The following is a 115,343-nucleotide window of genomic DNA, read 5'->3' as shown; positions in this document are numbered from 1 at the left end:
TGGACCTCATCCAATTCAAGGAATTGGAGCTGGCTTTATTCCAGAAAACTGTAAAACAGAGTTCTTAGATGGAACAATCCAGGTATCAAAAGACGAAGCTTTTGAATTTGCAAAAAGAGCAGCAAAGGAAGAGGGTCTTTTTGTCGGAATTTCATCTGGAGCTTCTTTGGCGGCAGTTGCTAAAAAGATTAAAGACCTTCCAAAGGGAACAAAAATTTTAACTTTCAGCTACGATACTGGAGAACGTTATTTGTCCATCGAAGGATTATTCTAAAATTTTCAAAGCCATAACAATCAGCCATCTCATTACTAAATGGGGTGGCTTTTTTATGAATTCTGCGTTTGAACTTCGATAGTATACGTTGGTGAAAGTATTAAACTTCCTTTTCCCAGGATTCGAATGAGCACATTCAATATAAACTTTGGAATGTTTAAAATCCTGTTATTTGAGTATCCATATAAAGAATTACTGTGCTCAACATGAAAATGGTTGCTTCGAATTATTTGTTTCAATTTCACTACATCAATTAAATGCTCTTTCCAATTTCCGGTGTAGGGATCGCAAGTATTTGTAGGATGCTTCATTTCGTATTCAATCTCTCCCTGATCCAGGTATATTTGTACAATTTTTAAAATCTCTTCTACCCGCAAACCTCTTGTTCTTTTTGCCAGCATCTCAACGTCCAGAGAAGCCAGCTCAGGAAATTTATTTCCGATAATTAATTTTCTTTCCTTCAAAAATGAAGTTGCAAGATCACTATCCTTCCAGCCTGCGTCTTCGTATAAATCATCGAATTCAGCACGTCGATGCATCGCTTTTATTCTTCTTGAAATTATTGGGTTGTATGGATTTGCGCTCGTCATAAACACCAGTGAAAAATTCCCCTTAACTGATCCAATTAGTTGAAACCATTTCTCCAGATCATAAATATGTTCTAACACATCAAATGAACAAATCAAATCTGGCTGAATTTTATTAATTGATATCTTATTGACAAATTCTTCAATATCTCCCTCGATGAAAAAATTCACATCACAACCTAGTGCTTTGGTAATTACCCTTGAATCTTTTACCGACACGGGATAAATATCGCTATAGATAACCGATCGAAATCCAAGTTCACTTGCCAAACAAGACAATATTCCACATCCACCTCCATAGTCAATAAAAGTACTTTCAGCGATCGGCTTTTCAAGTTTTCTCAAAGCTTTTTGAAGCAATTGAGAATAAGCAGTCATATAAAAATCAAAGTCTTGGATGTACTTATTTAGATAATTTCGGTTATAATCCGAAATCTCCAACAAGTTTGGATCAACTTTCAACAACTTAGTTTTTAAACGACTAATGGCAGAAGTGATTTCTTTTGACATCTTTACATTCAAATTGAATTGGCACATTAAGTTCAGTAGTTTCAAAAGTACATAATTTTATCCCATGCATAGCTCGTACATATCCCTATCTTTGTTTTCTTAATTAAATGAAATTGATGAGACTTGCAGTTATTGATCTTGGCACAAACACATGCAATTTACTAATTGCAGAAATATACAATGACAACTATAACATTGTTTACCAAGGCAAAGTAGGTGTGAAAATTGGTAAAGCTGGCATCCATAAAAAGTTACTGACTGATGAAGCTTTTGAAAGGGCTTATGGTGCTCTCAAAATTCATAAAGAAACCATCGAAAACTATAAAATTGATGAAGTAATAGCAATTGCGACTTCCGCTGTTCGGGATGCTGACAATAAAGAGGAATTCATTAATTATCTGCAAAAAGAGACCGGTATTCAGCTCCAGGTAATTTCAGGCAATAGAGAAGCCCAGCTCATTTTCAAAGGTGTTCAACTAGCTATTGGACCGATAAAAAATGGCAGTTTAATTCTTGATATTGGAGGAGGCAGTAACGAATTTATTCTACCTAATGAAAGTGATATTTTATGGAAGGAAAGTTTTCCACTTGGGATGTCGCGGGTTATTGAAGAATTTCACATTTCTGATCCTATTTCGGCATCTGAAATTAAGGCTCTTGAAGATTATTTCACCGCTGGATTAGCGATTTTATGGAAAACATTAGAAGATAAAAAGATTGATCAACTCATTGGATGCTCTGGTGCATTTGATACCATTGTTGATCTAATTGATCAAACTCCACCTGGAACGAAATCACGCATAAGTCAGAAAGTTTCTATCAATGAATTTCATGCTCTCAGTACCCAAATCATTCATTCAACACAAACCGAAAGGGAAAAAATGATTGGAATGGAACCACTTCGGGTAGAAATGATTGTTCCTGCATTTATTCTCATTAAACTTATTGTCGACAAACTTAGGATTGAGAATATTCTGCAAACTGACTATGCACTTCGTGAAGGGGTTTTATACGAATATATTAATCGCTAATTTTGGTGAACTCAAAAAATAAAAAACACGATATGTCAAAAATATTAGTGATAGACGACGAAAGAAGTATTCGAAATACCCTAAAAGATATTCTGGAATACGAAAAATATGAAGTCGACCTTGCAGAAGATGGAAATAAAGGGATTGAAATGATTCGCAAAAATGAATACGATATTATTCTTTGCGACATTAAAATGCCGGGCATTGATGGAATAGAAGCTTTGGAAAAAATACAGATTTTATCGCCTGACTCGCCAGTTGTAATGATTTCGGGACATGGAAATATTGATACTGCTGTGGAATCAATCAAAAAAGGCGCCTACGATTTCATTGAAAAACCACTTGACTTAAACCGACTTCTAATAACCATTCGGAATGCAATGGACAAATCAAACCTGATTACAGAGACTAAGGTTTTGAAGAAAAAAGTCAGTAAGAAATATGAAATCGTTGGAGATTCACCTGCTATTAGTAAAGTGATTAGCATGGCAGATAAAGTTGCCCCAACCGATGCCCGTGTATTGATTACTGGTGCAAACGGTACGGGGAAAGAGCTAGTTGCCCGAAGATTACACGAACAAAGCAATCGTTCGTCTGGCCCATTCATTGAAGTAAATTGCGCAGCGATCCCATCAGAATTAATTGAAAGTGAACTTTTTGGACATGAAAAAGGCGCATTCACATCAGCAGTAAAACAGCGTAAGGGAAAGTTTGAACAGGCTACTGGTGGCACACTTTTTCTCGATGAAATTGGAGACATGAGCCTTTCTGCTCAGGCTAAAGTTTTACGCGCATTGCAAGAAAATATTATAACCCGTGTTGGTGGAGACAAAGCTATAAAAGTTGATGTTCGAGTGGTAGCTGCTACAAATAAAAATCTTCGAACTGAAATTGAAGAAGGACACTTCCGGGAAGATTTATACCACCGCCTTAGTGTCATTCTGATTGAAGTTCCATCTTTGAATGAACGTCCTGATGACATTCCGTCCCTAGCCTCCCATTTTATGAGCCAGATTTGTGCTGAATATGGAATGCCTGAAAAAAGCATCACCGAAGAAGCTATTGAGCAACTTCAGAAAATGAGATGGACTGGTAATATTCGTGAATTCAGAAATGTAATTGAACGTTTGATCATTCTATGCGACAAGAGTATCACCAGTGATGATGTGGTAAACTTTGCCAGGCCATTAAAATAGTTTTTTGATTATTCTGACAACTGTTACACAACTGTTTTTCAGCACTTGGGAAATACCGTGGCAATTAACGATTTTTTAAAACAACTTTTCTCGTTCATTGTTATAATGTGCGAAAGATTACTTATCTGATGTAAAGACATAGTAAAAACAAACCTCTGAATACGGAAAGTCTTTTGTTGTTGTCATGGCGTATTTCACACATTAATCCAGGGTTTATTGTTTTCCTGGATGACAGACCGTTCTTCAGAGGTTTTTTTCCTCAACACTCCATTTCCGCCCAAACTATAAATTGTATCGATTAAAGTTTTATTTTTGGTAATTAATTCTGTATAAATTTAAATATCACACCTATTGTAATTCAATATTTAAAGCCAAAATTGATGCAACAGCTTCCAAATAGGATAAGAAATTGGATTCCATACATCATTCCAATTCTTTTATCAATATTTCAGCTAACACAGTCATATCTTGATAGTCCTGCCTATTATACGCGAATTGATGCAGAATTTGTTTGTTTATTAAATGGCCTAAACATTGCACTATTAAACTTTGACAATATTGGATATTTTGTTCATCCTGGAACTCCTTTCATTATAATAACAGGAGTATTCATCCGTATTATTCACGTTTTTATTGGGAAGGATCAGTTATTTACTGATTTGATAAGTCATACTGAAACCTACCTCCGCCTTTCATCTTCATTGTTAATGATATTGACTTTTACAATATTAGTATGGGGAGGTAAAAAAGTTTATAGGAAAGGTGAAAATTTACTTGGACTAATCATTATTCAAAGTTCATTTCTATTATCGGAAATATGTCTGCACCTGCCTACTCGCTATACTGCTGATCGATTACTCCCAATACTAGTTTTCATTTTTGCTATATATACAATCGAATATCTTAGGGAAAATATTCGTGAAAATAAGTATGCTCTTTTATGCGGATTATTTTTAGGAATCGGTCTTGCTACAAAATTAAACTTCCTGCCCATAATTGTAATTCCCTTTTTTCTCATTAGAAAGATTAAACCAATAATCGTATTTGTAGGCAGCTTACTACTTTCTACTTTTATTTCATTATTGCCAGTAATCTCAAAACTTAAATATTTCAAGAATTTCATTTTAGCAATATATAGCCATGAAGGCATGTATGGACAGGGCAAAAGTCAAATTATTAATATTGAAATGCTAAAGGAGAATATTAATACTATCGTTAGATACAATTCAACTTTTACAATTCTTTTATTAGCGAGTCTTGTACTAATCTTATTCTTCTTATTCAAACCAGATTTGCGTAAAAAGAATCAAAATCAGTACTATTTATTTATCGCATTTATTTTTAGTTCAATAATCCAGATCTTAATGGTTTCAAAACATTTTAAGGATTATTATTTAGCTCCAATTTTAGCAATATTGGGTTTGATACTTTTCCAAATAAGTGATATACTTTTCCACAACTTGAAAATAAAAAAGAGCATACTTTCAATTGTATTGGTGTTAACTTTGATTGTTTTGATCACCCCTAGCTTTAAACTTCTGCGACATGCAGATAGAACGATCAAGCGTATTGAAGAACGGAAGCTAAGTGCTAAATTTTTATTGGACAACAGAAAACCTACAGATTGGCTATTTACAGAAGCATCCTGGAAATCAGATCCAACCATCGAAAATGGATTGCTTTGGGGCATAAGCTATGTTGCTAGGAGAAATGATTATATCGATTATTTTAAAGAAGTTTATCCCCGTGTTATTACTTTTGAAGGTCCCGATAACAAAATCTCACAGTTTAGATGTGGAGATGCAGATGAACAAGAAATTTTAAAAAGTGGTGATGACATCTTGTTAGTCTCTATTCCTGGAGATCAAACACCACAAATGATTGAGAAATTAAATTCAATAGCGAGTCTATATAACTCAGTGCTTCAATACGATACAATTTTTGTGAATAAGCAAAACAATGACATTATAATAAGAGCCTCACATTTGTTTGAAAAAAATTAATTTTGGTAAAATTATCAATTGATCTAGTAAGTATTAAGAACCACTAATACACTATCTACATAAATGTTATTCAGTAGCCTAACTTTTATATTTGTATTCCTTCCAATAGTATTAATCTTTTATTACACTTTTCCCGGAAAGTGGAAAAATATACTACTAATGTCGGCAAGTATTGTCTTCTACGCATGGGGGGGAGTATCGTTAACGTCTATTCTGATAGTGTCAATTATTGGCAACTGCTTATTTGGACTATTGATAAACCGAGCAAAGCACATTTCAAAACTATATTTACTCATAGGCATAAGTTTTAACTTACTCTTGCTTGGGACATTTAAATATGGAGGTTTCATTATTGAAAATCTAAATATAATTACCTCTAGAATCAACCTAAAACCAATTGATAATCCAGGCATTATACTTCCACTCGGGATCTCTTTCTTTACTTTTCAGGCATTATCCTATTTAATTGATGTCTATAGAAATGAAACTCCTGTTCAAAAGAACTTATTCCATTTAGCATTATTTATATCATTTTTCCCTCAATTAATTGCAGGTCCGATTGTCCGATACAATTATATTGCGAAACAACTCACAAATCGAAAAGAAACTATTGACAATTTCTCAAGAGGAATTGAGCGTTTTGTATTAGGGCTTGTTAAAAAAGTAGTTATTGCCAATCAATTTGCAATTGTTGCCAATGAAGTATTTAATCTTTCTCCTGATATTCTGCCTCAACAAATGGCATGGGCTGGATTAATCTGTTATTCATTTCAAATATATTTTGACTTTGCTGGTTATAGTGACATGGCTATTGGATTGGGCAGGATGTTTGGTTTTCAGCTACCTGAAAATTTTGATTACCCATATATCACAGGATCAATTAGACAATTCTGGAACCATTGGCACATCACTCTCGGAGCTTGGCTTAAAAATTATTTATACTTCCCACTTGGAGGAAATAAGAAAGGGACACAAAGAACTTACTTGAATCTTTTACTTGTTTTTATCATTTGCGGGTTTTGGCATGGCGCAAGCTGGAACTTTTTTGTTTGGGGTTTAGTTCATGGGAGCTTTATGATATTTGAAAGAATTTGGTTTGAGGAAAAAATATTAAAAAAAATTGGGAAAATCATTCCTGTTTTTTATACTTTTTCAGTTGCCACATTAGCTTGGGTTTTCTTTGAAACAAAAGATTTAGAGCACTCAATAGCGTTTTTTAAAGTTCTCTTCATTGGCAATCAAGAATTTTCCGGTGGTAATTATTTAGTAAGAATGTTCAGCCCTGAATTTTTTGTAATTGCTACTCCTGCAGTGGCTGGCTCATTTGGATTCTTCAAGAAAATTCAACGCGTCGCGGAAGATAATTTGCCTGAATTAAAACACTCCCTCGTAGTGAATTCATTAAAGACTGCATTTATTTTATGTGCTTTAGTCATTATTACTATATTATTGATTTCTGACACCTATAATCCATTTATTTATTTCAGATTTTAATTGAATGATAAAAAGACATCAATACATATTAGTCGTTAGCTTTTCGATTTTCTTAATAATACCTCATCTTTTTGAACAGTTGGATATATTTCAAGGTAACATTAATAGTGAAAACCGAAAAACTGCAGAAAAACCAGAATTTGATTTAGCCCACTTAGACAATTATCCAAAACAATATGATTCCTATTTTAACGACCATTTTGGATTAAGACCCCTCGGACTCGAAGCTTATAATAATTTTAGCTATTTCTTTTTGAAAAAATCTCCTGCTCCCAAGAAAGCTATTCTTGGAAAAGACGGATGGCTTTTTCAAGGCAAAGATATGGAACACTACAGAGGATCAGTCAGACTCACTGAAAGTGAACTAAAAAAGCTGGAATTAGAATTTATAAAACGAGATAATTACTTAAAACAACAAAACTGTAAATTCATATTCATTATCGTTCCTACAAAAAAAGAAATCTATCCAGAATATCTGCCTGACGAATATTTTCGTTATTCACAGTATACAATGACTGATCAACTCTTGAAAATGCTTAAAACAAAAACGAATGTAGATGTCATTGACTTACGCCCTATCATAAAGAACGCAAAAAAAAGCCATCCAATATTATACCACAAAATGGATAATCATTGGAATGACATAGCAAGTTTGTATGCCTATAAAGCAATTATAAATCACTTAAACATTATTGGCATTGACGCTGGCACTCCTCATTCTTATTCTGATTTTAAGATAGATACAACTACTTACTATGGAGGCAGCATTGCAAAAATGCTTGGAGTACAGGATATAATGATCGATTATCGTTTAAAACTAATACCAAACTTTGAGAATACAACAGTTAGATTACCTCAGAAATATCAAAGCCCTGAACGATTCCCTTATCCTGGATCCTATGAAAGGAGGCATGAGAATCCAAATGATTCTGCTCCACGATTAATGATGATTAATGATTCTTTTGGAGAATATTTATACCCGCTGTTATCAGAACATTTTTCATATAGTATATTTTTATTTGACGGTTGGGAGTTTAAATTGCATGCGAAAAAGGTAATAGATGAAAAGCCCGATATTTTTTTGATGGCCACTTTCGAAGGCTTTATTCCGAATATCTTAAATAACATATACCGAGATGAGAATAATATTCCAGAATAGTTTTGAATGTAACTGAAAATAAAGCTCATGAAAAAGAATAGCTTCTCGATACTACTACTTGCTATTGTTACTGGTATTTTACTTTTTATTCTATTTAAACCGGTTTTACAATCTCCCAATGGAATTCTATATGGAAAAACCATTGATCCGATAAAAAGCTATTACAACTTCGGTTATTATCTAAAATACGATTCGGGTATAAAACACAACGGAATAAACTATCCGTATGGAGATCATTTGCAATATATAAATTCACATCCTTTCTTTTTAAGCATTTTAAAGTTTGTTGATAGCCAAATATATCCTATCGCAAATTATGGTGTTGCAATTTTAAATCTTTGCATGATTCTTTCTTTTCTTATTGGCATTCCGTTTTTATTTTTAATCCTAAGAAGATTTAAGCTTCCTGCCTGGTATGCATTTTTAATTGCCTTAATACTTGGTTTTCTAAACCCCCAATTCGATAGAATTCATGGTCACTTCGAGATGGTTTATTGGTTCTTCATTCCTGTATTTTGGTATCTATTGATTCGTTATCGTGAAAACAAACGACAGTATTTATGGGCAGGATTACTGGCTATTTCCGGCATAATTGGAGGATTCATAAGTGCATATTTCGCAGCGTTATATTGTATTCTCATTTTGGGGGTATTACTTGCAGATCTTTTTCTGCACCGAAAAGAACTACGAAAAATTGCAAAGCCAGGCATCCAACTTTTCATACTTGCAATTATCCCAATAATAGCGGTTAAAGGACTGGTTGGTTTAACGGACTGGATTGATGACCGACCAACAAATCCATATGGTTTCTATGTTTATCATTCGAACATCTTTAGTATATTTTTACCATCAAACTTTCCGTTTAAAGCATTCATTACAAAAATCATTGACATTAATTATCAATGGGAAGGACGAACTTTTGTTGGTCTCCCAGCCACAATTATCGCTATTATTTTTCTTCTGAAAGCTCCTATTAGTTGGATAAGGAAACAAAAACCTGATTGGTCATTCTTCAATCAACAAAACCAGTTTCAACCATACTTAATTGCGGGAATATTGGTGCTTCTCTTTTCAATGTGTTTCCCATTTAAGTGGGGATTTGGTTTTCTCTTAGACATTATAACCCCAATAAAGCAGTTTAGGGCACTCGGTCGATTTTCCTGGATATTCTATTACATTTTCACAGTTTATACAGCATTAATTATCTATCAATACTTCTCAAAGTTGAAACCTAAGTTCAGAGGAATTCCTGCATACCTATTATTGCTTGTTGTATTTTTATCGTGGGGATTTAGCGCAAAATACAATATTGATCGTGCCACCCGAAACGTATTCAATGTGAATGATAAATTAAGTTCAGATGATGCTGAATTTCTGAATAGATTTGAAACTGCAAAAATTGATCCCGCGCAATTTCAAGCAATATTTGCTTTGCCATTTGCGAGTACCTGCGGTGACAAATTGTTATTTGAAAATGGCACAACCGCTTTAGTGGAAGCAATGAAATGCTCTTATCATACGGGTTTACCACTCGTCCAAAGTTTTTCACCCAGACTTTCATTTTCACAAGCACTTAGCAGTATTCAAATGCTTGCAGATTCTGCCATTCAAAAAACACGTTTGGACGATATGAATGACAGACCCTTACTTTTAATTACCAGCAAAAGTAAACTGACAGAGCAGGAAAAATGGATGGCCTCAAATGCGATCCCTTTTTGGGAAGATGAGTATATCACGATGTCTAAACTTCCCATCGAATTTCTCAAAGAAAGTCATCAAAATTGGATGGAGACTGCGATGAAAACAATACCGGAGCTACTCTGTGAAAACTCTATTTGTAGTGACACCTCTTCAACTTTAATTTATTACAATGGCTTTGAGAATAATGTATCAAAATATAGTTTTAGCGGAGATGGTGCCATTTACCAGAGGCGAGGCGAGGTTGAAATATTTAATGACCAATTACCTGTTGATACAGGGATGGTTGATCTTTCATTTTGGCTCTACTTCGACACACGAATGTACGATATGCCTCAACCTATTTTAACAACTTACAATTCGGAAAATCAAATCATTCAAACTGAAAAATTAAACAACAGACAAGTTCATGACATCTTTCGAAATTGGGTGCGGATTTCAACAAAAATCAGAGCAACCTCATCTTGTAAATACCAAGTGAAAATAAAAGGTAAGTATATAACAGTTGATGATCTATTAATCAAACCTGCAGATTCAAATGTTTTTATTGAGACCGAAGGAAAGTTTAACCTATTCAACAATTCCCCAATTTCAAGATGAGATCATTGCTATCGTTTGTGTCTGTAAAACCTGACTTGAGTATTTTTCATTTCTGCACCTTCACTGCCAGCAACCAAAATCAGCCGTAATTTGCAGTTTTCAATATCTTCAATTCCAGGTATCCAGTAATTATATAATCCTTGCTGTTCCCTACCAAAATAATCTCTAGCAAATTGAATAATGTGAGGTCTGTGAAACAGCTTATTTTTTCCTAACTTATCATCAACAGAAATAGCAATCCTTGAGGAATCATTTTCAAAAAACTGATTTGTAAATCTTAGTTGTATTACATCTACTTTGCCGTACTTAACAAATTCATCACCTTCCATTTCCCAAAATACCTTTTGTTTATATGCATTAAGTTGTGTTTCACGAGGCTTTTCAAATCCAATACAATAAAAATCATTCTCGCTAAACGGCTTTTGATAAAAAATGCCTTTATAACGCTCATCCGTTTTTAAAAATATTTTCCAATAATTCTTTTTATTCATTTCAGATGCATGGAGGATATATTGTCTGTACTGGTAGGTTTGTACCAGGTTTAACGGTATTGTCAATAAAGCAATGAGCACAAATATTACTTTCATATAATATTTTGCCCAATCAATTAGTACTGAAAGAAGTATGAAAAAAATCGGGTAGTATTCAATATAAGCACGCAGGCCATAACTCCCACCATAATACCAGTAACACCAAGATGATAAAACATAAGTCAACAGAAGGAAATAGCCTGTCCACGAAAATGCTTCAAAATACCTTTTCCTATTAATTAGAAATGATAAGCCTATTGCACTAACCAACAGTATCGGAGTATAAATAAATAGACCTTTCCGATAGCTAAACAAAATATTTATCATTTCCGGATGAAACCAATTAAAACCATATCCTTGGTATGAATAAAGAACCAGTTTTCCAGTTTGTAAATACCAGGCAAGAAGTTGTATCGAAACTACAGAAGTACATAAAGTTATGCTTTTTTTTAGAAGTTTTGAATCCTTAAAAATACGTATAAAAGATTCTTTGAAATTGCTCCACGAACCAGAAATAAATGGAAGGAAAAAAATAATCATCCCATTTATTTGCCTCAAAAGAATTATTAAACCCAGAAATAAGCAGGCGAGCAAAAAGGCTTTTCGACTATTTGATTTAAAGTAAACCTTTGAAAAATAAAGGAATGCTGCAATTGCAAAAAGAGAATAAACATGGCTAAATGCTGCATTTGAAACACCATATTGAGTAACAGATGTTCCAAATAAAAGTAAAACTTGTGAAAGCAAAATAGCAAACCATTTAATATCAAACAAAAGCAGCAATCTTCTTAGGAAAACTAAACTTAGAAAAAGGTAGAAAACAGCAGCAAAATATATTGATCGGTGAAATCTTTTTTGATAACCATCTTCATAGTCTCCTTGCATATCTGTAGACAACCAAGCATATAAAAAAAATGGACTTTGCAGCAAAGCTGTGCCACATGCATATCGATTTACATAATGACCAGCTTGTTCTCCATAAAATCCATAATGACTTGTTCTATCGTTAAACTTTTGATTCTCCTCATCAGTATTATGAATTCGAACAAAATCATGATAAATAAAGATTGAAGGCAAGTATTCATAGTAACCCACACCGTCGCCAGTAATCGTTTTATCAACAAAATTAGTCCCAACGAAGAAGAATATCAGAATAATGATAATCTCTGCAAATAAGTACTTAATAGGGCGATTTGAGTTGCTCATTTCTTATTTCAAAATTGAACAAGTCGTAAAAAGTGGCTCCATTCCCAATCGGTATTCCACCATAGCCAATGTGAGTATCTATATGAAAAAAGTAGATTATAAATAACAAACACTGTAAGGAAAAGTACTAAACTATACTTTTGCCATGAAAGTTTACTGATGAAAATACGTTGAACAAAGTATGCAAGTGGGATTGACAATAGTGGAAAAATTTCAATTAAAGCTCTATATCCTGCGGCTCCACTAAATGTTGGTTTAAACCAGCTTGCATCCAGATAAACCAGAATAATCATAATTAACAAAATCCCGACTGCGCTCAATTCTCGTTTATAGGCAAGAAAAAATAAGCTCAATGTCGCCATCAACATTATTGGCGTATAAATAAATAAGCCATTTCTTGCACCAACTAATACGGTCGAAATATGAGGTGATGTGACATTATCGAATCCAAAGTGTTGATATGAATAGACTATATAATCTCCAGTTACATATTTCCAATAAAGCATTTGTGGTATAAAAACCATCAACGACAAAACAGCCATCAATACTATTAAATACCAATATTTTACCAACACTCTAAAGCGTTCAACTAATTGTTTCCACGAACCGATATTATACAGAATAAAATACAAACCTACAACAATATTAGTTGGTCGAATTAACACGGATAGCGCAAAAGGTATAATAACTCCTACTGAGTGCTTAATGGCAGGTTTGCTGTAAAACAAAGGAACAAAGTATATAAAGATTGAGATTAAACTGAATGAATATGCATGAGACATCCCTGGAGACATGATCGTATAGTAGAACAAATTGGTGGCATAAAAAATCAAGGTAGTGGTTAAAAAAGCATACTGTTTATTAACTATTCGTCGTAACGATTTATAGAGAAAGAATAAACCGAGCATTACGTAAAAAAGAGTCGCAAAAAATACCGACATGTAATAGACAGGTGTGTATCCTGTAGTTTCCAAATCGAGATACCAACTAGCCAAATGAGCTATTAAAAAAAATGGCAGTTGCATAATTGCTACTCCGCAAGTAAATACATTTAAACGATTGCCATTTTCATACTCAATCGACCATCGCATATTCTTTATCGATTCTTTGTCCTTCAAAAATACATAGGGTAAATACTGATAATACCCTTCCATATCAGAACTCAGAATATAATTTTGAGCCTTTTTATTTTCAATAATTTTATATGAAACATTTGCGATAAATCCTGAAATATAAAATAGGAGAGCAACCTTTATAGTTAGACTAAAAAATATATTTCTCTTAAATGAATTCACAATGTTTTGTATTAGAGTGAACAATTCTAATTCTTCCTACCCACAACAATAACAGAAAGTCCAACGAATCTTTTTGTGAAAAAATCAATAATCTTTATTAAAGGAACAAAAAAATTATAAAGTTTCATTTGACCTTCCGGAACAACTTTTTTTCTCAGCACATGGCCGCTTACCCACCAACCAAGTGTACCAATGAAATTAAAATATTGACTGTGTAATACTTCAAATTTATTTCTTTTAAACAGTTCTTTCAAACTGTCCTTTTTATATCTTCGATAATGCCCCAAGGCTCGATCAAATGAATTAAAAAGGAATTGGAAGGCTGGAACCAAGATGATTAGTTTCCCTCCGGCCTTCAGGAGTTTTTTACAATTACTAATTGCGAGTAAATCGTCTTCCAGATGTTCCATTACATTGAGTGCAAAAACGACATCAAAACTCTCAAAATAAGACTGATACTTTGTGTCAAACTCCGGATCAACAATATCCATGGAAATCACCTCATTTAAACATGCATGATTCCCAAGATTCTCTTTCACTATATCGCAGTAGTCGTCCCGCAACTCAGTAACTGTCAATTTTTTATCATCTAATAAAAAACATTGAGAGATATTTCCAATTCCACCTCCAACTTCAAGGGTTTCTCCCTCACAAAATGGAGTTATCGTTTCATACATCCACCGATTAAATTTATCGGCAGAAGCAATGTTTGACAAAGTTGAGTGACCAACACTATCGGTAAAACCTTTAGTTGAACTTATTTTTTCGCCCATAAATTATATTTGAACACCACCCAAAAGGCGCGCATGCCATCTTTCCAATTTATCTTTTTCCCTTCTTCGTAAGTTCTGCCATAATAAGAAATGCCAACTTCGTAGATTCTTACATTCGGAATTCTTGATATTTTGGCAGTAACTTCAGGTTCAAAACCAAAACGATTTTCTTTTAAGTTTATGCCTTTAATCATATCCGCCCGAAAAAGCTTATAACAAGTTTCCATGTCTGTCAAATTTAAATTGGTAAACATGTTGGAAAAGCTTGTTAACAATTTATTGCCTATCGAATGCCAATAAAACAAAATTCGATGGGGATTTCCTCCCATAAACCTGGAACCATAAACCACATCTGCAAAACCCTCTGCAACAGGCTTTAATAAGTGATTATACTCCCTGGGGTCATACTCAAGATCAGCATCCTGAATAATCAAATAATCTCCTTTTGCTTCCTTAATACCCCGATGCAAAGCAGCTCCTTTTCCCATGTTTTTCGGTTGATGATAAAATTGAATATCAACCGATTTGTTTTCTTGAATATATTTTTCAATTACATACGAACTTCCATCTGTTGAGCAATCATTCACAATGATCATCTCTTTTTGAAAACCATACATTAATTCAACTTCAACCACCTTGTCTAATAGTTGAGTGATTGTTCTTTCCTCATTGTAAACAGGAATAATAACTGAAAGGACCTTTTTCATGCTATTTATAGAGTGTATTTAACGAAAACAAATCTACTAAAAAATAATTCAGATGTATAAACATCTGCCATAACGAAATAAAATCAATCTTATTTTGATTCTTAAGCCGATCATTTATCTTTGAAGAAAAACAACTAAATGGCTAAATCACTAATGAATTCTCAGACTAAGTTCGGTACCATGCCGGTTTTTCTGACAGCCTTGTCCACTATTCTAGGTGCAATTCTTTTCCTTCGTTTTGGATGGGCAGTTGGTCAGGTTGGTTTTTTTGGTGTACTGGGCATCATTATTTTAGGACATATAGTAACCATCCCAACGGCTTTTGCAGTTGCTGAAATTGCCACCAATCAACGAGTTCAGGGAGGTGGTGCATATTACATTATTTCCCGGTCTTTTGGATTGAACATCGGCGGAGCGATTGGCATTGCACTATTTCTCTCTCAAGCTATTTCTGTTGCTTTCTACATAATTGCTTTTGGGGAAGCTTTTGAACCGCTTATTAATTACCTGAATGATCACTATCAACTTGGCATTCATGATCGCAGGTGGATCTCCATTCCAACCATGGCGATTCTGTCTGTCATCATCCTTATTAAGGGAGCAAATATGGGGATGAAGGCTTTGTATGTAGTCGTTGTTATTCTGCTGGTATCATTGGTATTCTTCTTTTTAGGAAACTCCCCTATTAAGCCAGAGGTTGTTCACTTTCATTCCCACGTCGAAAATAATTTAGGATTCTTTTTTGTTTTTACAATAATCTTTCCTGCCTTTACTGGTTTAGCCGCAGGTCTAGGTCTTTCAGGCGATTTAAAAGATCCTAAAAAATCCATTCCGCAGGGAACACTTTGGGCGACCATTGCAGGCATGTTGGTCTATATTGCAGCTGCTTATAAATTCTCGGTTTCTGCGAGTCCTGAAGATTTGGTTGCTGATCAGTTAATCATGCAACGCATCGCCTTGTGGGGGCCAATAATCCCTGTAGGATTAGCTGCGGCTTCTCTAAGTTCTGCTTTGGGTTCAATAATGGTAGCACCTCGTACATTACAGGCTATTGGTTATGACGACATCTTTCCACAAAAAAAAATAAACCTGTGGGTTGCGAAAGGGAAAAAAGCAGACAATGAGCCAACGAATGGCTCTTTGATCACCATTATAATAGCCTTTTTCTTTGTTTTCATTGGTGATATCAACTTTGTCGCTCAAATTATATCCATGTTTTTCATGGTTACCTACGGAGCAATTTGCATGGTTTCAGTATTGGAACACTTTGCAGCCGACCCTGCTTATCGACCAACGTTCCGATCTAAATGGTATATCTCAATGCTGGGTGCAATTTTCTCAGTTTGGATCATGTTTAAAATGAATGCTCCGTACGCAGGGCTATCCATTGTAATAATGTCAATGATCTATTGGGTAATTACGCATTATCGAAAAGAGAAACGCGGACTTAATAAACTATTTAAAGGAGTGGTTTTCCAAATGAGCAGGCAGTTGCAAATTTTTGCACAACGTGCAGACAAGGAAGACCGTGAAATTAGCTGGCGCCCATTCGGTGTTTGTATTTCTCATGACACGTTTAAACGAAGAAGTGCCTTTGACGTGATGCGCTGGATATCTTACAAATACGGTTTTGGAACTTATATCCATTTTATAAAAGGCTACTTGAACGAGGATACCACACAAGCATCAAAAGATTCACTTAAACGCCTTATTAATTTATCTCATGGAAGTAAAAACCGGGTTTATCTTGACACCATAATTTCACCGTCCTACACATCAGCAATTGCACAGGTTGTCCAACTTTCTGGAATTTCAGGAAAAGGCAATAACCTCATTCTTTTTGAATTTTCAAGAACGGAACCCGAAACATTAAAAGAAATTCTTCCTAATTATAAAATGATGGAGTCTGCCGGATTTGATGTTTGTATTCTTGACACTTCGTATAAAAGTTTCGGATACAAACGTGAAATGCACATATGGATTCGACCAGATGATTTTGAAAATGCTAATCTCATGATTCTTCTGGGATATATTATTTTGGGGCATCCAGACTGGAAAAAAGGGATCATTAAAATATTTGCGCTGTTCCCGGAACAACACGTGGAAGATAAACACAAACAGCTAATGGATTTGGTAAAAGACGGACGTTTGCCAATTAGTCCTTCCAATATAGAAATGGTTCCTTATATCCATGGAAAACGGAAAGATGTAATTTCCAGCTATTCTCAAGATGCTGATTTAACATTAATTGGGTTTCGCAACGAGATGTTAAAAGGCAGCCTCGAATTCTTTGAAGGATACCACGACTTGGGCAACATACTATTTGTAAGTGCAAATAAAGCAAAGGATATTGAATAACCTAACTATTAACAAATTGCAATTTAAAGATCGGAACTGGCAGCGATATACACTTTTCAAAATTGAATCGTTTGCAATAGATCTCTAAAATTATCCGTTATCTTTGATACGATAAATAAAAATACGAACCGATGGAGCGTATCGCTATATTCCCCGGATCCTTTGATCCTTTTACTATTGGACATGAAAGTGTTGTTCGCAGAGCCTTGCCAATGTTTGATAAAGTTGTTATCATGATTGGTTACAACTCCAACAAACAATCCTTTTTCAAGCTGAGCAAGCGTCTCAAATGGATCAATCAGGTGTTCGATGATGAACCTAAAGTTACTGTAATGAGCCATGAAGGACTGACAGTTGATTTCTGTAAGAAAGTGAATGCGCATTACATTTTAAGAGGGTTACGTACCTCTGCTGATTTTGAATATGAGCGTGCCATTGCCCAGGTAAATAAAAAAATGCACCCCGAGATTGAGACTGTTTTCCTTTTGACAATGCCGGAACATACGCCAGTAAATTCATCCATTGTTCGAGATATCATTTTACATGGCGGCGATGCAAGCCAATTTTTACCAAAAGGTTTAAATATGGACGAATTCACAAAAGATGAAGATTAAATTCATTACGATATTTCTGACAATTTTATTTAATACCAGCTTTTCAGCTCAGGTGAAAATAAGTGGAAAAGCGCCGGATTATGCAGGCTATGAAATTCTGCTTTACAGTTACGCTGATCCAATCTCCGATGAAAAAATTGAGCTTTGTACATTTCAAATCTCACCAGATGGTACATTTAGCAAGCAAATAGAAATTAAAAACGTCACTCAGGCAATTGCTGATTTTGACTCCTATTCTGCTAACATTTATTTGGTGCCAGGTGAAAATTATGAGATCCTGCTACCTCCTGTAAAAAAGGTAACTGAAAGTCAAAAAAGAAATCCATTCTTTCGTCTGGAAACAATTCATTTAGCTACAAAGGACGCAGATGAGAAAGAATTGAATAGAATGATTCGCCAATTCGAACAAGCATTTCAACAAACAGAAGCTCAGTATTTCAATGAGATTTATGACAGTAAATCAAGTTATATTACTGATACAGTAAAAGGTATTCTAGACAAAGAATTTCCTCCAGGCAAAAATTCTTTTTTTGAAGAGTACCGTTTCTACCGAATGGGTTTTCTGGAGTTTGCTCGTCATCAGGGAAGAAGCGACAACTTCGTCACGAATTACTTTGTAAAACATCAACCCAATTATAAAATTGCACCTTGCAAGGATTTATTCAATCGGTTGTTCTCCGATGAATTTAGTCAACTGGTAAATTCAATTGATGGAAGTGAATTCCGACAAGTAATTGGAACAAATGATCCGGAAGCAATTGCCGGATATTTAATGAATAAGAATGGCTTCAATTTAGAGCTTGCTCAAATGATCATTCTAAAATCTATTAAAGATGCATTTTATCAAGGACAGTTCTCTCAAAAAAGTCTGTTGAGCTTATTGGATAAAATTCAGTCAGGAAAATGGGATTCTGAAAAAAAAGAAATTGCCCTGCGTTTAAAATCGCAACTCACCTATATGCTCCCTGGAACTCCAGCTCCGGCACTTTCGTTCACAGACTTTAATGGTAAAACGCACCAACTTTCAGATTTTTCTGATCAACTGGTTTACCTGCATTTTACCCGAGTAGCAAACCCAATTTGCAGGCAACATCTCGATGAACTAAAAAAACTACCTCCCGCAGTACTTCAAGAAGTTAAGATTTTCAATCTGATATTGCCCGATGAATTACAAAAAAAAGATCCAATAGTTAAGCAGAACTGGCCTGGTGAATTTATGATAGTCAGTGAAAAAGCTGCTGCTAACTGGCAGGTGAAAAGTTTCCCAACTGCATATTTAATCGATGAAAACGGAAAACTCATTTATTCACCAGCGAACACTCCACTAGAGGGTCTTGGTCGACAAATTGGAACTCTTCTTCAAAAAAGACATATCGAAAACTTGAGAAATCAATCCAAATAACTCTGTATTAATTCTGCAAGATTATTATAGGTTAACGCAAACACTTCCCTAAGATCATCTCGCTTAAACCATCTCACTTCTTCAATCCCTTCGCTTGTTTGAGGAACTGGCATCTCATTTTTTGCATAAAGCATCTCAAACCAGCTGGTCTCTTTCAATACTAAATTATTGTCATCCTTAATAAATGGAGTAAAGTATAAATGATAAGTTGAAGGCAGCTTTTTCGAGATTCTCATGCCGGTCAAACCACACTCCTCTTCAACTTCACGAACAGCAGCTTCAATCACCTGTTCCCCCGTCTCAATTTTTCCCTTTGGCAAATCCCATTTGCCGAATCGTTTAATAAACAATATTTCTGAATGCAAATTAGTTACAATACCTCCAGCGGCTGGAATTTGGTTCAGCGAGGCGCGAAATTCCTCCCAGAGCACATCAGGTTTCGAACAAACAACTATCAAGTTATCAACAAGTTTCATAAAACCCTGATTGGGATATCGCAATTCAAATTCACCAAACGACTCAATTTCAATAACTTGAATATTGTTATGTTTAGGTAAAATTTCATTTCTACCACTAAAACTTAGGATATGGTCATTGAAAAAAACTTTGTACATTTGTCGTGAATTCAGAAAAAATATAGAACATTATGCAAGAAATTTATCTAGAAGTAACCAAACGGCTTGTACAAATTAACACAATAAAAATCCAACCATCAAACCCATTTACATGGGCATCAGGATGGAAGGCTCCTATATATTGCGATAATCGTAAAATACTTTCGTACCCGGATGCACGTACATTTGTATGTAAGCAATTCGTGAAACTAATTCGCGAAAAATATCCTCAAGCTGAAGTAATTGCAGGGGTTGCAACAGGTGCCATTGCACACGGCATGTTAGTTGCGCAGGAACTTGGATTGCCATTTATATATGTGCGTTCAAAGCCAAAAGATCATGGATTGGAAAATCTAATTGAGGGAGACTTGAAAGTTGGCCAAAAAGTTGTTGTGATTGAAGATTTGGTTTCTACTGGAGTAAGCAGTTTAAAAGCTTCTGAAGCTATTAGCAATTTTGGTGGAGACGTTCTGGGTATGCTTGCAATTTTCACATATAACTTCCCTGTAGCTAAGGAAAACTTTGAAAAAGCAGGTATTGAGCTAACAACTTTAAGCCGTTATAAAACGTTGCTTGAAGTAGCCTTGGAAAGTGGCGAAATTAAAGAATCACAGATTGAATCTCTTAATCAATGGAGAAAAGACCCAGCCAACTGGGGAAAATAAAATCGATCTTGTTTACAATCTAAATATATCCCCGGTACTCCCGGGGATTTTTATATTTATAAAATTATGAGTGTCAACAAATACATTAGCGAAACAAAATATATCGGCCATAATCAGGAAATTATTTTCAATTACCTTTCAAATTTTGAGAATCTTTCAAGATACATCAATGAAGGACTATTGGAAAAAGCCACAGAACAAATTCCACAAATTAAAATAACTGATTTTGAATCCGATTCAGATTCTTGTCGATTTAACCTAAGTGGGATGGGACAATCTGAAATACGAATCGTTAATCGTGATCCTCATAAAACAATTAAGGTAGAAAGCTCTGGCGGATTACCGATTGGGATTACTTTCTGGATACAACTATTGCCTATTAATGCATATCAAACAAAAATGAGACTTACACTTCATGCCGAAATGAGCATGATGATTAAAATGATGGCAGGCAAAAAACTGGAAGATGGGATTAACCGTTTAGCAGACATGCTTGCACAACTCCCTTATCAATAAATTTTCAGTTTAACTAGACATAGGATTAAAGTCATTTTCGTTTTTAAAAGACTCAATCAAAATGATATTAATAGAAAACAATTGAATGCGTTTCAACAAGAGTATCGCAGGAGCTTAACCTCCTGTAATTCCTCATCCATCCTGAACCAATCATAGGTAATGTTATTTCAAATAACTTACCTCTTTAAAATGGTACTCATTCAAGTCTCCATTTTGTTCCTGTATTTGTAGCTGACCAATTTCATTGACTCCTATTATGGTTCCTTGATACTTGTGTCTCTCATCCTGGTACCAACAGAGTTGATTTAACTGAAAAAGGCGTTTACAAAAGGCTTCATCCAAATTTTGAAAGTTTTCAGCCAATAAGCTTTTATAAAACGTATCGATCCCTTGAAGTACGCCATTCAAAACATCATCAAGATCATAGGTTTTATTGGTGATTTGGGCTAATGACACTGGGTTTGGCGCATCGGAAAAAAACTGCAATTGATTTACATTGAGTCCAATTCCAACTACAGATTGAGTGATTATACCATTCATCACTGAGTTTTCAATCAAAATACCGCAAATTTTCTTGTCTTCTACATAAATATCATTCGGCCATTTGATTCGAACTCCTTCTACAATATTTGAAAGAAATGTCTCAATTCCCAGGCAAATAATCTTCGAAAGCATAAATTGTTGGCGGATATCCAAAAATTCAGGATACAATACAATCGAGAAAGTTAGGTTCTTTCCAGCTTCACTTTCCCATTTATTTGTTAATTGTCCTTTCCCTGACGTTTGTTCATATGCCAAAAAGACAGTCCCCTCTTTCACCTCATTTTCATGCACTTGACTAATGGCATAATTATTGGAACTTGCCGTACGCTGTACATGAATGATGTTTTGCCCTATAAGCTGACACATTATAATTTACTTTTTTATCAATTTTAATAAACTATTTTTTTAATTTTCAGGTTATTACCTAACGCAGGTAAAACTATTAAAATAAACTAAAAAATTTATCTTTGTAGTTCTAAAATAAATCCATGAAGCAAACGCCAAAAGTAAAAGAAAGCGAAGAATTAATCAATGCAATAATAGAAGGGATCCAACGGAAAAAGGGACAGGACATTATAAAAATTGACTTAACTAAAATAAATCATTCTGAGTGTAACTATTTCATTATATGCCACGGGAATTCTACTACACAAGTAGACGCAATCGCGCACTCCGTAGAAGATACTGTGGAAGAATTAACAGGAGACATTGCCTGGCACAAAGATGGGTACAAGAATTCGATCTGGGTATTACTGGATTATGCAGTTATTATGGTGCACGTATTCCAACACGATACCAGGCAATTCTACAACCTTGAAAACCTCTGGGCAGACGCAAAAATTGAAACAATAAAAACTGAAAACAATTAAAAATGGCTGACAATACAAATAAGAATAAACAAAAACCAAATTTGGGGAACTTTAAACCTGGGGGAAAACCTCCAAAATTCAATCCATATTGGATCTATGGAGTTGTAATTGTTGTTTTCCTTGCAATACAATATTTCAGCTTTGGAGGAGGTCCGGTTGAAACCAATTGGATGGATGTGAAAAACTCCATGCTATCACAACATGATATTTCAAAAATAGTCGTTGTTAATCGGGAGGAAGCTCAGATTTATTTAAAAGAATCGAGCTATGAAAAATATGCAGATAAGCTGAATAATGGATTTAATAGTCCGTCAAAACTTGGACCTCACTATTTTTTCACCATTGGATCTGTAGAAACGTTTGAAAATAACCTGCAGGAAGCGCAAGAGAACTTCTCTGATAGTGATAAAATAAGCATTGAATATAAAACAGTACATAATTATTTCGGTGAAATCGTAGGGTGGATTCTTCCATTCCTGATTATCATAGCTATTTGGTGGTGGATATTCCGTCGGATGAGCAAAGGAACTGGCGGCGGCGGCGGTGCAGGCAACATTTTCAATGTTGGCAAATCACAAGCAAAAGTTTTTGATAAAGATTCACGAGTAAGTACCAATTTTAAAGATGTGGCAGGATTGGCAGAAGCCAAACAGGAAGTTGAAGAAATTGTAGAATTCCTGAAAAGCCCTTCAAAATATACCAAACTGGGAGGAAAAATCCCAAAAGGAGCGTTGCTTGTTGGCCCTCCGGGAACTGGAAAAACCTTATTAGCAAAAGCTGTTGCTGGTGAGGCAAATGTACCTTTCTTCTCCATGTCTGGTTCTGACTTTGTTGAAATGTTTGTGGGAGTCGGTGCATCTCGTGTTCGTGACCTTTTCAAACAAGCAAAAGAAAAAGCTCCATGTATCGTATTTATTGACGAGATTGATGCTATTGGCCGCGCAAGGGGAAGAAACCCCAATATGGGATCGAATGATGAACGCGAAAATACATTGAATCAATTATTAACTGAGATGGATGGTTTCGACACCAACTCTGGGGTAATCATTTTGGCAGCAACAAACCGTGCAGATATTCTGGACCGTGCGTTGATGCGTGCTGGTCGTTTCGATCGTCAAATTCACGTTGAACTTCCTGACTTAAATGAACGGAGAGAAATTTTTCAGGTTCATTTGCGTCCGATTAAATTATCACAGGAAGTAGATGTTAGTTTCCTTGCAAAACAAACCCCTGGCTTCTCTGGTGCAGACATTGCAAATGTTTGTAATGAAGCTGCCTTAATTGCCGCACGTAAAAACCGTCCGGATGTTACCAAGCAAGACTTTTTAGATGCTGTTGACCGAATCATCGGCGGACTTGAAAAGAAAAATAAAATCATTTCTAAAGATGAAAAGCGCAGGATAGCGTTTCACGAAGCCGGACACGCAACCATCAGCTGGTTGTTGGAACACGCACATCCGCTGGTGAAAGTCACTATCGTTCCTCGGGGAAAAGCACTAGGTGCTGCCTGGTATTTACCAGAAGAAAGATCGATAACCACCAAAGAACAGTTGCTTGATGAAATGTGTTCTGCATTGGGAGGTAGAGCTGCTGAAGAAATTACATTTGGAACGATTTCAACAGGTGCACAAAACGATTTGGAAAAAGTAACCAAGCAAGCATACGCAATGATCAGCATCTTCGGCATGAGCGATAAAGTTGGTAATGTTAGCTTTTACGATTCTACAGGTCAAAGTGACTTCTCATTTTCCAAACCCTATAGTGAAAAAACTTCTGAATTGATTGATGCCGAATCTAAGTTGATTATTGATTCTCAATATGAGCGGGCATTAGAAGTTTTGAAAGAAAATCACGAGGGACATGAGAAACTTGCCATGAAACTATTGGAAAAAGAAGTTATATTTGGTGAAGATCTGGAGGAAATCTTTGGAAAACGTCCATGGACAAAAGAAGAATTAACCGAGGAAAAACAAAAAGATGCTGAAGAAAAAGCATCGCACCATACAGAAGAACCAAACTAAGCATCTGCCTAATGGGAGCAAGGGAGAACATCTTAAATAGAATTAAAAAAGCCAGTGAAAATCGAAACCCTGTTGAAGTGACAGAACCTGATTGGGATACTCCAATTTATCTGGAACAAGGGAAAGATCTTACTGCAAATTTTAAAACCAATCTGGAGCTTATTGCTGGTAGTTTTATATCGTGTAAAAACCTAGATGAAGCTGCAGTTGAGATACAGAAGATTCAAGATGATTTCAAAGTTGAAAAAACATTTCTGCTTGACACTAAATTGAAAAAAGCATTTAAGGAAAAAATTAATTATACCGCTCGCAAAACTGATTTTGAAAAGATGCAAGTTGGTATTACTCCTTGCGAATTTCTGATAGCGCATTTAGGCTCGGCTTTAATAAGCTCAGGCGGAGATTCCGGGCGAAGGTTGCATGTTTTCCCTGAAACCCATATTATCGTTGCACATAAAAAACAATTGGTCAATTACCTGGATGACGGTATTGATCAACTCCAGAAAAAATATAAAGGCAAATTACCATCAATCGTTACAAACATAACTGGTCCTAGTCGGACCGCCGATATTGAAAAAACTTTAGTCATGGGTATGCATGGTCCACGAAAATTGTTTGTAATTTTATGTGATGAACCTTTTTAAGCTAAATTATGGAAAAAGACTGGGTGGTTGTATACGAAACTTCACTTGAATACCAAGCTGAAATTGCTAGAGAAGTTCTTGAGAATAATGGGATCAAAGCGGTAGTCTTAAATCAAAAAGATTCATCTTATATGACTTTTGGTCCAATTGAGGTGTATGTGCATCAGTCCAATAAAGAAAAATCTATCGAACTTCTTAAAGATCTGAAAGCTTGAAAAACCTGCTAATCCGTACACTAACCGGTCTCGTTTTTGTTATTGTAACGATTGGATGTTTATTGCTTAGTCAATATACTTTTATCGCATTATTTCTATTTTTTATTTTTGCCGGATTACATGAGTTTTACCAGTTTTTCAACCGAACACCAATTGTTCCAGCAAGGGTTCCGGCATTTCTTAGTAGTCTTATCATTTTTATTCTATTCATATTAATTTCATCAGGTGCACTGTCTGAGAAATATTATATCACGTTAATTCCGCTGTTGCTCTTTCTATTTATCTCCGAACTCTATCGGCATACCGAAAAACCTTTTGAAAATATTGGAGCATCTATTTTTAGTGTCATATATATAACCATCCCTTTCAGTTTGACAAACATCCTGGTAACAAATAATGTACAGGAGTATGATCCAACTTTACTAATTGCACTTTTCGTAATTATTTGGATTTATGATTCTGGAGCATACTTATTTGGTGTCAGTATAGGTAAAAATCGATTGTTTGAACGTATTTCACCTAAGAAATCTTGGGAAGGTGCAATTGGAGGGGCATTATCAGCTCTAGTTGCAAGTTACTTCTTATCTGATTTTGCGCCAGTTATACCAAAAACACACTGGATGATTTTAACCTTGCTAATCGTTGTTTCAGCAACTTTTGGCGATCTGACAGAGTCATTGCTGAAACGTCAATTTGATTTAAAAGATAGCAGCTCTCTTCTACCCGGGCATGGTGGTATCCTCGATCGATTTGATTCATTATTGTTTGCTGCGCCAGTCATGGTTGTTTACATCAAACTTTTTCTATAAAAGAAAAGTCGATCTATTTTTTGTTTTTTCTTCCTGACTGCAAACGAAAAATCCTTACTTTTGCCACGGACATTCAAAAAAAGAACATGAAATTTCATCCTGCTGGTTTCAAAATCATTCGCAATTCGCTAATTATTGCAATTGTAATTAATCTAGCTTGCTGGTTTTTAGTAGCATGCCAAATCATTAATGGACTAGTTGCTCTTGCAACCGTGGTGATGATGGTACTCGTGCTACAGTTTTTCCGCTATCCACAGAGAAAGGTAGCATTAAATGAAAAACATGTAATTTCACCTGCCGATGGAAAAATTTGTGTAATCGAAGAAGCAGAAGAAAAGGAGTTTTTACATAAGAAATGTCTAAAAGTCTCCATTTTTATGTCGCCTTTAAATGTTCACATCAACTGGGTTCCGGTTCCTGGAAAAGTTATTTATTGTGAACACAAACCTGGTGAGTTTTATGCAGCATTTAAAGATAAATCAGCTGAAGAAAATGAACGTTTTACTACCGCATTTGAATTGAAGGATGGTAGGCAAATCGTTGCCAAACAAGTTGCAGGAGCAGTTGCAAGGAGAATTCTTAATTTCCTAAAAGTTGGAAACGAAGTAACTCAAGACATTGAGATGGGGTTTATCCGTTTTGGATCGAGAGTAGATTTATATTTACCTCTGGACACCAAACTAAATATAAAATTAGGAGACAAAGTAACAGGTTCACAAACCATTATAGGTGAATTAAGCTGATGAGTAAAGTCCGTGACATATTTTTCTGGGTTCCAAATTTTATCACTTCCATGAATCTGGCATTTGGAAGTTTGGCTGTATTTTTTGGAATTGAAGGGCATTTGGGCTGGGCAGCGATTTTTATACTCGTTGCTGCAGTTTGCGATTTCCTTGATGGCCTAGCTGCCCGCCTTTTAAAAGCGTATTCAGAGGTTGGTAAACAATTGGATTCGCTAGCTGATTTAGTTTCGTTTGGATTGGCACCGGCTGCAATGCTATTCACCATGCTCGAGCTTACGATGTTTGATATCAACCGCCCAATCTTCGAGATTGAAGCAACTTATATACAATGGATTTTTCTGTTTAGCGTATTGATCGTTCCTATCGCAGGAGCATTCAGACTGGCTAAGTTTAATATAGACGATCGTCAAAGTGATAGTTTCCTGGGACTACCCATTCCGGCAAATGCTTTATTCTTTGCTTCGCTTGGATTACTACTTGATTTTGGCTCGAAACCTGAGATCAACTCCATCATTCTGAATCGCTTCAATTTAATGTCAGCAATTGTACTATTTTCAGCATTAATGATCTCAGAAATCCCGATGTTCTCTTTTAAATTCAAAAGCTTGAAATGGAAAGATAACCAGCTGCGGTTTGCCTTTATTCTATTGGTAATTCTCTTAGCTGTCTTTGTAAAATTGTATGCTATCCCACTGGTAATTGTCAGTTATATTGTAGTTTCTATTCTTACAAGACTTTCTGTAAAATAAATCGGAGAGAATTCTTTAATTAAATTCCCTTTGAATAACCTCCTGGAGATCTTTTATACTTTCTTCAATCTTATTTTTTGGAAATTTTATTTGCTGAATATCAAGCATGTCAGACATGTCTCCTATTCCTTCTTCGACGAGTAAAATTGCGCGGTTGTACCCAAATTTCCCTTGGAACAACCCGGTTTCGTGAATCACTCTTGACTTAGTCAAATCTTTGTTTGGACACCCTTCATCCTCACATGTCAAAACAATAAATGCGATCGACGATTTGCTTGAACGTTCATCCAGAATATCGCGAACAGCATGCCCGGCTCTCGAACCTGTTTCATACTCCTCTACCCTATACTTTTCAGAAGTATCAAAATGATTTCTTAATAACTCCCATTGATTGCTGCTTCCATGCCCAATAAAAATGACAGGCTTTTTATCTTCTTCCCCATTGGTGATTTCTACAACTTTACAGTTCTTCAAGTCCCGATCAAAGATTGTAAAAATAGATTCTATCTCTTCGCGTAATGGAGCAACTATTTGAATAGTGGTATTTTCTCTTTTTTTGGAAACAATCTCAAGCATGTAATACACATCATTTTCACTCCAGTAGCATAAACGATAATATCCCAGGTCATGATCTTTTTCAAAGTCTCTAAAAAATTCCTCATCTGAATCATATCCCCAGGTTTCGTTATTTGAAACGATTATCCTGGCAAGTATATCAAGCCTTCCTTTTCGTGGTAAAATCTTTAACCATTTAAACACGCCTTCCTTCAATTTCTCTGAAGAAAATTTTACCAATTCGTATTTCTTTTCCTTTCTCATATTTTATTGAACTTATGCTAAGTTAAGAAATATCAGATGGAAATTCTGCATGATTTTATCAACAGCAATTTTAAAACACTAAAAAACACAAGTTTAAAAGATCAAAACAGTAAATTCATTGTTCCAATAGCCACTCTAAATTATCAAACACTTATCCTTATTCGATTGAAGAATTAAATTAACTCACAAAAAAAAGTCCCTCATAACTGAAGGACATTTTCATCATATCTTGACTTAAAGTTTACTATTCTACTTTTTCAAATACAGCGTTGTATTTAAGAAGTATATATTTCACCAGTTGATATGCGATAATAACTAAAACGGGCCAACTGAGATACCAAATAATTGAACTCCAATACATATTTAAAAGTTTAAATTATCTAATTGAAAATTTGTTAACAGAATGCACTCTCAATGCTTATTACGTGAGACTAGCTACTCAAAGCCCACTAATAAACATGTGATTCTTCCTGCATTTCTTCATCGCTAATTTTTTTGCTGTTCATTGCTTTCCAAACCCACCATATGTATGCTATTACAAATGGAACAAACAAAGAAACATAACTCATTGCGGTCAAAGTAAAATGGCTTGACGAGGCTTTTACAATCGTCAAAGATGATTGCAAGTCAGCGTTTGAAGGATAAAACGCAGTATTATTAAATCCTGCTATTAAAAATAAGGCAAACACTGTTAAAACTGTTCCCGCACCTGCGAACCAAATTCCATTTGAAACTGTCTTCAATATGGAAGAACCAATCCCCCACAACACTCCGACCACACCAACTAAAAGAATCACCAAAACCAACGGCATCGCTAATAAGTTATGTAGGTATTTGAATTTTTCCATAAAAACCTCCCCGGTAGCTGGATCATATGCATAACCCTCTTTCAAAATCAACCAAATGAGGAAATAAAGGAAAAATACCAGAAATGGAATTGTATTGTAAATCAACTGCTTTTGGGATCGGGCGAAAATATCATCACTTTCCACAGAATTCATGAAATAAAGAGCCCCAAGTATTCGTGCCAAAAAGAAAACCGACAAGCCAAGAGCAACATTGTGAAATGTCAATACCGCTTCCAAACCACGATATGACGTTTCCCAGCTCACCTGGTTCATTTGATTTAGGCTGAACATCGCTCCATTAAAGAATGTTCCAACCGCAGTTCCAATCAATATGGTTCCAAATGCACCATTCAAAATCAGGAATACCTCGTAAGTTTTAGCTCCAAGAAAGTTGGCAGGTTTTTTACGATACTCATACGAAACTGCCTGAATAACGAAAAAGAATAAAATAGCCAGCCAAACCCAATATGCTCCACCAAATGAAGTTGAATAAAAAAGAGGGAACGAAGCAAAAAATGCACCTCCAAAAGTGACCAGAGTTGTAAAGGTAAATTCCCACTTACGGCCCAAAGTATTCACTAATAAGGTTCGCTCCGATTCATTCTTCGCGATCGTGTAAATAAGTGTCTGTCCTCCCTGCACGAAAGTCAGGAACACGAATAATGCTCCCAGCAACGAGACAATTACCCACCAGTATTGTTGTAATGCTAATTGTGATAAATTCTCAAACATTAGTTGGTTCCTCCATCCATTTTAGGCCCAATCTTAATTTGACGAACCATGATTTTTATTTCCGCAATCAATAGTAATGTGAAGATCAAGGCAAATAACCAGAATGTTACTTGCACAGCACTTGCACTAATTTTTGTAACCGCAGCAACAGTAGGCATCAAATCCTGAATAACCCAAGGCTGGCGTCCAACCTCGGCCACAATCCACCCGGCCTGAGATGCAATGTAAGCTAGAGGAATTGTCCAAACAGCGAGTCGTAAAAATCCACGCCGACGTGCTAGTGATCCTCTAATTACAAACAAAAATGACAAGAAGAAAAACAAGATGAAATAGAAACCCAGCCCAACCATCGTGTGGAAGGCGTAAAAAGTAAGTGGCACATTAGGAATTAACATATTTGCATCATGAATGTACCCATAACCAAAATACTTGAAATAATTCTCCTGAAAATCTACGCCTAAAAATTCAGCTTTCAATTGTTCAGCTTCTTGCAGATTGCCTTCATCTTTGGCATCCTTAAACTCCTTCAATTTGGCAATGGCTAACTTCCCTCGTTCAATCTTTTCATCCGCGGACATGATCCCATATTTTTCATTCCCTCGAATTAAATCATTAATGCCCGGAACAAATGCATCCCAGTCCATATATGCCATGTAAGAAAGAATATTTGGAATTTCTATCTTCATATTGATGTCCATCAGGTTTTCATTAGAAGGGTCAGCATCTGTTGTTGACATGAACCCCAGTGCAATCAAACCAGCTCCTTCACTACCATTATATAAGCCTTCAAAAGACGCGAATTTCATGGGCTGATCAGTTGCAATATAGCGTGCTGAACTGTCACCGGTAAATGCAACATATATGGACGATACAAAACCGAACACAGCAGCTACAGCAATACTTTTTAGAGCAAAAACGGTATTTCGTTTCTTTAACAAATACCAGGCAGAAATACCGATTACAAAAATGGCAGCCAGCACAAAGCCCGAAGATGTTGTATGCAAAAATTTTTGAACAGCGACAGGAGAAAAGAGCACATCCCAAAAACTGACCATTTCATTTCGAGCAGTTTCCGGATTGAATTGCATCCCTACCGGCTTTTGCATCCAGGCATTGGCAACCAAAATCCATAGCGCTGAAAGATTAGCGCCAATAGCAGTTAACCAAGTTGAAACCAAGTGCATTTTCTTACTCACTTTGTTCCAGCCAAAAAACATGACAGCAATAAAAGTGGATTCCATAAAAAAGGCTAGAATTCCTTCGATTGCCAGAGGGGCGCCAAAAATATCCCCGACAAACCAGGAATAATTTGACCAGTTGGTTCCAAACTCAAATTCAAGGATGATCCCTGTTGCCACCCCAATGGCAAAATTGATTCCAAACAGCGTCATCCAGAACTTGGTTATTTTCTTCCACTCGGGATTACCCGTTCTAACATACATGGATTCCATCATTGCTACAATGATCGCCAACCCCAGGGTTAGAGGAACAAAAATCCAGTGATACATGGCTGTGAGGGCAAACTGTGCCCTCGACCAGTTGACTAATGATAAGTCGATTACTTCTAACATTGGTTTTTATTTTTGTGTTTCTGTTAATTTTTCAAGCACATGATTACTACGTTGTTCATCCGTATCAAAATTGGTTTTTAGAAAATTAGGAAAGAAAAAGATTTTCAAAATAACAAACATGACAAATAACTTGACTAAGATAACGATCCATACTTGTTTGCCCCAGACTCCCATATTACGAAATCCATCGTAATACAAATTCCAGGCTTTTGAGAAAAAATTTTTAATGGGCATCCTATTAAAATCGAATTTAAAAATGAATATTTAAAGTTATGAAACAAGCACTATTATATATTGTTGAGCGATTTTCGAGTCTTTTTAAATTCTGATTTTCACACCTTTTTATCGCAAATAGTCAAGTTCCTGAAATCATTAAAATTAGGAAATAAAACCTGAATCAGCGAGATAAATTCAAATTGAAAAAATAATCTGAATCAAAGAGGCAAACTTAATATGACTTGAATGATATTGAAAATAATAATTGAATTGCTTCTCGCAATCTATTTTTTCGCAACCTTTATCATCGCAATATGTTTTTAGTGAAAAACAAAAATTGAGCTAAGTAGACTATTTTGAAAAAAGAAAATCATTCATGTATTCATTGTGGCGATGATTGTGGATCTGTTCCTATAATATGGAAAGAAAAACCATTTTGTTGCCAGGGGTGTCAAACAGTTTATCAACTATTGAATGACAACCAAATGGATAAATATTATGAAATTGAATCTACTCCCGGCATAAAGATTATAAATGAGCAAATTCCCGAAAATAGTAATTACTCGTTTTTAGATTTAGATGAAATAAAAGAACGCTTACTTGATTTCTCGGAATCAGGTGTATCTAAAGTTCGCTTTTTTATCCCAAGTATTCATTGTGCTTCCTGTATTTGGCTACTAGAAAACCTGCACACGTTACACTATGGTATTTCACAGTCATCGGTAAATTTTCCAAAGAAAGAAGTAAGTATTACTTTCCATGAAAATGAAATTAGCTTGCGTAAACTGGTAGAATTACTTGCCTCCATTCACTATGTACCTGAAATAAACCAGCAAAGTTTGGAGAAACCCACCAAAGCAAAATCCTCCCATACACTCCTCATCAAAATTGGAATAGCAGGATTTAGTTTCATGAATGCAATGCTTTATCATTTCCCTCAATATTTACCTGGAAGTGAAAATCTCGAAACCGATTTCAGATTGGTATTTGCCTGGTTGAGTTTCGCACTGAGTTTGCCTGTTATAATCTACTGTGCCAGCGATTACTTTTTGTCGGCCTACAAAAGTCTGATAAAAAAAATTATCAGTATCGACTTACCTATCGCATTGGGGCTGATAACTCTTTTTACGGAGAGCACAATCGAAATATTAGCAGGTCATGGAATTGGCTATTTTGATTCATTGACCGGCTTGGTGTTTTTTCTTTTAATTGGGAAATGGTACCAAAGTAAAACCTACCAGGCATTAACATTCGAACGAAACTATAAGTCCTACTTCCCGGTGGCGGTAACAAAATTAACGAACTCGGGAAATGAGACCATTCCGTTGGATCAATTGAAAGTGAACGATCGCATATTGGTGCGAAACCGGGAACTGATCCCTGCAGACTCCATCATTCTAAAAGGGCAGGCAAATATTGATTATAGTTTTGTAAGCGGTGAATCCATTCCTGTTTCAAAAAAGCAAGGAGATTTTGTATTTGCAGGAGGGCGACAGATTGGCAACGTCATCGAATTAACTGTACAAAAAGAAGTTGAACAAAGCTACCTAACTCAACTTTGGAACCAGGATAATCAAAAAGAGAAGGAAAGTCCTCCAATGGCACAGCTAATTAATAAAGTGAGTCAATATTTTACGGTTGGAATTATCAGCATAGCAATAAGCGCCGGAGCATATTGGATTTTCAAAGATGCAAATAAAGCAATTTTCGCGTTCACCTCTGTTCTCATTATTGCATGTCCTTGTGCTTTGGCATTAACAATTCCATTTACTTTTGGCAGCACGCTGAGGCAATTTGGTAGAAGTGGACTTTATCTAAAGAATACGGATGTCATTGAACGACTCTCGAAAATTAAATCCGTAGTGTTTGATAAAACAGGAACCATTACTCATACACAATCATCAAAGACAGAATTCATAGGAGAAACACTAAATACGGAACACTTAAGGAAAATAAAATCCCTGGTTTTCCATTCAAATCACCCCCTGAGTAAAATTATATATCAATCCATAGAGGAAGAAAAACTATCACAAGTTGAAGAGTTTAAAGAAATTTCGTCTATGGGCATCAGTGGAAAAATTAACGGCGAAGTGATTCATATCGGATCCAGGTTTTTTGTAACCGGAAGTGAGCAGCCGGAAGATGATTTGAAAACTCAAGTCTGGATCTATCAATCCGGAAAAATTATGGGATATTATCAATTTGAAAACAATTATCGCGAAGGACTGGCTGAGACCATCTCAAATCTTCAACCTAATTATGAACTGCACTTAATCAGTGGTGATAACGAATCGGAACGCGAAAATCTTATCCCACTTTTTAAAGATCATGCAAAGCTCAACTTCAATCAATCACCAACCGACAAGCTTAAATACGTCCGGAAACTCCAACAAAATGGAAGAACATCGTTAATGATTGGTGATGGGCTGAATGATGCCGGAGCGCTGCAAGAAAGCAGCGTTGGAATGGTGATTGCTGACAACATCTATCATTTCACACCTGCATGTGATGCAATTCTTCAATCCGATCAGTTTGCCTCATTGCAGCGTTTCATTAAATTCAGCAAAACCAGTATAAAAATCGTTTGGTTAGGTTTTGTCCTTTCCTTCATCTATAATTTCGTTGGAATTTCATTCGCGGTACAAGGAAATCTATCACCAATTATTGCAGCTATTTTAATGCCTCTCAGTTCGGTTACAATAGTGGCATTAGCAACATTCTCCGTTAATTTCATGGCCAGGAGAATAAAGCTTTAGGTACCGGATTAAAAACTCTTCAAAAAAATTTGCTTAACTTGAAAACAATGTTTAATGAATCTTGTTGTTTCAAATTGATTTGTGGAGTGATGTTTTCACTCTAAAAAACCACGGTAGATGACCAATAAACTTAAACGGCGACCATGTCTGTAGTATTTTTACTAATCATCATTGGAATAGTAGTGGCTTCCATCTTTCTTATTGCCTTTATTTGGGCTGTAAAAAGCGGCCAGTTCGATGATTCTTACACCCCCTCAATCCGTATTTTATTTGACGATAATATTTCTTCATCAAAAAATGATAAAGACTTGAAGACAGATATGACTCTTGAAGAAAAATCAAAATAAATCTTGATATATGGAATTACAGAAGTTTAGCTATGACAACAAAATTACCCGGAATTTTGCTGTTGCAACAATGGTTTGGGGTGTTGTAGGATTATTGGTCGGACTGCTGATTGCCTTGCAGATTTTTATTCCGGAAATGAATTTTAGTTTGGAGTTTACAACTTTTGGCAGAACCCGTCCACTTCACACCAATGCCGTCATTTTTGCTTTTGTTGGTAATGCTATTTTCACGGCCGTTTACTACTCAATGCAACGCTTACTAAAAACACGAATGTTTAGCGATTTACTTGGGAAAATCCATTTTTGGGGCTGGCAATTGATTATCGTATCAGCTGCTGTAACCTTGCTTGCCGGTTATACTTCAGGTAAAGAATATGCCGAACTAGAATGGCCAATTGACATTGCGATTACCTTGATTTGGGTTGTATTTGGCATCAATATGTTTGGTACCATTCTGCAACGAAGAACCAGTCATATATACGTTGCTATTTGGTTTTACATAGCAACCTGGGTAACTGTTGCCGTACTTCATATTGTAAATTCCATGGAGCTTCCATTCAGTGCATTGAAAAGTTATCCGGTTTATGCTGGAATACAGGATGCATTGGTGCAATGGTGGTATGGTCACAATGCAGTTGCTTTTTTCTTAACCACTCCTTTCCTCGGTTTGATGTACTATTTTGTACCAAAGGTTGCAAATCGTCCAATATATTCATACAAACTATCCATTGTACACTTCTGGTCCCTTATATTCATTTACATCTGGGCCGGGCCACACCACTTACTTTACAATTCCCTGCCCGACTGGCTTCAAGCTTTAGGAACAACATTCTCAGTAATGTTACTTGCACCAAGTTGGGGTGGAATGATCAACGGACTATTCACTTTACGGGGTGCCTGGGATAAGGTGAGAAAAGACCCAATTTTGAAAATGTTTGTGGTTGGGCTGACTGCCTATGGTATGTCCACTTTTGAAGGGCCCTTACTTTCATTTAAAACGGTAAATGCCATCAGTCACTTTACTGACTGGACCGTTGGACATGCACATATTGGAGCGTTAGGTTGGAATGGCTTACTAACCTTTGGAATGATGTACTGGTTAATTCCAAGACTATACAATACGAAACTTTATTCGGTGAAATTAGCTAATGCCCATTTCTGGATAGCAACATTAGCTATTATCTTTTATGCAGTTCCGCTGTACATTGGAGGCATCACCCAAGCTTTAATGTGGAAACAGTTCACCCCGGATGGATTCCTAATGTATCCGAATTTTCTTGAAACCGTCATGCAGCTAATTCCAATGTACGCAATTCGTGCATTTGGTGGAAGCTTATATGTAATTGGAATGTTTTTATTGGTGTTCAACATTATTAAAACAGTTCAATCCGGTAGTTTTGTGAAGGAAGAAGTAGTCGAAGCTCCTGCCTTAAAAACTCAATCAATAATTAAGACAAATTCTGAAAGCTGGCATAGCTTTCTGGAACGTAAACCAATCCGGTTTTTAATATTTGCTACCATTGCAATTCTTGTTGGAGGCATCATCGAAATTGTCCCGACTTATTTAATAAAAACAAATATTCCAACGATCTCAAGTGTGAAGCCCTACACACCGTTAGAGCTTCATGGTCGGGATATCTATGTAAAAGAAGGCTGCTATAACTGTCATTCACAAATGATTCGCCCTTTCCGATCAGAAACCGAACGCTATGGCGAATATTCGAAAGCTGGTGAATTTGTGTATGACCACCCATTCCAATTTGGATCGAAAAGAACCGGGCCGGATCTTGCGCGTGAAGGAGTAAAAAGCGGAAGACTTTACAAACCAAACGCATGGCATTACAATCACTTCATTGATCCTCAAAAAATGAATGAAGGTTCCATCATGCCAAAATATCCATGGCTGGCAAAAAAAGATATCGACTTAGAATCAACCGCTCCACGTATTAGGGCAATGATGAAGCTAGGTGTTCCCTATCCTGAAAACTACGAGCATCAGGCAAATGAGGACCTGAAAAAACAAGCAGAAGAAATTGCTCAAAATCTGCGTGAAGCTGGTATTGAAACTGAAAGCACGAAGGAAATAATTGCCTTGATCGCTTATATGCAGCGACTGGGAACCGACATTATGAAACCTGTAACAGAAGAACAGCATGATTAAGGAACATCTGCAACATATTAGTGGCGTAGAAATTTATGCTATTGTGGGTTTTATTATCTTTTTCGCCTTTTTTATCCTGATTACCATCCACACCCTACGCATGAAAAAGAATGAAGTTGATAGATACAGTCATATTCCTTTAGAAGATGAATTAAACAACCACTTGGAATAGCCAAGCAAATTTGAATCATATGAGCAACTTAGAAGACAAACAACACGATAAAAAACAAGCTGAAGTTGAAGTTGATGAAGTAACAAATGTCAAACTGATTGGTGGTCATGAATTTGATGGTATCCGGGAATTGGAGAATCCACTTCCACCCTGGTTGAAGTATTTATTCTACGCGTCATTGGTATTTTCTGCAGCCTACCTGATTCTACTCTTTGTTTTTAAAGATGAGAGCCTCATTCAGGATATGGAATACCAAAATGAAATGGCTGAAGCTATTGGTGAAGTGGAAGAAGAAAGCTCCGGCGAAAATAAAGAAGCAGTGGCAGTTGTTCGAACAGAGGAAGATATTATGGCCAGTGGGAAAAATACTTATACAAAAATATGCTCGGTATGCCATGGTAAATTTGGAGAAGGACTGGTTGGACCAAACTTTACCGATGAATATTGGATTCATGGCGGCTCAAGGGAGGACATGCATCAAATAATCATTAATGGGGTGATTGAGAAAGGTATGATATCGTATCAAAATCAATTAAGTGAAACTCAAATTCAAGATGTAATTACCTACATCCAAAGTTTGAAAGGAACCAATCCTCAAAACCAAAAAGCTGCTGAAGGAGAAAAATACATTCCGGAATCAGAACCTGAAAATGTTGAGGCTGAAGAAGCAGCCAGTTAAAATTCAGTTAAAACCCAAATTCAGATGGAAGCTGAAGAAAAATCAACAACCTACCAAAAAGCAACTTTCCGTGACCGCATGGCTACGATTGATACTGAAGGTAAACGTGTCTGGGTATTTCCCCAAATGCCTAAAGGTAAATTTTATAACTATCGCCGGCTGGTTGCTTATTCATTGTTGCTCTTTTTCTATTTGGCTCCCCATATTCAATTTAATGGTGAACCATTAATTTTTCTAAACTTTATCGAACGTAAATTCTTTCTTTTCGGAAGTACCTTTTACCCACAAGACTTTCATCTTCTGGTGCTATCATTCATCACATTGCTCGTATTCGTTATGCTTTTCACCGTTGTTTATGGACGTATTTTTTGTGGCTGGCTATGCCCGCAAACCGTTTTCATGGAATTCCTTTACCGTCCAATAGAATACTTAATAGATGGCGACCGACGAAAACAACGCATATTGGCCGAACAGGAAATGAACTTTGAGAAAGCAATAAAAAGAATTGCGAAACATTCTCTTTTCCTAATAACTTCATTCTGGACAATTATTACATTTTGGTCATATATAAAAGGTTTTCATGAAGTACAATTAATCATGGATGGATGGCCGGGAAAGAGTTTCTCCAGTTTGTTGGGTGTTATGGCTTTTACAGGAGCCCACTATTTTATCTTTTCATCTTTTAGAGAGCAAGTTTGCTCGATGGTATGTCCTTACGGAAGGCTACAAGGGGTAATGCTTGATGCCAACTCCATTGTTGTTGCGTACGATTATATCCGCGGAGAACCAAGAGGAAGAGGAAAAAATGATGACAAGGGGGACTGCATTGATTGCAAAAAATGCGTTGAAGTTTGCCCGACCGGTATCGACATTCGGAATGGCACACAATTGGAGTGTATAAACTGCACAGCATGCATTGACTCCTGTAATTCAGTCATGTATGCAGTAAATAAACCAGAAGGTTTGATCCGATACGCCTCAGAACGTTCAATCTCCGAACCAGGGAAGAAATTATTAAATACCCGCGCAATTGCATACTCCATCGTCCTGATTTTGCTAATTGGTGGTGCAACTGTTTCTTTCATCAATCGTGGAGATATTGAAACAACCATCATCCGAACGCAGGGTACAATGTTTCAGGAATATGGCGCTGATGCGTTAAGCAATTTGTACAACCTTCAAATGATTAATAAAACCAATGAAACAGTAACACTTGAATTAAAGCTACTTTCTCATGAGGGGGAGATCAAAATTTTGGGTGATGAATTAAATGTAGAAGTTGGGGAGGTCGCTAAAAGAAATTTATTAATCATTTTAAATAATGATCTTATTGAAAGCTCAAACACACATATAACGATTGGAGTATTTACAGACGGAAAACTAATTGAAGAAATCAGTTCAACTTTTGTGGGACCAAATTCTTTGGATAATTAAATTAGAAAATGAAATTGAAAATTAATTGGGGAACAGGAATTTTAATTGCGATCATTACAATGGTCTCCGGAATGTTGGTATTGGTTTTCATTGCCACACGTCAGGATTATTATTTGGTTGATGATGATTACTATCAAAAAGCGGTGAATTACCAACAACAGATCGAGAAAATTAAAAACGCCAATGAACTAATAGAAAAGGTCAACATTAATTATTCTGGAAAAAATTTGAAACTTGACTTTCCATTGATCTTTCAACATGAAAAACTTGAAGGGACTATTCAATTATACAGCCCGGTAAATGGGAATCATGATCTCACCTTTCCAGTAAAAATTGACGATAAATTAAGTCAGCTACTTTCGCTTGAGAAGCTTCCCAAGGGGCGTTATAAAATAAAACTGGACTGGACTGCAAATGATAAATCATATTACCAGGAACTTGAAATTATGCATCGCCAATGATTGATCTGATTACACCGTTAACAATAGGCCTTGTCGGCAGTTTCCACTGTATTGGGATGTGCGGACCAATTGCGATTTCGCTGCCCTTGAAATCTCATAGCCGTGCTGCGAAAGTGATCGGTGTGATTATTTATAATTTGGGACGAAGTATTACCTACGGGATATTAGGCGTATTATTTGGATTATTGGGACGTGGAATTCAACTTGCCGGATTTCAGCAATGGACTTCGATCGCACTTGGGATTGCACTAATTGCAGGTGTCCTATTTCCGTATTTTTTTAAGCAACGAATTAGTATTTCTACGTTATTCACCGGATATGCCGGACGATTAGTAAACAACCTGCGAAAACTATTCAAAAATAGAAGTTACGAGTCATTACTTGGAATTGGTTTGTTAAATGGACTACTCCCCTGCGGACTGGTTTATGTTGCAATCGCCGGAGCTATTAATACAAACGAAGTAATTTCAGGTGCCTTGTTTATGGTATTATTTGGGATAGGAACAATTCCGATGATGGCAATAGTTTCATTAACCAGTAATTTAATCGGCACTAAATTAAGAATAAGAATGCGTAAAGCAGTCCCCTACTTTATCATTCTTCTTGGTATTTTATTTATCCTCAGGGGGCTCTCTTTAGGTATCCCATATGTGAGTCCAAAAGCAGAAAAACTTATACCAATAGGAAGAAAGATTGATGACAATTGCTGCCATTAATGAATGAGTTAAAACACTGAATTATAACTATAAAAGAAAATAGACTATCTTACATAAATAATTTGAAAGGAAAAATTGAAATATCAAAGAGGTAAAACCATCAAAAAAATATTGGAATTATTTGTATCCGCTTAAACATTCGGATGTTTTTTTGGTTTGTATAAGTTGATAAAGTAAAAGGTAGAAAGGCTTGAATAAAATAAAACCAATAAGTCAAAAATAATATGAGGCAGAGCCCAAAATCAATACTTGTTCTATTCTTTATTTTGACTCAGATTAATCTGTTTGGGCAAAAAACAGTGTTCAACCGGAATTCTGACGATCCTGAAATAGGCGTTGTTGAGCATCTTGATGAATTTCTTCCAACTGATATTTATATAGTTGGAGAAGACTCTCAGAAAGTGGTTCTTACCGATTTGATTGATAAACCAACAATTTTGAATTTCGTGTATTTCCGATGCCCGGGAATTTGTAGTCCACTGATGGAAGGTATTGCTGAAGTTATGGATCGATCAGACTTAATGCCAGGAGAGGATTATCAGGTTTTAACGATCAGCTTTGATCCAACCGAAGGTTTAGAACTCGCTACACGAAAAAAAACGAACTACCTCAATCTGGTAAATAATAAAGATCAAATTGCCAAAGGCTGGAAATTTTTCGTTTCAGACAGTGCCAGTATTGTTAAAGCTACGAATGCTGTTGGTTTTAAATACAAACGGACTGGTAATGATTTTCTACATGCTGCTTCAGTAATAGTTGTGAGTCCTGAAGGCAAAATAACCCGATACCTGAATGGAATTTACTTTTTACCATTTGAATGGAAAATGGCAGTTGTTGAAGCTTCAAAAGGACAAAGCGGGCCCACAATCAATAAAATATTACAATTTTGTTACTCATACGATCCTGAAGGTCAAACGTATGTACTGAATGTAACAAAAGTTGCCGGAATACTTATCCTATTCGTGGCATTAGTCATTTTCCTTATTTTGATTTTCAAACCTAAAAGAAAACAATAACGAACGAACAAAATATGCAAGCGACTTCAAAAATCCCCACGGACATTAGTTACCTCGAATATAAGGGGAAACACAAAGGATTATTAAGCTGGATATTATCCACCGATCACAAACGGATTGCCTTGCTCTACATGTACTCCATGATGGGGCTATTTCTTGTTGGAGTTATGCTGGGTCTCGCAATGAAACTTGAACTAATTGCTCCCGGAAAAACCATAATGGAGGCCAGTGATTATAATGCAGTTTTCACAGTTCATGGTGTCATTATGATCTTTATGATTGTGATACCAGGACTACCCGCTGTTTTTGGTAATTTCATGCTTCCCATAATGATTGGTGCGAAAGATGTGGCTTTCCCTAAGCTGAATTTATTTTCCTGGTATATTTATATTGCAGGGGCAATTTTGGTTATCGCTTCGCTGTTATTTGGGCCGGGAACACCCGACACCGGATGGACATTTTATGCTCCCTATAGTTTTAAAACCGGCACGAATATGTTGCCCGCAATATTTGGAGCATTTGTGCTGGGCTTTTCATCAATACTTACCGGATTAAATTTCATTGTAACCATACACCGAATGCGTGCTCCGGGAATGAAATGGACAAAAATGCCATTATTCCCATGGACACTTTATGGTACTGCATGGATTCAGCTTCTGGCAACTCCAGTTGTTGGTATCACATTGGTATTAGTTGCTTTAGAACGAGTTTTCGGCATTGGAGTATTTGACCCTGCTTTGGGTGGCGATCCAATTCTATATCAACATTTGTTTTGGATTTATTCTCACCCGGCAGTATATGTAATGATATTACCTGCCATGGGAGCAATCTCCGAAATTATCCCTACATTTTCGCAAAAACATATTTTTGGATATAAAGCAATTATTGCCTCAACACTTGCCATTGCATTTGTTGGCTATTTTGTATGGGGGCATCACATGTTCACTTCCGGAATGAGTGGAACTGCGCAATATACGTTCTCCATTCTGACATTTCTTGTTGCTATCCCAAGTGCTATTAAAGTATTCAACTGGATTTCAACCATGTATAAAGGATCAATACGATTAGAAACTCCTTTTTTCTGGGCTGCCTCGTTCATTTTTGTTTTTATGATTGGAGGTTTGTCTGGTTTGGTTCTTGGCGCATTGGCAACAGATATCTATGTACACGATACAGCATTCGTTGTTGCACACTTCCATTTCATTGTTTTTGGTGGAGTTGGATTTTCATTTATGGCGGCCATTCACTACTGGTTTCCAAAAATTTACGGACGAATGTATGATAAAAGCTGGGCAAATGTTGGATGGCTCACTTTTTTCATTGGTTTCTTAGCCCTTTATACCCCAATGTTTTACTTGGGATTGCAGGGTATGCCAAGACGTTATTACGATTATTTAGAAGAATTCCATGGAGGAAACATTCTTTCAACACTTGGATCATGGGTGATGGTTTTTGGATTAGTAATTATCCTGGTTAATTTATTTCGGTCAGCCAGAGTTGGCGCAATTGCGCCTGTTGATCCTTGGAATGGAAAAACACTTGAATGGACAGTACCATCGCCTCCACCTGTTGAAAATTTTGATGAAATACCAGTTTACGGGGAAAAAGACGGACCATACGAATATTAAAAAACATTACACCTATGTCACAAGTTGTACACCACGATGAGCATTATGACCCTGAAGGATCGAAGATCGGAATGTGGCTTTTCATTTTCACTGAACTGCTCCTTTTTGGAGGACTTTTTATTGTTTATTCGGTTTACAGGTTCATGAATCCTGATGCCTTTCATTTGGCTGCTGAGGAATTAAACACAACCATCGGAGCTTTAAATACGATCATACTTCTTATAAGCAGTATGACCATTGCGATGTCAACTTCATCGCTTCAAAAAAAACAGAAAGGAACAACCATTGTTTTGTTGGAGATCACCTTTATGTTGGCCTTACTTTTCCTCATTAACAAATACTTTGAATGGGGTGTCAAATTTGACCATGGTATTTTCCCTGGTTCGGAAATGATGATTAACGAAATGAGTCGGGGAGAAATCCTTTTCTTCGGGCTTTATTTTGTGATGACAGGCCTTCACGCCCTTCATATTATAGTTGGAATGGTAATAATGGGTTTTGCGCTAGCCAGAATAAAAAAAGGAACTGTACATGCTGATCGTCCATCTCTACTTGAAAATGCCGGTCTATACTGGCACTTAGTCGATTTAATCTGGATTTTCCTTTTCCCACTTTTTTATTTAATTCATTAATTACATAGTTATGGAAAACGAAAAACATCATATAATACCATACAGCACTTACATACTTGTATTATTGGCACTGATCTCAATTACCTTTATCTCAATTGGGATTACAAGTATTGAATTGGGGGGATTGACAGTAGCAGGTGCATTACTCCTCGCTTCCATAAAGTCATACATTGTGTTGACCTATTTCATGCACTTAAAATATGAGAAAACCTATATAAAATCGATGGTTGGATTTGTATTTGCAGTGTTTTTCGCTGTAATCATTATCACATTTTTTGACTACTATTTCAGATAAGAAACTATGTATATATTAGCATCAACTCAAGCCTCTAATTTTGTATCCGGTGTTGATCGGGCATTTCTCCTAATTCTTGGAATTTCATTTTTCTTTTTAATAGCATTAACCATTGTGATGATTTATTTCATCTACAAGTATAACCGGAAGAGAAATCCCAAAGCAACCCAAATTAAAGGCAGCACTTCGCTCGAAATTATTTGGACTGTCATTCCAACCATACTTGTATTGATCATGTTTTATTATGGTTGGGCCGGTTGGAAGCCAATGAAAACGGCACCTGATGATAGCTTTAATATTACAGTTGTTGGGCGAATGTGGAATTTCACTTTTGAATACGAAAATGGTAAAAAAACAGATACACTATTTATCCCAAAAGATAAGCCAATCAAGTTAAACTTGAAAGCTCTGGATGTGATTCACTCGGTTTACATACCTGCTTTCAGGGTCAAGGAAGATGTAGTTCCAGGACGCGAAAAGTTTATGTGGTTTATTCCTCAAAAGGAAGGTATTTACGAATTATTCTGTACCGAATATTGTGGATTGCAACACTCCTATATGTACAATTGGGTAAAAGTAATGCCGGAAGAAGATTTCATCAAATGGTATGTTGACACAACCAAGCGTGCACCTGTTGCTGTTGATTCACCTTCAGCGTCAGGTAAGCGCATCATGACAAATATTGGTTGTCTTGCCTGCCATTCACTTGACGGTTCAAAATTAGTCGGACCATCATTCAAAGGTATATATGGCCATGAAGTTACCGTAAAAACAGGTGGAGAGGAAAGAACCATCACGGTTGATGATGAGTACATCAAACGATCAATATATGATCCAAATGCAGATATCGTGGATGGCTTTAATAAAGGTTTAATGTTATCCTACCAAGGTCAATTAACCGATGTGGAAGTAGAACAGATCATTGAGTATCTCAAAACATTAAAATGAAAAAACTGAGTATTTACGAATATATAAAAATTATCCTTCAACTTGGAAAAGCACGCATATCACTACCTGTTGCTTTATCTGCACTAACCGGATACGTGCTTCAAACTGGCACAATTGGATTGGATGGTTTTTACCTTGCATTGGGGGTGTTTCTGATGTCCTGCAGCTCTGGTGCGATCAATCACTGGCAAGAGCATAAAATCGATGCCCAAATGCCTAGAACCAAGGATAGGCCAATTCCCTCTGGTAAAATCTCACCACTATTTGCAATCTGGGTTTTTGTGATCTACTTCATTTTAGGAGCTTACGTATTATATATACATTTCCCAATTGCCGGATTGTTAGCGAGTACACTCACTCTTATTTCTTACAATGGAATTTATACTCCACTAAAAAAATACACGGCTTTCGCAGTGGTGCCAGGTTCACTAGTAGGCGCATTGCCTCCTTATATTGGTTGGCTTGCAGCGGGGGGAGATATTACCAGCCCTTCAATATTATTAGTCGCCATCTTCTTTTTTATCGGACAAATCCCCCATTTTTGGCTGTTGCTACTTATGTTTGGGAAAGAATACAAGTTAGTAGGATATCCAAGCCTAAATGATGTTTTAAGTGAAAATCAAATTAAAAGGTTAAGCTACACCTGGATTCTTGCTACCATTGCTTCAGCTTTGCTAATTGCAACTAAAGTAATGACCGGTCGTACTGCTATGTTCATCCTGGTATTTTATATCTTCTATTTGTTATTTTCATTAACCTTGCAGTTGCTTGTAAAAAAGAATTTACACCCTCGGCAAACCTTTTTTAAGCTGAACTTTCTCTACCTCTTTATGATGATTGTTTTGGTTATTGATAGCCTCTTTCATCCTGTTTAAACATTTCCATTACAGAGATGTTATATTTACATATTTAGATTATTGCATATATTAAAATCATGAAAAAGAATACAAATATGTTTATAACAGGCCTAATTACAGGAATATTGGCAAGTGTATTGATTATTTTGGTATTAGCACCCAAAATGATGTTTACAGTTACTGAAAGCAAGTATGATTTCGACAAAACAGCAGAAATGATTATTGAATCTACCAAGACAAATAAGTGGAGCATGCCTCATCATTATGACCTGCAAGCAACCATGGCAAAACACGGTTTTTCGGTTAAACCAGTCAAAGTATTTTCTGTATGCAAACCAGATGTAGCTGTTCGGGTTTTGGGAAGTGATGACGATCAACATGTTTCAGCAATGATGCCTTGTAGAATTGCCATTTTTGAAAAAAAGGATGGAAAAACCTATGTCTCAAGATTAAATGCTGGATTGTTATCTAAAATTCTTGGCGGAAATATTAAAGCAGTAATGGGAGATGCTGGTGACGATAGTGAAAAAATCTTAGAACCCTTATTTAAATAAAATGAAAACTCATACTATTTTCTTGTCACTGCTTATTGGCTTAATTGCATTTGCTTGTTCTTCTTCTAAATCAGAAAAAGAAAAGGCAACCACCATCGATACACCTACAACAAATGTTGAGCTTGTTTATCATGTTGAAGGTATGACCTGTGATCATTGTGAAATGTCGATTCAAAAAGGGGTGAATGAATTGGAAGGGATTGTGAAAGTAGAAGCTAATCACGAAGACTCAACTACATTGGTCGTTTTCGACTCTTCTAAAACAAATAAAAATCAGATAGCACAGGCTATTGAGAAACGGGGTTACAAGGTGGTTGAATAACTTGTTTGGAAAAAATGATTAAGAAACTCTCGGTTATTGGTGCAACAGGAAAACTTGCTTTACCAATTATAAAGCGGTTACAAGAAAATAGCGTAGAGGTTACAGCTAGTGTAAGGAACGTAGAAAAAGCAAAGACACTACTACCCGACGGCACGAAAATAAAAAAGGCTGATTTAAATGATAAAATAGCACTTGCCAAATCATTAAAAGATACTGAGTATCTCTATTTAAATCTTTCGATACAAGAACCGGATGCAGAATTTGTTGCAGAAATTGACGGAGTAAAAAACTTACTGGAGGTGCTAAAGGATTCTCCAATTAAGCAAATATTGAAAATTTCAGGTATTGGTGCACTCCATCCGGAATTTAATCAAAAAGGTGAGATTTATGATGCAAATGCGGTTAGAAGCATTGGTCATCAATTGATAAAGGATTCAGGAATTCCCTACACCATCTTTCACCCGACCTGGTTTTTAAATGCGCTCCCTGCGTTTATTAAAGGTGATGAGTTTGCTGTTTATGGAAAAGATGCTCATCCATTCTATTGGGCAAACACAACCGATTTTGCTGATCAATTAACAAAGGCTATTGGAAACGTAAATACGTTCAACAAAGAATTTGCGGTACAAGGAAAAGAAGCTCTCACATTTGCCAAAGCCGGGGAAAGATTTATTAAAGCATATCATCCAACGCTAAAACTAAACCACCACCCTATCACAAAAGATATGGGCCGATTTGGATTACTCCTTTCTTATTATGAAAATGTAAAGGAAGAATTGGTATCTGAAAATACCTGGAAAATTCTTGGTGAACCTAAAGTTAAACTAGAAGACTTTATATATCAAACATTAAAATAATTTAGCTTAACATTATTATAAATTTTTTAACATTAAAAAAGCAACCTTTTCATGATGTTTTCTGTCTAAATAACTAGAAACAAGAAACAACCATGAAAACATTATCCATCTACTTCGCCATTTTTCTTTTTTCCTGTATGGTGTCTACGGCAGGAAATGGCCAAACCACCAATATTTGGGGCAAAGTCGTAGACAAAGAAACAATGCAACCGCTGATCGGGGTTAATATAAGTTTAGAAAATAACTTGAACGGTATTGGTACCATTACGAATCAAGAAGGTGAATTCAGGTTATGGAACCTTCCTCATGATACGGCTAATATATTAATTAGCCTGGATGGTTACCAAACTTCATTGGTAGATGTGAGTTCCCTGAATGGATCTCACAGCGAAATAAAAGTTATCAAACTTGATACGGCTAATAATTCGGAAAAAGAGCCAATAGCAGCAAATAAGAAGCTACCTTTCTTAAAAAAGAAATCACAAGTAAGGAAATAACGAAGAAGGCAATTATTCAAGATTCCATCATCTGTAAACAATTGCCCTCTTTCAAAAGCTTTTATTAAAACAATAGATACCCTACTTTAGCTCAAGTTGTTTCGTATTTGTATAATTTTCACCTCTTAAGGAAATAAACTTACTCATCATCTCATCCAGTTTTTCACGCATTTCCTGAGCTAAATTATTTTGCTGCCCAATATCTTCTTTCAAATTGTATAATTGAAATTCTTCTGAATTACCTAATTCAATATTAACCATTGTATTAACGGCAGGACCTTCATAAGGAGGAATCATTAACCAATCACCTTCCCTCAGAGCCGTGCGGCTAGTAGCCTCTAATATTAAAGTTTCTCTGCCCTCTTCACTTTTCCCCATGAATACATCCAATTTATTCTGGCTATCAGTAGCAGTTTGAGAAGCACCCACCAAGTCAGCGATTGATGCAAGTAAATCTATCTGACACACAAGAGCATCCGATACTTTTGGTTCAATTTTGCCTTTCCAATAAGTTATAAATGGAACACGTGTACCTGCCTCGAATAGGCTGTATTTTCCACCACGAAGAGGTCCTCCTGGTTTGTGGTTGCCTAATTTCTCAACGGCATCATCGTAATAGCCATCATTTAAAACAGGTCCGTTATCGCTTGAAATTACTATCCATGTATTTTCGAGTAACCCTTCTTCCTCCAGGGTTTTCATGAATTCGCCAATGCACCAATCAGCTTCGACAATTACATCACCCCGTGGCCCCAAACCTGAAGCACCAACAAATCGAGGGTTTGGTGTGCGTGGAACATGTGGCTGTTGCATTGCATAGTACAAAAAGAAAGGCTCATCCTTATGTAATTTCACGTACGTTTGTGCCTTTTCCAGAAAGTTGCCAGCCATTTCTGTATCAGTCCATTTTGCAGACTCTCCTCCTTTCATAAAACCAATACGCGGAATTCCATTGACAATACTGTTATTGTGCCCATGATGCCACTTCATCGTTAGCAATTCCGGATTATCTCTCCCAGTAGGCTCCCCTTCAAAATTACTACTGTAACTTACTTCAATTGGATCATTCGGATCTAAATTCACTACATTCCCGTTTTCGATATAAACGGTTGGCACACGATCTTGAGTTGCCGCCATTATATATGAATAGTCAAATCCAACTTCATTTGGTCCAGGAGAAATGTGCTGATTCCAATCAACAACACCTGTACCTAATCCCATGTGCCATTTACCTACAATACCTGTATGATATCCTAGCTTTTTAAGCATTTTGGGAATAGTCACCTGGGCAGTATCTATAATCAATGGAGCCGTACCGGGAAGAATATTTGCATCTTTATTACGCCAGGGATAAACACCGGTTATTATTCCGTATCGGCTCGGCGTACATGTTGCAGAAGTAGCATGTGCATCTGTAAACCGAACACCACTACTGGCAATTGCATCCAAATTAGGAGTACTCAATTCAGTAGCTCCATAAGCGCTAATATCACCAAATCCCAAATCATCAAGATAAATAACTACAACATTGGGATTTTGTTTATGCGGTGCCTTTTCTCCTATGCAAGCAGCTAAACTCGCCAACGCAAGGGAAGAAATTAAAATTTTATTCATCGTCTTTGGTTTTAGTTTAATATCAGCTAGTAGGTACTGGTAGGTAAAAGTAGGAAAAGTTTTTTAATGTAGCCCATTATAGAATACAAAAAGGGTATTTGCCTCAACAAACACCCTTTCATAAAAAGTCTTTTTTTATTAGAAATGATGATGAATACTTTCCTGCAAATAAGGGTGATTCTTAGGCACCAGACTTGCTTTTGCCAAATAGGTAATCACTACCAGACAAAATAATCCGGCAAAGCCAAGAAACGTTCCAATCTCAATCAATCCGAAACTTGATTCATGAACAGTTGCAGGCCAGATCACATAATACAACTCTGTATATTGACCAATGATTAATAAAATAATCACAGGAACCATTACCAATTTACTTCGCGAATTTTTTCGAGGCATAAGGAAAAAGAAAGGAATCGCCCAGTTTAAAATGATATTCAAGTAAAATAATATTTGAAATATTCCATGGGAACGATGTGCGTAGAATTGAGTTTCTTCAGGAATATTTCCATACCAAATCAACATAAACTGCGCAAAATTAAAGTACCCCCAAACAATTGCCAGCATAAATATGTATCGGGTAAAATCATGCAGGTGAGAGCGATTCAGCACCTTAAGGTATCCATATCGATGCAAAATGATCACAATTAGTGTGATGATTGAAGCGCCGTGCAAAAATGCAGCAATAAACATTTGACCCGCAAACAAAGTACTAAACCAGTGTACCTCCAGCGACATAATCATATCGATTGCAAAGGCTGAAAATGTCACTGCAACAATAAAAATAAATATTTTCGATAGGTGCTCTGATCGCCGGAAATACTCCACTCCTCCATTTAAATCTTCTTTTAGCGAAACGCGACGCATCATTTTTGTAAGAAGAATCCATAAGGCAAAAAATACAACTATTCGAATGGAGAAAAATGGAAGATTTAGATAGGGTGATTTATGATGTATTAAATGATCAGTTAATACTTCCTCTTCATGCGACCACTCATAAAGTGAATGGACCCCAAAGATTAGAACTATAAAAAATACTGCTGCAAATGGAATATAAGCAGCCATTGCTTCGGGAATCCGTTTGAAAGCAGCAGACCAACCCGCTTGCGATATGTACTGGATTCCAACAAAAAATGCAGCACCAATAGCAATTGAAACAAAATAAAAATTGTTGAGCAAATAATTCGCCCACGCTCTAACCGGATCTGTTATAAATCCCACAGCCAAAGAAACAACTCCAACAACAATCAGTCCGATGGCGATCTGTTTCAATTTTCGTGGTATGACAAATTTTTCTTCCATAGCCTGTTTCTTTTGTCTTCGTTCGTTCTTATTTATGCAATTCGTTTTTAATATATAACACTGCCTTCCATCGATCTTCTGGTCTAATCATCGATCCATGTTCAGCCATTACCCCCCAGCCAACAGAAATAACATGGTAAATTTCACCGTCAGTTGCATTTTTAATCTTATCCGATAATAAACTAGCAGGCGGATATGGATATTTTTTGGATGTATATAGTTTTCCCTGTCCATCACCGGTTAATCCATGACAGCTGGCACAATAAATTCCAAATACTTTCTCCCCCCTGCTTATATTGTCGGGTGTTGCTAACAATGGATTTTCCAATGTTTGTCCAGCCAATAACCGGTCACTATCATTCTTTTCATATGGGTATGGCATGAAACCTCTTGGAATCGTCCCTTCAACAGTTGGCTGAAGTGTTTTTCCATCTGAAAAATTTGGGTTCTTCGTGTAACTCTCATATGCAGGCGAGGTAACCATATCATCAAAATATTGCCAGCCTGGAGTATTCCGGTTATGATCACAAGCCATACACATCACCGAAATTCCTATTATAACTATGTATCTTATTCCTTTAAGGTTCATCATATCTTGGTTTGAACTATTCGAATTTAAAAGACTTCAGTGGCTCCATTTTCTTTAAGAATGCTTTCAATTTCCTTGGTATCTGAATCGACCACCATCACGAACTTATCATCGGTTGCTCGATAGTCCACAATCTCAGCTTTCTTTCCTGGAAATATTTTTGCTCTTGCTGAAAAGGTAAACAAGGTGAACAGCGTAACAATTAAGATGGTTGCTACAATTGTCACCACAATAAACGAAGGGAATGTATTGAAAGGCTTCCCTCCAAAATTGAGCGGCCAACTTATGACAGCGGCATAATACATCCCACCCAAAACTGTTAATGCTCCAAATAAACCATAGAAAAATGCAGCATGAGTAATGCGCGTTTTCTTTCCCATTCCAATTAAAATTTCGTGAATGGGATAAGGGGTATAAACCTCCTTAATTTTGGTGCCTTTCGCTTTTATCTTATCAAAAGCCTTCACCAAATCAAATTCATTATCAAATACTCCTACCATAGCTTATTCGTTATGATGTTCTTTAGTTACCATTGGCTTATCAAACTTTGCCACACTCTTGACTTCCGAAACAGCGATCATTGGAATGTATCGGAAAAATAACAATACCCCGGTTGAGAACATTCCCAATGTTCCAATAAAAAATCCAATCTCAATTATCGAAGGAGAATAAGTTGCCCAGTTTGCAGGTAAATAGTTCTTTGTAAGGGATGTAATTACAATATTGAAGCGCTCGAACCACATTCCAATATTGATTATGATTGAAATAATGAAAACAAGCCAAATTCTCTTTCGAACAGCTTTAAACCAGAAAAACTGTGGCACAATTGCATTAAAAATAAACATTGCCCAAAATTGCAAGGCATAATCACCGGTAATTCGATTGTGAAAGAAGGTATACATTTCATAATCAGATCCGGAATACCATGCCATAAAAATCTCAGTCAGGTATGCAGTACCCATAATCAAGGAGATAAATACCAAAATCCGACAGACAGCATCCATGTGTGAATCGGTAATGAAATCATTCATTTTATAGAGCTTTCTCATCAAGGTAACCAAGGTCAATACCATTGCAAAACCAGAGAAAATTGCCCCAACAACAAAGTATGGAGGGAAGATGGTAGTATGCCATCCCGGTTCAACGGACACGGCAAAGTCGGTCGATACAATGGAGTGAACAGAAACTACCAAAACAGCAGCTATTCCACCCAAAACAAAGCTCAACCCTTCAAATCGCAACCACTCTTTGCTGGAGCCAGTCCATCCAAAAGCAAAAAAACCATACACTGCCTTCTTTATTTTTGATGTAGTTTTATCTCTAATAGTTGCAAAATCAGGCACCATACCAAAATACCAGAAACTTGCTGAAATTAAGAGGTACGCAGATATTGCTACAAAGTCCCAAAAAAGCGGAGAATTGAAGTTCACCCATAACGGGCCACGGGTATTTGGATAAGGAAATATGAAGAAAAACAACCAAGGTCGTCCCATATGCAATAAAGGAAATAATCCGGCGCAACCAACAGCCACCACCGTCATTGCCTCTGCAGCACGGTTAATTGCAGTCCGCCATTTTTGACGCAAAATAAGTAGGAAGATAGAAAAAGCAGTACCGGCATGCCCAATACCAATCCACCAAACAAAGTTGATAATTGCCCATCCCCAGCCTACTGTATTGTTTACCCCCCAAGTTCCAATCCCGGTTGAAATGGTGACGTATTTGCAATAAATACCCCATCCAAACATCCCCAGACTTATTAAAAATGCGATATACCACCAGGCAGGTGTTTTTGCATCAATCGGAGCTAATATCTCACTCGATATCTGCTTCAGGGACTTGTCCCCGGTAATTAGCTTTCCTCTGATTTCAGTATTATACATAGAGTCTCGTTTTTTCTTCTATCAAGCTTTATTTCTTACTTTAGTTAGATAACCTACCGAAGGCAAAGTGTGCAGCTCTTCTAAAAGATGGTAGTTACGCTTATCTTTAAACATCTTGCTGATTTTACTTTCGGGATTATTTAAATCTCCAAAAACAATTGCATTACCAGGGCAGGACTGTTGACAAGCGGTTTTAATTTCTCCATCTTCGATCATTCGTCCTTCCAATTTTGCTTCATTTTTTTTCTCCTGAATCCGCTGCACACACATCGAGCATTTTTCCACGACTCCACGCGAGCGAACTGTTACATCAGGATTTAATACCATTCTTCCAAGTTCGTTATTGGCATTGTAATCAAACTTGTCATTGTTAACATACTGGAACCAATTGAACCGTCGAACTCGATAAGGACAGTTATTGATACAATATTTGGTTCCCACACAGCGGTTATAAGCCATCTGGTTCAATCCTTCCGAACTGTGAGGAGTCGCTGCAACAGGACAAACATTTTCGCACGGCGCGTTATCACAATGCTGACACATCACAGGTTGGTGTGAAACTTCAGGGTTTGCTGGATCCTCGGAATAGTACCGATCAATACGGATCCAGTGCATTATTCGACGATTGCGAACCTGCTCTTTCCCGATTACCTGAATATTATTTTCAGCCTGGCAAGAGATTGCACAGTTTCCACAACCAGTACATGAATTTAAATCGATGGCCATCCCCCAATGGTGACCTTTAAATTCCATCTCCTTGTATAGTGTGATATGATGCTTTTCAAATTCTTCATGCAATTCATTTCCCGACTCGTTATCTTCCAGATATTTATCTAAAGTTGATTCCCTAACAATTGGCCGACCTTCCATTGAATGATGTGTCTGAGAAAGTGCCAAAGGATAGGTTGCACCCTCAACTACTTCAACCGTTGCATTTTCGATAAAATATTTTCGATTGTCATTTTCAGTCCCGACATAGGCAAACATATTTTTCCCAACTTGTTCACCGACCTTGCCAGCATATTCACGTCCGTAGCCCAAAGCAACAGCAATTGTATCTTGTGCTTGCCCTGGTTGAATAAATAAGGGTAATTCCAATCCGTTAACTTTGATAACGCTTTCATTGGTAAGCCCGTTTTCTTCGGCATAAGCAACAGGAACCGATGCATAATTGTCCCAGCTAATTTTTGCAATAGGATCAGGTAATTCCTGCAACCAGGGATTGTTCGCATATTTACCATTTCCCAAAGCAACAGTTTCATATAAAACTACTTCAGTTCCAGATTGAGAAGGTTTCAATTTTTTTGCTGCATTTTCCAAACCAGAACTATTGTAGTCAACAGATACTGATGCACCAGGCTCAAAAACACCTTTTTGCAAACTTAAATTCCAGAACATCCGAAAGTCAGCCTGCTCATTTTGTTTTAAGAATTGATTTGCCTTCCAATATCCTTTAATATAGTCTCCGTAAGTAATTTCTTTTCCAGTCCATTTCAATAAGCTTTCCTGAACATTTCGGGAATTAAACAATTTTGAAATGGTAGGTTGAGCTAAACTGTGCAAGCCATTTTTTGGTTCTAAATCATTCCATGATTCCAGGTAATTTGGTTCTGGTAATATCAGTTGACTTAAATTTGCTGTTTCATCCTTACGTTCCGCAAACGAAATTGAAAGAGGCAATTTCTCAATAGCTGAAATAATCTCACGTCCCTGCGGATGATCATATACTGGATTAACTCCCCAAGTCAGCAATGCATCAATTTTATTATTTTTTAAGTCACCAATTAAGCTGCTCATTTCCTGATCAATTCCTTGCTTGGTTTGCAAAGCAGTTTCCCAATATAAGGTGCTTCCATAATTTCCAAGCATCTGGTTGATTCCATTTACCAACAATTGGATATTTTCATCATTACTTCCAGAAATAACAATTGACTTTCCTTCATTTTCCAGAAGTTCTTCCGCTAACGAAGAAATATCTACGCTAGACTTGGGACCAGAGAGAGCCCCTGTACCTTTTACTTTAGCGATCTGGTTATACAATGCCAGAATAATTCCAGCTTCTTCAGAAGGCTTTATTGGAACCCTCACGTCAGCATTTGATCCGGTAAGACTCATTCCTGATTCAAACTGATAATGACGTAGCATTCCATTTTGTCCTTCATCCAACTTACGATTGGAAGTATATTGCTTCGTATATTCAACAGGAGACAACCAGGTTCCTAAAAAGTCAGCTCCAAAGCTCACTACAACTTTTGATTTATCAAATCGATAGTCAGGTATTGCCTTTTGTCCAAAGCTCTTGATGTTCGCATTCAACATTCCGGACGATGACACAGCATCATATTGAACCCATTTTGTTCCAGGATAAGTTTCCAAAAATTCCTGAATAATTGCTTTTGTCGAAGGCGAAATGATAGTAGAAGTCAATAAAACAATTTGACCATTCTTCTCCGAAATATCCTTTAATGCTAATTGAACTGAATTATCGGCTTCTTCCCAGGATATTTCTTTTCCATGGGAAAGTGGTCCTTTGTAACGAGCACCATCATATAAATTCAGAATAGAAGCTTGCACTCGAGCACTAGTTCCCTGCTGAGAAATTGAACTCAATTCATTCCCCTCAATTTTGATAGGCCTGCCATCACGAACTTTTACAACAACGCTGCAATAGTCATTAGCATCAAAATACGAAGATGCATAGTAATTTGCTTTACCTGGAGTTATCTCCTCAGGCTTCACCAGATATGGGATAGCTTTATCAACAGGTCTTTTACAACTTGCAACAATAGATGCAGCAGCCAAACTAAAACCAAGTGTTTTCAGAAAATCACGCCGCGAATTACCTTCATCAGCATCCTTATTTTTAAACAGCATGCTTTTTTGACGTGCTTCTTCTCGAGCTTCACTTATTCGTAAGGCTTTTGGATCTTCTAATTCTTCAAGACTTCTCCAATAGGTCTTCATTCAGTATCTTTTTTCAGGATAAACATTATTAATAATGACAACGCATACAATCGTTGGCTCCTATATCTTCTGCTTTTATGCTTTTTAAATCACCGATTTCCAATTCTTCATGCAGCTTAACGAAAGTTTCATAGTACCCATTTTCCTCAAACTTAACATCTGTTTCCCGGTGACAATTTACACACCACCCCATAGACAAATCGCTATGCTGACGCATTAAGTCCATTTCTTCAACTGGGCCATGACACTTCTGACAATCCAGCTTTGCAACACCAACATGCGCTGCGTGACTAAAGAAAACATGATCGGGAAGATTGTGTAATCGAGTCCATTCTACAGGTTTTTCTGTTTCAACGGCCTCTACTATTTTAGCTATCTCAAATTTTCCGGAATTCGTGCCCTCACGAATTAATACATGACAATTCATACATAAATTCATAGCAGGGATACCAGCCGATTTGCTGTACTCTGCACTGTGGTGACAATATTTACAATCTATACCGTTTTCACCAGCATGTACTTTATGCGAAAACTTGATCGGTTGATCCGGTGCATATCCTTCAGAACGTCCTAGTTTTATACCTTCTTCAACCATCATCTTCACTTGGAGTCCAAACGCTACGAGAAAAATCAGCACAGGAATAAATTTATATTTGATCTTTCTTAAAAAGATTAATTCGATTAACGCCCAGGTAATTAATATTCCAAGAAATATAAATATGAGTAGGTTATTAACACTTGGTTTTTGAGATGGAATGCCAGTTATCGCTAAATCATCTAAATAAACTTTAACGGTTCTAAAATCATCTTCCGATATATCAAAATATTGATGAACCTCTGCCATTTTTCCAACTGTTGGGGCCATTACAGCGGCTTTAAATGCCTCAAAATCCTTGTCCAGGTACTTCTCGGCTATTGCTATTGCTGATGGGTTCCAATTCAAAGTATCAGTTGGTACAAGATTGTGACAGGACATACACGATGGATGCTCCCTATCAAACGGAAGTAATCCTTTAAAAAAACGCTCCCCTCTTTTAATATCTGCATGCGATTGGCCATGACTTTCTCCATGATCAACCTCAATAGCAAATATTGGAGCATTAAATAGAAATAAGAAAACAATGAAAAATGCCATTGGCAAGTACCTGCAAGCAGGTGAAACAGGGATCTTAAATTTCATTCTAAAAGCTTTTGTAAGTGTTTTTAGACCTAGGTTTTAGCAACTCATCAGATTTAACAATCTTTTGAGTTTAAGGTTTTCATTTACAAGTTAAAAAATATTCGAGAGAAAAGCTTTAGTAATGACCTGTAAAATACTGTAACAGTAGTGGATTATTTAAGTAGCTGAATTTTAACCATATCAATTAGGACATATCCCATTACATCATAGACAAAAACAATATGCATTCAAAATCAATAACAAAAATCTATGAATTATTCTAAATTCTCAGTTAGCTTTCTGACAATTTTCAAGTTGTCGAAGAACTCTTTAGCAATTACCCTAATTATCGTGTAGGAAGGTATTGCTAATATCATACCCAATATCCCTGCCACGCTTCCAGCTGCCATAATTACCAGAAAAATCTCCATTGGATGAGCTTTTACACTGCTCGAATAAATAAGTGGTTGAAACAAAATATTATCAATTACCTGGACAATGACAAAAACAAGTAGCATAAATCCTAAGATAGGCAGGGTGTGACTCATGAAATCAAAATTGAGATTTATTGCAATACCAATAAGCAAACCTACAGTAGCCCCCATCCATGGGCCCAAATATGGGATCACATTAAACAATCCACAAAATAAGCCGATAACCACAGCGTGACTAAAACCAATACCCACAATCGTTAATCCCAGAGTTACTAATATACCTACCATGGTAACTTCAAAAACAAGACCTATGAAATATCTCCTTAACAGATTATAAATTGAGGATAGAATCTTTGAAACTTTTTCTTCATAATCAGATGGGATCAGCACTAATATTCCGTCTTTAAACATATTCTCCTCTTTTAAAAAGAAAAATGTTATAAATGAAACCGCAAAAAAGGCGATGAAAAATTCACCAATAGTACCGGCAATAAACCCAAAAACATCTGTCAATTTAGAAACATCAACGATCTCTCCCAGTTGCTCTTTTATTATTGCTAAAAAGCCACCATCATCGCTGGGGACATTTCCTCCTGAAAGTGCCATCAAATTCTTAACTGGTTGCTCAATAACTTCAATTACCGATTGAAAGTTAATGGTTGATAGCTGTTCAAACTCATTAACCAACAAGGGAATTAAGAAACGAAAAGAACCAATAAAAAGCACCCAGAATAATATTAAAGTCAAAAAGGCTGCAAGGGTCTCTGATATTTTGAATCCTTTATAATGAAGCTTGCTTAAAAATCGAACAACTGGTCTTCCTATTAATGAAAGTACTGCTGAAATTAAAATATAGGTTACAATAGCACTGAAGTACCAAACCAAAAACAAAATAAGTAGGGCTCCAATCCCTAGCAGAATATTTTTTGTTGTCCCCTGAACTCGAATCATAATGTTTTTTTTACAAATATATTGGTTTATTCAAAACAATTTAGGAAAACGCTATTAAGAATTCGTCTAATATTAACTTGCTCAATTCTGACAAATTTCAAACAGTAAATTTATTATAAACAGAGACTTAGACAAAACGTATTTTCTACAATTATAAAACTAACTTTTCAATATTATAGTTAATTACTAATTGGTAATTATTGCATATTGTTATATAAATAAATCAAATAGAAACTTATTATCTTTTTTTTTTGATAAATTTGCTTTTTGCAAGATCTACGATAGATGAAAAAATTAAGACTGAAGGCACTGGTCGTTGATGATGAAAAAGCAGATCGTGATTTGCTTTGTTATCTTTTAAAAAGCAATTCGGGAATTGGGGAAATACATGAAGCGGGTAATGTTGAAGATGCCCTTTTCAAGTTTATTGACATCAGCCCAGATATTGTTTTTCTTGATATTGTTATGCCTGGAAAATCAGGCCTCGATTTTATTGAACTGATAAAAAAGCGCAATCTGGCTACTAATATCATTATTGTAAGTGCTTACAAAGATTCTGCAATTGAAGCGATCAGAAGCCAAGTATACGACTTCATCTTAAAACCCATTAATGAAAAAGATCTAAGCTCCTTGATCGAAAAATATCGGGTACATAAGAACATGAATATCAACGAAAAACTTGACAAGGTTCTTAATAACATTGACAATGGATTAAAACTGAAAATATCTTCTAAGAATAGTCATATACTGATAGATCCGAATGATATTTTATATTGCGCAGCTGAAGGCTCTTACACTGATATTCATTTAACTAATGGAAGTATTGAGTTAGCGAATACTTACCTTGCAAAAGTTGAAAAGATGCTGGAAGATTTTCGATTTTTCAGAATCGGGAGATCGACACTAATCAACCTGGATAAGTTATGGAAAGTTAACAGAAATGATAACTCATGTGTATTGTCTGCGCTGGAGAAAAATGTTAAACTACGGGGATCAGCAAAACAAATCAAGTTGCTTTGTGAAATGAATTTGAAGTAAAATGATTGAAGACAAAATAACATCTATGATTATTGACGATGAGGAAGAAGCTATTTCTTTACTGGAAATTTATCTTCAACCCTTTCATGAGATTGATGTGATTGAAAAAACCACCAATCCACAGAAGGGGATAAAACTCATTCGTAGGAAGATGCCTAACATTGTCTTTTTGGATATTGATATGCCTGAGATAAATGGTCTGGAGGTCGCTCAAATGATAAAAGACTATAAACTAGATACCGAAATTGTTTTCACAACTGCTTATAGTGAATATGCTTATAATGCGCTAAAGGTGCAACCATTAGACTACCTAATAAAGCCATTTGGCCCAGAGGAATTAATCTCTGTTATTAATCGGTATAAAACAAAAACGAAACGGAAAGAGCTTGAAAGAAGAATGGACATTTTTGTAAAAAACAACAAGTCCAATCCGAAAATTAAATTTCCTACCCGTTCAGGAATAGTACTACTTAATCCTGATAACATCATGCTATTACGGTCGGAGAATAATTATACGCTTATTTTTACCACCGATGATAATTCGGAGCTAATCACCTTGAACGTTCTAAAGGTGATTGACATGATCGACACCCCCAGTTTTGTAAAAGTAAATCGTTCTGCTTACGTAAATCTGCAATACCTTCGAAGAATTGAAAGAAAAAGAAGGACATGCATCCTCCAACATAAAGATGTTAGTTTGGAAGAGCCCCTCAATAGAACAGGGTTGTCGTTTTTCGAAAAATTAAATTGTTTCCCGATTACCTAGTTATTTTTTTAATAAAGCATACTCCAACAATTCACTAATCGTATTTACGAATCTAAATTTCAGTCCTTTTAAATACACTTCTTTGATTTCCTCAATATCCTTTTTATTGTCGGATGACAACAGAATTTCTTTAATACCAGCTCGTTTAGCAGCCAGAATCTTCTCTTTAATTCCGCCAACAGGTAACACTTTACCTCTAAGGGTAATTTCTCCGGTCATCGCTATACTTTTCCTTACTTTTCGTCCGGTAAAGATTGATGCCAACGAGGTAACCATTGTAACACCGGCTGATGGACCATCCTTTGGAATTGCACCTTCAGGAACGTGAATATGTACGTTGTTCTTTTCAAACATTTCTGGTTTCACACCTAACTCAATAGCATGTGATTTCAAGTATTCCAAAGCCAACATTGCAGACTCTTTCATCACTTCACCTAAATTACCCGTCAATGTAAGACTACCTTTTCCGGCACTAAGACTCGCTTCAACAAAAAGAATTTCACCACCATGAGCAGTCCATGCAAGGCCTGTAACCACGCCAGGAATATCATTTCCCTGATAGTTTTCTCTATTGTATTGATTCACGCCAAGGTACTCACGGATATCCTCTTTTGTCAATTTTTTATTGAAATCTTCTTCAAAAGCAATCTTCTTCGCAATTCGTCGAATTACCTTAGCCAGTTTCTTGTTTAACTCGCGAACACCTGACTCACGTGTATAATGCTCGATAATGTATTCAATAGCTTCCTTAGGAAAAGTAACCATTCTTTTTCCTACCCCGTGTTCTTCCAATTGCTTTGGAATCAGGTGCCTTTTTGCTATTTCAACTTTTTCTTCAACGATATAACCACTTACATCAATAAGTTCCAATCGATCCCTCAATGGAGCAGCAATGGTATTCAATGTGTTCGCCGTTGCAACAAACATCACCTTTGAAAGGTCATATTCTATTTCAACATAATTGTCGTGAAATTCGGTATTCTGCTCCGGATCAAGAACTTCCAACAATGCAGAGGCAGGATCTCCATGAAAATCCTGAGAAACTTTATCGATTTCATCAAGAATGAAAACAGGATTTGAGGATTTAGCTTTCTTAATGTTTTGCAAAATCCGCCCGGGCATGGCTCCAATATACGTCTTTCGGTGTCCTCTAATTTCAGCTTCATCATGCAATCCGCCTAAACTCATGCGAATATACTTGCGATCTAAAGCTCTAGCAATGGATTTTCCCAATGAAGTTTTACCAACTCCAGGAGGTCCATACAAACATAGAATCGGGGCTTTCATGTCGTTCTTCAATTTCAGAACAGCCAAATGTTCCAAAATCCGCTCCTTCACCTTTTCTAACCCATAATGATCTTCATCCAACACCTTCTCAGCATGTTTCAAATCAAAATTGTCAGTTGTATATTCATTCCAAGGTAACTCCAACAATGCCTGGCAGTATGAAAACTGCACGGAATATTCTCCGGCAGCCGGATTCAATCGATGCAACTTGGTTACTTCTTTTTCAAAGTGATTTGCGACCTCCTCAGTCCATTTCTTCTCTTTCGCAGCTTCTTTCATATCTGCTATTTCCTGCTCAATCGGATTTCCACCTAATTCATCCTGAATGGTTTTCATCTGTTGATTTAGCAAAAATTCTCGCTGCTGCTGATCCAAATCAGTCTTTACTTTCGACTGAATATCACGCTTCAACTCAAGCATTTGAACTTCCTTCACCAAGTACGATATCGCTTGAATACCACGCTCTCTAATATCCGGAATTTCGAGCAATGCCTGTTTTTCCTCAACTTTCAGGTCTGTATTTGAACAAATAAAGTTGATTAGGAATGTAGAATTTTCAATGTTTTTAACTGCAAAAGTTGCCTCAGGAGGCACATTAGATGAGTATTGTGCAATTTTAATCGAAAGATCTTTCAACGAACCAACAATCGCATTAAACTCGGCACTTTCGTTCTGCGGAGTAATTTCTTCCAATAACGTAACCTTTGCTTTCAAATAGGGAAACTCTTCCTCATATTCCAACGTCTGAAACCTTCTTTTCCCCTGGATAATAACAGATGTAGTTCCATCTGGCATCTCCAATATCTTTAATATCTGTGCAACCGTTCCCACCTGGTACAATTCAGCAGGTGCAGGATCGTCAACACTGGCATCTTTCTGAGTAACCGTGCCCAATAGTTTATCACCACGAAAAACATCTTGAATTAACTTAAGCGACTTTTGTCTTCCTACTGAGATCGGAATTACCACTCCCGGAAATAAAACAGTATTGCGTAAAGGCAATATTGGCAGTACTTCAGGCGCCTGAAAATTTTTAAGTTCTTCTTCGTTGCCGTCCGCAATTATAGGAATCAATTCAGTTTCATCTTCTGGTAGTCCGGTGTATATCATATCTTTCATGAAATTATCTTTATGCTCGCCCATGATTCTTACTCTCTTTTCAATTGTGACAAACTGTCTGTTTGCCTTTTCTTTTAAAATCGCATCAGTCTATGTCAATAGCCATGCCAAAGGTCATTTTGTCTTAAAAGCGTCTAAAAGGAACTGATTGTTCAAACACCTTTTGCAAAATATCCTGATCTATAATGGTGAGTTCTTTTCCTCGTCGTGCCATTACCTTTTTCGCTGTAAAAAAAACAGATTTAAGCAGATGAGTTTTATACCCTCCGGCACCACCATCAGCAAAGGATGGAACAAACTGCCTCGGGAAATTAGCTCCATGGATATTACACCCTACTCCAACAACAGTTCCTGTATTAAACATGGTATTGATGCCAGCTTTTGAATGGTCGCCCATAATTAACCCGCTAAACTGCAGGCCTGTTTGCACAAATCGTCTATCAGCATATGACCAAACCTTTACTTTGTCATAGGTATTTTTGAGGTTAGACACATTCGTACCAGCACCAAGGTTACACCATTCACCCAAAACTGAATGACCTAAAAAACCATCATGCCCTTTATTGGAATACCCCTCGATAACCGACTGATTTATTTCGCCTCCAACCTTTGAAAAAGGCCCAACAGTTGTTGCACCATAAATTTTGCTTCCCATGTTCACTACCGAATGATCCAGCAACGCAAATGGTCCTCTAACCAATGAACCTTCCATTATTTCTGCGTTTCTACCTATATAGACAGGCCCAGCACTTGCGTTGATACTTGAAAATTCAATTTTGGCACCTTCCTCCACAAAAATATTTTCAGGATTTGCCAAATGATTGGATGTATTGATATTTTGTGATTTTCGTCCTTTTGTAAGCAATTCAAAATCCAGCTTTAATTGAGCCCCATTGTTCTCGTGAATATCCCATGGAAACTGGATGAAAGTAACTTCATGTTCGAGTTCATTCCAACTCAAATCGACTTCATCAATATTCATGGTTGCAACCTTATCTGCAGATACAATTGCCGCAACAAACTTCCCATTCGCCTGAAGCCCTTCTCCCAACTCTAGCTTTAACACTTCACCTACTAATTCATCACTAGCACAGACTGTTGAATTGACTAATAAATTTTGACTTTCGACATGACAAGGGAATTTACTTTGCAAATACTCTTCTGTTTTCCAGGAGTAATTGCCAGTAATTCTTTTTTTCCACTTTTCCCTTAAAGTTAGAATCCCAATCCGCAATTCAGAGGCTGGTTTTGTATAGGTAAGAGGAAGTAAACTCTGGTGATTGTTCCCGTCAACTAAAATTAAATTCATGGAAGCAAATTTGTCGAAAATGTAAAGAAAAAAAAAGCTCCGCAAAACGGAGCTTTTAAATATATCGTAAAGATCTAATTACTTCTTACGGTTATCCATGTGTTTTTTATAACGATTCATGAACTTATCTACACGTCCAGCGGTATCAACAAGTTTCATTTTACCAGTATAGAATGGATGAGAACTGCTTGAAATTTCAACTTTCATTACAGGATATTCCACGCCGTCAACAACCTCGGTTTCTTTTGTATTAACAGTTGACTTAGTCAAATAAACTTGTCCATTTGACATGTCTTTAAACGCAACTAAGCGATAATTTTCTGGATGTATTTCTTTTTTCATTGCTGATCTCTTTTTCAACATTATTTCAATCGGGTTGCAAAGATAAATATACTTGCGTAATTTCCAAAGAATTTCATTTATTTATTCGTCTTTTTCACTCCCAATTATTGGAGCTCTTTTGTATGGTTTACTTTGGTCAAATAAATAACGCATGGTATAGTGGGTTTTCACATGCTTTCCGCCAACCGACTCATAAAGTGAAACAATTTTAGGATTAAAATCTCCGGCCCACGATAATTCCACCTCTGTATATTGAGGTTTCTTTTTCATCAATTTATCCTGATGCCAAAAAATGGCCGATTCAATTCCTGACTTCTGGAATTTTGGGATCACCCCCATAATTAAGATACGAGTTCTGTTAATTACCTTTTTCTTCTTATAATACAAGAATTTTAAGGTATTGATAAAATTCAACTTACCATTCAGTTTTTGCAGAATTTGATTAATATCCGGAATCATCACAAACAAAGCAATTGGCTCATCTTCGTGATAGGCAAACCAAATCATTTCAGGATCAAGAACTGCTTTTGAATCTTTTAAGAAATCACGCAAATCCTGCGGGTCTAGTGGCTTAAAGTGCTCATGAAAGCGCCATGCTTCATCATATATATAGCAGAAATCTTTTATGAATTGGTCCGTATCGTCGTAATTAAAATGCTTAAAGCTATATCCCGGCTTTTGTGCTACCCAACCAGCTATCTTCCAAAAACGTTCAGGAAAAGGAACCGAATAATCCAAGTGATAACTAAACTGTTTGAAATATAACTGAAATCCATAGTTCTCAAATAACTTCTGGTAGTATGGTGGATTATAAGGCATTCCATATCCCTGGGGCATAAAACCATCAACCAAAAGCCCCCAGTTCATATAATTCTCTCCAAAATTAACCGGCCCGTCCATCGCTTCCATTCCCCGCTCTGCCAACCAATTTTTTGCTGTATCAAACAGCAATTTCGAAACCGACTCATCATCAATACACTCATAATACCCACAGCCACCGGTTGGTTGCTCAAATGTTTTTGCTTTATCATAATTGATAAAAGCTGCAATTCTGCCAATTGGTTGCCCCTGATTATCCGTAATTACCCAACGTTCAGCTTCACCGTGCTTAAATGATGGGTTTTTATCCGGGCTAAAAGTATTTTCAATCATCCCCTGAATAGGAGCAGCCCAATTCGAATCATTTTTATAAATGATATGTGGTAATTGGTGAAAAAGCTTTATTGTTTCTGAGTTGTTTACTTTGTTTAATTGCATGGTTACGTTTAAGTTTTGCGGTGTAATATACAACATTTAAAAGTTGAAATCTATGACTTTCTATCAATCCTCAATAATTGGAGAACGATGGAATTCTTTTTCCCTGTCGAATAAATAGCGCAATGTTAGGTGAGTCTTTTCATGTTTGCCACCAACTGCTTTAAAAATAGAAATCATTTTTGGATTGAAATCACCTACCCAACTCAACTCCATTTCATTGTACCAGTCCTTTTTCAACAGAACCTGTCGAAGTTGGTAAAAAATTGCTGACTCAATACCTGACTTCTGAAACTTTGGAACGACTCCCATCACCAAAACCCGACAACGACTAATTACCTTTCTCTTTTTGAGATAAATTAGCTTCAACAATTTCAGCAAATTCAATTTACCGTTTCTGAAGTGTTTGAACAGTTGGTTTAAATCAGGAACCATCATAAAAAAAGCAATTGGCTTACCATCATGGTAAACAAACCAGATGAATTCTTCTTCAATCATCATCTTCGACTGCTTGATCATATCCTTTATTTCCTTGGGATCAATCTTCTTAAAATTATCATGTTTCTTCCAAGCCAGTTCGTAAATCTCGATAAAATCATCAATTAATTCATCTTGTTCTTTCAGGGTAAATTGCCTAAAACTATACCCCGGCTTTTTAGAAGTCCATTCCGCTATTTTCCAAAATCGTTCCGGTAAGTCTGGGCTGGTGATATTTAAGTGGTAGCTATATTGTTCGTAATAAGTTTTAAAGCCGTAATTTTCAAAAAGAGCATGGTAATATGGTGGATTATAATTCATTCCAAACCCTTGCTGCACAAAACCATCAACAAGAAGTCCCCAGTTAAAAAAGTTTTCACCAATATTAATTGGGCCATCAGCAGCTTCCATTCCCACTTTTTTGAGCCAACCACAAGCAGTATCAAATAATAAATTCGCCGACTCCTGATCATCAATGCATTCAAAAAAGCCAATACCACCAGTTGGTTGATCAAAGCTATTTGCATACGCATCTACAACAAATGCTGCTATTCTACCAACAATCTTTCCATCTTTTTCGATTAACCAGCGAGAGGCCTTTCCATTCTTTAATGTATTATTTTTTTGCGTGTCAAACAGAGGTTCTACCATCATCCGCAATGGCGGAACCCAGCAATCATCATTCTTATAGATGAAATACGGAAGTTTGTGAAATGCGTTGATGGTCTTTCTGTCTCCTACTTCAATAAGATTCATAGAAATAGTTTTCAAAAGTTGTCCTCGAAAGTAGTTTTTTTAAGTATAAAATAAAAACAGGGGCAAAACCCCTGTGACATATGAAAATATGTTATGAATTTAAAATTAATCGCGACTTGCCAATTTTGACAACAAGCGTAAAATTTCAAGATATAACCATACCAAGGTTACCATTAAGCCGAATGCTCCGTACCATTCCATAAATTTCGGAGCGCCGGAAGATGCCCCTCTTTCAATGAAATCAAAATCAAGGATTAAATTCAAAGCTGCAATGACAACGACCACCAAGCTAAATCCTATCCCCAGAGTACTATTTCCATATAGAAAATTAAAACTAGCTCCGAAAAAACTAGCAATAAAGCTTACAAAATATATTAAAGCAATACCTCCGGTGGCAGCAAGAATACCCATTCGAAACTTCCCCGTAGCTCTTATTTTCCCTGAGCGATACAAGAATAAAAGGATAAAAAACACCCCAAATGTCAAAGCTACCGCGCGTATTACCAGACCTGGATACATCGCTTCAAAAAAGGCTGAAATGCCACCTAAAAATAAACCTTCAAATACAGCATAAATAGGCGCAGTTATTGCGGATCGCCGGGGACTAAAAACCGTTATTATTGCAGTTATAAAGCCACCGATACCTCCTCCTAAAATCCACGGTCCAACTACTGAAAAAGCATTCTCCGGAGATGAAAAATCATACGCTCCAAAAAACTTCCTCCAGGTAAACAATGCTGCAAAAACTAATATCAACAGCATAAGCCCGGTTTTATTTACAGTTCCTTCAATCGTCATTCTATCTTCTTGAACACCGACTTGCGCGCGCTCAAAAACAGCCTTTCCGAAAGCCGGATTCGATGATTTTGTCAAATTCATATTCTTCAATTTTTAATGTAAAAAGTATAGACACGTTTATCAAACTTGTCTGGGATAATCAACAATCCTGCCACAAAAAAAGTCTGACAAAATTTCAAATAAATGTTAAGGCACACGGCTAAAGCTACAATTCAGCAATATCTTCCAGTAATATTTCAGCGAGCTTTCTGGGTTGAGTCTCCTCCAGATCTTTCACTAATTCAAGAAACTTAATGCATGATTCCTTTAGTTGATCGCTACGGTTTGCCATAATCAAAAGTGATCGGTAGAGAATTTGCCCCAGTGCAGGATCTTTTGTTAGTGGCAGAATCACCTCGAAAAATGGCTCAAACATATCATCAATGGCCTTTTTATCAACCATAGCCAAACGCCCCATTAAGTGAACACCGGTATGTCGAACTAAATGCTTTTTACCACGGCACCATTCCAATGCCTTTACAAATGCGAATTTTGAATACGCGTATAAATTGGCAACCGACTGCTCTGCAATTTCACTGGTTTCAAAACTTTTTGTCCAAAAATCCATCTGTTCTTCTGTCAGCTTATCGGGCTCATCAAGCAACGTTGCTAAAATCATTGTTTCTCGCCATTGCTTGTTCCATAATTTTAACGCCAGTAAATGATTCCTCTCGTAGCTTTTAGCCAATTCACGCAATGAAATAACAGACGCACCCCAGCTTATTTTATAAACCATGCCCATCGATTTCATTTGAGCAACAGTTTCGCCATTCTTTAGTCCCCTAATTCTTGCTAAAATCTCACGAAATTGCTTTTCAACCTCAGGATTATCAATAAGTATTTCCATCTCAATAAATTACAAACTCAACTATATAAAACACGAAAAACAAAAGTAGCGAATAGATCAAGTGCCAGAAAATATTTTGATACTTAGTTATCGGAATGTTAAGATACCTCTGCACGCCCGCAATTAAAAATCCCTTTTCAAACAAGTAGGCAAGCACTGTAGCAAAAGCCACACCTTTAATTCCCCATACAGAAACAAACCACAAACTCAACGAAACATTAATCACCAATTCTAAAAATGAAGCCCATGCTATGATTGAAGTCTTTTTCAACCCAACCAAAATAGTTTGCGGGAATAATAACCGACTTGTTATGAGCAGTAAATACACGTTAAAAATGGTTGCACTCTCTTCAAATTGAGTATTAAAAATAATTGGGAAAAGAAAATGAGAAAGCATTAACAAAAGAGCAGAAACCGGAAATAGATACCTCGCCATTTTCAAGGACTCACTTCGTATTTTCTGCAATAATTCCGGCAATCGATTTTTAAATGAAAATTCTGGCAACATAGCGAAGCTAAATGCATTCGCCAATAACAAAACTAATGGTAATTCTCTGGCTCCAAATCGAAATACGGCAAAAGTAGCTTCATCAAATTGAGAAGTAACTATAAAACCATCAACATATTGAGCGGAACCACTTAAAAGCGTAGATAGGATTAACGGAAAAGATAACAAAAGAAGCTCCTTGACGTATGGTATTGATATCTTTAGATTTCTATGGTTTAACATTAAAAAAACCAAATACACATATCGAAGGAAAGCACTAAAAAGCAATCCGTACAAGCTATATTCAATAGGTTTTCCGAGCACTGCTGGAATCACAACGGCAAAGAATAAGACAATAAAATTGATTACCCCGTATTTAATGATTTTACTTGCGTGATCTCGAATAAGAAAATAATACTCAATCAGATTAGCGGGAATACTGAAAAACAAATAAGCCAACAACAACAGCAGATAGCGTATTTGCAAATCCGAAACAGAAACAATTACAGACAGCCCATTTATCAAATAAAGCATCAAAATTGTCATCAAAGTGAATATGCTAATCACCAAAAATGAATTAAAAACGACATTGTGAGCTTCGATTTCTTTTTCTTTGGAAAGTGCCAGCATTCCTTTTATTAATCCGTTTAACCAAAAAAAGCTGACAGCACCCGAAAGAAACAAGAATAGTTCATACGCCCCAATATCACTCACTCCCAAACTTGTTTTAGTGAAGACCACACCAATAAAAATATAAGTGGTATATCTAAACAATTGGAATAATTGCAAGGAAGAAATATTGGATAATTTCATTTTCATCTCGTAAATCTACAAATAAACACAAGTCTAATTTATCTCAATACCATCTTTTATTTTAACACGATCCCTCATAAAATTAAACTCAACACTAGATTTATGCTTTGCTAATTCAGCAAAAGAAACTAGCATAAATAAAAAATGGAGGAAGCTCCATGCTTCCTCCATTATGTTTTTTATCAATCGACTCTTCTATTTATTACTTATTTTGATAAAATCTCTTTGTGATTTCATCAAATTCATTGAATGAAGAATCAGATTTTTTGTTTCAGTCACAATATTCAAGAACAAGATTGAATTCTTAGTATTCACTTCTTTATTCTTAATTCGCTTAATTTGAGACTTCTCAATCAGCGTAAGGCGCTCAAGAAGATTATCCCTCTGTAAAAATAAATCATCAAGCTTTTCATACTGATCTTCTTTTACCAAATGCAGTGCTAAATTGAAAAACTCATCCAATTGTGAGCTAAGATCTTTAAGCTCTTTAATCTGTGCTTTTATGAACGGTTTATGATGATTCTCCAAGTGATTATGCATTGGCTCAACAAGGAAATTCAGCGAATGCATCACTTCTCTTTGATAATCGACAATTTGCACATAACAGTGACCGCTATCCATCGATTCCTGCTGTAGCTTTTGAATAATTGTAAATACTCTTTCTTTCGCTTTCCTTGTTTTCTTATTAAACGCCTTATTCATATCCATGCATTCCTTCAAACTGGAACGACTTTCCTGAATAAAACTCTCTATTCCGACAGAATATATCTGATTTGCATTAATAATTGTGTTTACGACCTGCTTTTTCGTTTTCTCAATTATCTTCTCTGACTCATCTTGGCTTTCCTTCTCCTCTTCTTCTTTTTCTTTCGCACGCTTTTTGAAAACAATGTAAGTTCTTCCAACCATAAGAATGGCTACAAGCACAAATACAAAAATCATAAACTTGCCACTAACAACAATTATCCAGGCTATTACAGCTGCAACTGAAAATGCAACTAGTGCAGTTAAAAACCAACCACCAATCACAGCAAAAACACCAGATACTCTATAAACAGCACTTTCACGATCCCAAGCCCTATCTGCTAATGACGTTCCCATAGCCACCATGAAAGTCACGTAAGTTGTCGATAACGGAAGCTTTAAAGAAGTACCAATTGAGATAAGAATACTTGCAACAACCAAATTTACAGATGCTCTAATCTTATCGAAAGCAGGTTTTTCGCTATCAGAAATATCTTGAACTTCCTTATTTTCTTCAAAACGTTCATCCAATTTAGTAACAACAGCGTTAGGAAGTATTTTTCTAAAGTTCTTATTTATTTTCACTGTTGACCTTACAATTGCTCTTGAAAGAACTGACGATCCAAAACGCTCATCACCTTCACCCTGGCGTGATAAATCAACCGTAGTAGCAACAACTGATCGTGCTTTTTTTGAAGCTATCAGCGTAATTATCATTATCAACCCAGCAATAACCAACATGTACGATGGTGTTGGAACTTTTCCAGCCAATACCCCCATCTCGAATGAGTCGGGCGACATCGCACCATTAGCAGTCCAATTATTAAATGATGCAAATCCAGCGAGAGGAACTCCAATGAAGTTTACCAAGTCATTACCAGCAAAAGCCATGGCCAGACCAAAAGTACCAACCAAAACAATCACTTTAGGAATGTCAATTTTAAATACCCAGTAGAGTATTTGAAGTAAAATTGTCCATCCAATAAAGCTGTAAATCAAAATTGAAATCATATTTGTTTTCAACAACTCTACAGTTTCCTTTGACATGAAAGAAGCTCCTTTTGCTCCCTTAATAATCATGAAGTAGGTCATTGCAGCAATAGCCAATCCCCCAAATATCGCCCCATAGAACTTTAGAGTTTTATGTTGACGAAACGAAAAGACAATCCTCGAAATATATTGAACGATAGCACCTACAATAAATGCTATAAATACAGAAAGCAAGATCCCTGAAATAATAGCCAAGGCCTTACTGGAATTAATGTATTGTGAAAGTTCTGCTAATGAATGTCCCATACGACTGATCTTCACTACTGAAACTGCAACCGCAGAACCCAATAATTCAAATACGATGGAAACAGTTGTTGATGTGGGCATTCCCAATGTGTTAAACAAATCCAGTAGGATTACATCTGTTATCATCACTGCCAGGAAGATGATCATGATCTCTGAAAAGAAAAACATGTCAGGATGAAAAATACCCTTACGTGCAACTTCCATCATCCCACTGGAGAACGTTGCACCAACAAGAACACCGAGGCTGGCCACTGTAAAGATCAACCACTTTGGGGCAGCTTTTGAACCAATTGCGGAATTTAAAAAGTTTACCGCATCGTTACTTACACCAACCACCAAATCGGATATGGCTAATGCAAATAGGATTACTACTAAAATAAGGTAGAATTGTTCCATCATATACTTTTAAGATTAACGGCCGCTAAAGTAATAGCTCACACCGATCTAAAGTATTAAAAAATTGTTAACTAACCATCATTATACCGTTAATGAATTTGACCGACAATTTTTACTATTTTTAAACCGACAAAAAAATCAGTATGAAAACGTATTCTCCAAAAAGGCTAGCGATATATCTGGCCCAACTACTAACAATATTAAGCGTAGCATTTATTATTTTCTTCCTATGGATTGACACAACATTTTATTTCTACCTTATATTGATCGCTGTCTACTTTGGCTTGGTCTTTTTCATCATGAATTTTGTTTTGAATAAATATGTCAACGATAAAATTGATCCACTTTACAAAATAATCAGACAAATCCCTGTCAAGGAAAAAAAGAAGAAATCAAAGCCCACGAAGCAAAAAAACATCATTGCTGACACTAGCTTCGACGTGGAGGAATGGGCAAAAAATCAAACACAGGAAATTGCACGCCTGAAAGATATGGAGCGTTACCGTAAAGAATTTGTAGGAAATGTTTCACACGAATTAAAAACTCCAATTTTTAATATCCAAGGGTATATATTAACGCTCCTTGAAGGAGGTATTGACGATCCAAAAATTAACAAACTCTATCTAAAACGTACTGAAAAAAGTATCGACCGGATGATTTCAATTGTGGAAGATTTGGAATCAATCAACAAATTGGAGTCGGGTGAGATGAAGTTGAATTTTGAAGAAATTGATCTCACAAAAATGGTCGAAGAAGTCATAGACATGGAAATGTTAATGGCCAATGAACGTAAAATTCGATTGCAGTTTGACAAACCTGAAAAGCTTGTCAAAGTTAAAGCGGACAAAAAGCGTATCATGGAAGTACTTACCAATTTGGTTGCAAATGGCATTAAGTATGGGCAACGCAAAGGATATGTAAAAATCTCCTTTTATGATTTACACGACAATATCATGGTGGAAGTCACTGACAATGGGATTGGTATTGAGAAAGAAAATCTTCCCCGAATATTTGAAAGATTCTATCGGGTTGACAAATCCAGATCGCGCGAACAGGGAGGGACAGGCCTCGGACTATCCATTGTAAAGCATATTATTGAGGCCCACGAGCAAACAATCAATGTTAAATCAGTGGTGGATGAAGGAACAACTTTTACCTTTACACTTGAAAAAGCCAAATGAAAATGGTAATTTCCCTGTGAATTCAATATTAAAAAATATTTAACATTCCTTTTAAGCTATTAAACTACTTTAGCAGGTGTTAATATAACCGATATGAGTGATAATAAATACAAGATTCTTTTGGTAGATGATGAAGTCGATATTCTAGAGTTCATTAGTTATAACCTCGAAAAAGAAGGTTACAAAGTTTACACAGCACAAAATGGAGTCGAAGCAATTAAAGTTGCTGAAAAGAAAACTCCGGATTTAATTATCCTTGACGTTATGATGCCCGAAATGGATGGCATTGCAGCATGTGAAGAAATCCGAAAAATACCTTCATTACAAAATGCAATCATAGCATTCCTCACAGCTCGTGGTGAAGACTATTCACAAATTGCAGGTTTTGAAGCTGGTGCTGATGACTATATAACCAAACCTATTCGTCCAAAAGTATTAGTAAGTCGTGTAAAAGCGTTGCTAAAAAGAAGTGGAAGCACAACAACTGCAACGACTACAACACCAGAAAGTAGCAATATAATTTCCATCGGTGATTTAATCATTGATAAAGAAAGATACCTGATCAAAAAAGATAATCAGGAAATGATTCTCCCCCGAAAAGAATTTGAATTACTTTCCCTGCTTGTTTCAAAACCTGGCAAAGTTTTTACTCGCGAAGAAATTTACTATTCAGTATGGGGTGATAATGTGGTAGTTGGCGATCGTACAATTGACGTTCACATCCGTAAACTTCGGGAAAAAATTGGAAATGACCACATCAAAACTTTAAAAGGAATCGGTTACAAATTTGTTGATTAAGCGTAATCCATATTTCAAGGCAATATTTTGTAATTCTTTCTGTATTTTTGCTTAAAATCATAGGTAATGAAGACCAAATACATTGTACTAATCTTGATCATTGCTATTGCAGCGTGTGAATCAAAAAAAGATAAAGTTGTAGACCTCGAAATAGATGTGGCTCCTCAAGACACTGTTCAGGTTGTTGAATCCACACCACAACCTGAGCCGGTAGTCGAAATTGTTGATGAAGGAGTAAATCAGGATGATCGCTATTTTCTCATTATAGATTCGTACACGGTTAAAGAATTTGCAGAATCTTGGAATAAAAAATACAGGGATCAGGGATTCAAATCTGATTTGGTGATGAAAAATGAAGATGGCTATTATCGTTTAGCACTGAAATCTTTTGACGACCTGAAACTTGCAGAAGAAGCACTTGCCAAGCTTCAAAAAGACACTGAGTATGAAAATGTCTGGATAATGGTTAAATAAAAATCAACACCAGGTAATTCACCGCAAATCCGAGAAAATAACCAGCGTATATTTGCAACGCATTGTGTTTGTTTAAATGCAAACGCGATGTTCCAACCAATCCTGCAATAATAATTAATACCCCAATCAATAAGGAAGTATTGATTCCCATTCGAAAGGAAAGGGCTAATATTGCACCGGTTAGTCCGCCAATTCCAGCCATATGATTGCTAATTTTCCATTTCATTGAAATTAGCATCAAAAGAACAATAATAAGAATGGTGGAAATAAGAAAAATTCGATAGACAGGATAGACAGGAGCCTTTCCCAGAAAGTAGTATCCCAGGAAATAATAAACAGAACTGAATAGCAATGGAAGCACCCGATCGGTGCTTTTATTCATTTGGCTATCAAACTTCGGACTCATTGACAGCAAGAACAGACTAATTGAAGGCAATAAACAGGTGCTCAAGAAAATTATTAAAAAGATAAATTTTTTGACTTCAAATGACATCAAAGAAAAATAAAATCCCGAGTTCATCAACAGGAGATAACCAAAGGTCGGCACTAATAAGGGATGAAAAGCAACTGATAAACTTTTGGCTATCGCCTCTTTTGTATTCATAATTCTATAATTCTTTTCTCAATCGTGCAACTGGAACTCCAAGTTGCTCACGATATTTTGCAACAGTTCTTCTTGCTATTGGGTAAGACTTTTCTTTTAATATTTGTGCCAATTTCTCATCTGTGAGTGGCTTACGTTTGTCCTCATTGTCAATACATTCCTCAAGTATTTTTTTGATTTCTCTGGTTGAAACTTCCTCTCCGTTGTCTTTTTGCATTCCTTCGGAGAAAAAGTACTTCAGTGGAAATATACCAAAATGAGTCTGGATGTATTTGCTATTTGAAACCCTTGAAATGGTTGAAATATCTAAGCCTGTTCTGTCGGCGATATCCTTTAGAATCATTGGTTTCAGCTTGGTCTCATCTCCCTCTTTAAAATATTCCTTTTGCAAGTCAATGATCTCCGACATGGTAACTAGCAAGGTATGATGACGTTGACGAATTGCATCGATAAACCATTTTGCTGAGTCCAGCTTTTGCTTTACAAAAACCATTGCATCCTTTTGGTCCCTCGATATGTTTTTCTTATTCATAGTATACGATTTCAACATATCAAGATAGGTTCCATTCATTTTCAAATCAGGAACATTTCGCTGATTAAGAGACAATTGAAGCTCCCCATCAATATTGTCAAGAATAAAATCAGGCACAATAACCTGATTCCCTTTACTCATTGGGTTACTATATGAGCTACCCGGTTTAGGATTTAATTTTAAAATCTCGGCAATAGCCTCTTTTAGCTCCTGTTCTGTAATATCGTGTTTGTGAATGATCTTATCGTAATGCTTTTTCGTGAATTCTTCGAAATTTTCAGCAATTATTCTCGCGGCCAAACAAGTCGTATCTGTTCCTTTCTTACGTTGAATCTGAAGCGTTAAACATTCCTGAAGGTCACGAGCTCCAACGCCCGGAGGATCAAAATCCTGAATAATTTCCAGAATTTCATTAAGCTCCTCCTCACTCACATTCATATTCATTGAGAAAGCAAGATCGTCACTTATCGCGAACAAATCACGACGCAAATAACCATCTTCATCAATATTTCCAATAATATATTCGGCTAGTTGTTTCTGAGTTTCATTTAACTCAGCTAAACCTAATTGTTCCTGAAGAAACTCATGAAAGCTAACACCGCTGGAAAAAGGGATATCTATCTGTTTATCGTCTTTCGAGTAATTATTGGAAGAAAGGCGGTAGTTCGGTACATCATCATCATCCATGTAATCCTCCAGGGAGAATTCATCACTCTCGTTGTCATTTGAAGAATCACGCTCATCATCGTCACTCTCTGCCACATCACCTGCCATTTCAAGAACAGGGTTTTCCTCCAACTCCTTTTTAATTCTTTGCTCAAGCTGCATAGTGGGTATCTCCAAAAGCTTGATCACCTGAATTTGTTGCGGTGAAAGCTTTTGAAGCAATTTCTGCTGTAAGCTGAGTTTCTGTGATGGCATACTATCTAAGTTTCTCCAAAATTAAAATTTTTATGCGAACAGAATACTTTAATTTACCAAAAAGAGGATACAATGTATCATACATAAAATTAAAGTGAACTTCCTTAGTTGTGAGATAACCTGAGTAAGTCGAGTCTGAATTATATCCTGAGAAACTAAATTGAATTTTCGCTTTTCAAAAAAAAAGCCCCTCAAATAAGTCAGGAAAAGCTTATTCTGCTTTGAAGATTAAACCTTTCTGATTTGTGTTTCTTTTTCTCTTTTTCTTAAAAAAAGGAAGATAATAAATACGGTCATACTTCATTTTAGGTCGAAAAATGTAAAATGAAGCCCCGAATGAAATGCCAATGAAGTCGGAAACAGATGGTGCAACTATTGACACCAAATTGTCTGAACTAATATACGCCTGCCCCGAATTCCACTTATAAAATATCCCAAGTGGAATATTAATAAATGAATTTCCATAAGCAGAATAGCCTGAAACCAACGTAAAACGCTTATCTAATCTATAATTTGCAGTTAAGGCAAGACTATTGTAGCTTAACTCTCCATATTTTACAAGTCTGTCCACAAGCCCAAGATGCAAGCTAGAATTCACATGATAGTTGGTGCCAACATAAAACGAGGCAGGTATTGCTCCTGAATATTTCGCATCACTAACCTCCGGTACTCCAAACAAATCAGAAATATCATCTTCCAGAGAAACATCAGTATTCCGTTTAGAGATAATATTAACTCCATCAACGCTCGATACCAAAACATCACTAGGGTCCAACTCATACGCACCATTAAAAACCATCTTATGCAAGTTATTGTTCCATTTAATATTTCCGAGATCAATAACACTTGCTGATACTTCCCAATATGGATTTATCATATATTTCGCCCCCAAATCAAAGGCAATACCAGTATTTTTAGCATTCATCACATAATCAACCATCGACTGGGTAGCAAACGGATCCAAACGAACAAACTGACCATTTGAGTCTGTAATCCGCTTGGCAGGTACTGAAATATCTAATGTCCCTTGGGAAACAACATAGAAATTGCCCTCGCTTTCAACAGCAGATGCAGCTACCTGTGAAGAAATAAAAGATTTCCCAAATAACAATTTTGCTCTGGCTCCTATTGAAAATTTGTCCTCGACAATTTCTTTTGAATAACCCAAACTATATTCCCGAAAATGAATAGCCTCGGCCGGAAATTCCTGAACAAAATCAAGTCTGGTGGACAGGTCAACACTATTCATTAAAAATTTTGAAAGTTCACCTTTAAAATCAACCATTAATCGAACGTGATCTTTAATTACGAAGCTAAACGAGCCAAAATCATCATGATATCCAAAGTTTAACAAAGCGGCTTCTCCGTGTTGATAAAACAGCCGTTTATTCACCATACTTTTAAAAATATCCTTCATTCCTTCATTGATCTCGTCAAAGAACAGCAGGTCCGAAACTTTTCTCAATGCCTCTTGATCATTTAAACTAGCACTCATCCCAGCCAATGGGAAAATGCTGAAGGTGAATTTTTCGTCTGAAGATAAAAAAGCCGGATTATAATTGGATGAATTAAAAAGCTCATGCGTGTTATACATCACCAAACTTGATTGGGATTTCCCAATTGAGTATGACAATAGAAAAATTAAAAGAAGGGAAAATATGTGCTTGACAAAAATCACTTTCATTCCTTAAAGGCTTTTTTGTGGCATTAATTCTATAAAATAAACCCAATTGGTCAAATTTTATATCTTCGACTCTTAACTTGTTTGTTATGTACCTAATAACTGTCCAACCGCTAACTATTCAACTGCGATCCTGATTTTTTATTATCAGTGACAGATTAAATTTCATTTAACCTTCTTTCAAATAACAAACAGCATATCCCCGCTTTGTAAGAACTTTCCTAAAATTCAGCAGTTTTAGGAGTCCGTGGGAATGGAATTACGTCACGAATATTACCCATTCCAGTTACAAATAAAATGAAACGTTCAAAACCCAATCCGAAACCAGCATGCGGAACCGTTCCATAACGACGAGTATCCATATACCACCACATTTCTTCTGCAGGAACATCCATTTCATTCATACGTGCTAAAAGCTTGTCGTAATCCTCTTCACGTTGCGAACCACCAATTATTTCGCCAATTTGTGGAAACAGAACATCCATTGCCGCAACTGTCTTTCCATCGGCATTTTGTTTCATGTAGAATGCCTTAATGTCTTTTGGATAATCAATTAAGATCACTGGCTTTTTAAAATGCTTTTCTACCAGGTAGCGCTCATGCTCACTTTGAAGGTCAGTTCCCCAATCTACAGGAAATTGGAATTTACCCTTTTTATATGGTTTTGAATTCTTTAGGATGTCGATAGCCTCGGTATACGTGCAACGAACGAAGTCATTATCAACAATGAAGTTCAATTTCTCAACCAACTCCATTGAACGTTGATCCTGTGGCTTATTTTTCTCTTCCTGCTGCAAACGGTTACTCAAAAATTTAAGATCGTCCATGCAGTTTTCCAGTGCGTATTTGGTTAAATATTTTAAGAATTCTTCTGCCAAATCCATGTTATCTGTCAAATCATAGAATGCCATTTCCGGTTCAATCATCCAGAATTCAGCCAAGTGACGAGTTGTATTGGAATTTTCAGCCCGAAAAGTAGGCCCAAACGTATAAACTTCGCCCAGCGCAGTTGCTCCAAGCTCGCCTTCCAATTGCCCTGAAACAGTCAGGTTTGTTGGTCGTCCAAAGAAATCTTCAGAGTAATCCACTTCCCCTTCCTCAGTCATAGGAGGATTTACTGCAGGCAATGTAGAAACACGAAACATTTGCCCTGCCCCTTCTGCATCCGAAGCAGTGACAATGGGCGTATGCATGTAGTAAAATCCCTTGTCGTTAAAATATTTATGAATCGCAAAAGCCATAGCATGGCGAATACGAAACACAGCACTGAATGTGGCAGTACGAAAACGCAAATGGGCATTCTCTCTCAAAAACTCTAAACTATGTTTTTTAGGTTGAATAGGATATTTTTCAGGATCAGCTTTTCCGTAAATTTCAATTTCAGTAGCATTTAACTCAACAGCCTGACCACTTCCCTGAGATTCTACCAAATCACCAGTTACTGCCAACGAAGCGCTGGTATTTATATCTTTTAAAAAGTCTTCTCCAAATTTCTCAACATCAGCAACAACCTGCAAATTATTAATAGTAGAGCCATCATTCAACGCGATGAAATTTACATTCTTGCTACCACGTTTGGTTCGTACCCATCCTTTTACCAACACTTGCTGACCTTTTTGGCTTCCGGTCAATACTTCTTTAATCTTAAGTCGTTTCATGTTGTTTTAACTTTTGCAGATTTTTTATCGTTATGCTTAAATAATGAAAGGCAAAAGTACATTTTTCTGCTGAAAAACATGAAAGATGAGACATGAAAAACCATTCGAGCCGAAAAGATAATTTTGATATAATTTTCAAATTAAAAAATACGAAAATCAATGCCGTTTGCTCATAAAAAAAGTCTGCCTTTTCAGACAGTCCTCAGTATTTGGTTTTCTTCCCCATAAAATTCTAACATCCTCCCTGGACGCCTTTCTTCTTTTTCTTTTTTGAAATAGACGGCAATGGTGCAGGAGCACCTGCTGTATTCTCTGCCGGCGCAATTGCTCCACCGCCTAATGCAGAACTAGCACCTTTTCTAAAGTCATATTTGGCAAATTCCTCATTTGGGCTGCCTTCTGCAGGTTTCTCAGGATTCATTACTGTCTCTACCCAGTAATTCAATCCACCTTGCAAAACATAGTTATTTTTGTATCCTAACTGCCGAGTAATCATCCATGCCTCATTTGCTTTGTTGGAGCTGTTAGAATAGAACACATTCAACTTCACATCCTGATTTAAATAATCAGCATAATCTTCGGAAAGCAAATTTTCAAGTGGAATATTGATTGCCCCTGGCAAGCTAAACTTTTCAAAATCTGTACTGCTTCGTACATCAATCAATTGCAGGCTTGGATCTTTTTGAACCAACATATCTGCAACCTGATCCGGATGAACGAATTGCAAGCCTTCTTTTACTTCATCCAACAGTTGTTCTGCAGTCAGTTTATAGGGTTTCGTTGTATTCTCGGGAACTGCAGCTATAATCATTCCCAAAGGTATTATAACACTTGCTAATATTAATCTTGGTCTCATGCTACTAAATTTTACTTTTGGTTAATTTGATAATCAGAGCGGGCAAACTTCTTCTCAGCCCATTCACCAACCCAAAACATGCCCAGGGCAACCAGAACAATCAAGAAGGTAAGCATGCCTCGTGATAAACCTAGCCAATCACTTAAAAGAGGATTTCCCATAAACTGGGCTTTGTAAAATCCTTCCCAGATAGGATAACCTTCGGCAAAAATGAGTATTCCAAGGAAAATTCCTCCAATGAATGCCAATGCATCAAGTTTTCCAATTGCAGCAGCGCAAAAGGAAGTTCCGGGGCAATATCCTCCAAGGATAAAACCTGCCCCCATAATTACTCCTCCGCCAATAGCCGACCATAAGAACGTAGGATTAATATAAATAAAGCTTAAATCGATCCATCCAAAAAGGCTCATAAACAATAAACCAATGCTTCCGGTGATTGCAGCAGTAAAAAACACTTTTAGAACGGTAGTATCGTAACCATAGAACATTCCAGCCAACCTGCGACTGGATGAAAATCCGTTGCTTTCCAATACGAAACCGAAGCCGATTCCAATTAAAAAGGCAATGAAAAAGTTTGTATTTGGAGAAATTATTTCGTTTACAATTAGTGGTCCCATAATTTATAATTGAATGAGTGATTTACTGATTGATTTCATTTTAAAGCCAAAGTTTTCTGGCGAAGTAAGCTAACGCAAATGCAGTTCCGAAAATAGCTGCCATCGTAACAAACCCTCCTGCTGAAAGAACAGACATTCCGGTCAAAGCAGATCCACTGGTGCAGCCTCTCCCCAATTGCGAGCCAAAACCAAACAGAATTCCCCCTAATACAGCAAAAATAATTCGAATTTTGCTTGTTACGTTTGGTCCTTTCTCAACTTTAAACTTTAAACGTCCAGCAAGTGCTCCGGACAAGAAACCACCGACAAGCACTCCCAACATCTCAAATACCAACCATGATTTTAATGGATGAGCATGAGCCGCTTTATACTCTTGATAAAAAAGTGCACTTTCAGTATGGGAAGGAGCAATAGTCTCAATCCCCGCAACAAGTGCCGCCTTAGGCGCACCGCTGGCTCCAAGCCCACGACCTGACACCCAGAAAGCTACAATTAGCACCAATCCCAGCAATACTCCGCCAAGATATGGATTCATATATTTTTTAGGTTCTTTCATATTATATTGTTTTTCAATTTGTTTTTTACTGTCATCCTGAACTTGTTTCAGGATATATAATGGATGGAGATTCCGAATCAAGTTCGGAATGACCTGTCGACTACCTAGTACAACCAGCGGCTCATTTGCCCGGCGTAAGTAATTATAAACCGAAGCATCAAACTCCCAAAAAGAACTAACACTACCGGAATATAAACTGGAATTTTCTTGTGTCTCAATTCCATTATTTCGAGGATTGCCGGCAAAACCATTCCAATAACCACTACAAAAATCCAAAACGGAGCAGTATATGGCCCTCCTAAAAACATATCCACCGCATCAATCTGCACCTGAGTACTGGCTTTAAACCCCATAAACATGTGGATGACCAAAAACAACTCAATAACAATCAATAGAAGGTCGATCTTGGAAAACAACCGACGTTCCTTCTTACTTTTTGCAAATAAGATGATGGCTGCAGCACCAGCTGACAGACCTGATGTTAAAAACAGTGGCCCCAAAATTGAGGTATTCCAGAGTGGTCGGGCATTAAAAGCCGATAATAGGATACCGGTGTAAATACCTAGAATGATCGACAACGTCGCAGTCACCCAGGCAAGTCCTTTCTTATTTTGTAGAAAAAAGTCATTCAATTCAACCAAAACCACATTCTTCCATTGCCATTTCGGAAAAAATTCCTGAATATGAATAGACACCCAAATAATTGAGATTGGAGTAATTGCCATTAAAGTCCAGGCTCCCCATGACATTGGCGACTGAAGTTTTATAGTTGTGTAAAGCTGCCAAAAATAAAGTTTATGACGTAAATCAAGAAACAAAGCGCCCAAGCCAATGACCAATAAAAATGGGACAATGATAGGTGCGCGGCGCACAGCTCCAGCATATTTTGATTCTCTTCCCAAAATCACATAAAGCGAGGCAAAAAACAGAATACCTGCTGCTAAACCACCCAAAAAAAGATAAAGGGGAATTTGCCAGTGCCAGATTTCCAAATGTGGATCAATGTTCGGGTTTAACCGTCCGCTGGTAATAATTTCTTCTCTCATCTTTTCAGTTTTAGATCAAATAATAAACCTGTGGTTTTGTTCCTGCTTCAGGAATTAAGGTTTTATATTTTCGTTTTTTCAATACTTTAGAAACATCGCTGTTTGGATCATCCAAATCGCCAAAATACATGCATTTAGTTGGGCACACAGCCACACATGCAGGTTGCTGCCCTTGCTTAATTCGATGATCACAAAATGTACATTTATCAACGTATCCGTCAGGGTGGGCATAACGTGCATCATATGGACAACTCGCAATACAAGCACCACAACCGATACATTCGTGAGGGGTTACTTTTACGATGCCACCATCTACATAATGACTTGCGCCAGTAGGACAGCAACGCACGCATGGAGAATTATCACAGTGATTACAACGCTCTGATCGAATCTCGATCTCCAACTGAGGATATGTTCCATCGGTTACCTCAACGACCCAGTCGCGACAGTAACCAATTGGCACATTATTTTCTGTCTGACACGCTACTACGCAGTCTCCGCAACCCACGCATTTTTTCGTATCAATGGCCATTGCATATCTCATGATTGCACCTCACTTTCTTTTTCAAATCGAAATGTCACAAAGTTTCCGCGCATTCCTGTTCCACCCATTATTGGATCCATTAACACCCGGGTTATTAGTTGTGAATCGCTGGCGCCTTTCCCAAATGCACGACTCAATTTTTTGTTTGCATGTCCAAATCCGTGAACAATATAAACCGAATCAAAGCGGATGCGTTCAGTCACGCGAACTTTCACAGCGAAATCAGATACCACGCCATCCTGGTTTTGCAAATAGATAGGCTGACCACTCGAGAGTCCCCATTGTTTTGCGACCTTTGGATTTACCCAAACTACATTCTCATCCATCAAATCAGTAAGATTTGGATTGTTTGAAGTACGACTAAATGTATGCATTGGTGCTCTACCATAATTTAAATGATAGTATCCCGCTGGAGGTTCCATATGAGCATTGTAAACAGGCATCGGATCAAATCCTTCTTCAGCTAGGACTGTTGAATAAAGTTCAATTTTCCCTGTATTTGTATAAAATTCTACATCTTCACCATCCTTATAATACAAACCACTATACTCCCGAGGAAAGTTTTTAACTCCTATTCTTTTCATTTCTTCCAAAGAAGATCCAATTTGTTTCAATTCCCAATCCAACTTTTCTTCAAAAGTCTCCCATGAAAAATATTCCTCCAATCCCATCTTCTTGGATAGTTCTTTTGCCATCCAATAAGCAGGTTTTGTATTGTATTTTGGTTCTGCCGCGGGCATTCGAAGTGCAATGTTTGGTTCCCTCCCCTGAACAATTCGAAGGTCATCCCAACGTTCGAGATAAGTACACTCTGGTAAAACAACATCTGCATAACCGGTAATCTCCATTGGCATGGTATCAACTACGACCATGAAATCAAGGTTTTGAATTGCTTCCAAGGTCTTTTTCTGATCAGGTAATGTCATGATCAGATTAGTACCATTTACAATCCACGCTTTGATACTGCAATCAAGGTCAGGCGATGGAATTGTTGCGTCACAAACCCCAGAGGCCAAGGCAAGGTCTGCCAATTTATATTTTCCCCCCATTGCGTCACGCCAAGTGCGAGTTGGTTTTGGAAATGGCGGATGTGGATGTGATGGCACCGATGCTTTCTCAGGCACGTAAAAACCTCCTCTTCGTCCCCATGATCCCAACAATGCATTTAATATAGCAACTGCTCTCAAACGTTGCGTGTCATCTCCATACCAGGTGACATGTCTTCCTGGGTGAATAATAACAGAAGGAGAAGCATTTGCCATTTCGCGAGCAGTTTCCCGAATCACGTCTGGCTTAATTGTAGTAATTCCATATGCCCACTCAGGAGTATAACTTTTCACATGAGCTTTTAACTGCTCAAATCCATAGGTGTATTTTTCAACGTACTCTTTATCGTACCAATCGTTTTCAATAATGACATTGATCCAGGTAAGCAGTAAGGCGATATCTGTTGCCGGCTTAATCGGCAGCCAAAACTTTGATTTACTTGCTACTGTAGAAAACCGCGGATCGACAGTGATGATAGATGCACCTTTGTCAATAGCATCTGACATTTCCTGAACCTGCCCATTGTGCATGTTTTCACCTAAGTGAGAACCGATCAATACCAAACAACGGGTATCGCGAATATCTGTTGGCTCAGGAGAATTTAATCCTTCTCCGTAGGTAGCAATAAAGGCTACTTCTCTTGGTCCACGACACTGCGCATAAGAAGGAGCAGCAATATTACCAGAACCAAATGCTTTTAATAAATCACCTAAATAATGACCTCCCGAACCGTGAGTAAACAAAGCAGTACATTCAGCGCCATGTTCATCTTTCACTTTTTGCAGCCCTTTTGCAACTACATCCAATGCTTCGTCCCAACTTGCTTCACGGTAAGTTTGATTTCCATTTTCATCGGTAACACGAATGAGTGGAGACTTCAAACGATCCTCATCATTGTACATTCCAACGCCGCCGGTACCGCGAGGGCAGAGCCTTCCGTTGCAATTCGAATCATCATCGTTACCAATTATCTTTTTGATTTTACCATCTTCATCTTTATAAACCCAACCTGCACACTTCCAAAAACAAACCTCACAATATGTAGGAGTTCGTTTTAAATCCATTGGACCAAAATCGCCCAATTCTGAATTCGAATAGGGTGGAATTGTCGATCGGAGTTGTTGTGCTCCAAATATAAGTCCTGCAGCACTTAATGAAGAAATTTTTATAAAATCACGACGTTTTTGAGCCATGTTTTTTTTGTTTTGTTTATTAACTGCAAATTTAATTTAATACGAATATTTATATATATAATAAAGTGCATATCTATATATTCGAAACCAATTTAGATTTAATATAAATATGCATATATCTTAATATATTGATCCTCAATTCAATTACAAATATTTGCTCTTTATTTAAATCAAATACAAATTACAATATTCGAATAATAAATTCGAATGATTTAAAAAATATATCAACCTTAGAACAAAAAAAGCGCTGGATAACCAAATCCAGCGCTCACTCTCAAACAGCACAAATCCTAGGTGAATATTATCTGTGTTCCTTCCCCCCCAGACATCGCATAAAATTCACCGACAGTAATAATATCTTGAACATGTTCCGTCAAATCATCTTTTGTGAGCTTAAACATGTCTGCTGCTAATTTACAGGCATATATTTCACCACCTCCTGCAGTGATCATATCAAAAAACTCATCTACAGGTGGAATATCCAGTTCATCCATTTGCTTTTTCATCATTGCTGAAACACCCGCCTCAACTCCCGGAATCGCACCAAGCAAAGTTGGGAAAGGCAATCCTCCAGGCATTCGCATTGCCGGATTTCCAACAGTACCTGTTTTAAGCTTATTCATCTGTTTTTTTGTAATTGCATCCAGCCCAAAAAAAGTAAAAAACAGTTTTGCCTCAATTCCTTCCATTACCGCACCATTTCCCATAATCAATGCTGCATATACATCTTCTATTGTTCCTTTGGCACAAATGATACAAACTTTTTTTAATGGGTAATCCTTTGATTCGCTCATTGCTACATCATTTAAAATTAAACACAACTGCTTGGTTTTGGAATTCCCGCCAAACGTGAAGATATCTTCAATGGTCCGCCTGGAAAAAGTTGATACAATCCTTTAATATCAACAATCCCTGATTTCCCAACTTTACGAATCGTTAGGGTTTCGCCTGAAGCTTGCTTTTCGCGCAAAAAGTTTAATACCTCAATGTGCTTATCAGTTAATTCAATGCCTGCTTCTGCAGCCAATTCATTAGCCACATCCAATGTCCAATCAGACATATTCACCAAATAACCATCAGCGGTTACTTGTATAGTCTTTCCTGCATAATTTTTCTCTGCCATTTTCTATGATTTTAGTTTATTATTTTGATGTTAGATTTCTCATAAATACGACCATAAAACCCATTGCCCTTTTCATTTCGGGTTTTCGCATTTCTTTTAGCAATTGCCAAATGGAAAATTGTGGAACATTTGCCGTATCAATACTACCATATACTTTAATTGCATTATTGATTGCGTTCATCATTTCGGGCTGAGTCATAGACTTTACTGTTTCCATAATAGACACCACATTATCTGCCAAGTGTGTTACATCCTCCGGGCTATAATGTGAGACAATGTTGTCAAAAACCCGTCCAGTTTCACGGAAAAATTCAAAGTAACCCCGTTGATCCAATTCGTGCATCTTATGGGTAAACTCAATAATTAGCTCGTTCGCAATTGGAGAAGCATCTTTCATAAAATCAGCCATGCTTTCAAATGCTTCCAATGCTTTGCTCATATTTTCAATATTACGAAGCAAACGAAGTCCTGCACTTTTAAGTTGGTCCGGATCAAGCTCGACCTGACGGTTTTCCAATTCCTCAACAGCTGTATCATACACGTCCTTTCCAACAATAGAAAGGTCTGCAAATAAATCCTCCAATTGATTCGTTTTTAAGCGCTGCTCATTCACATATTCAAGCAACAAATCAACCTTTTGATTCAATTCCAGTACTTGTTGTTGTAATGCTTTTTCTTCCATGCCTTACGAATTGACGTTTTTCTTGCCAGCCATTGTCATCAATGGCTCAACCGGTAACTCTTTCCCTTTCAGTAAAATGTGCCAATAAATCCATCGAAACATGATCTTTCCATAGTGATTTATCTTCGTGTTTTTAAGTAATCCAAACGGGCCAATTCCCGGGAGAGGAAACGTACCCGGAAGTGGTTCTGTATCATAATTAAAATCGATTAGTGCACCTTTGCCAAAACCTGTTTCGATATAACAATTAGCGTGTCCATCAAATTCAGCAAGCAATGGACGTCCTTCAATTGCACTCAACATATTTTCAAATAAGATTTCTCCTGCAAAATGAGCAACACTTCCGGCTTTTGATGTTGGCAAATTTGCTGCATCACCAATTACAAAAATGTTTTCAAAAGCTTCAGATTGAAGGGTCTCCTTATTCGTTGGAACAAAATTCATATCATCGCCCAAACCACTTCGTTCAATTACTTCTGAGCCCATATTTACCGGAACAATAGTGAGGACATCGAACGGTATTTCTTTTTCATCATATGACTTAATCACTTTTTTATCATTGTCAACACTTTCCAAATAGAAATCAGGAACCACCTTGATATTCTTTTCATTCAGTAACTCGCTCAGCATTTTGGTAGCTATCGGTTTTGTAAATGCTCCGGGAAGCGGAGTTACATAGGTAATATCGACTTTGTCACGAATCCCTTTCTCTGTGAAGTAGGCATCAGCTAAACAAACAAATTCAATTGGAGCAACCGGACATTTAAAAGGAAGTTCCGAAATACACAAAACCAATTTTCCTCCTTCCCACTGTTTAAAATATTTCTGAAGAGCCACAGAGCCTTCAACAGTGTAAAAATCAAATATCTCTTTGTACCAAAGTTTATCCTTTAATCCGGGAGTTTCCTCAGGGACAGTCTGCGTGCCTGTTGCGATAATTAAAAAATCGTAATTCAGTACTTTGCCACCCTCAAGCAACACTTTATTCTCCTCCCCAATGATTCTTTCAATCCTGGAAAAAATGGACTTTACTCCTGCAGGAAAAAAATCGGCCTTTGGTTTTATTACATCCTGTTTATTGTATATTCCAAATGGAATAAATAAAAACCCAGGCTGATAATAATGAGTTCGGTGTTTATCTACAATGGTAATCTCCCAATCATCCCGATCCAAAGCTTTTCTCAGTTTATTTGCCATCATTGTGCCGGCAGTTCCAGCACCTAATATTACAATTCGTTTCATCGGTTTGCATGTTTTATTGTTCGTTGTGAAATTAGGGAGGGGTGTCAACAACAACCAATAAACCAATATGATAATTATCACGTTATAATATTTATCACATGAATTGACTATTTTAGGGGATGGAAAAGAGGTTGGTAAAATGAAAAAACACAACTGTAGCTGCGAACAATGTCAATTAAAATCACTCTTCTTTTCGCACGTGACTGAAGAATTTTTAGACACGATCTGCACGAATAAGCAAGAGAAGAATTATGAAAAAGGAGAAATCATAATTAGTGAAGGTGATCCTATCCTCGACTTTATTTATTTAAAGAGTGGATTGGTAAAACTTTCCCGTAAGAATGGTGAAGAAAAAGACCAGATTATTAGTTTTGCAAAGCCTTTCGATTTTGTCAGTTTGCTCAGTGTTTTCTCATCTGACACTTATAATTATTCAGTAACTGCAATTGAAGAATCGGTCACTTGCGTACTTGATTTGCAAGAGGTTAAAGATATGGCACAGAAAAATGGCCAATTTGCATTGGACATGATGAACCGGATAAGTTCTGCAACTGATCGAATCATCTTGGACAATATGGAAATCAAGAAAAAACATTTACGTGGACGAATTGCTTATATCTTACTATACTTTTCAAAAACAATATACCATGACAATGATTTTGCATTACCAGTATCGCGAAGAGAAATTGCTGAATACATCGGAATGACCACCGAGAATGTTATTCGGACCCTGTCTGAATTTAGAAAAGACAAAATTCTCAAGATTTATGGAAAGGAAATTGAAATTATTGACATGAAAAGGCTCGAAGATATATCAACTCACGGTTAATATAACTACTATTAATGAGTCTTGAATTTCTATCTGGAAAGGTCCTCTGGAGAATTAAGATTGTAAAATATATCTGGAAATTGACGAACAAGCTTTTGAGCTTCAAATACAAAAACATTCTTCTCTTTAATGATTTTCCGAAGTTTTAAATCGTCAGCTTTAATTTTTTCTTCAAAAAAAGTACTCAGACGTTTATGGTAGATTCCAGCCAGTGGCTCAATCCCTTTGCTGTGAGTTGGAATAATGGCATCCTGATTTGAAATTTCATTCATCATCTCAACAAACAACTCCTTTTGTAGAAAAGGAGTATCGCAGCTAATTACAATATTCCAATCTGTTTCAACTTTCTTTAATCCAGCTTCGAGTCCTCCAATTGGTCCACAACCTTGAAAATTATCTGAAACAACCTGGTTACCAAAACCATCATATCCAGATTGATTTGAAATGATAAGAATTTCACTACAAATTGGGTTCAACAGTTTAATAGCATATTCAACAAGCTTCTTTCCATTGAATTCCATCAAACCTTTATCCTGCCCCATTCTTGAGCTTTTCCCTCCTGCCAATATTATTCCGGATATTTCCATTTTAATTGCAAAAAATATTCATCAAATTTGTAAAAAATTTATCGCTCAAAAAATAAAAATGTTATATTTGCACCCGCTTTAGCATATAAAGCAAATATGGTGGTTGTAGCTCAGTTGGTTAGAGCACTGGATTGTGGTTCCAGGGGTCGTGGGTTCAAATCCCATCATCCACCCAAAAAGAAGCTCTGTTGTTATCAACAGGGCTTTTTTATTTTCCACCAATCGCAGCTGAACTAAATCAATTTTATAACTACAAAATAAAATTCATTTTCTTTTAATCAAATAATTTATATTTTTACTACAACTGATAACTACACACTATAAAAACATTAATTCACCCTATGTATCAATCACATTTTATCACAGATTCTTTCCTTATCATATTTGAGCATTACAAATATTTAAGTTGCAATTACTCTACTAACTTATATAATTACTCACCCTTTTAATCAACTATTATGAAAATCAAATTCACCCAGCTGATTTATTTATTTCTTTTCGTAGGTATTATTCAATCCTCATTTGCACAAAAATCACCCGTGAAATTTGGAAAAATTAGTGCGGAAGATTTTGAAGATGAATATTGTCCGATAGATTCAAATGCTCATGCCTACTTTATATTTGACAGCGGCTGGTCTAGATTTGAATATGCAAATAAGACAGTTGATACAAGGTATGCCGGTTCGAACAAGGGATTTCAACTATTATTTAATCGCCATTTCCGAATTAAAATAATTGATGACCAAGCTTTCGACTGGGGAAACATTGAAATTCCGTTGTATCATGCGGGAAAAGGTAAAGAGGAAGTTACACGAATACGGGCACTAACTTATAACCTCGAAAATGGTAAGGTAATAAAAACAAAGATTGAAAAAGATGCGGTCAATACCGAAGAATCCAGCAAATATTGGGACATTGAAAAACTTGCGATGCCAAACGTAAAAAATGGATCAATCATAGAAGTTGAATATACAATCAAATCTGATTTCTATTTCAATCTACGAGAATGGTTCTTCCAGCATTCAATCCCCTCATTAAGTAGCCAGTATGTAGTTGAAATTCCTGAATATTTTAAATACAATGTATCCCAAACAGGTTATTACCAAATTGTAGCTGAACAAAAAAGCCGCAATAGGAAACTGGAACTAACATTTAAAGAAGGTGATACCGGGGGACAAAAATACAATCAGACATTTGACTACAAGGAAAATGTTTACATATTTGATGGCACCAACATACCGGCATTTCCGGAGGAAAAGTTTCTTAAAACTGAAAAAAATTATTTAACGAAGGTGGATTTTGAATTGCAATCGACCCAATTTAATCATGGAAAAGTAAACTATTACACAACCACTTGGGAAGAAATCGATGAGGACCTCATGGACGAAGAAAGTTTCGGGAAAGCTCTCACTCATTTAAATTATCTAAAAGACGATGTCGAAAAACTCAGGAACCAAGAAGTTGAAGGTCTTGAGTTAGTCTCCATGGCCTTCAACCATATAAAAAAACAAATTAGCTGGAATGGCATTTATAATAAATATGTAAAAACTTCTTTATCAAAAGCATATAAAGATAAGACCGGCAACTGTAGCGAGGTGAACCTAAACTTGGTTGGCTTACTAAGAGAATTGGGTTTTTCAAGTAATCCAGTAATTTTAAGTACCAGAAAAAATGGGATAATTGTACCAACCCATCCTTCAATTAGCCGTTTCAATTATGTGATTGCTATGATTGCTCTAGACGGCAACACCTACCTACTGGATGCCACCGACCCTGATTCTGAAATCAATCTACTTCCGATAAGATGTTTAAATGACAAAGGAAGAATTATTGGTACTACCGGAGAAAAATGGATTAATCTAATGGACTATATGACCTACGAAGCATCATCCAATTATTCATTAACAATTGGAGAAGACCTTTCGGTCACAGGGAAAGCCTCACTCAAACTTGATGAGTATGCAGCATATCAGGAAAGAAAGGAGTTTGGCGAGTCTAATACGATACAGGAATACGAAAAAAATAAAAATGAAGAAAAGAAAGACTGGAGTATTAAGAATCTAAAACTTGATGGTATTGATTCAAGCAAGGAGCTTATAATGAGCTATGAATTTGACATTGATAATCAAGTCAACAACACAAATGAAATGGCTTATTTTTCTCCAATGGTAGATCCATTTTTTAATGAAAATCCATTCAAACTTGAAACCAGAGAATTTCCTGTGGAATTCAGTTATCCCTATAAAATTCAGCAAATCTACACGATTTCACTCCCTGAAAATTACGAAGTTAGCGAACTCCCTGAAACACTAGTTGCTACTTTACCAAACAATGATGGAAAGTTCATGTATCAGGTTAAAAAGTTTGGAAATGGCCTGCACGTTAGTTCAGTCTTCATGCTTAATAAAAGTCAATTTCTTCCCTCAGAATATGATTTCCTAAAACAATTTTTCCAATTGGTTATCGATAAACAAAACGAGTTCGTGGTTTTAAAATCAATCTAAATGCATAAGAATTTAATAGTACTCCTTATCCTTGTTCTTTCACAATTACACGGTTTCTGCGATAATAATTGGAATGTAAATCTTATCAGCGATTCATTGAAATTCGAGGCAGATGCAGTTGTTCGAAACTACTCAGTAAAGTATCACAGATCATCGATTGATAAATACTCGATGGATGTTCACTATGTCGTAACTATACTCAACAAAGGAGGTGCATCAAGCGCACAGCTACTGATAAACTATGATAAAAACTCAGCGGTAGATAATCTGGAAATCAATTTATATGATGAACAAGGAAATGAAATAAGAAAAGTCAAAAAGAAGGAGATTCAAGATTATGCTTACAACAGTAGTTATACCATGTTTAGCGATAATCGAGTAAAATACTTTAAAGCCTCCAGCAATATTTATCCGTTTACATTTGAATATGTGTACACTATTGAATACGATGGTTTTGTTGGAGTAAGGCCTTGGATGCCTCAAAATCAATATGACGTTAGCACTGAATATGCTGAATTAACTTTTGAGGTGCCAATCAAGTATGATATTAATATTAAAGAGCTAAACCACGATTTCGAATTTGAATGCAAAGAAGAAGAGGGAAATAAAATTTATCAATGGAAAGCTCACGATATAAAGGCAATTTCATGGCAACCTATGAGCCCTGATTATCTGGAAATTTTTTCGGCTGTACTAATTTCACCGGGACAAATATCATATGAAGGCTCTGTGGGAGATTTCTCCAGTTGGGAAAGTTACGGCAAATGGGTATACAGTTTAATTGAATCCAGAGATGAACTTTCAGAAGAAACTGTCGCCAAAATCAAAGCAATTACAGATACAATTTCTTCAAAAAAAGAGAAAGTTAAAGCTGTTTACCAATACATGCAAAATAAAACGCGTTACGTAAACATTGCTTACGGAATTGGTGGTTTTCAGCCCATACTGGCATCGGATGTAGACGAAAAAGGATACGGAGATTGTAAAGCACTGAGCAACTACACAAAAGCACTACTTAAATGTATAGACATAGAGGCTCATTACACTGAAATTGGAAATGGATCAAATCAGAAAATTAAATTCCCAGATTTCCCAACAGCTCGCCAAACCAACCATGTCATACTCTGTGTCCCAATGGCAAAAGACACGGTGTGGCTTGAATGCACCAGTCAGAATGTACCATTTGGGTACATTTGGGGGAGCAACTCTGACAGATGGGCATTGCTGGTAAAAAAAGATGGAGGAGAATTAGTGCGTACACCAACCTATCATACAAATGAGAATACTCGCCACTCAACGATTAAAGTCAATTTAGATGCAGATGGAAATGCAAAAACTCATCTAAAAACGGCATTTGAAAACTATATTTTTGAGGATATTTATTCAACAATCAATTCTTCTCCTAAAGATCAACGAAAATCGCTTTTAAAAGAAATTGATGCGAACTCACTGAACATTACAAACTTTGCTGTAAAAAATGAATCGACCGACAGTGCTAAAGCAACGCTGAATCTATCAGGTGGAATAAATAAATATGCCGTAAAATCCGGCAAACGATTATTTATTGAGCCAAATTTTCTGATTGAAGAAAGCTACCCATCAAACATATCGAATGACAGAAAAACTGTTTTTTATCAAAGTGTCGGGTACTGCTATTCTGATTCAATTGTTATAAACTACCCACAAAACATGGAGGTAGAGTATTTACCCAAAATGGTTAATTTCAATTCAGCCTATGGTTCTTATTGTATTAGCTATCAACAATTAGATAAAAATCAACTATTAATATCACGGTTCGTTCAAATCAATCAGGGGAAATTTGAACCATCTGAATTCACTGAAATTGATCTATTTTTAAATAGAATCAATAAACAGGAAAAAGAAAAAATCATACTAAATGGAGTTGGTTAACTCCTAACCTTTCACTTTCATTTCTGACATAGGAAAACCAAAAGTCAGATTATCTGTTTAACTGTAAAATCAAATTATAAAAGATGTACACAGGATTATTACACTTACACAGCGGATTGAGATGGTTGATTCTACTAAGTTTATTAGTTGTTTTAATTAAGTATTTTATTGGGTGGTTTGGGCAAAAACGATGGAACAAATCAGACAATATTTTGGGAGTAGTTTTTACTTCATTGATGGACTTGCAATTATTGACCGGATTGGTACTATATGTCTTCTTAAGCCCAATTACCAAAATGGCCTTTCAAGATTTTGGAGCAGCAATGAAAAATCCAGACTTGCGATTCTATTTGGTTGAGCATCTACTTATCATGATATTGGCAGTAGCTTTCGTTCATATCGGCTGGTCTCGTTCAAAAAAGGCAACCACTGACCGACTCAAATTTTCAAAAACACTATTTTGGTTTGGATTTGCAGCTTTGTTTATTCTGGGCGGCATTCCTTGGGATCGGATCTAAATAATTACGATATTCCTTAATCTCCCTTGCTTAATATACAAGGGAGCGTTATTTACTAAAAGCGAAAATATATAAATGGTTGAATACCTGATTTAAAGACAAATGCGATAGTTAATAAAACAAATACGACTAAAATCCCTTGTGCAATTAGGGTTGAATGAATAAACCACCCCCTAATTTTTTCCTTTAAGGCTGCAGGAAACCAGCTAAGTATCAACCCAAGTAGGAACACACCAATTACTGGCAAATATAATTTCCATTCAGTACCTGGTTGCTTAAGAACAAAGTGATATTTCAGTTGATTAAACATCTGAAGCACAGTCCTAAAATCTTTTGCGCGAAAAAAGACCCAAGCAATACTAACAAGCTGAAATGTGAAGAAAACAGCCAATATTTCTTTCCACCTTGACAGATGATTTCCAATATTAAAAATCTTTCGGGAAGCTTTTTCAATAACTAAGCCAAGACCATGAATTAACCCCCAAATTATAAACCGGATATTCGCTCCGTGCCACAAACCTCCAAGCAACATGGTTATTAATAGATTTGTATAGGTTCGAATTGCGCCTTTTCTGTTTCCGCCTAATGGTATATACAAGTAGTCTTTCAACCAAAGAGAAAGTGAAATATGCCAGCGATGCCAAAAATCGGTCAAACTTGTTGATTTATAAGGCGAATTAAAATTAACAGGAATCTTAAACCCTAGGATCAACGCCAACCCGATTGCAATATCAGTATATCCAGAAAAATCGCAATAAATTTGAATTGAATACGTATAAACCGCGAACAAATTTTCTATTCCCGAATAAGCCAAAGGTGCCTCAAAAATACGGTCAATAAAATTAGTAGCCAGGAAATCAGCAATGACCATTTTCTTAAATAATCCCTTCGAGATAAGAAATACCGCATGACTAAACTCTTCTCTGCTAAGTTGATATTTTTGATACAATTGCGGAATGAAAGATGAGGCTCGTACTATCGGTCCGGCAACTAACTGTGGGAAAAAACTTAAATAAAAGCTAAAGTCTAGTACATTCTTAACCGATTCGGTTTTGTTATTGTAAACATCAACCACATAACTGATTGCCTGAAATGTGTAAAATGAAATTCCAATTGGTAAAAGAATCGAATGTATGTCTACTGCATCCTTCATAACTTGATTTAGCAGAATTCCAATCCAATTCACCACTTTTAAGTCCGAATCGAAAAGTGAATTAAAAGCATCTGTCACAAAATAAGCATACTTAAAATACCCCAAAAGCAACAAGTTAACAGCAACAGCAGTAATCAACCATCCTTTCTTCCGATGCTTTTCAATCAAAATTCCAAATCCGAAATTTGATAAACAAGAAACGATTAACAACGACAAAAAAGCGCCATTCATTTGATAATAAATAAACCAGCTAATTGCCAAAAGATAAATATTTCGAACTTGATTTTTTTTGTAGATGAAAGAGTAAACCCCTAAAAACAAGGTAAACACCAACCAAAATGCCAGCCCTGTATAAAACAAGGGTTCATCTGGTCGGTATTGCCAAATATTCTCAATAGTATGTTGTACTCTATCAAAAATCATTGCACCGTTATTGAATCATTTGCACACTCTTTTATAATCATAGAGGACAACTCCTCTCCTATTATTTCAGCCCCCTCTTTTGAAAAATGCGTGTAATCTTTGCGCCCTAATTCGGGATTTGCAGAAACCCAATTTACCATTCCTCCTGGTCCCCCCATAAAGGCTTCCAAATCCCAAAAAATCGAATTTGTTTCAAGAGCAACCTGCTTCTGTATTGATTTTATCTGTTCTATATTTGAATATGATTTAAACAGTCCGTTTTGCTTTTTTGCCATATCCGAAACACCCACAATTAATATTGGAACCAATGGATAATTTTCTTTTAGAAAAAGAATTTGTCGCTTAAAATACTTCTTAAAATAAAAATAGTCTTCAGAATCATATGGAACCAAGTTTACTCCAAAATGAAAAACAAATAAACCAGGATTCAACTGCTCCATCATCTGTTCGATATAGGTAGTATCAGACCATTCAAAAGTAGGATACGATAGCCCCCTCAAGGCAATATTGTCAACCAAAACACCATTTTTACTTTCAAGAGAAATGCCCAATATATTCAATTCCGTTTCATTGGTAAAGGTGAGTTTTATGTTCTCAGGAGTCCGGTTGAAATTAACATCAAGAACCCCTATTCCATCTTCCTCGGGTAAACTTCCATCATAAACATTCTCTTTTGAACTGGTTATATTTAGTTGACAATTGCCGGTATTCAGGTAATAAATTTTAATCAATTCATAATCTGCTTTCGGATGAAGCGATTGAATTCTTTTGATGCGAAACCAACCACTTTTTTCATCTTCTTTGAGTATCCCATTTTTAAAAAGCAAACTTGGATTTAAGTAATCTTTATCCTGAAAACTCTTTAAGGTCCAATCATTGGAAAGCTCCAACATAAGCTGATGAGAAGAATTATAAAGTTGCTCAAGTGAAATGAAACCAAGCCCTTTCCCCCCATAACGCAATTGTAGTTCTCTTCGCAATCCGGAAGTAATACGATCATTTTCAATTTGCGAATCACCAAAATATAGAATCCGCACAGGTAATTTCTGATCAGCTGCGTTATTCAATTTATTTTTCAAATAATCAAACTTAATCGAGTCGTTAGGTGAATATATAAATGGCTGAGGATTAAATAAATTTTTCTCTTCCTGTTCAGGTTCAATCGTACTTTCAAGCTCGACAATAGAATCAGTATCCTGAATTTTCTCTGAAATATTCTTTTCAATAATCGGAAGTTTGGTTATTGTATCAACCAACTCTTCTTTATTGACGATAACTTCAGAGACAATAGGTTCCGAACTTCTATATTCATTCAAATAAAGAATAGATAAAAAAGTAGCAATTACGAATAAAAGGAATAAAAAAGCCTTTATAGGATTCATTTTGATAATCTAGCTCTGAATAAAAATAGAGTTAAAATCGTGTTTATGCAAATCTACCTCTATCCTGTTGTGTTCTGTTTTGTATTTTGTATATTTGAATGCTAAACCATTTTTTAAACCTAATAAATGTACACGATGGAAAATAATTCACGGAGGGATTTTCTGAAAAAATCAACAGCACTTGGATTAAGCACCCTAATCATTCCAAACTTCTTAAGTTGCTCAGCCAACGACCGATTAAACATTGCAGTGATTGGTGTTGGAGGAAGAGGAGCCGCCAGTTGGACGCAAGTACCGAGAGAGAGCATCGTCGCGATGTGCGATGTTGATGACCGCATGTCTGCAAAAGGATTTGAAGCTTGCCCGGATGCAAAGAAATACAAGGACTTTAGAGTGATGTTTGACGAAATGAGCAATGATATCGATGCGGTAATTATTGCTACTCCAGATCACACTCACTTCCCTGCAGCAATGGCAGCAATGGAACTTGGCAAACACGTTTTTGTTGAAAAACCATTGGCTCATAATATTTGGCAATTAAGAACGATGAAAAAAGCCGCCAAACATTATGGTATTGTTTCTCAAATGGGAAATCAGGGGCATACGACAAATGGTATCAGACTGGTTAAAGAATGGTACGAAGCTGGAGTTTTAGGGCAAGTGAAAGAAGTCATACGATGGGATGGCAAAATCGATTTTGAACATGATGGCTACTTTGGAAAACCAGAGACCTTTCCTCCTCAAGCGCAAGAAGTTCCAAAAGGTCTGGATTATGATCTTTGGCTTGGCCCAGCAGCAGAACGTCCATTCAATAATCTTTATGCACCGAGAACCTGGCGCGGATTCTATGACTTTGGAAATGGCAAACTTGGAGATTGGTGTTGCCACACTTTGGATGCTCCATTCTGGGCACTGGATCTCGGCTTGCCACATACTGTAAAAGCAGAAATAATTGATCCAATTCCAGATCACAGTTTTGTTGCTGAAGAATCGGTTGTCACCTGGCATTTTAATGCAAGAGGAGACAAAGCTCCCGTGAAGATGCAATGGTTTGAAGGAATTAAAAAACCTGATATCCGACCAGAATGGGGTGTTGATGAAATTCCAAACAGTGGAATGATCATGATTGGCGACAAAAAAACATTGATTACCGGTGGTCGACCAAATGACGCCAGATTACTTGTTCCCGATGAGGAAATGAAAGAATTCCTCAAAAATGCGCCAGCACAAACAATCCCAAGGGTTGGAGAAGAGCAACCAGTTCAAGAATGGATTGATGCAATCAAAAACAACACGCTTCCGGGATCAAATTTTGACTATGCCGCCAGCTTAATGGAGATGTCACAAGTAGGCGTTTTGGCCCAACGTTTTGGAGGAACTATTAAGTATGATGCTGAAAACATGAAAGCTATTGGCCGTCCCGAGCTGGATCCATATATTAAAGAACCTGCCCGTAAAGGTTGGGAATACGGAGAAAACCTTTGGACATAATACCATTAAAAAGAAGTAATATCTGATACAATAGATTACCAAAAAAGGGTAGAATTCGTGATGAATCTACCCTTTTTCTATGCTAATATTTTGCTAAATCTACAATTTCTTTATACGCAACCGCTGGCCTGGCTGAATGCTTCCAGATTTGCCTAAGCCATTTTCCTTAATAATATCATTGTTAGAAATCCCTGGAAATTTCCGCGCAATTGACCATAGGTTATCTCCTCTCCGAACAGTATAGTAAACGTATTGCCCATCCGTTGATGCATATGATCCACCGCCGCCATTGCTTTTAACTGTCTTTCCTTTGAATGCTTGCTTTTCGGCAAAGCTCATGCTGTTTACATCGCTATAATGATCTCCTTGCCCCTGTGGTACATAAATTGCCAACTTCTGCCCAACCCGAATCAGGTTGCGGTAAATATTATTCCAATAGCGGAGGTCAGATATCTTTACATGATACCATTCTGAAATAAATCCAAGATTATCACCAGACTTTACCGTATAGATCAATTTATCCATCCCTTTTATATCGGTAGGATGATAAGCACTTCTACTTTGAGGATTTACAATTTCATTGTTTGGAAAAAATTCCTTCCGATTATGCGCAAAAATATCGTCTTCATAATCAATGAAATCAGCAACCTTTTCAATTGGCATCTTCAATATATATGGTTTGTCTGCCTTTGCCGGAATAATATCCATCCTGTACTGAGGATTCAATGATCTTAATTGCTCTATTGGCACGTCAATTTGCTCGGCTATCTGCTTAAAATGCAAATAATCTCTCACTTGCAAGGTATCAGTAACCAATGGGAAATCCGGATAGTGTGTATGCAGATTATGTTCCTGGTAAAAATTCATAACGTAAGCTGCAGCAATAAATGCAGGTACATATCCCCGCGTTTCTCTTGGCAACCGATAATAAATAGTCCAATAGTCCCTTGCTCCTCCAGACCTGCGTATCGCTTTATTTACATTTCCAGGACCACAATTATAAGCTGCAATAACCAAGTGCCAATTCTTATATATCTTATAAAGATCGCTCAAATAACGGGCAGCTGCATCAGTTGCCTTTACCGGATCCCTTCTTTCATCCACAAAAGTCCCAATCTCTAACTTATACATTTTACCGGTTCCATACATAAACTGCCATAATCCAACAGCATTAGCACGTGAACGTGCGACCGGATTCAATGCAGATTCAATAATTGCCATGTATTTCAACTCCATAGGCAAATCATACTTATCCAATACTTCTTCAAAAATTGGGAAGTAGTAATTTGCCAGGCCCAACATAACTTCTACCTGATCACGTCTGCGTTGAGTATAAAGCTCGATAAAATTCTTAACTGTTTTATTAAAAGATAAATCCACATATGATTCAATCGATTGAAGTCGCTGAATATAAATTGAATCCGGCAATGAAACAATTTTGCTGCTGTCAACTTCCAAAGTATTATCATCCAGCACAAAAGCATTCTGGATATACCAAGAATTCAGCATGCTATCGATTTTTTCAGCAAATATATCATTCAGGTTTTCAACCGGATCAACATACTTTTTCTCGTACCCGTTCAAAGTATCAAGCTGTACTACCTGGATAGTTTTCAACCTCCGAATGTTCTCCTTCTTAGTACTTAATGCAAGTACATTTACACTTATTAAGACAGCAATTATTAAGCTTGTAATTTTCATTTTTCTCATAATCTTTCCCTAAAATCTAATCCTGCAATATATGCCCGCCATTGGTTTATTTGCACAATATACCGGGCCTGGTGCCCACTTAAAAGATAAATCATCACTAATATCAAAATCAAAAAAATGTGCATCAACACTCGCATCAATAATATTTATCGCGTAAAACGCAGCTGTTGAAATAATAACCATATCGCGATTTCTCCGAGAATAATCCTTTGCCCTTTTTATCCGGTCTCCCAATTGTTGAAGCTGACTAGGATTATCAAAATCATACCTTCCCTCCAGATCAAGATGCTTAAAGGAATTTGTATTGGGATCATCATCGATTATATCAGCATAAGCTTGCCTATAAACAACATATTGGTCATTATTCCAATCAATAAAATATCCAAAAGCTGCAAAACCTATATAGATTAACGGAGCTTTCCAATATTTCTTGTTGTATATCTGTCCCAAACCCGGCAACACTGCAGAATAAATAGTTGCTTTTCGGGGTGAATGATCCAACTTCTCACGATATACCAACACACTATCGGCATTCGTAACTTGCTGAGCAGATGCACAAAATCCTGTTAAAACAAACAGGATTGAGAATAAAGCTATTTTTAAGTAGTTCAATTTTCTGTTTTTTATGGCCTTTTCCTCTAGTCTTTTAACTTATCCAAAATACCTATGATACGTTCAAGGTCTTTAGGCGTGCTAAAAGGGATAACGATCTTTCCTTTTCCTTTATTGTTAAGCGAAAAATCAACTTTCGTTTTAAAGAATTTACTTAAGTGTTCTTTTAACTCACCATACTCTTCCGGATGTTTTTCCTTAACAACCGGGGAGCTGTTTGTCTCTTTCTTCTCTGATGAATTCAGATTACGAACAATTTCTTCAACTTTTCTAACGGATAATTCTTCTGAAACAATCAGATCAAAAACTTCCAATTGATCTTCCGGATTTGGTACATTAACCAACGCACGGGCATGTCCCATGGTAATAATTTTCTCAATTATCCCTTTCTGAATCTTCGCTGGCAATTTCAAAAGTCGGAGATAGTTGGATACCGTTGAGCGTTTTTTCCCAACGCGATCACTCAAACTTTCCTGTGTAAGCTTACATTCTTCAATAAGTCGTTGATATGACACAGCGATCTCAATGGCATCCAAATCCTCACGCTGGATATTTTCAACCAAAGCCATCTCAAGCATTCCCTCATCATCAGCAGTACGAACATATGCAGGTACTGTTGTAAGACCAGCTAATTTCGATGCACGAAAACGTCGCTCCCCGGCAATAATCTGATACTTTTCAGGAGTCAACTGACGTAGTGTAATTGGCTGAATAATCCCCACCTCTTTGATAGAAGCAGCCAATTCTCTTAAAGCTTCTTCATCAAATTTAGTTCGTGGTTGATACGGATTTGCTTCTATATTTTCAATAGAGATTTCGTTAATTGACGAACTGGCCTCCATTTTATCGGCATCATCAATCAAAGCACCTAAGCCGCGTCCCAATGCATTTCTTTTTGCCATAATTACAGCGATATTATTCTATTACTTTTTCAGCATTCCTAATTTGAGTCAGGTCGTTTTTTTGTAAAATTTCCCTGGCCAACTCCATGTAACTTACCGCTCCTTTAGAAGAAGCATCGTATAGCACAGCCGGAAGACCGTAACTAGGAGCTTCACTCAACTTAATATTTCGATGAATGAGTGTGTCAAATACCATTTCACCAAAATGAGTTTTCACTTCTTCATAAACTTGATTTGACAGGTTTAAACGAGAGTCAAACATGGTCAACAGGAATCCTTCGATTTCTAATTCAGGGTTCAATCGAGTCTGGATAATTTTTATCGTATTCAACAACTTACCCAGTCCTTCCAAGGCAAAATATTCAGCCTGTACAGGAATAATGATAGCATCTGCAGCAGTTAACGAGTTCACTGTGATCAATCCCAATGAAGGAGAACAATCGATGAAAATAAAATCATAGTCATCCCTGATTTTTTCGATAACCACTTTCATCACTTTTTCCCGATTCGGAAGATTTAGCATTTCAATTTCAGCACCAACCAAATCGATATGTGAAGGAAGTAAATCCAGGTTTTCAATTTCCGACTTCAGGATAATCTTACGGGGATCAATGTCATCAACAATGCACTCATAGATACTTGTTTTAACATTTCGCACGTCAAAACCTATCCCGGAGGTTGCATTCGCCTGAGGATCAGCATCAATAATCAATACTTTTTTTTCCAAAACTGCCATACTGGCCGCCAGGTTAATGGCAGACGTTGTCTTTCCTACCCCACCTTTTTGGTTTGCAAAAGCTATAACTTTTCCCATGTTTTTGTATCCTGAATTTGACAAGTTTCAAAGTTAATATTTTATGCAGAAAATGATTGGATTTTAAGTTTTTTTAATGCGAATCAGCGTAATGATCTGATTTCAATCATCTTAAAACTCAGGGCTTTTTAATCTTCCTTGCTTCCCGCTTCAATCGGTCATAATCGATGGGTACAACACCGGATTTTTCACATACGAGTCCGCCCGCCAAATTTGAAAGTTGTGCCACAAGACGAGTTGATAATCCAGCAGCCAAACACAAACTAGCAACTGCGATCACCGTATCTCCTGCGCCAGACACATCAGCGATATCGCGAATTTCTGCAGGAAAATGATTTTGTTTCACTCCATTGCTAATCAATACACCTAACTCGGCTAAAGTGATAAATATAATTCCAAACTGCCTTTCCTTTTTGATTTTCTCAGCAGCTTTCAATATTTCATCAATATTATTTTTCTCAAGTTTTTGATCAATTCCTTCTTTGAATTCTTTAAAGTTTGGCTTGAACAAGTCAACCTTGCTATAGTCATTGAAATTCCTGTTTTTAGGATCAACAGCAACCAGAATATTTTTAGACTTTGCTAAATCACAAATCTGATCGATTAATTTTGGAGTGATTATTCCCTTATCGTAATCCACGAAAATAAGGATGTCAAAATCCTGAGAATCGACCAATGATTGAACTTTATCAAAAACTATATTTTCCTCTTCAGGAGAAATATAATGTGCATCCTCTTCATCAACACGCGCAATTTGTTGCGTTCCACTTAAAATCCTTGTTTTAAGCGTCGTCTTTCGATTTGAGAAACGAATTATTCCCTCATCACTCAAATTTCGCTTTTCTAAAAGTTCAATAAAAGTGTCTCCGTGCCTATCATCACCAAGAACAGAAACCAAGACAGGAGTTGCCCCCAAAGCTTGCAGATTCAATGAAACATTAGCTGCTCCTCCTAACCGACTTTCTTGTCTGTTAACGGTAACAATTGGAATTGGAGCTTCCGGCGATATCCGATCAATGTTTCCCCACAAATAAGAATCCACCATTGCGTCACCAATAATAAGCGCCTTTACCTTGCTAAATTTCTCAAAAATCTGATCAACCTTCTGTTTGTCCACAAATAGCTTTTTTTAGTTGCTGCTACAAAAGTAGCAAAAAATAGAAGTGTGCAGTTATTTCCCGAATTGATCTTTCTCAAAAAAAGGCCTACATGGGATCAATGTCAGCATAAACAATTAAGTTGGAATTGTTAGGTAAGGACTTAAGCCTGGTAATTTCTGCCTGAATTTCTTTTTTTGCCAATCCTGTTTTATGGTTTTTGGGAAGTTTCACCCAGATTTCTTTTTGATACCAGTTCTGAATTCTGTTAATCACCGGGTATTCCGGCCCCAACACATTCTGGCCAAACCGCTTACGAAGAATCATCGCCAAATGATTAGCCGCCAAATCCAATCGGCTATTATTTTTATGCTTCATTACAATTTTCACCAAGCGATAAAATGGCGGATATTTAAACATTCTCCGATCCTGCATTTGCTGGTTGAAGAACTGCTCATATTTGTTCTCAACGACTTCTTTTAAAACAGGATGATCTGGCTGGTAGGTTTGAATAACCACAGTGCCTTGCTTATTTTTACGCCCCGCCCTTCCACTAACCTGAGCCATCAATTGGAAGGAACGCTCAAATGACCTAAAGTCTGGATAATTAAGCAATTGATCTGCATTTAAAACGCCTACAACTCGAACGTTATCAAAGTCAAGTCCCTTGGTGACCATTTGTGTTCCAACCAAAATATCGAGCTGCCCACTTTCAAATTTATAAATAAGCTGTTCATAAGCTCTTTTTGCCCTTGTGGTGTCCAAATCCATACGGGCAATTCGAGCCTCGGGGAATAAAAGAGACAATTCTTCCTCGATCTTTTCGGTACCAAATCCTTTTGTTCGAATATCCTCAGAATGACACTCGCCACAGTTTTGCGGCAAGCTGGATGTATGTCCACAATAATGGCAAATTAAACTTGATCTGTACTTGTGATAAGTTAAACTAACATCGCAATGCTTACATTTTGGAATCCAGCCACAAGAACCGCATTGTATATATGGCGCAAATCCTCTTCGGTTTTGAAACAAAATGACTTGTTCCTTTTTCCCCAATGCTTCTTCAACCTGATTGTACAATTGAGGTGTTAACAATGATTTCATTGAACGCTGACGAGTTGCCTTTCGAACATCGGCAATAACGATCTCAGGCAACTTAATCCCCTGATATCGTTCATTTAATTTAACTAAACCGTACTTGCCGGTTTTTGTATTCATATAACTTTCAAAGGAAGGAGTTGCCGTTCCCAGCAACACATCGGCTTTGTGGATATTCCCATGAACAACAGCAAGATCACGCGCATTATAGCGGGGAGCCGGATCAAATTGCTTGTAACTATTTTCATGCTCTTCATCCACAATGATCAGCCCTAAATTATTGAAAGGCAAAAGCGCAGCAGACCGAGCTCCTAAAACCAGCTGATAGGCATCGTCCTTTTCTTGAAGAATATTCAACCAAATTTCAACTCGTTCTGCATCATTAAACTTAGAGTGATATACACCAGCTTTATTTCCAAATGCTTTTTTTAACCGACTTATCAGTTGAGTTGTCAATCCTATCTCTGGAACCAGGTAAAGAACTTGCTTTCCTTTTGCAAACTGCTCTTCAATTAGTTTAATGTACACTTCCGTTTTTCCACTAGATGTAACTCCGTGCAGCAGCACAGGCCTGTCCTTCTTGAAATTCTCTTTCAATTCAATCAATGCCTGTTCCTGTGCTTCATTTAATTCATTTATGGTGATTGAACCATTTTCTTCAAAATCCAAACGTCCAATCTCAATATCCTCCAACTGAAGAATGTCTTTATCCACAAGCGACTTTAAAATTCCATCAGAAGAATGACTTTTTTCTAGTAACTCACGTTTGGCAATTCGGGATTTTACATCCGTGTGATATTTTGTTTCAGAAAGAAAAGCTTCCAACAAGCTGGTTTGCTTTTTTGCCCTTTTTATTTGCTCAAATGCCTGTTCCAATTTTTTGGAATCGTCCAGTTTCGGATTAAGACTGACATAGGCTGCAGTTTTTGGTTTATAACTATCTTTCAGTTTTTCCTCTAAAATAATAGCGTTCTTCTCCAATAAAAGCTTTAGTGTTGATAGCGAGGATTTTTTACCAAGAAATTTATTAATCTCACTAATACTGGCAAGTCCGTGTCCTTGCAACATTAGTAATAAAGCTTCTTCATCGCCAGGCAAATCTCCCGGAAATTCAAATTCAGGATTAAACCTAATTTTCGACTGGCTTTCTAGTTTCAAAGCAGATGGCAAAGCCGCTTTATAAACTTCACCAATTGAACAACAATAATACTCCGCAACCCATTCCCATAGAATGAATTGGACATTATTCACAATGGGTTCTCTATCAAGAATCGCATCTAAATCTTTAACTTCAAAATCACCCTCTGGTTTTTTATCTGTAAGCCGATAAATGAGAGCAGAATAAAACTTGCGAACCCCAAACTGAACAACTGCCCGTGTTCCAACTTTTACAGATGGTTCAAGATCAGGAGGTACCCGATAAGTGAACAAATCACCCACCGGAAGAGGCAATATGACTTCAGCATAGATTTCGTTACGCATATCATACAAACATCGGAAAATTTATTGATTTGTGTGAACAGCAAGCTCGCAGGTTGACAATATTCTTTAGACAAATTGATCTCGAAAACACGAATTAAGAACCTGAACCTACCTGAACTAGATCGCCCTCAAATAAGCAGCAACCTTTTCCATCAGCCACTGAGGAGTTGAAGTTGCGCCACAAATTCCGACAGATTCTTTCCCTTCAAACCATTCAGAATTAATCTCCTCAAGATTTGAAACAAAATAACTATTCTTGTTTATTTGCTGACAAACTTCAAATAAGAATTTTGCATTTGAGCTTTTCTTTCCACCAACAAATAAGATCACCTCATGCTCTGTTGAAAAAATCTTCAATCTTGGAACCCGGTTCGAAACCTGCCTGCAGATAGTATCTTTAACTACTAATTTCTTCGAAACCTTCTTCTTCAAAATCTTTCCAAACTGATTGAATTTATCAATCGACTTGGTAGTTTGTGCAAAAAAGTAAGAAGTTTTATCCGGATCAATTTTTTGAAGGTCATCTTCGTTTTCAATTACAATCGCCTCGTCATTTGTTTGCCCGCTTAAGCCCACCACTTCTGCATGGCCGGGTTTGCCGTATAAAATAATTTGTCCTTCTTCCGGCTGTAATTCCTGATAGGCTTTTTTTACGCGTTGCTGCAATTTCAACACAACAGGACAAGTCGCATCTATTAATTCAATATTGTTTTCTTTGGCATATTCATAGGTTGATGGAGGTTCTCCATGCGCACGAAGCAAAACCTTGCAATTTTTGAGAGTGAAGAATTTGTTCCTGTCAATAGTAACCAAACCTAATGACTCCAATCGTTCCACCTCCATCCCGTTATGGACAATGTCTCCCAAACAAAAAAGCTCTTCCTCATTTTTAAGGGTAATTTCTGCCTTTTGGATGGCGTTTACAACTCCAAAACAAAAACCCGACTTTTGATCAATGGTAACTTTCATCCCAAACGCTCTTTCACAATTTCCAGCACCCAGTTTAGTTGCTCCTCCCTTGTAATGTCACTATTATCGAGCAATAGTGCATCATCTGCCTGTTTCAACGGGCTTACTTCCCTCGAGGAATCAATCCGATCCCGTTCCAACACATTTTTCAAAATATCATCAAAATCGACCTGATTCCCCTTCCCTATCAGTTCATCGTACCGTCTCTGAGCCCGAACTTCAGGTCTTGCTGTCATGTAAATCTTCAGCTCAGCATTTGGAAACACGACTGTTCCAATATCGCGTCCGTCCATCACAATTCCCTTGTTCTTCCCCATTTCCTGCTGCAATTTCACCATAGCTTTCCGTACTTCCCGAATGGTCGCTACCGGACTAACATGATTGGCAACAGGTAACTGACGAATCTCATCCTCTACATTCTCTCCATTGAGATAAGTTTCATTCTCTCCAGTAACTGGATTATTTCGAAATTCAATTTTTATTTCATCCAACCGCTTGATCAATCCTTGCTCATCAACTTTACCATCTCCTGCTAATCCATTTCGAATTGCAAATAAGGTAACAGAACGATACATCGCTCCAGTATCAATGTAAATGTAACCAAGTTCTTTGGCAAGCTGTTTTGCAACGGTACTTTTCCCACAAGATGAATGTCCGTCAAAGGCTATAACTATTTTTGAAGATGCCATCGATTAAAATTTAAGGTAAAGATAAACATCAAAAGATCAATTTCGGAAAAGACAGTAGGAAAGTTAATTCACTACGGGGCTAAAATATTATCTTCTTGAATAATCACTATTCAAATTAATCGCAACAGAAATGTGGTTACTTGTAGCAGCCAAATGATAGCGGGCCGATCCGTAATTAAATTGGAAACGATTGATCTTAAACCCAAATCCCCAGGAAAAACCAACGGTAGAAGCTTTATCATCGAACATGAGTTCCTGCCTGCGCTGGTAATTATAACCGGCACGAACACTGAAATTTTCGGAAGGCAGCAACTCAACACCAAGAAGCAAGTGCTGCATGAATTGTTTTCCAAAACCATCCTTCTCTCCCATCAGTTCACCGGTCTCCTCATCTACAAAACGAACTTGTAAATCCCAATCCTGCAAATGCTGCATGGTTGCAGACAATCGAACAGGCGCATGTGCCAATCGTTTTGACAAACCAAATTGCATATCGAAAGGTAAATTCTCTCGGTCTCCATTATCGTAATAGGTAGTTATTTGTGCTCCGATGTTTTTTAATACAAAGCCGAAGCTGGTTAATCGGTCACTACTAACATAAGCAGCTCCCAAATCTATCGCTACACCAAAAGATTGGTAAGCTTCGAACGACGACAAAATTGGTTTCAGAGTGGCACCAGTTCTTATTTTCCCAAATTGTTTTGACCAGATAATATTTAGAGCGTACTCTGCCGCATTAAACGTCCCATTTCGCTGTCCATTCGTTTCAGCATATTGAAAAGTTCCATAATTTATGTAGTGCATTCCCAACGCAAAAGTCCCAATATCACCATAATCTTTTGCATAGGAAGCATAACCAAATTTCACATCATCAAAATAGCTCACATAATTCATCAACAAGTGATTATCCATATCCACATGTAACAATGCTGGATTGTTATATGATACGTTCAAATCTGTGGAATCAGAGATTGCAACCTGATTTCCACCCAGAGCTGCCATCCTCGCAGAGTTAGGTAAATTCAAAAATTCGTAAGTAGACTCACCGCCTAATTGTGCAAACACAGTGTTGGCAAGAAATATTGAAAGTAAGAGAATGCTTATTCTGGTCATCATCGGTAATTGCCGGTTTTAACTTCAAACGCCAAAGTTATTTTTTTATTATTAACAGTAAGTGTAGCCAGTTCCTTTTTTTACTTTATGGTCATCTTAATCATTAATATTTAGTGGGAGTTTAAAATACAATATTTATCTTCACAATAAAAAGCCCAAATTCTGACAATTTAATTATGAAAGCTCTGTTAATCATCGACATGCAAAAAGGGTCATTCATCCCGAAAACTCCCCGCTATGACGCTGTAAATGTAATTGACAGAATTAACCAATTGTCATCCTATTTTCGCGAAAACAATTATCCAGTCATTTTCATTCAACACGATGGGAGCAGATTTGATTGCTATGTTCCCGGGACTGAAGAATGGGAAATAATTCCATCATTAATTCGGGAGGGTGGAGATTATGTAGTTAGTAAAACTGCAAATGATGCATTTTATCGCTCAAAGCTGGACGCGGTTTTAAAAAAATTGGAAGTATCGAGATTGGTAATCACAGGTTGTGCAACTGACTTTTGTGTAGATTCAACGGTCCGCTCTGCATTAAATCATGATTATTATACTACTGTAATTTCAGATGCACACACCACCGCTGACCGACCTCATTTGAATGCCGACAAAATTATCGAACATTATAATTGGATTTGGAAAGAGATGATTCCAACAGAAGGAATTATTGAAGTAAAAAGCTATAACAGTTTCGTTCACAAAAAATAGTTTCCGCCGTAATGAAATTCCAGAATATGTTCGACTCTTTTTCAGGTTTGTAAACAAGTTACATTCAAAAAGAAAACATTTCCATCAAAATTCATTCAGCATAAATTACAAACTGACATATATCTTATTTATTTACCTCCTAAGTGTGTAATTTTTCGGGTTCTAAAAAGACTATTTACATTTAAAACTCAATCACAATTTTTATGAAAAAAGCAGCACTACTACTTGCCTTAGTTCTCTTATCCTCTTCTTTTAGCTGGGCAAAAAAGAAAGATAAAGACACTGAGCAAACGAAAGGCGACACAATTATTACCAGTAGTTTAGTAAGCGGATTAAAATTTCGGAGCATTGGACCAGCGTGGGCAAGCGGAAGAATTGCTGATTTTGCCGTCAATCCGAAAAATCCAAAAGAATTTTACGTGGGAGTTGCCAGTGGTAATGTGTGGAAAACTTCCAATAATGGAACAACCTGGCAGCCAGTCTTTGACAAATACGGTTCCTATGCTATTGGCGATGTAGAGCTAGATCCAAACAATCCAAATATTGTATGGGTGGGAACCGGCGAAAACAACCACCAACGGGCGCTTGGGTACGGCGATGGAATATACAAATCGCTCGATGGAGGAAAGTCCTTTAAAAACATGGGGTTAAAAGAAAGTTTTCAGATTGGTGGAATTGTCATTGATCCAAGAAATTCCGATATAGTTTATGTTGCATGCGAAGGTTCTGCCTGGGGTCCCGGTGGAGAGCGAGGTTTGTATAAAACCATTGACGGTGGAAAAACCTGGGAGCGAATTTTGGAAATCAGCGAAAACACTGGGGTTAATAATATCAAAATGGATCCTAAAAATCCGGATATTCTCTATGCCACTTCTGAGCAACGGAGACGAACTTCATTTACAAAAATTGGTGGTGGTCCCGAATCCTCAGTTTATAAATCTACTGATGCCGGCGCCAATTGGCGAAAAATTACCGAAGGACTTCCGAAGGTTGATATCGGTGGAATGGGGATTGATGTTTCACCTGTTGATCCGAATGTGCTTTATTTAATTGTTGAAGCTGCTGAAGGAAAAGGAGGTTTCTTTCGCTCAACCAACCAAGGTGAAAGCTGGAATAAAATGAGCGATTATTCGGCCAGTGGTCAGTATTATAATGAAATTTATTGCGACCCGAAAGATGTCGACAAAGTATACTCTGTTGAAACTTTTTCAGCATTTACCCTTGATGCTGGTAAGACATGGAAACGCATAAGCACAAAAGGAAGACATGTTGATGACCATGCAATTTGGATTGACCCCAAAGACACCGAACACTTCATGATTGGTGGCGACGGTGGAATTTATGAAACGTGGGACTGCGGAAATACTTTTGATTTTAAAGAAAACCTGCCAATCACCCAATTTTACCGGGTTCATGTTGACAATGAAAAGCCATTTTACAACGTTTACGGAGGTACTCAGGATAACAACTCAATGTTTGGTCCATCTCAAAATACCTGTAGTGATGGGGTTATTAATGACGAATGGGAAATTACGCTTGGCGGTGATGGTTTCTGGCTGGCAACTGATCCTGATGATCCAAATATAGTTTATACTGAATACCAGTACGGAAACCTTTACAGATACGATAAAAAAAGTGGTGAGCGCCTAAATATAAAACCCAGAGAAAAGAAAGGTGAAGAAACTTACAAATGGAACTGGAATGCTCCAATGATCGTGAGTCCACACAATGGGAAACGGCTATATTCAGCAGCAAATAAGGTATTTAAAAGTGATGATCAGGGAAGTACCTGGGAGATAATCAGTGACGATTTAACAAGCCAAACGGATAGAAACAATTTCCCGGTTATGGGCAAATATTGGCCTGCCGATGCAGTTGTAAAAGACGTTTCTACCTCACTATGGGGAACCCTCGTTTCTTTGGATGAATCCCCTGTTAAAGAAGGGTTATTATATGCAGGTTCGGATGACGGTGTAATCTCCATTTCTGAAAATGGCGGAAATAGCTGGCAACTTGTTAAATCTTTCCCCGAAGTTCCACAATACACCTATGTAAGTGATCTTTGTGCCGATAAATTTGACGAAAATACAGTCTATGCATCTTTTGATAATTTAAAAAGAAATGATTTTAAACCTTATATCTATAAAAGTACAGATAAAGGAAAAACATGGACTTCCATCTCTGGAAATCTACCAGAAAACGGTACTGTATATACAATTGTCCAAGACTTCAAACGGCCTGAACTTCTATTTGCAGGGACTGAGTTTGGAGTTTTCTTCACTATTGATGATGGTAAAAACTGGGTTCAACTAAAAGCTGGGTTGCCGACAATCGCAGTGCGGGATATTACAATCCAGGAAGATGAAAGTGATCTTGTTTTAGCAACTTTCGGACGAGGTTTTTATATTCTTAACGATTACAGCCCATTGCGAGAATTAAGTCATGAATTGACTAACGAGGATGCCCATATCTTTGCTATTGAAGATGCGCTAATGTACATTCAGAAAGGCAGTAAAAATAATCAGGGAAGCACATATTTCAAATCGAAAAATCCAGACTACGGAGCAACGTTCACTTATTACCTAAAAGACACTCCAAAATCAAAAAAAGACCTCCGCAAGGAAAAGGAGAAGGAACTATTTAAAGCTGGAAAACCGATCCCTCAACCAACTTGGCGCGAACTGGAACTGGAAAGCCAACAAGAAAATTCGCATCTCATTTTCAGTATTGAAGATGAAGAAGGAAATGTTATCAATCAATTAACAGCAAAACCGTCAAAAGGGATAAACAGAATAACATGGAATTTGAGGTATGCGAATTCTTCTTCTGTAAGAATCAAAGATAAATTCAATCCGATCAGTGATAAACGAGGAAGTGGAATTCTGGCAATGCCGGGAAAATATAAAGTTGGGCTAAAATTGTGGCATGAAGGTGAATTAACCGAGCTGGTTAAACCAGTGGAATTCACCTGTAAAAAACTAAATAACGCCAGCTTACCGGCCACTGACTATTCTGAAAATGTTGATTTTGCTAAAAAACTAAGCAAGTTATCGGTAGCAGTGGTTGGATGTAACAATCTTTTAAGAGAATTAGGTTCAAAGATTGAGTACATTAAAGAAGCCATTTATGCAACTGCGAATGCAAATCAGGATTTAATGGACAGAGCCCGCAAACTTGCTGTTCAAATTGATGAACTTAATTATCAAATGAATGGTGATAAAGCAAAGGCTAGTGGTGAAGAAATCCCTCCTGCACAAGTTCCGTTGTCGAACAGATTAAATTTCATTGCCTATAACCACATGGGATCGACTTCAGGAATTACAACGACAGAAAAAGAAAATTTCGAAATTCTTTCTGCTGAATTTTCTCCGGTTCTGAAACAGCTAAAACAACTTGTTGAACAAGATATTCCAGCCATTGAAGCAGAACTTAATGCGCTAAATGCTCCGTGGACTCCTGGACGTCTTCCTGAATGGAACGAATAATACCAAACTGATACAAAAACAAGAAGAGGCCGTCTCAAAACAAGTTTTTGGGACGGTTTTTTTTTCTTTCTCATTTGGTTTTTTCCTGGTTCTATTTTT

At 36.8% G+C, this 115,343-nt stretch carries 103 protein-coding genes and 1 tRNA gene (1 of these 104 running past the window's edge); 50 read left to right on the top strand and 54 right to left on the bottom strand.

Translation table 11 applies throughout. The annotated features are described in order from the left end of the window. Positions 1-274, top strand: partial view of a cysteine synthase A gene (gene cysK / locus ACUNWD_RS14130; RefSeq protein WP_445588474.1) — the 3' portion only. The gene continues 638 nt to the left of window position 1, outside the view; 274 of the gene's 912 nt are visible here — the last part of the coding sequence; the start codon falls outside the window, past its left edge; it ends in the stop codon at positions 272-274. Positions 275-327: 53 nt separating this feature from the next. On the opposite strand, the gene ACUNWD_RS14125 is transcribed toward cysK, so the two are convergent. Then, entirely contained in the window at positions 328-1,371 is a 1,044-nt protein-coding gene (locus ACUNWD_RS14125; RefSeq protein WP_445588473.1) for a class I SAM-dependent methyltransferase, read from the bottom strand. A gap of 116 nt (positions 1,372-1,487) precedes the next feature. Between ACUNWD_RS14125 and ACUNWD_RS14120 the strand changes: the two genes are divergently transcribed. From ACUNWD_RS14120 to ACUNWD_RS14095, 6 genes are all read left to right on the top strand, one after another. Next, the gene (locus ACUNWD_RS14120; RefSeq protein WP_445588472.1) at positions 1,488-2,402 is read left to right on the top strand and encodes a Ppx/GppA phosphatase family protein; all 915 of its coding nucleotides are present in this window, start codon (positions 1,488-1,490) and stop codon (positions 2,400-2,402) included. A gap of 32 nt (positions 2,403-2,434) precedes the next feature. Next, entirely contained in the window at positions 2,435-3,598 is a 1,164-nt protein-coding gene (locus ACUNWD_RS14115; protein ID WP_445588471.1) for a sigma-54-dependent transcriptional regulator, read from the top strand. A 380-nt stretch (positions 3,599-3,978) separates the two neighbouring features. Beyond that, on the top strand, positions 3,979-5,601 hold the full coding sequence (locus ACUNWD_RS14110; protein ID WP_445588470.1) for a glycosyltransferase family 39 protein: 1,623 nt from the start codon (positions 3,979-3,981) through the stop codon (positions 5,599-5,601). Between the two features lie 159 nt (positions 5,602-5,760). After that, the gene (locus ACUNWD_RS14105) at positions 5,761-7,095 is read left to right on the top strand and encodes an MBOAT family O-acyltransferase (protein ID WP_445588469.1); all 1,335 of its coding nucleotides are present in this window, start codon (positions 5,761-5,763) and stop codon (positions 7,093-7,095) included. Positions 7,096-7,099: 4 nt separating this feature from the next. After that, on the top strand, positions 7,100-8,254 hold the full coding sequence (locus ACUNWD_RS14100; protein ID WP_445588468.1) for an alginate O-acetyltransferase AlgX-related protein: 1,155 nt from the start codon (positions 7,100-7,102) through the stop codon (positions 8,252-8,254). A 27-nt stretch (positions 8,255-8,281) separates the two neighbouring features. Beyond that, positions 8,282-10,552 carry a hypothetical protein gene (locus ACUNWD_RS14095; RefSeq protein WP_445588467.1) on the top strand — a complete coding sequence of 757 codons (2,271 nt, stop codon included), beginning with the start codon at positions 8,282-8,284 and terminating at the stop codon, positions 10,550-10,552. 8 nt (positions 10,553-10,560) lie between these two features. Here ACUNWD_RS14095 and ACUNWD_RS14090 read toward each other — a convergent pair whose 3' ends face one another. The 4 genes from ACUNWD_RS14090 to ACUNWD_RS14075 are packed head-to-tail and all read right to left on the bottom strand — an operon-like array spanning position 10,561 to position 15,063. After that, complete coding sequence (locus ACUNWD_RS14090; RefSeq protein ID WP_445588466.1) at positions 10,561-12,288, bottom strand: hypothetical protein; 1,728 nt, start codon at positions 12,286-12,288, stop codon at positions 10,561-10,563. An 8-nt stretch (positions 12,289-12,296) separates the two neighbouring features. Beyond that, positions 12,297-13,583 (bottom strand): hypothetical protein, encoded by a 1,287-nt coding sequence (locus tag ACUNWD_RS14085; RefSeq protein ID WP_445588465.1) that lies wholly within the window; start codon positions 13,581-13,583, stop codon positions 12,297-12,299. Positions 13,584-13,609: 26 nt separating this feature from the next. Further along, positions 13,610-14,356 carry a class I SAM-dependent methyltransferase gene (locus ACUNWD_RS14080; protein WP_445588464.1) on the bottom strand — a complete coding sequence of 249 codons (747 nt, stop codon included), beginning with the start codon at positions 14,354-14,356 and terminating at the stop codon, positions 13,610-13,612. Further along, a complete protein-coding gene (locus ACUNWD_RS14075; RefSeq protein WP_445588463.1) occupies positions 14,341-15,063 on the bottom strand; it encodes a glycosyltransferase family 2 protein in 723 nt (240 codons plus the stop codon). Before ACUNWD_RS14075 ends, ACUNWD_RS14080 begins: the two co-directional genes overlap by 16 nt. Positions 15,064-15,201: 138 nt before the next feature. On the opposite strand from ACUNWD_RS14075, the gene ACUNWD_RS14070 reads away from it, so the two are divergent. From ACUNWD_RS14070 to ACUNWD_RS14060, 3 genes are all read left to right on the top strand, one after another. After that, positions 15,202-17,421, top strand: coding sequence for an amino acid permease (locus ACUNWD_RS14070; protein WP_445588462.1), 2,220 nt, complete (start codon positions 15,202-15,204; stop codon positions 17,419-17,421). Between the two features lie 131 nt (positions 17,422-17,552). Beyond that, positions 17,553-18,035 carry a pantetheine-phosphate adenylyltransferase gene (coaD, locus tag ACUNWD_RS14065; RefSeq protein ID WP_445588461.1) on the top strand — a complete coding sequence of 161 codons (483 nt, stop codon included), beginning with the start codon at positions 17,553-17,555 and terminating at the stop codon, positions 18,033-18,035. Then, a complete protein-coding gene (locus tag ACUNWD_RS14060; RefSeq protein WP_445588460.1) occupies positions 18,025-19,437 on the top strand; it encodes a TlpA family protein disulfide reductase in 1,413 nt (470 codons plus the stop codon). Before coaD ends, ACUNWD_RS14060 begins: the two co-directional genes overlap by 11 nt. Here the strand turns inward: ACUNWD_RS14060 and ACUNWD_RS14055 are convergent. Continuing rightward, entirely contained in the window at positions 19,425-20,051 is a 627-nt protein-coding gene (locus tag ACUNWD_RS14055) for an NUDIX domain-containing protein (protein WP_445588459.1), read from the bottom strand. The genes ACUNWD_RS14060 and ACUNWD_RS14055 overlap by 13 nt on opposite strands. A 32-nt stretch (positions 20,052-20,083) precedes the next feature. Here ACUNWD_RS14055 and pyrE point away from each other — a divergent pair, with 32 nt between their 5' ends. Together pyrE and ACUNWD_RS14045 are read left to right on the top strand one after the other, a co-directional pair. Next, positions 20,084-20,716 (top strand): orotate phosphoribosyltransferase, encoded by a 633-nt coding sequence (gene pyrE, locus ACUNWD_RS14050; RefSeq protein WP_445588458.1) that lies wholly within the window; start codon positions 20,084-20,086, stop codon positions 20,714-20,716. A 66-nt stretch (positions 20,717-20,782) separates the two neighbouring features. Beyond that, a complete protein-coding gene (locus ACUNWD_RS14045; protein ID WP_445588457.1) occupies positions 20,783-21,232 on the top strand; it encodes a hypothetical protein in 450 nt (149 codons plus the stop codon). Positions 21,233-21,394: 162 nt separating this feature from the next. Here ACUNWD_RS14045 and ACUNWD_RS14040 read toward each other — a convergent pair whose 3' ends face one another. Next, positions 21,395-22,141, bottom strand: coding sequence for a biotin--[acetyl-CoA-carboxylase] ligase (locus ACUNWD_RS14040; RefSeq protein WP_445588456.1), 747 nt, complete (start codon positions 22,139-22,141; stop codon positions 21,395-21,397). Positions 22,142-22,263: 122 nt separating this feature from the next. Here ACUNWD_RS14040 and rsfS point away from each other — a divergent pair, with 122 nt between their 5' ends. From rsfS to ACUNWD_RS14005, 7 genes are all read left to right on the top strand, one after another. After that, positions 22,264-22,644, top strand: coding sequence for a ribosome silencing factor (gene rsfS, locus ACUNWD_RS14035; RefSeq protein WP_445588455.1), 381 nt, complete (start codon positions 22,264-22,266; stop codon positions 22,642-22,644). A 2-nt stretch (positions 22,645-22,646) separates the two neighbouring features. Next, entirely contained in the window at positions 22,647-24,665 is a 2,019-nt protein-coding gene (gene ftsH, locus ACUNWD_RS14030; RefSeq protein WP_445588454.1) for an ATP-dependent zinc metalloprotease FtsH, read from the top strand. 11 nt (positions 24,666-24,676) lie between these two features. Next, complete coding sequence (locus ACUNWD_RS14025) at positions 24,677-25,309, top strand: LutC/YkgG family protein (RefSeq protein ID WP_445588453.1); 633 nt, start codon at positions 24,677-24,679, stop codon at positions 25,307-25,309. Positions 25,310-25,317: 8 nt separating this feature from the next. Further along, a complete protein-coding gene (locus ACUNWD_RS14020) occupies positions 25,318-25,524 on the top strand; it encodes a putative signal transducing protein (RefSeq protein WP_445588452.1) in 207 nt (68 codons plus the stop codon). After that, positions 25,521-26,333 (top strand): phosphatidate cytidylyltransferase, encoded by an 813-nt coding sequence (locus tag ACUNWD_RS14015; RefSeq protein ID WP_445588451.1) that lies wholly within the window; start codon positions 25,521-25,523, stop codon positions 26,331-26,333. Before ACUNWD_RS14020 ends, ACUNWD_RS14015 begins: the two co-directional genes overlap by 4 nt. A gap of 86 nt (positions 26,334-26,419) precedes the next feature. Continuing rightward, a complete protein-coding gene (locus ACUNWD_RS14010) occupies positions 26,420-27,076 on the top strand; it encodes a phosphatidylserine decarboxylase family protein (protein WP_445588450.1) in 657 nt (218 codons plus the stop codon). Next, complete coding sequence (locus ACUNWD_RS14005; RefSeq protein WP_445588449.1) at positions 27,076-27,825, top strand: CDP-alcohol phosphatidyltransferase family protein; 750 nt, start codon at positions 27,076-27,078, stop codon at positions 27,823-27,825. Before ACUNWD_RS14010 ends, ACUNWD_RS14005 begins: the two co-directional genes overlap by 1 nt. 15 nt (positions 27,826-27,840) lie before the next feature. Here ACUNWD_RS14005 and ACUNWD_RS14000 read toward each other — a convergent pair whose 3' ends face one another. From ACUNWD_RS14000 to ACUNWD_RS13985, 4 genes are all read right to left on the bottom strand, one after another. After that, on the bottom strand, positions 27,841-28,644 hold the full coding sequence (locus ACUNWD_RS14000) for a TIR domain-containing protein (RefSeq protein WP_445588448.1): 804 nt from the start codon (positions 28,642-28,644) through the stop codon (positions 27,841-27,843). Positions 28,645-29,093: 449 nt separating this feature from the next. Continuing rightward, positions 29,094-30,224, bottom strand: coding sequence for a cytochrome d ubiquinol oxidase subunit II (locus ACUNWD_RS13995; RefSeq protein WP_445588447.1), 1,131 nt, complete (start codon positions 30,222-30,224; stop codon positions 29,094-29,096). Continuing rightward, a complete protein-coding gene (locus ACUNWD_RS13990) occupies positions 30,224-31,795 on the bottom strand; it encodes a cytochrome ubiquinol oxidase subunit I (protein ID WP_445588446.1) in 1,572 nt (523 codons plus the stop codon). The genes ACUNWD_RS13995 and ACUNWD_RS13990 overlap by 1 nt, the downstream gene beginning before the upstream one ends. A gap of 6 nt (positions 31,796-31,801) precedes the next feature. Continuing rightward, positions 31,802-32,029, bottom strand: coding sequence for a DUF4492 domain-containing protein (locus tag ACUNWD_RS13985; protein ID WP_445588445.1), 228 nt, complete (start codon positions 32,027-32,029; stop codon positions 31,802-31,804). A 338-nt stretch (positions 32,030-32,367) separates the two neighbouring features. Here ACUNWD_RS13985 and ACUNWD_RS13980 point away from each other — a divergent pair, with 338 nt between their 5' ends. The 18 genes from ACUNWD_RS13980 to ACUNWD_RS13895 all read left to right on the top strand — a co-directional run bounded on the left by ACUNWD_RS13980 (position 32,368) and on the right by ACUNWD_RS13895 (position 48,343). Then, entirely contained in the window at positions 32,368-34,767 is a 2,400-nt protein-coding gene (locus ACUNWD_RS13980; protein ID WP_445588444.1) for a heavy metal translocating P-type ATPase, read from the top strand. Between the two features lie 143 nt (positions 34,768-34,910). Beyond that, positions 34,911-35,114, top strand: coding sequence for a cbb3-type cytochrome oxidase assembly protein CcoS (gene ccoS / locus ACUNWD_RS13975; RefSeq protein WP_445588443.1), 204 nt, complete (start codon positions 34,911-34,913; stop codon positions 35,112-35,114). Positions 35,115-35,124: 10 nt separating this feature from the next. Then, entirely contained in the window at positions 35,125-37,275 is a 2,151-nt protein-coding gene (gene ccoN / locus ACUNWD_RS13970; protein WP_445588442.1) for a cytochrome-c oxidase, cbb3-type subunit I, read from the top strand. After that, on the top strand, positions 37,268-37,447 hold the full coding sequence (locus ACUNWD_RS13965; RefSeq protein WP_445588441.1) for a CcoQ/FixQ family Cbb3-type cytochrome c oxidase assembly chaperone: 180 nt from the start codon (positions 37,268-37,270) through the stop codon (positions 37,445-37,447). The genes ccoN and ACUNWD_RS13965 overlap by 8 nt, the downstream gene beginning before the upstream one ends. 19 nt (positions 37,448-37,466) lie before the next feature. Then, the gene (locus tag ACUNWD_RS13960) at positions 37,467-38,126 is read left to right on the top strand and encodes a cbb3-type cytochrome c oxidase N-terminal domain-containing protein (protein WP_445588440.1); all 660 of its coding nucleotides are present in this window, start codon (positions 37,467-37,469) and stop codon (positions 38,124-38,126) included. 24 nt (positions 38,127-38,150) lie between these two features. Beyond that, positions 38,151-39,560: a cytochrome c oxidase accessory protein CcoG gene (gene ccoG, locus ACUNWD_RS13955; protein WP_445588439.1), complete on the top strand. Its 1,410-nt coding sequence runs from the start codon at positions 38,151-38,153 to the stop codon at positions 39,558-39,560. 8 nt (positions 39,561-39,568) lie between these two features. Next, positions 39,569-40,021 carry a FixH family protein gene (locus ACUNWD_RS13950; RefSeq protein ID WP_445588438.1) on the top strand — a complete coding sequence of 151 codons (453 nt, stop codon included), beginning with the start codon at positions 39,569-39,571 and terminating at the stop codon, positions 40,019-40,021. Next, the gene (locus ACUNWD_RS13945) at positions 40,018-40,737 is read left to right on the top strand and encodes a sulfite exporter TauE/SafE family protein (protein WP_445588437.1); all 720 of its coding nucleotides are present in this window, start codon (positions 40,018-40,020) and stop codon (positions 40,735-40,737) included. Before ACUNWD_RS13950 ends, ACUNWD_RS13945 begins: the two co-directional genes overlap by 4 nt. A 224-nt stretch (positions 40,738-40,961) precedes the next feature. Continuing rightward, on the top strand, positions 40,962-41,753 hold the full coding sequence (locus ACUNWD_RS13940; protein ID WP_445588436.1) for an SCO family protein: 792 nt from the start codon (positions 40,962-40,964) through the stop codon (positions 41,751-41,753). 14 nt (positions 41,754-41,767) lie between these two features. Beyond that, on the top strand, positions 41,768-43,381 hold the full coding sequence (locus ACUNWD_RS13935) for a cytochrome c oxidase subunit I (protein ID WP_445588435.1): 1,614 nt from the start codon (positions 41,768-41,770) through the stop codon (positions 43,379-43,381). Between the two features lie 14 nt (positions 43,382-43,395). Beyond that, positions 43,396-44,013, top strand: coding sequence for a cytochrome c oxidase subunit 3 family protein (locus ACUNWD_RS13930; protein WP_445588434.1), 618 nt, complete (start codon positions 43,396-43,398; stop codon positions 44,011-44,013). A 10-nt stretch (positions 44,014-44,023) separates the two neighbouring features. Next, on the top strand, positions 44,024-44,308 hold the full coding sequence (locus tag ACUNWD_RS13925; protein WP_445588433.1) for a cytochrome C oxidase subunit IV family protein: 285 nt from the start codon (positions 44,024-44,026) through the stop codon (positions 44,306-44,308). A gap of 6 nt (positions 44,309-44,314) precedes the next feature. Beyond that, positions 44,315-45,256 carry a cytochrome c oxidase subunit II gene (coxB, locus tag ACUNWD_RS13920; protein ID WP_445588432.1) on the top strand — a complete coding sequence of 314 codons (942 nt, stop codon included), beginning with the start codon at positions 44,315-44,317 and terminating at the stop codon, positions 45,254-45,256. After that, the gene (locus ACUNWD_RS13915) at positions 45,253-46,131 is read left to right on the top strand and encodes a protoheme IX farnesyltransferase (RefSeq protein WP_445588431.1); all 879 of its coding nucleotides are present in this window, start codon (positions 45,253-45,255) and stop codon (positions 46,129-46,131) included. The genes coxB and ACUNWD_RS13915 overlap by 4 nt, the downstream gene beginning before the upstream one ends. A 59-nt stretch (positions 46,132-46,190) precedes the next feature. Further along, entirely contained in the window at positions 46,191-46,667 is a 477-nt protein-coding gene (locus tag ACUNWD_RS13910; protein WP_445588430.1) for a DUF302 domain-containing protein, read from the top strand. Position 46,668: 1 nt separating this feature from the next. After that, positions 46,669-46,989, top strand: a complete 321-nt coding sequence (locus ACUNWD_RS13905) for a heavy-metal-associated domain-containing protein (RefSeq protein WP_445588429.1) — start codon at positions 46,669-46,671, stop codon at positions 46,987-46,989. A gap of 14 nt (positions 46,990-47,003) precedes the next feature. Further along, positions 47,004-47,846 carry an SDR family oxidoreductase gene (locus ACUNWD_RS13900; protein WP_445588428.1) on the top strand — a complete coding sequence of 281 codons (843 nt, stop codon included), beginning with the start codon at positions 47,004-47,006 and terminating at the stop codon, positions 47,844-47,846. A 92-nt stretch (positions 47,847-47,938) separates the two neighbouring features. Beyond that, a complete protein-coding gene (locus ACUNWD_RS13895) occupies positions 47,939-48,343 on the top strand; it encodes a carboxypeptidase-like regulatory domain-containing protein (protein ID WP_445588427.1) in 405 nt (134 codons plus the stop codon). An 81-nt stretch (positions 48,344-48,424) separates the two neighbouring features. On the opposite strand, the gene ACUNWD_RS13890 is transcribed toward ACUNWD_RS13895, so the two are convergent. From ACUNWD_RS13890 to ACUNWD_RS13855, 8 genes are all read right to left on the bottom strand, one after another. Further along, positions 48,425-49,957, bottom strand: coding sequence for a sulfatase family protein (locus tag ACUNWD_RS13890; protein ID WP_445588426.1), 1,533 nt, complete (start codon positions 49,955-49,957; stop codon positions 48,425-48,427). 138 nt (positions 49,958-50,095) lie between these two features. After that, positions 50,096-51,256 carry a hypothetical protein gene (locus ACUNWD_RS13885; protein WP_445588425.1) on the bottom strand — a complete coding sequence of 387 codons (1,161 nt, stop codon included), beginning with the start codon at positions 51,254-51,256 and terminating at the stop codon, positions 50,096-50,098. 28 nt (positions 51,257-51,284) lie between these two features. Next, positions 51,285-51,848, bottom strand: coding sequence for a c-type cytochrome (locus ACUNWD_RS13880; protein ID WP_445588424.1), 564 nt, complete (start codon positions 51,846-51,848; stop codon positions 51,285-51,287). Between the two features lie 23 nt (positions 51,849-51,871). Then, positions 51,872-52,345: a DUF3341 domain-containing protein gene (locus tag ACUNWD_RS13875; protein WP_445588423.1), complete on the bottom strand. Its 474-nt coding sequence runs from the start codon at positions 52,343-52,345 to the stop codon at positions 51,872-51,874. A 3-nt stretch (positions 52,346-52,348) separates the two neighbouring features. Next, a complete protein-coding gene (gene nrfD / locus ACUNWD_RS13870) occupies positions 52,349-53,728 on the bottom strand; it encodes an NrfD/PsrC family molybdoenzyme membrane anchor subunit (RefSeq protein ID WP_445588422.1) in 1,380 nt (459 codons plus the stop codon). Positions 53,729-53,749: 21 nt separating this feature from the next. Then, positions 53,750-56,692 (bottom strand): TAT-variant-translocated molybdopterin oxidoreductase, encoded by a 2,943-nt coding sequence (locus ACUNWD_RS13865; RefSeq protein WP_445588421.1) that lies wholly within the window; start codon positions 56,690-56,692, stop codon positions 53,750-53,752. Between the two features lie 28 nt (positions 56,693-56,720). Continuing rightward, positions 56,721-57,872: a cytochrome c3 family protein gene (locus ACUNWD_RS13860; protein WP_445588420.1), complete on the bottom strand. Its 1,152-nt coding sequence runs from the start codon at positions 57,870-57,872 to the stop codon at positions 56,721-56,723. A gap of 254 nt (positions 57,873-58,126) precedes the next feature. Next, positions 58,127-59,236, bottom strand: coding sequence for an AI-2E family transporter (locus ACUNWD_RS13855; RefSeq protein WP_445588419.1), 1,110 nt, complete (start codon positions 59,234-59,236; stop codon positions 58,127-58,129). A 285-nt stretch (positions 59,237-59,521) separates the two neighbouring features. Between ACUNWD_RS13855 and ACUNWD_RS13850 the strand changes: the two genes are divergently transcribed. Together ACUNWD_RS13850 and ACUNWD_RS13845 are read left to right on the top strand one after the other, a co-directional pair. After that, positions 59,522-60,274: a LytR/AlgR family response regulator transcription factor gene (locus ACUNWD_RS13850; RefSeq protein ID WP_445588418.1), complete on the top strand. Its 753-nt coding sequence runs from the start codon at positions 59,522-59,524 to the stop codon at positions 60,272-60,274. A 1-nt stretch (position 60,275) separates the two neighbouring features. Further along, the gene (locus ACUNWD_RS13845; RefSeq protein WP_445588417.1) at positions 60,276-61,040 is read left to right on the top strand and encodes a LytR/AlgR family response regulator transcription factor; all 765 of its coding nucleotides are present in this window, start codon (positions 60,276-60,278) and stop codon (positions 61,038-61,040) included. Here ACUNWD_RS13845 and lon read toward each other — a convergent pair whose 3' ends face one another. From lon to ACUNWD_RS13800, 9 genes are all read right to left on the bottom strand, one after another. Continuing rightward, positions 61,041-63,470, bottom strand: coding sequence for an endopeptidase La (gene lon, locus ACUNWD_RS13840; RefSeq protein WP_445588416.1), 2,430 nt, complete (start codon positions 63,468-63,470; stop codon positions 61,041-61,043). It lies immediately after the preceding gene. A gap of 100 nt (positions 63,471-63,570) precedes the next feature. Further along, positions 63,571-64,755, bottom strand: a complete 1,185-nt coding sequence (locus tag ACUNWD_RS13835) for a GlmU family protein (protein ID WP_445588415.1) — start codon at positions 64,753-64,755, stop codon at positions 63,571-63,573. A 78-nt stretch (positions 64,756-64,833) separates the two neighbouring features. Continuing rightward, entirely contained in the window at positions 64,834-65,118 is a 285-nt protein-coding gene (locus ACUNWD_RS13830) for a type B 50S ribosomal protein L31 (protein WP_445588414.1), read from the bottom strand. A 60-nt stretch (positions 65,119-65,178) separates the two neighbouring features. Further along, positions 65,179-66,354, bottom strand: a complete 1,176-nt coding sequence (locus tag ACUNWD_RS13825) for a GNAT family N-acetyltransferase (protein WP_445588413.1) — start codon at positions 66,352-66,354, stop codon at positions 65,179-65,181. Positions 66,355-66,417: 63 nt separating this feature from the next. Continuing rightward, positions 66,418-67,584 (bottom strand): GNAT family N-acetyltransferase, encoded by a 1,167-nt coding sequence (locus ACUNWD_RS13820; RefSeq protein WP_445588412.1) that lies wholly within the window; start codon positions 67,582-67,584, stop codon positions 66,418-66,420. A 105-nt stretch (positions 67,585-67,689) separates the two neighbouring features. Then, the gene (locus tag ACUNWD_RS13815) at positions 67,690-68,463 is read right to left on the bottom strand and encodes a Bax inhibitor-1/YccA family protein (RefSeq protein WP_445588411.1); all 774 of its coding nucleotides are present in this window, start codon (positions 68,461-68,463) and stop codon (positions 67,690-67,692) included. A gap of 124 nt (positions 68,464-68,587) precedes the next feature. After that, positions 68,588-69,268 carry a DNA alkylation repair protein gene (locus ACUNWD_RS13810; protein ID WP_445588410.1) on the bottom strand — a complete coding sequence of 227 codons (681 nt, stop codon included), beginning with the start codon at positions 69,266-69,268 and terminating at the stop codon, positions 68,588-68,590. A gap of 1 nt (position 69,269) precedes the next feature. Beyond that, positions 69,270-70,574 carry an oligosaccharide flippase family protein gene (locus tag ACUNWD_RS13805; protein ID WP_445588409.1) on the bottom strand — a complete coding sequence of 435 codons (1,305 nt, stop codon included), beginning with the start codon at positions 70,572-70,574 and terminating at the stop codon, positions 69,270-69,272. Positions 70,575-70,763: 189 nt separating this feature from the next. Continuing rightward, positions 70,764-73,007, bottom strand: coding sequence for an inorganic phosphate transporter (locus ACUNWD_RS13800; RefSeq protein WP_445588408.1), 2,244 nt, complete (start codon positions 73,005-73,007; stop codon positions 70,764-70,766). A gap of 140 nt (positions 73,008-73,147) precedes the next feature. Here ACUNWD_RS13800 and ACUNWD_RS13795 point away from each other — a divergent pair, with 140 nt between their 5' ends. The 3 genes from ACUNWD_RS13795 (at position 73,148) to ACUNWD_RS13785 (ending at position 75,457) form a co-directional block, all read left to right on the top strand. After that, positions 73,148-74,185, top strand: a complete 1,038-nt coding sequence (locus tag ACUNWD_RS13795) for a sensor histidine kinase (RefSeq protein WP_445588407.1) — start codon at positions 73,148-73,150, stop codon at positions 74,183-74,185. Between the two features lie 93 nt (positions 74,186-74,278). Continuing rightward, positions 74,279-74,983, top strand: a complete 705-nt coding sequence (locus tag ACUNWD_RS13790; protein WP_445588406.1) for a response regulator transcription factor — start codon at positions 74,279-74,281, stop codon at positions 74,981-74,983. A gap of 66 nt (positions 74,984-75,049) precedes the next feature. After that, positions 75,050-75,457, top strand: a complete 408-nt coding sequence (locus tag ACUNWD_RS13785; protein ID WP_445588405.1) for an SPOR domain-containing protein — start codon at positions 75,050-75,052, stop codon at positions 75,455-75,457. Here ACUNWD_RS13785 and ACUNWD_RS13780 read toward each other — a convergent pair. From ACUNWD_RS13780 to sqr, 14 genes are all read right to left on the bottom strand, one after another. Beyond that, complete coding sequence (locus ACUNWD_RS13780; RefSeq protein ID WP_445588404.1) at positions 75,450-75,839, bottom strand: phosphatase PAP2 family protein; 390 nt, start codon at positions 75,837-75,839, stop codon at positions 75,450-75,452. The two genes, ACUNWD_RS13785 and ACUNWD_RS13780, sit on opposite strands and share 8 nt — an antisense overlap. A gap of 226 nt (positions 75,840-76,065) precedes the next feature. Beyond that, complete coding sequence (gene rpoN, locus ACUNWD_RS13775) at positions 76,066-77,514, bottom strand: RNA polymerase factor sigma-54 (protein WP_445588403.1); 1,449 nt, start codon at positions 77,512-77,514, stop codon at positions 76,066-76,068. A 211-nt stretch (positions 77,515-77,725) separates the two neighbouring features. Then, on the bottom strand, positions 77,726-79,108 hold the full coding sequence (locus ACUNWD_RS13770; protein ID WP_445588402.1) for a DUF5723 family protein: 1,383 nt from the start codon (positions 79,106-79,108) through the stop codon (positions 77,726-77,728). Positions 79,109-79,416: 308 nt separating this feature from the next. Further along, the gene (gene asnS / locus ACUNWD_RS13765; RefSeq protein WP_445588401.1) at positions 79,417-80,853 is read right to left on the bottom strand and encodes an asparagine--tRNA ligase; all 1,437 of its coding nucleotides are present in this window, start codon (positions 80,851-80,853) and stop codon (positions 79,417-79,419) included. 232 nt (positions 80,854-81,085) lie between these two features. Then, positions 81,086-81,709, bottom strand: a complete 624-nt coding sequence (locus ACUNWD_RS13760) for a rhodanese-like domain-containing protein (RefSeq protein WP_445588400.1) — start codon at positions 81,707-81,709, stop codon at positions 81,086-81,088. 11 nt (positions 81,710-81,720) lie between these two features. After that, entirely contained in the window at positions 81,721-82,326 is a 606-nt protein-coding gene (locus ACUNWD_RS13755) for a YeeE/YedE thiosulfate transporter family protein (RefSeq protein ID WP_445588399.1), read from the bottom strand. Between the two features lie 40 nt (positions 82,327-82,366). Then, positions 82,367-82,963 carry a YeeE/YedE thiosulfate transporter family protein gene (locus tag ACUNWD_RS13750; RefSeq protein WP_445588398.1) on the bottom strand — a complete coding sequence of 199 codons (597 nt, stop codon included), beginning with the start codon at positions 82,961-82,963 and terminating at the stop codon, positions 82,367-82,369. Positions 82,964-82,986: 23 nt separating this feature from the next. After that, the gene (gene nrfD / locus ACUNWD_RS13745; RefSeq protein WP_445588397.1) at positions 82,987-83,928 is read right to left on the bottom strand and encodes an NrfD/PsrC family molybdoenzyme membrane anchor subunit; all 942 of its coding nucleotides are present in this window, start codon (positions 83,926-83,928) and stop codon (positions 82,987-82,989) included. Between the two features lie 10 nt (positions 83,929-83,938). Next, positions 83,939-84,472, bottom strand: coding sequence for a 4Fe-4S dicluster domain-containing protein (locus tag ACUNWD_RS13740; RefSeq protein WP_445588396.1), 534 nt, complete (start codon positions 84,470-84,472; stop codon positions 83,939-83,941). After that, entirely contained in the window at positions 84,469-86,712 is a 2,244-nt protein-coding gene (locus tag ACUNWD_RS13735) for a molybdopterin-containing oxidoreductase family protein (protein WP_445588395.1), read from the bottom strand. The genes ACUNWD_RS13740 and ACUNWD_RS13735 overlap by 4 nt, the downstream gene beginning before the upstream one ends. A gap of 290 nt (positions 86,713-87,002) precedes the next feature. Then, a complete protein-coding gene (locus tag ACUNWD_RS13730; RefSeq protein ID WP_445588394.1) occupies positions 87,003-87,506 on the bottom strand; it encodes a DsrE/DsrF/DrsH-like family protein in 504 nt (167 codons plus the stop codon). A 17-nt stretch (positions 87,507-87,523) separates the two neighbouring features. After that, a complete protein-coding gene (locus ACUNWD_RS13725; protein ID WP_445588393.1) occupies positions 87,524-87,835 on the bottom strand; it encodes a TusE/DsrC/DsvC family sulfur relay protein in 312 nt (103 codons plus the stop codon). 19 nt (positions 87,836-87,854) lie between these two features. Beyond that, positions 87,855-88,517 (bottom strand): DUF1641 domain-containing protein, encoded by a 663-nt coding sequence (locus ACUNWD_RS13720; protein WP_445588392.1) that lies wholly within the window; start codon positions 88,515-88,517, stop codon positions 87,855-87,857. Between the two features lie 3 nt (positions 88,518-88,520). Continuing rightward, on the bottom strand, positions 88,521-89,759 hold the full coding sequence (gene sqr, locus ACUNWD_RS13715; protein WP_445588391.1) for a type III sulfide quinone reductase, selenoprotein subtype: 1,239 nt from the start codon (positions 89,757-89,759) through the stop codon (positions 88,521-88,523). A gap of 139 nt (positions 89,760-89,898) precedes the next feature. Here sqr and ACUNWD_RS13710 point away from each other — a divergent pair, with 139 nt between their 5' ends. Then, positions 89,899-90,588 (top strand): Crp/Fnr family transcriptional regulator, encoded by a 690-nt coding sequence (locus tag ACUNWD_RS13710; RefSeq protein ID WP_445588390.1) that lies wholly within the window; start codon positions 89,899-89,901, stop codon positions 90,586-90,588. A gap of 29 nt (positions 90,589-90,617) precedes the next feature. On the opposite strand, the gene ACUNWD_RS13705 is transcribed toward ACUNWD_RS13710, so the two are convergent. Beyond that, the gene (locus ACUNWD_RS13705) at positions 90,618-91,175 is read right to left on the bottom strand and encodes a molybdenum cofactor guanylyltransferase (RefSeq protein WP_445588389.1); all 558 of its coding nucleotides are present in this window, start codon (positions 91,173-91,175) and stop codon (positions 90,618-90,620) included. A gap of 99 nt (positions 91,176-91,274) precedes the next feature. Between ACUNWD_RS13705 and ACUNWD_RS13700 the strand changes: the two genes are divergently transcribed. The 4 genes from ACUNWD_RS13700 (at position 91,275) to ACUNWD_RS13685 (ending at position 96,108) form a co-directional block, all read left to right on the top strand. Further along, positions 91,275-91,348 (top strand) — tRNA-His (locus ACUNWD_RS13700). 285 nt (positions 91,349-91,633) lie between these two features. Then, positions 91,634-93,679 carry a DUF3857 domain-containing protein gene (locus ACUNWD_RS13695; RefSeq protein WP_445588388.1) on the top strand — a complete coding sequence of 682 codons (2,046 nt, stop codon included), beginning with the start codon at positions 91,634-91,636 and terminating at the stop codon, positions 93,677-93,679. Then, the gene (locus ACUNWD_RS13690) at positions 93,680-95,590 is read left to right on the top strand and encodes a DUF3857 domain-containing protein (protein ID WP_445588387.1); all 1,911 of its coding nucleotides are present in this window, start codon (positions 93,680-93,682) and stop codon (positions 95,588-95,590) included. Positions 95,591-95,673: 83 nt separating this feature from the next. Further along, positions 95,674-96,108, top strand: coding sequence for a hypothetical protein (locus tag ACUNWD_RS13685; RefSeq protein ID WP_445588386.1), 435 nt, complete (start codon positions 95,674-95,676; stop codon positions 96,106-96,108). Between the two features lie 55 nt (positions 96,109-96,163). On the opposite strand, the gene ACUNWD_RS13680 is transcribed toward ACUNWD_RS13685, so the two are convergent. Beyond that, positions 96,164-97,684, bottom strand: coding sequence for an MBOAT family O-acyltransferase (locus ACUNWD_RS13680; protein ID WP_445588385.1), 1,521 nt, complete (start codon positions 97,682-97,684; stop codon positions 96,164-96,166). After that, positions 97,681-99,066, bottom strand: coding sequence for a hypothetical protein (locus tag ACUNWD_RS13675; RefSeq protein WP_445588384.1), 1,386 nt, complete (start codon positions 99,064-99,066; stop codon positions 97,681-97,683). Before ACUNWD_RS13675 ends, ACUNWD_RS13680 begins: the two co-directional genes overlap by 4 nt. Before the next feature lie 135 nt (positions 99,067-99,201). On the opposite strand from ACUNWD_RS13675, the gene ACUNWD_RS13670 reads away from it, so the two are divergent. After that, positions 99,202-100,557 (top strand): Gfo/Idh/MocA family oxidoreductase, encoded by a 1,356-nt coding sequence (locus tag ACUNWD_RS13670; RefSeq protein ID WP_445588383.1) that lies wholly within the window; start codon positions 99,202-99,204, stop codon positions 100,555-100,557. 99 nt (positions 100,558-100,656) lie between these two features. Here the strand turns inward: ACUNWD_RS13670 and ACUNWD_RS13665 are convergent, their stop codons facing one another. The 9 genes from ACUNWD_RS13665 to porQ all read right to left on the bottom strand — a co-directional run bounded on the left by ACUNWD_RS13665 (position 100,657) and on the right by porQ (position 111,046). Then, positions 100,657-102,258: a transglycosylase SLT domain-containing protein gene (locus ACUNWD_RS13665; protein ID WP_445588382.1), complete on the bottom strand. Its 1,602-nt coding sequence runs from the start codon at positions 102,256-102,258 to the stop codon at positions 100,657-100,659. An 18-nt stretch (positions 102,259-102,276) separates the two neighbouring features. Then, complete coding sequence (locus tag ACUNWD_RS13660) at positions 102,277-102,879, bottom strand: DUF5683 domain-containing protein (RefSeq protein WP_445588381.1); 603 nt, start codon at positions 102,877-102,879, stop codon at positions 102,277-102,279. A gap of 26 nt (positions 102,880-102,905) precedes the next feature. Beyond that, positions 102,906-103,781 (bottom strand): ParB/RepB/Spo0J family partition protein, encoded by an 876-nt coding sequence (locus ACUNWD_RS13655; RefSeq protein WP_445588380.1) that lies wholly within the window; start codon positions 103,779-103,781, stop codon positions 102,906-102,908. Between the two features lie 13 nt (positions 103,782-103,794). Next, entirely contained in the window at positions 103,795-104,595 is an 801-nt protein-coding gene (locus ACUNWD_RS13650) for a ParA family protein (protein WP_445588379.1), read from the bottom strand. A 118-nt stretch (positions 104,596-104,713) separates the two neighbouring features. Next, on the bottom strand, positions 104,714-105,712 hold the full coding sequence (locus ACUNWD_RS13645) for a bifunctional heptose 7-phosphate kinase/heptose 1-phosphate adenyltransferase (RefSeq protein ID WP_445588378.1): 999 nt from the start codon (positions 105,710-105,712) through the stop codon (positions 104,714-104,716). 88 nt (positions 105,713-105,800) lie between these two features. Next, on the bottom strand, positions 105,801-108,272 hold the full coding sequence (gene priA, locus ACUNWD_RS13640; protein ID WP_445588377.1) for a replication restart helicase PriA: 2,472 nt from the start codon (positions 108,270-108,272) through the stop codon (positions 105,801-105,803). 117 nt (positions 108,273-108,389) lie between these two features. Further along, positions 108,390-109,241: a 4-hydroxy-3-methylbut-2-enyl diphosphate reductase gene (locus tag ACUNWD_RS13635; RefSeq protein ID WP_445588376.1), complete on the bottom strand. Its 852-nt coding sequence runs from the start codon at positions 109,239-109,241 to the stop codon at positions 108,390-108,392. Further along, entirely contained in the window at positions 109,238-109,930 is a 693-nt protein-coding gene (cmk, locus tag ACUNWD_RS13630) for a (d)CMP kinase (protein WP_445588375.1), read from the bottom strand. The genes ACUNWD_RS13635 and cmk overlap by 4 nt, the downstream gene beginning before the upstream one ends. An 87-nt stretch (positions 109,931-110,017) precedes the next feature. Next, positions 110,018-111,046, bottom strand: a complete 1,029-nt coding sequence (gene porQ, locus ACUNWD_RS13625) for a type IX secretion system protein PorQ (RefSeq protein WP_445588374.1) — start codon at positions 111,044-111,046, stop codon at positions 110,018-110,020. 173 nt (positions 111,047-111,219) lie between these two features. On the opposite strand from porQ, the gene ACUNWD_RS13620 reads away from it, so the two are divergent. After that, on the top strand, positions 111,220-111,759 hold the full coding sequence (locus ACUNWD_RS13620; protein ID WP_445588373.1) for a cysteine hydrolase family protein: 540 nt from the start codon (positions 111,220-111,222) through the stop codon (positions 111,757-111,759). 203 nt (positions 111,760-111,962) lie between these two features. Then, on the top strand, positions 111,963-115,244 hold the full coding sequence (locus ACUNWD_RS13615) for a VPS10 domain-containing protein (protein ID WP_445588372.1): 3,282 nt from the start codon (positions 111,963-111,965) through the stop codon (positions 115,242-115,244). Positions 115,245-115,343: the final 99 nt, after the last annotated feature.

This window comes from Sunxiuqinia sp. A32, from assembly GCF_052690465.1.
This window is presented reverse-complemented; position numbering and strand designations above follow the sequence as displayed.

Bases quoted from the DNA above. Each gene is read 5' to 3' on its own strand.
- ACUNWD_RS13620 (WP_445588373.1), top strand. From the start codon at position 111,220: ATGAAAGCTCTGTTAATCATCGACATGCAAAAAGGGTCATTCATCCCG.
- ACUNWD_RS13820 (WP_445588412.1), bottom strand. From the start codon at position 67,584: ATGAATCTTATTGAAGTAGGAGACAGAAAGACCATCAACGCATTTCAC.
- ACUNWD_RS13790 (WP_445588406.1), top strand. From the start codon at position 74,279: ATGAGTGATAATAAATACAAGATTCTTTTGGTAGATGATGAAGTCGAT.
- ACUNWD_RS13880 (WP_445588424.1), bottom strand. From the start codon at position 51,848: ATGATGAACCTTAAAGGAATAAGATACATAGTTATAATAGGAATTTCG.
- ACUNWD_RS13830 (WP_445588414.1), bottom strand. From the start codon at position 65,118: ATGTTGAAAAAGAGATCAGCAATGAAAAAAGAAATACATCCAGAAAAT.
- ACUNWD_RS14090 (WP_445588466.1), bottom strand. From the start codon at position 12,288: ATGAGCAACTCAAATCGCCCTATTAAGTACTTATTTGCAGAGATTATC.
- ACUNWD_RS14000 (WP_445588448.1), bottom strand. From the start codon at position 28,644: ATGAGAAAGGAAAAGAAATACGAATTGGTAAAATTTTCTTCAGAGAAA.
- ACUNWD_RS14040 (WP_445588456.1), bottom strand. From the start codon at position 22,141: ATGTGTCAGCTTATAGGGCAAAACATCATTCATGTACAGCGTACGGCA.
- pyrE (WP_445588458.1), top strand. From the start codon at position 20,084: ATGCAAGAAATTTATCTAGAAGTAACCAAACGGCTTGTACAAATTAAC.
- coaD (WP_445588461.1), top strand. From the start codon at position 17,553: ATGGAGCGTATCGCTATATTCCCCGGATCCTTTGATCCTTTTACTATT.
- ACUNWD_RS13725 (WP_445588393.1), bottom strand. From the start codon at position 87,835: ATGGCAGAGAAAAATTATGCAGGAAAGACTATACAAGTAACCGCTGAT.
- ACUNWD_RS13810 (WP_445588410.1), bottom strand. From the start codon at position 69,268: ATGGAAATACTTATTGATAATCCTGAGGTTGAAAAGCAATTTCGTGAG.
- ACUNWD_RS13895 (WP_445588427.1), top strand. From the start codon at position 47,939: ATGAAAACATTATCCATCTACTTCGCCATTTTTCTTTTTTCCTGTATG.
- ACUNWD_RS14095 (WP_445588467.1), top strand. From the start codon at position 8,282: ATGAAAAAGAATAGCTTCTCGATACTACTACTTGCTATTGTTACTGGT.
- ACUNWD_RS14110 (WP_445588470.1), top strand. From the start codon at position 3,979: ATGCAACAGCTTCCAAATAGGATAAGAAATTGGATTCCATACATCATT.
- ACUNWD_RS13800 (WP_445588408.1), bottom strand. From the start codon at position 73,007: ATGATGGAACAATTCTACCTTATTTTAGTAGTAATCCTATTTGCATTA.
- ACUNWD_RS13835 (WP_445588415.1), bottom strand. From the start codon at position 64,755: ATGAATTTAATTTTAGTTGACGGGAACAATCACCAGAGTTTACTTCCT.
- ACUNWD_RS13910 (WP_445588430.1), top strand. From the start codon at position 46,191: ATGAAAAAGAATACAAATATGTTTATAACAGGCCTAATTACAGGAATA.
- ACUNWD_RS14020 (WP_445588452.1), top strand. From the start codon at position 25,318: ATGGAAAAAGACTGGGTGGTTGTATACGAAACTTCACTTGAATACCAA.
- ACUNWD_RS13730 (WP_445588394.1), bottom strand. From the start codon at position 87,506: ATGAGCGAATCAAAGGATTACCCATTAAAAAAAGTTTGTATCATTTGT.
- lon (WP_445588416.1), bottom strand. From the start codon at position 63,470: ATGGGCGAGCATAAAGATAATTTCATGAAAGATATGATATACACCGGA.
- ACUNWD_RS14005 (WP_445588449.1), top strand. From the start codon at position 27,076: ATGAGTAAAGTCCGTGACATATTTTTCTGGGTTCCAAATTTTATCACT.
- ACUNWD_RS13690 (WP_445588387.1), top strand. From the start codon at position 93,680: ATGCATAAGAATTTAATAGTACTCCTTATCCTTGTTCTTTCACAATTA.
- ACUNWD_RS14075 (WP_445588463.1), bottom strand. From the start codon at position 15,063: ATGAAAAAGGTCCTTTCAGTTATTATTCCTGTTTACAATGAGGAAAGA.
- ACUNWD_RS13935 (WP_445588435.1), top strand. From the start codon at position 41,768: ATGCAAGCGACTTCAAAAATCCCCACGGACATTAGTTACCTCGAATAT.
- ACUNWD_RS13850 (WP_445588418.1), top strand. From the start codon at position 59,522: ATGAAAAAATTAAGACTGAAGGCACTGGTCGTTGATGATGAAAAAGCA.
- priA (WP_445588377.1), bottom strand. From the start codon at position 108,272: ATGCGTAACGAAATCTATGCTGAAGTCATATTGCCTCTTCCGGTGGGT.
- ACUNWD_RS13845 (WP_445588417.1), top strand. From the start codon at position 60,276: ATGATTGAAGACAAAATAACATCTATGATTATTGACGATGAGGAAGAA.
- ACUNWD_RS14025 (WP_445588453.1), top strand. From the start codon at position 24,677: ATGGGAGCAAGGGAGAACATCTTAAATAGAATTAAAAAAGCCAGTGAA.
- ACUNWD_RS14055 (WP_445588459.1), bottom strand. From the start codon at position 20,051: ATGTACAAAGTTTTTTTCAATGACCATATCCTAAGTTTTAGTGGTAGA.
- ACUNWD_RS13825 (WP_445588413.1), bottom strand. From the start codon at position 66,354: ATGCAATTAAACAAAGTAAACAACTCAGAAACAATAAAGCTTTTTCAC.
- ACUNWD_RS13615 (WP_445588372.1), top strand. From the start codon at position 111,963: ATGAAAAAAGCAGCACTACTACTTGCCTTAGTTCTCTTATCCTCTTCT.
- ACUNWD_RS13985 (WP_445588445.1), bottom strand. From the start codon at position 32,029: ATGCCCATTAAAAATTTTTTCTCAAAAGCCTGGAATTTGTATTACGAT.
- ACUNWD_RS13905 (WP_445588429.1), top strand. From the start codon at position 46,669: ATGAAAACTCATACTATTTTCTTGTCACTGCTTATTGGCTTAATTGCA.
- ACUNWD_RS13675 (WP_445588384.1), bottom strand. From the start codon at position 99,066: ATGAATCCTATAAAGGCTTTTTTATTCCTTTTATTCGTAATTGCTACT.
- ACUNWD_RS14105 (WP_445588469.1), top strand. From the start codon at position 5,761: ATGTCGGCAAGTATTGTCTTCTACGCATGGGGGGGAGTATCGTTAACG.
- ACUNWD_RS13995 (WP_445588447.1), bottom strand. From the start codon at position 30,224: ATGTTTGAGAATTTATCACAATTAGCATTACAACAATACTGGTGGGTA.
- ccoN (WP_445588442.1), top strand. From the start codon at position 35,125: ATGGAATTACAGAAGTTTAGCTATGACAACAAAATTACCCGGAATTTT.
- ACUNWD_RS14010 (WP_445588450.1), top strand. From the start codon at position 26,420: ATGAAATTTCATCCTGCTGGTTTCAAAATCATTCGCAATTCGCTAATT.
- ACUNWD_RS13635 (WP_445588376.1), bottom strand. From the start codon at position 109,241: ATGAAAGTTACCATTGATCAAAAGTCGGGTTTTTGTTTTGGAGTTGTA.
- ACUNWD_RS14100 (WP_445588468.1), top strand. From the start codon at position 7,100: ATGATAAAAAGACATCAATACATATTAGTCGTTAGCTTTTCGATTTTC.
- ACUNWD_RS13655 (WP_445588380.1), bottom strand. From the start codon at position 103,781: ATGGCAAAAAGAAATGCATTGGGACGCGGCTTAGGTGCTTTGATTGAT.
- ACUNWD_RS13785 (WP_445588405.1), top strand. From the start codon at position 75,050: ATGAAGACCAAATACATTGTACTAATCTTGATCATTGCTATTGCAGCG.
- ACUNWD_RS13960 (WP_445588440.1), top strand. From the start codon at position 37,467: ATGAGCAACTTAGAAGACAAACAACACGATAAAAAACAAGCTGAAGTT.
- ACUNWD_RS13770 (WP_445588402.1), bottom strand. From the start codon at position 79,108: ATGTATAACACGCATGAGCTTTTTAATTCATCCAATTATAATCCGGCT.
- ACUNWD_RS13945 (WP_445588437.1), top strand. From the start codon at position 40,018: ATGATTGATCTGATTACACCGTTAACAATAGGCCTTGTCGGCAGTTTC.
- porQ (WP_445588374.1), bottom strand. From the start codon at position 111,046: ATGATGACCAGAATAAGCATTCTCTTACTTTCAATATTTCTTGCCAAC.
- ACUNWD_RS13740 (WP_445588396.1), bottom strand. From the start codon at position 84,472: ATGAGATATGCAATGGCCATTGATACGAAAAAATGCGTGGGTTGCGGA.
- ACUNWD_RS14120 (WP_445588472.1), top strand. From the start codon at position 1,488: ATGAGACTTGCAGTTATTGATCTTGGCACAAACACATGCAATTTACTA.
- nrfD (WP_445588422.1), bottom strand. From the start codon at position 53,728: ATGTATAATACTGAAATCAGAGGAAAGCTAATTACCGGGGACAAGTCC.
- ACUNWD_RS13855 (WP_445588419.1), bottom strand. From the start codon at position 59,236: ATGATTCGAGTTCAGGGGACAACAAAAAATATTCTGCTAGGGATTGGA.
- ACUNWD_RS13710 (WP_445588390.1), top strand. From the start codon at position 89,899: ATGAAAAAACACAACTGTAGCTGCGAACAATGTCAATTAAAATCACTC.
- ACUNWD_RS13875 (WP_445588423.1), bottom strand. From the start codon at position 52,345: ATGGTAGGAGTATTTGATAATGAATTTGATTTGGTGAAGGCTTTTGAT.
- ACUNWD_RS13815 (WP_445588411.1), bottom strand. From the start codon at position 68,463: ATGAATTTGACAAAATCATCGAATCCGGCTTTCGGAAAGGCTGTTTTT.
- rsfS (WP_445588455.1), top strand. From the start codon at position 22,264: ATGAAGCAAACGCCAAAAGTAAAAGAAAGCGAAGAATTAATCAATGCA.
- ACUNWD_RS13720 (WP_445588392.1), bottom strand. From the start codon at position 88,517: ATGGAAGAAAAAGCATTACAACAACAAGTACTGGAATTGAATCAAAAG.
- ACUNWD_RS13685 (WP_445588386.1), top strand. From the start codon at position 95,674: ATGTACACAGGATTATTACACTTACACAGCGGATTGAGATGGTTGATT.
- ACUNWD_RS14060 (WP_445588460.1), top strand. From the start codon at position 18,025: ATGAAGATTAAATTCATTACGATATTTCTGACAATTTTATTTAATACC.
- ACUNWD_RS13950 (WP_445588438.1), top strand. From the start codon at position 39,569: ATGAAATTGAAAATTAATTGGGGAACAGGAATTTTAATTGCGATCATT.
- ACUNWD_RS14070 (WP_445588462.1), top strand. From the start codon at position 15,202: ATGGCTAAATCACTAATGAATTCTCAGACTAAGTTCGGTACCATGCCG.
- ACUNWD_RS13680 (WP_445588385.1), bottom strand. From the start codon at position 97,684: ATGATTTTTGATAGAGTACAACATACTATTGAGAATATTTGGCAATAC.
- ACUNWD_RS13650 (WP_445588379.1), bottom strand. From the start codon at position 104,595: ATGGGAAAAGTTATAGCTTTTGCAAACCAAAAAGGTGGGGTAGGAAAG.
- ACUNWD_RS14125 (WP_445588473.1), bottom strand. From the start codon at position 1,371: ATGTCAAAAGAAATCACTTCTGCCATTAGTCGTTTAAAAACTAAGTTG.
- asnS (WP_445588401.1), bottom strand. From the start codon at position 80,853: ATGAAACGACTTAAGATTAAAGAAGTATTGACCGGAAGCCAAAAAGGT.
- cmk (WP_445588375.1), bottom strand. From the start codon at position 109,930: ATGGCATCTTCAAAAATAGTTATAGCCTTTGACGGACATTCATCTTGT.
- ACUNWD_RS13805 (WP_445588409.1), bottom strand. From the start codon at position 70,574: ATGAAAATGAAATTATCCAATATTTCTTCCTTGCAATTATTCCAATTG.
- ACUNWD_RS13990 (WP_445588446.1), bottom strand. From the start codon at position 31,795: ATGTTAGAAGTAATCGACTTATCATTAGTCAACTGGTCGAGGGCACAG.
- ACUNWD_RS13705 (WP_445588389.1), bottom strand. From the start codon at position 91,175: ATGGAAATATCCGGAATAATATTGGCAGGAGGGAAAAGCTCAAGAATG.
- ccoS (WP_445588443.1), top strand. From the start codon at position 34,911: ATGTCTGTAGTATTTTTACTAATCATCATTGGAATAGTAGTGGCTTCC.
- ACUNWD_RS13890 (WP_445588426.1), bottom strand. From the start codon at position 49,957: ATGAATAAAATTTTAATTTCTTCCCTTGCGTTGGCGAGTTTAGCTGCT.
- ACUNWD_RS14115 (WP_445588471.1), top strand. From the start codon at position 2,435: ATGTCAAAAATATTAGTGATAGACGACGAAAGAAGTATTCGAAATACC.
- ACUNWD_RS13940 (WP_445588436.1), top strand. From the start codon at position 40,962: ATGAGGCAGAGCCCAAAATCAATACTTGTTCTATTCTTTATTTTGACT.
- ACUNWD_RS13865 (WP_445588421.1), bottom strand. From the start codon at position 56,692: ATGAAGACCTATTGGAGAAGTCTTGAAGAATTAGAAGATCCAAAAGCC.
- ACUNWD_RS13925 (WP_445588433.1), top strand. From the start codon at position 44,024: ATGGAAAACGAAAAACATCATATAATACCATACAGCACTTACATACTT.
- ACUNWD_RS13780 (WP_445588404.1), bottom strand. From the start codon at position 75,839: ATGAATAAAAGCACCGATCGGGTGCTTCCATTGCTATTCAGTTCTGTT.
- ACUNWD_RS13735 (WP_445588395.1), bottom strand. From the start codon at position 86,712: ATGGCTCAAAAACGTCGTGATTTTATAAAAATTTCTTCATTAAGTGCT.
- ACUNWD_RS13665 (WP_445588382.1), bottom strand. From the start codon at position 102,258: ATGAAAATTACAAGCTTAATAATTGCTGTCTTAATAAGTGTAAATGTA.
- ACUNWD_RS13795 (WP_445588407.1), top strand. From the start codon at position 73,148: ATGAAAACGTATTCTCCAAAAAGGCTAGCGATATATCTGGCCCAACTA.
- coxB (WP_445588432.1), top strand. From the start codon at position 44,315: ATGTATATATTAGCATCAACTCAAGCCTCTAATTTTGTATCCGGTGTT.
- ACUNWD_RS13860 (WP_445588420.1), bottom strand. From the start codon at position 57,872: ATGAAATTTAAGATCCCTGTTTCACCTGCTTGCAGGTACTTGCCAATG.
- ACUNWD_RS13930 (WP_445588434.1), top strand. From the start codon at position 43,396: ATGTCACAAGTTGTACACCACGATGAGCATTATGACCCTGAAGGATCG.
- ACUNWD_RS13885 (WP_445588425.1), bottom strand. From the start codon at position 51,256: ATGGAAGAAAAATTTGTCATACCACGAAAATTGAAACAGATCGCCATC.
- ccoG (WP_445588439.1), top strand. From the start codon at position 38,151: ATGGAAGCTGAAGAAAAATCAACAACCTACCAAAAAGCAACTTTCCGT.
- ACUNWD_RS13760 (WP_445588400.1), bottom strand. From the start codon at position 81,709: ATGAGACCAAGATTAATATTAGCAAGTGTTATAATACCTTTGGGAATG.
- ACUNWD_RS13670 (WP_445588383.1), top strand. From the start codon at position 99,202: ATGGAAAATAATTCACGGAGGGATTTTCTGAAAAAATCAACAGCACTT.
- ACUNWD_RS13965 (WP_445588441.1), top strand. From the start codon at position 37,268: ATGATTAAGGAACATCTGCAACATATTAGTGGCGTAGAAATTTATGCT.
- ACUNWD_RS13915 (WP_445588431.1), top strand. From the start codon at position 45,253: ATGAAAAAACTGAGTATTTACGAATATATAAAAATTATCCTTCAACTT.
- nrfD (WP_445588397.1), bottom strand. From the start codon at position 83,928: ATGAGAGAAGAAATTATTACCAGCGGACGGTTAAACCCGAACATTGAT.
- sqr (WP_445588391.1), bottom strand. From the start codon at position 89,759: ATGAAACGAATTGTAATATTAGGTGCTGGAACTGCCGGCACAATGATG.
- rpoN (WP_445588403.1), bottom strand. From the start codon at position 77,514: ATGCCATCACAGAAACTCAGCTTACAGCAGAAATTGCTTCAAAAGCTT.
- ACUNWD_RS13695 (WP_445588388.1), top strand. From the start codon at position 91,634: ATGAAAATCAAATTCACCCAGCTGATTTATTTATTTCTTTTCGTAGGT.
- ACUNWD_RS14080 (WP_445588464.1), bottom strand. From the start codon at position 14,356: ATGGGCGAAAAAATAAGTTCAACTAAAGGTTTTACCGATAGTGTTGGT.
- ACUNWD_RS14045 (WP_445588457.1), top strand. From the start codon at position 20,783: ATGAGTGTCAACAAATACATTAGCGAAACAAAATATATCGGCCATAAT.
- ACUNWD_RS13755 (WP_445588399.1), bottom strand. From the start codon at position 82,326: ATGGGACCACTAATTGTAAACGAAATAATTTCTCCAAATACAAACTTT.
- ACUNWD_RS13900 (WP_445588428.1), top strand. From the start codon at position 47,004: ATGATTAAGAAACTCTCGGTTATTGGTGCAACAGGAAAACTTGCTTTA.
- ftsH (WP_445588454.1), top strand. From the start codon at position 22,647: ATGGCTGACAATACAAATAAGAATAAACAAAAACCAAATTTGGGGAAC.